The following is a 115,343-nucleotide window of genomic DNA, read 5'->3' as shown; positions in this document are numbered from 1 at the left end:
AATTACCGCTTGAATTAGCATTCCCCAGCCAAAGAAGAATGTCTGAGCCAGCATGCCAGGAATCATTGCATAAATAACAATACGCATGACTTGCCCAGTGTCACGTCTGACTCTTTGATGTGGTGAGCTTGATAAACTTAGTTTCATTTCGACTCTTTCTCTTTATCAGCCGCCGCTTTTTTAGCCTTCGCTTTTGCCACTGCCGCCGCTATGCGCGCCTTTTTGTCATCTGGCGTTATGTTACCGGTAGATACAGAAGTATCATTACTTGTATCGCTAGTCATCGCATCGTCTGTGTGAGCATCGCTGGTGGAAGAATTGCTATTTGCGGCATTGCTGGCCGATGTACTGCCTTGAGCACTCGCTTTTTTGGCTTTAGCCTTTGCTACTGCCGCAGCAATACGCGCTTTTTTTGCTTCAGCTGCTGAAGTTGCTCCACCGCTGGCTTCGGAAGTGTTAGGCTCCTTGGGAGTTACTCCGCTCTCATTTCTGCTCTCATTTTCGCTTTCCTTTGCACTGTCCTTTGCGTTGTCTGAGGTAGATTGAGTGCTTTCAACTTGCTGAGGCTCGTTTGACGGGGCATTATCTTTTGTTTCTTGCGCCGCTTTTTTTGCCTTCGCACGAGCTATAGCCGCAGCTACTTTAGCCTTTTTAGCATCGGCCGATGTGGAATCAGCGTTGTGCGTTTCAGCGAGTGGTGCATCTGGGTTTTTCGCTGAGCTAGCTTGAGCTTCTTTTTTCGCTTTTGCTCTCGCTATTGCTGCGGCGACTTGCGCCTTTTTGTCGTTGGCTGCAGTTTGAGTTTTATTATCTTCGTCAGCGGCTTGCGAGTTCGACTCGGAAATTGTTTTAGAGGAAACATCCCCTGTTGATGAGTTTGCTTGAAGAGCGGCTTTTTTAGCCTTAGCCCTAGCAAGTGCTGCGGCAACTTTATCTTTTGTTTCGTTTACCGGTGAAGCAGCTTCTTCTGCGCCAGAAGGCTTGGCTTTGCTTGCTGCGAGCCTTGCTTCTTTCGCCTTGCGATGCTTTTCCTCTCTTTCACGCTTCTCTCGCTCAAGCCTTTCGTTTCGTGCTTCAAAGCGCTGCTTGGCTTTTTCTGCCTTATTTCTTTCGTCTCGCTGCAGTCGAATATCTGCTTTTGCCTGTCGGTAGTAGTGAACCAAGGGGATCTCACTAGGGCATACGTATGCACATGCGCCGCACTCTATACAGTCAAATAAGTCGTAGTCTTCTGCTTTGTCATATTCTTTCGCTTTAGCATGCCAAAACATTTGCTGAGGCAGCAGAGAGGCAGGGCAAGCATCTGCGCAAGCACTACAGCGAATGCAGGGGCGCTCAGCCCCTTCGTCTACCAATTCTTTTTTGCTGGGAACTAGCAGGCAGTTTGTGGTTTTAACAATAGGAATTGTTGCGTCTGATAGGGTGAAGCCCATCATCGGGCCGCCCATCACTACCTTAGGTACTTTTTGCTTTTTAGGGTTGTATTCAGCCTGTTCAAGAAGATGCGCGACAGGAGTACCAATGAGTGCTCTGAAATTCCCCGGCTTCTTAACGGCCTCTCCTGTCACGGTAACAATGCGCTCTATCAAAGGTTTGCCTTGCAAAATCGCATCGGCTACGGCGTAGCACGTGCCCACATTGAACATTACAATGCCAATATCTATGGGTAAGCCGTCGCGAGGAACTTCTCTGCCGGTTAATACCTGTATAAGTTGTTTTTCGCCGCCTGCCGGGTACTTAGTTTCTACACTCACTACGCGGTAAGATTCTTTATCTTGGCAAGCAATGTTCAGAGCTTGGAGAGCCTCAGGCTTATTATCTTCAATGGCAATAATTATCGCCTGAGGGTTAATAAGGTGAGCCAAAATATCTAAGCCCTGTCTAATTTGCCACGCATGCTCTCGCATCAGTCTGTCGTCTGACGTGATGTATGGCTCGCATTCAATGCCATTAAGTACTAAGAATTCGATAGGCTTCGACGTGGAAGTCTTAATATGGGTAGGGAAGCCAGCGCCACCCATTCCCGAAATACCCGCTTGACAGATATGCTTAATGATCTCGTTTTTATTCTCATCAAGATAATTGGGTATGGGCTGCAAGTCGCACCACGTATCATTACCATCAGGCTTAAGCGTAATACACATTTCGGTTAAGCCGCTTGGGTGCGCAACTACATGCGGCGCAATTGCGATAATTTCGCCAGAGGTTGGAGCGTGAACTGGCACGGCGAAGGGCGTGGCGCTCTGCGACAATATTTGGCCTTTGTAAACCCTGTCACCTACCTCTACACAGCACGCACCATCTGATCCAATATGTTGACGCATAGGAATGATGAGGTGTTCGGGAAGTGACGGGGTTTGTATCGACGTGTTATTAGACAGAGATTTTCTATCGTCAGGATGCACGCCACCTGGGAAGGAGTAGAGTTTACCGTCGTTAAGGTTTTCTATAATGGAATCGAAGCTAGGAGACAACACAATTAAGACACCATTTTTATAGGAATGTCACCTTTCGGTGAGGCAGAAAAGTCCCAGTTCCACGTGGATGTGGTTTGCACCAATGGAACCATGTTGATGCAGTCTACAGGGCAGGGGTCAACACAAAGATCGCAACCAGTACACTCATCGGTAATAACCGTATGCATGTGCTTTGCCGCACCTAAAATTGCGTCCACCGGACATGCTTGAATACACTTTGTGCATCCAATGCATTCGTCCTCGCGAATAAACGCGACTTTTTTTGAGTCTTCTTCACCGTGCGCAGCATCAAGGGGTTTTGCTTCTACCCCCATCAGGTCAGCTAACTTTTTAATCGTGGATTCACCGCCAGGAGGACACTTGTTAATATCATCCCCATTAGCAATAGCCTCTGCATAAGGCTTACAACCCGGATAACCACACTGACCGCACTGTGTTTGCGGCAAAATTTCATCAATTTTATCAACAAGAGGGTCGCCTTCTACGTGGAAGCGAATACTCGCGTAGCCTAAAATCAAACCAAAAATAACGGACAATATGCCAATTGTGATAACTGCGAAAGAAATAGACATTATACTTTCACCAACCCACTGAAACCCATAAATGCCAGCGACATTAACCCAGCGGTTATCATTGCGATTGAGGCCCCTTTAAACGCAACCGGAACATCCGCTGCGGCGAGTCGTTCACGCATAGCTGCAAACAATATAAGTACCAATGAGAAGCCGAGCGCAGCGCCGAAACCATATATAAGGCTTTGCATAAAGTTGTGTTGCTCAGTTAAATTTAACAAGGCAACACCAAGCACAGCGCAGTTTGTTGTAATAAGAGGAAGAAAGATCCCGAGAAGCCTATAGAGTGTGGGGCTGGTTTTATGGACCACCATTTCAGTAAACTGCACTACCACTGCAATAACTAGAATAAAGGCTAAAGTTCTTAGATAACTCAACCCTAAAGGGGCAAGAAGATAAGTTTCCACGAGATAACTCGATGCCGATGCTAGCGTGAGTACAAAGGTAGTGGCCATAGACATACCCATAGCAGTTTCAAGCTTGCTCGAAACTCCCATAAATGGACATAGCCCTAAAAACTTCACCAAAACGAAGTTGTTTACCAATACTGTGCCAATCAAAAGCAGTAGAAATTCAGTCATGAAAAAACCAACATGGAAAAACAATTCCTTCAACAATTGCTAGGGTCATTGCCCACGAATAAAAAAGAAAGCGATATAGCGCTATTATCCCTTTTTAAGGCAGGTTTAACAACTTGATTGAATTAGGGTAATTTAATGTAATGTTGTTTCTAAAAGGGTAAATAAAAAAGGAGTTTTTCGTATGACAACCCAAGCCAGAGCAGCTTTGGCCAATTAAGTGGCTCCCCCTCCCCGACTCGAACGGGGGACCTGCGGATTAACAGTCCGTCGCTCTAACCAACTGAGCTAAGGGGGAATTGACACTTAATTCGTTGTTGAAAGCTTGGCTCCCCCTCCCCGACTCGAACGGGGGACCTGCGGATTAACAGTCCGTCGCTCTAACCAACTGAGCTAAGGGGGACCTGTGCTTCAACGGGGGCGAATATTAAAGAGGTACATTGTTGCTGTCAACAATATATCTAAAATATTTGTTCTGACTGCACAAAAAATAGCTTTTCTTGCCTTTTGTGCTTAATTTGTCGTCAGTACGGTAAAATTTGTGCTTAATTACTGAGCATAGGGCCGTATCCTGCCGATTAAATATTATTTTCCTAGTGCTGGAAGAGACTGTGGAATGTCTAAATTCGCATATCGGTTATTGCGCGAATGCTATAACAAAAAAGAATAAAAAAAAGCTTTCATACTGGTATTATGTACAGGGTTTCATAAATCTGTAACCTGAACCTAAGGATTAAAAGGTTAGTCATTACTTACCTTTTATGAGACTTTTTGTTCAACAAATCGCGCCAACTATGGCCTGCCGTTAGTTATCCACTAATTCTGTGGATAACTATGTTGATAGGTTGATTTTATACTTAGTTACAGAACGATCTTAAAGCTTTTGATCGGTATGTATTGAGTGGGTTATTTTTTGTTTGTTTATAAAAATCAATTAATTAAAGTCACTTTGCAGATCTATTAAGCAGATCGACCTTGATCCCATGGATAAATTTTAGCTTGTGTGTTAATTCAACGAATGTCTAAAAGCCAAACAGCTAAATTTATGTTTTTTCAATAATTGTTACATGTTTATAACATCATTAACGCTTTGCTAATGGGAACTGATTTTCTAAATTTGCCGCTTATACCGCACTCCAATGGGCGAATCGAGTGAGTAGTAACGAGGTTGAAAGTTGGAAAGAGACTTTATTTCTCTATCTTCTGATAACAAACATTAAACTACCAAGGCAAAATCTTATTTCAACCTATTCGCATTAAAAGCTGCTCTAAAGAATATTTTCATCAAAAACAAAATCAGGTTTAAAGGCGCACTAAATATCTATTTCATCGCTTAGCCGTGGCATAACAACCAGCACTCTTTTAAACTACCGCCGTTCGGCTGCACAACGAAGGGGAGTAGGTGCAGTTAAATAAGTGTGCAGTCAAATAAGTGTGCAGCTTATAAATGTGTAGCGACAGAGATGTTCGGCGAAGTGAACGTACTGATATGTGTGCTAGAGAAACGCAAACATTTTTTGTTTTTAAATCGAGATTTTTTTTCAAATCGCAACATTAGAGCTGTAAGTATGGCACTTATATTTTATATAGGCGTATAAATATCTACATACGTTGTGTGACGCCAAGACAAGAAATAAAAAACGCACAGGAGAGTAAGTGATTAAAGACCAGCGAGATCGTAAAGTGTCCAACTTATTGGAAGGCGACATAGGCCCAACATTAAAGCGTATGACTATTCCGATGATTTTGGGCATGGTCATGATGATGAGCTTCGGCTTAATTGATACTTTTTTTGTAAGCCTTCTTGGCACCGATCCCTTAGCAGCAATTAGTTTTACTTTTCCTGTGACATTTACCGTTATTAGCTTAACCATAGGTCTTGGAATTGGCACATCAGCAACGATTGGACGCTTACAGGGAAGTAAAGAGCTAGAGAAGTCTAAGCTGTATGCCACTGGTTCATTGACTCTATCTGCAATGCTAGTAGGCGTGTTGGCCACTATAGGTTTCTTCTCAATACCCCCCGTTTTTTCCATGCTCAATGCCTCTGAACGTCTAATGCCTTATATCTCTGACTATATGGGCTTGTGGTATATATCGAGTGTTTTTCTTGCTCTCCCTATGGTAGGCAACAGTGTATTAAGAGCATGTGGCGATACGAAAACTCCCAGTATCGTTATGGCGTCTGTCGGCGGTTTAAATGCGTTGCTTGACCCGTTATTCATTTTTGGTTTTGGGCCTATCCCTGCAATGGGAATTAAAGGCGCTGCACTTGCCACCTTTATTGCTTGGATAGTAGGCGCCGGTTGGATTATTTACATCTTGGCTGTAAGTCGTAAGTTGATGCTTCCAAGGTTGCTTTCATTTGCTGAATTGCGCACCAGTAGCAGAGATATTCTAAAAATAGGATTGCCCGCCGCAGGGGCGAACATGCTTACACCAATTGCCGGTGGAGTGATGACAGCCATAGTTGCAGCCTACGGAGCTGAGGCTGTAGCTGCCTGGGGGGTCGGGAATCGAATGGAGTCAATTGCTAACATAGTGGTGTTAGCACTATCAATGACTCTCCCTCCATTTATAAGTCAAAACTTTGGTGCATCACAAATAGAGCGTGTTAAGCATGCTTATTCGCTCGCGCTTAAATTTGTTTTGGTATGGCAATTCGTAGTGTTTCTCGCCATGTGGGGGCTGTCTGATTGGATTGCACAGGCATTTGCAAATGAAGCTAAAGTGAGTGCGTTAATTCAACTGTTCCTTATGATTGTGCCACTAGGCTATGGCATGCAGGGGATCATAGTGTTAACGAATTCATCGTTGAACGCTATGCATCGTCCTATGACCGCGCTAATTCTTAGTATCATCCGCTTATTCGTTTTCTTCGTACCCATTAGTATTGCGGGCAGTTACTTATACGGCCTGCAAGGACTATTTGTTGGTAACGTTATTGCAAACGTGGCCATGGCGGGTGTTTCTCTTGTCGTGTTTAAAAAAGCAATAGCGCAGTGCGACCACAGCTCTGTTAGCTCAAAATAAAGGTATTGAAATGAGTAGAGGTTTCGAACTTCATTCGAAATATAAACCCGATGGCGATCAACCCGCGGCAATTGAATCCTTAGTGGACGGTTTGGAAAGCGGTTTAGCCGCACAAACACTGTTAGGTGTTACCGGTTCGGGTAAAACATTTACTATGGCTAACGTGATAAAAGAAGTGCAGCGTCCCACTTTAATCCTAGCTCATAACAAAACGTTAGCGGCGCAGCTTTATGGGGAGATGAAAGAGTTCTTTCCGAATAATGCCGTAGAGTATTTTGTATCTTACTACGATTATTATCAGCCTGAAGCCTATGTGCCAACTACAGATACGTTTATTGAGAAAGATGCCTCTATTAATGACCACATAGAACAAATGCGACTGTCAGCGACTAAAGCGCTGATGGAGCGAAGAGACGTCATTATCATTGCCAGTGTGTCTGCTATTTATGGCTTAGGCGACCCTGAGTCGTATATGAAAATGTTGTTGCACCTTCGCCAGGGCGACACTATGGACCAGCGCGATATATTAAGAAGACTTGCTGAATTGCAGTACAAGCGCAACGATCTGGCTTTCGAGCGAGGCACTTTTCGCGTTCGCGGTGATGTCATAGATATCTTTCCCGCCGATTCGGAAAAGCAAGCTGTGCGAGTTGAGCTTTTCGATGATGAAATTGATAAAATAAGCTTGTTTGACCCACTTACTGGTGCCGTTGATAAGTCAGTAGTGCGGGCTACCGTGTTTCCTAAAACTCACTATGTAACGCCGAGAGAAAAAATTCTTAACGCAATAGAGCACATAAAGGATGAATTGGGAGACCGTAAAAAGCAGCTGCAAGAAGCGAATAAGCTGATTGAAGAGCAGCGAATTTCACAGCGAACGCAATTCGACATAGAAATGATGATGGAGCTTGGCTATTGCTCTGGTATCGAAAATTACTCGCGTTACCTTTCTGGTCGCGCTCCAGGCGAGCCACCGCCAACCTTGTTAGATTACTTTCCAGCCGATGGCCTGATGTTTATCGACGAATCTCATGTAACCGTATCTCAAGTGGGTGCTATGTATCGCGGCGACCGCTCCCGTAAAGAGACATTGGTTGAGTTTGGTTTTAGGTTGCCATCGGCCCTAGATAATCGACCTTTGAAGTTTGAAGAGTTCGAGAAGATTTGCCCTCAAACAATCTATGTTTCTGCAACGCCCGGCGATTATGAGTTGAAAAAAACCGAAGGCGATATTGTTGAACAAGTAGTGAGACCCACTGGTTTATTAGACCCTATTATTGAAGTGCGCCCTGTTGCTACTCAAGTGGACGATGTACTCTCTGAAATTCACAAGCGTGTGGCGTTAGATGAGCGGGTACTAATAACCACGCTTACCAAGCGCATGGCGGAAGATTTGAGCGAATATTTGAACGAACACGGCGTCAAGGTTCGCTATCTTCATTCAGATATAGATACGGTAGAGCGTATCGAAATAATTCGTGATTTACGTCTAGGGAAATTTGATGTGTTGGTAGGAATAAACCTCTTACGAGAAGGTTTAGACATGCCTGAAGTCTCTCTTGTTGCCATATTAGATGCCGATAAAGAGGGCTTTTTAAGAGCTGAGCGTTCTCTCATACAAACTATTGGTCGTGCTGCACGTCACTTAAACGGTAAAGCTATTTTATATGGCGATACCATCACCAAGTCGATGCGAAAAGCTATCGACGAGACCGATAGACGCCGTGAAAAACAGATGGCGCACAACAAAGCGAATAATATCACTCCAATGCGTTTAAATAAGGCAATCACCGATATTATGGACTTAGGTGAAAGCGCGCACCCTGCGTCTGGTAAAGTAAGACTCCGTAAGGTAGAAGAGAAGAAAAAACAGCAGAAGACGGCCAGTGCCACTGATCTTATGGATCAAATTGCTGAACTCGAAAAGCAAATGTTTGAATATGCAAGAGAGCTCGAGTTCGAAAAAGCAGCGTCGCTGAGAGATGATGTAGAAGCCTTGAGAAAGCAAGTTGTCGCTTTATCGTAAATTTTTAACCAACAGGGGCGTGATGATCTTTGCTCAAAAATTGTAAAGCAACGACTAACACGCTCTTATAAAACAGTTATTCAGTATAAAGCTGAATAACCCACGAGATTAAAATAACAAAGAAAAAACACCATAATTGCGATTAAATGTCGCAAATTGTCGTTGTAATAGCCTGTCTAGTTTCATATAGTTAGTGGAAGAGTATCAATAACTATACCTAAAACAGGTGCTACTATGCTAAATCGTCTCCAAGAATCGGATATTAAGCTATTGCGTGTGTTTTACGCAGTGGCAAGTTGTAATGGATTTACGGCGGCTGAACCCGTGTTGCGTATGCAGCGACCCAACATAAGCGCGGCAATCAAAAAGTTGGAAGAGCGCTTAGATCTCGTTCTTTGTCATAGGGGCCGAGGCGGTTTTCAGATGACCAAGGAAGGCGAGGTTGTTTTTCAAGAAACCAAGCGTATTTTCAACGCATTCGATAACTTCGTTTTCAACCTGAAGTCGCTTCATGACGATTACTCTGGGCACATTACGCTTGTACTCATGGCCGGCTTGCCGCTTTCAATGCATCTAGCGGTAAGTAAAGCCGTTAAAAGCACCATGAAAAAGTTTGATGATATTCACGTAAATATTCAAACGCGTCTGTATAACGAAGTAGAGCACGTAGCACTATCTGGAGAATGTCACCTTGTTGTATCAACCTATGACATGGTTAAACCCGAATCGGTAACCTTTCACCCTGTGGGGTTAGATGTTGAAGGGCGTTTATACTGCTCACCAACTCATGCATTGGCAAAATACCGAGATACCGAACTTCCCGATGATGTAAATATTGAGGATTATCCTGCAATAGGTATATCGGGTTTGTCTTCTGCTAACTATATTGAAGACGAATCACGTCTTGCTATTCAAACCTTCTCCGACTCCTTTGATGCTGCTATGTCAGCTATTATGACAGGAGAGTATGTAGGTCTGTTACCCGACTATATGGCAAAAGAGCAGGGAGCGGCATTAGGATTAGTTCCTATCGCGAACGGAAGTCTATTTAAGTTCACCCACGAATTGTTTGTAATGAATGGCAAAAATACTCGGTTAAACCCAGTGTTACGCCACTGCATAAAAGAACTTAGTTATTTCATCGCTGAGAGCCAAAAATAATAGCAAACTTTTCTAAAATTACAGCGCAGAAATGGGTTTTGTGTGGCGAAGGCAGACCGTTGAAAGAAACAGGTATTTTTTATTTAGCCAAGTTACTTTCATTCTTTTTTGGAATTTACGGCTGCTTTTTCCTGCACAGCTCACTACACGTGCCTGTTGTTGTGAGCGCCGCCTCGATAGGCCTTTTAGGTAGCTTTTTTCCCTCTCATTTACGTTTCAAACACCACATACAGTCGGCAATCTATGCTGGGGCCTTTGCGGGAATGTGTTCCTACAATATTGTTTCTTCTGTTTACGATCTAATGTTGATGAGTATCATCGGTGCCGCGCTTTATACGGCCTTGAGGAATGTATTAATTGGCATTGGCGGAAAGCTTGGTGCAATTGCCTTCGTTTCCGTGGCTAGCGTTATCTTAACTAAAGCGATGATGTTCTGATGGTATTGTTTTTCTTTGCGCTATTAGGAGGCATAGTCACATACAAAGCTAGTTCTCAACCTTGGATGAACAGTGTTAGAGCAAGCAGTGCCGGTACGTTAGTATGTTATCTACTGGTTTTGTTGCTCGCTGGTACAGATAAAGCTAACGTTTATGCCACTATGTTCTTTGGCGGAAGCTTTGTGGGCATGACATCGTCTCATCGACTCAATCATACCGGAATTTTGATCGCGTCTTGTGTGTTTGGCGCAATCAGTGCGGTTATTTTACCGCTTCTAAATGGAATTGGCGGGGCGTTAGGCGTGTGTGCTTTCATATCCGTTGTCATTGTGCATATCGGCTCAGTGGCGTTTCAGCGTATTGCAATGAGGAAGTGACCTCAAGCTCTCACGTCACTTTTCCGTTAGAAGCGCTTTGTGGACATAGCCCTTGTGAAAGGGCTTTAGTCACAAGTTAGACTCTTAAAAAGAACTACTCGTATTCTAAGGGGTCAGTGGCGTTATTGTCCTTAAATGCCTCTAAACGTTCTTCGCAGGCCCCGCATTTTCCGCATGCTTTCTCTCTTCCGTTATAGCATGTCCACGTTTTGCCATAATCTAGCCCCATGTTGAGGCCGTCGGTGAGAATTGCTGTTTTGCTGTCATCGATGTAAGGAGTGACAATTTCAACGGGGGTGTAATTTGCTATCCCGCACACGTCATTCATACGGTGCACAAATTCGGGTCTACAATCTGGGTAAATAGCGTGATCACCAGCGTGAGCACCGTAGTAGACTTTGTTTGCCTCTAAACTAACTGCATAGCCAACCGCAAGTGACAGTAGAATCATATTGCGATTAGGTACAACCGTTTGTTTCATACTGGGTTCTTCATAATGACCTTCTGGAACCTCAATATCAGAGGTTAACGCAGAACCACCCACTAAAGAATTGATAGCACTTATATCAACCACTTTATGTGGCACATTAAGCGACTCACAGACCCCAGCTGCGTAATCAAGTTCTTTCTTATGGCGTTGACCGTAATTGAAACTAAGCGCGTGCACCTTTTTCCCTTCCCTAAGCGCTTTATGCAATACAGTGAAGGAATCCATACCTCCTGAATAAATAACAACAACGTTTTCTGACATAGTTTTTAACGAATTAAGAAATAATGTCAGAATTTTATGTGATCCTTGGTAAAATCCCAAGATACAATCGGTAAAGGACGTCAATTTGTCTGTATTAAGCACGTTAAACATCAATGAAATGTTTGAAACCATACAAGGTGAGGGAGCGCATACAGGAATTCCCTCAATTTTTGTTCGTTTACAAGGGTGCCCAGTGGGGTGTCCGTGGTGCGACACAAAACACACATGGGAAATAAAGGAAGACTTAATTGTTTCCTCAAAAGAGATCATCGAGCAAACAGAGGAGTCAGAAACATATTTTCTTAGCGATGATAAAGAGCTTCTCACTTTATTCGAAAAAGAGGGGTATCTAGCCAAGCACGTTGTCATTACCGGCGGTGAACCATGTATGTATGACCTGCGGGGACTGACTACATTACTGCACGATAACGGCTTTACAACGCAAATTGAAACAAGCGGCACGTTTGAAATTTTTTGTGATGAAAGAACATATGTCACGGTATCGCCGAAGATAAATATGCGAGGCGGTTTTGAAGTACTTACCAGTGCGCTAGAGCGCGCAAATGAAATAAAGCATCCCATTGCTATGCAAAAGCATATTGATGAACTCGACGCGCTTTTAGCTAATGTGTCGTCACTGGAAGGGAAGCAGGTATGTCTCCAGCCAATAAGTCAGCAACCAAGAGCAACGGAATTAGCCGTGAAGACTTGTATTGCGAGAAACTGGCGGCTATCTTTACAAACACATAAGTATATAGGTATTGAATAATAACCTAATGACAAATAAAGGAATGTTAGGGATGTGTAGAGCACTTGCTCTTGTGTTGTTGCTTGGCTGTTTTTCGGTTCAAGGGGCGTTGTGGACAATCACTTACCCGCGTCCAATAGACGATACTGACGAGCGCACGCAATATCCCATAGCACTGCTTAAACTAGCGCTCGACAAAACAGGCGTTAACTATGAACTACGTCCCTCAGACAGAATTTTGCTATCTGGTAAAGCAATGCGCCAGCTGCGTGAAAATAGACAGGTAAACGTTGTGTGGAGTATGACGGATATCCAGAGGGAGAAAGATCTCAATGCTATCCGAATACCTATTGCCAAAGGACTAATCGGTCTACGAGTTTTTGCAGTAAACGATAAAAAGCGGGCGAAGTTCAAAAACATTAGTTCTATTGAAGATATGCGTGGCTTTGTTCCAGTGCAAGGGGAAGACTGGCCGGATACCAAAATTTTACAGGCCAACGGCTTTAATGTGTTTACTGTGCCTGAGTTCGATGAAGCCTACGATTTTCTAAAGCAGGGGAGAGGCGATTTCTTTCCCCGCTCGGTTATTGAGATCACACCTGAGCTTGAAAAGCTTGGTAAAGGGTCAAACATATCCCTAGAACCGTCTTATGCCTTATATTATCCCACTGCCATGTATTATTTTGTCAGCAACAATAATAAAACATTGGCAAATCTAATCGAGTCGGGGCTTCGCAGAGCGAAAGCTGATGGGTCGTTTGATAAACTTTTTCAGTCTACCTATTTGCCTGTTCTCGATAAAATTAATATGAGCGAAAGAACGATATTTACGATTGAAAACCCTTTGCTACCCGATGATACGCCATTAGATGATGAGTCTCTGTGGTATACGTCTATGCAATAAAAAACGCGACTTTACGTCGCGTTTTTTAGTTAACAAATTACTCTGCTGATATTAAGATTCACCCGAGTGAACCCCTTTCATTGAGCGACCCGACGGGTCTGCATTGTTCTTAAAGCTTTCATCCCACTCAAGAGCTTCTACGGTACTACACGCGATAGATTTTCCTCCTGGAACACAGCGTGCCGCGCTTTCTTGTGGGAAGTAGCCCTCAAAAATAGTGCGGTAGTAGTAACCTTCTTTCGTATCAGGGGTATTGTGCGGGAAGCGGAACTCGGCAGTGGCAAGCTGTTGATCAGTCACTTCGTTGTCTACAAAATCTCTAATAGAGTCTATCCAAGAATAGCCTACGCCATCACCAAACTGCTCTTTTTGACGCCACAAAACCTCTGCGGGAAGCGTGTCACCGTTATCGAACGATTTACGAAGGATCCATTTTTCCATTTTCCCATCAAGACACATCTTGTCTTGTGGGTTCAAGCGCATGGCCACATCAATGAAGTTTTTATCAAGGAAAGGCACGCGGGCTTCTACACCCCAGGCGGAAGTCGCTTTGTTAGCGCGGGCGCAGTCGAACATATGAAGACGGTCTAGCTTACGAACAGTTTCTTCGTGGAATTCTTTAGCATTTGGCGCTTTGTGGAAATATAGGTAGCCGCCAAAAATTTCGTCAGCTCCTTCACCCGACAACACCATTTTAATACCCATAGCCTTAATTTTTCGGGTCATTAGATACATAGGTGTGGCGGCACGAATGGTTGTCGTGTCATAAGTTTCAAGATGGAAAATAACGTCACGGATCGCGTCTAAACCTTCTTGAATGGTGAAATGTATTTCGTGGTGCACAGTGCCAATCATATCAGCCACTTTCTTGGCGGCTTTCAAGTCAGGCGCACCTTCTAAACCGACAGCGAAGCTGTGGAGTCTAGGCCACCATGCGTCTGTTTTGTCTTCATCTTCTACACGCTTGGCAACATATTGTGCTGCGACTGCAGACACCAATGAGGAATCTAGACCACCTGACAGAAGTACTGCGTAAGGAACGTCTGACATCATGTGAGATTTCACGGCCTTTTCAAATGCAACTCGAAGCTCTTCTAGGTCAGAGCTGTTGTCTTTTACATTCTCATAGTCCATCCAGTCGCGCTTGTAATATTTAGTTAGTTTGCCTTCCTTACTCCACATGTAGTGGCCTGGAGGAAATTCACTTATGGTTTTACACACACTGGCTAGCGCCTTCATTTCAGAAGAAACATAGAAGTTGCCGTGCTCGTCGTAACCTGTGTAAAGGGGGATAATACCAATGTGATCACGTGCGATTAGGTATGCATCTTTTTCTTCGTCATAAAGAATAAAAGCAAACATTCCTTCTAGTTCGTCAATAAACTCCACGCCTTTTTGTTGATATAGGGGAAGTATAACTTCGCAGTCAGAGCGAGTTTTAAATGGATAAGGCTCATCCAAATCAGCAGCTAACTGCTTGTGATTATATATTTCACCGTTAACAGCAAGGATGTGCTTGTCGTTCTGACTGATAAGCGGTTGAGCGCCTGTATCTACATCGACAATAGCCAATCGTTCATGACAAAGAATGGTATTGTCATTATTCCAGATACCCGACCAGTCAGGGCCACGGTGGCGCAAAAGTTTAGATAAATCGAGGGCTTGGGTTCTGAGTTCAGACACATCGGTTTTGATATCAAGGATACCGAAAATACCACACATAAAACGAGTTCTCTCTGTTCACTTATTGAAAAAAATGGGTTATTTCTGTCGGGCGCTTGTCTATAAGCAGCGAAAGATTATTATTTTTGATTTGTATGGTTCGCGTGTCTTGAATGTGCCAGTCTGACAGGAAATTGCAAGTACATTGTGATGATAAAATGGAATTTATTAGTTCTTTTGAAGCCTGTTAACGACAAAAATGCAAAAGTATTCTAAATTGCCTGAAAAATCGTCAGTGATATACCTTAGCTAGCTGCGACCTTTCCTTTTAGCTCCCAGAAACTAGCGTTCTAACCTCTGCACTGTTTACGATTAACAAGTTGCGATTAACAAGTTTCTATTGAATTTTTTATCGATAGTGAAGTTGGTACAGCGATGCACATTGCGAATGCAGTGCAAAAAAACGTGCAGAGTAAATTAAGAAGCCCCGCTGGGACGGGGCTTCACGCTTTTCTTATCTTTAAGCTTTCGGTTTAGCTTTGTTTTTAATACTGGCGCTGAAACTCACTGCCTTCGTTCCATTTAGGCCACATAGGCGCATTCGCTACATTCACACCAACGTCGAATAACATCTGTGTATCTTGCACTATGCCGCTTAAGTCCCAGCTGTCTCTATACTCATCACATACTTGGTGATAGCAGCCTGTAACGATAACATTCATGCGCTTGCGATATTTAGCTGTTTCCTCATCGGCAGGCTCGTCGCCTCCTTCAGCATAAAGCGCTGGTACGCCTTGCTTCGCAAAACTGAAGTGATCAGAGCGATAGTAGTAGCCTGCCTCTGGTTTATCCTCTTGTGTTAGCACTCTTCCTTGCTTATCTGCAGCCTTTTTAAGATAGGTTTCAAGCTCAGATTTTCCCATTCCAACCACGGCAACGTTTTTAGTTTTACCCAATACATTCATGGCATCCATATTAATATTGGCGACGGTTCTCTCAAGTGGAATGACCGGGTTAGCCGCATAGTACTTGCTGCCTAACAGACCTTGCTCTTCTGCCGTCACGACCAAAAATGATACTGAGCGTTTTGGTCTAGGGCTTAGAGAAGAGTAGGCCTTTGCCATCGCTATCATTGCGGCAGTGCCGGTAGCATTATCATGAGCACCGTTATAAATTTGATCGCCTTCTTTGCTAGCATCTTTACCAAGATGATCCCAGTGAGCTGTATAGATGATGTGATCATCTGCAAATGCAGACCCGGGTAAAGTTGCAATAACATTATTACTCTCAGACTTTTTGAACGTGTTGTTAACGGTAACTGAGGCTTTGATATCCATGGCTTTGTGATAGGGGCCTTTCATCGCCTTGGCCTTCTCGCTAGTAAAATCTAATCCGGCATCACTGAACACTTTTTTAGCTGCATCTAATGTCAGCCAGCCTTCAACTGCAACTCTGCTCGCGCCTTTGTCGGGTGTTACAAGACCGTATTGAGGACCACTCCAACTGTTTGCCACTACCGACCAACCGTAAGAAGCCGGAGCTGATTCGTGCACAATAATAGCGGCTGCAGCACCCTGGCGACTGGCCTCTTCATATTTATAGCTCCAACGACCATAATAAGTCATTGTTGTACCCTGAAATTTACCGCTTTTAGGGTTTTCAAAGCCAGGATCGTTGATGAGTATCACCACGGTTTTCCCTGTAACATCTAACCCTTCGTAGTCGTTCCAATCATATTCAGGCGCATTGACACCATAGCCTACGAATACAAGCTCGGAGTCTTCTAGACTCACTGACGCTTGCTCGCGTTTGGATGATGCCACCATGTCTTCTTTATAGGTGAAGCTATTGTCTCCAATTGACATTGTCATGTCGGGGTCAGCAGTAATTTCCATCAACGCTACTTTTTGCAGGTAGCTATCGCCATTTCCCGGCTCTAAACCGGCTTCTTTAAATTGGCTTACCAGATAATCAATTGTCTTCCTTTCACCCTCAGTGGTTGGTAAACGACCCTCAAATTCGTCTGATGAAAGGATCTTCAACGGCTCTCTAATATCTGTGTCTGAAATGCTGTTATACACGTCATCAAAATTTGTTGACGCCTCTGCTGGCAAGGCGCTTTTCACTTGGTTTTGTGGAGGTTCTGTATCGTTAGATGGTGTACATGCACTTACGCTAAAAAGCGCAGGAACAAGCAAGGGCAAGAACATTTTTTTCATTATTAATCTCTATTAATTGTTTTTGTTTGCTCTACAATAGGGAGTGTCGATTTTTGCAAAAATATCAGAAACACATGGTAAAAAACGACACGCCGTAGTCATCAGTATAGAGAATTCCATAATCTGAACCAATAGGTGTTATGCAATCAGCACATATTCCTTTCGATAAAAGCCATCTTCATGATTCTGCCTCTCCTTGTGTTACCGCCCTTTTGTCAGAAGTAAACTTGCTAAATGAAAATGCTTTTCCCAGTGCGCAGCAGCTCAACAGGGTAGTGCAACGTTTTCAACCAAAATGGCAAGGCCCAACGTTCAAGGGACAAAGCACATTTCCAGCTACTGAAAGTCGATACTATGAAACCATTATTGGCGAAGACAATGTGGTTCCCACACGAGAAGACAACTGGCACGATTTATTTAATGCGCTCATTTGGGTTCAGTTTCCGAAAGCAAAATCACTGCTTAATGCACTCCATATTAAGGATATCGCAAACTTCGGGGCGAACCCTCGCACGGCGAGACGAAGTCGAATAACCCATTTCGACGAATGCGGTGTTGTCTTAGCTATTGAAGCTGGAGACAGTTTTAGTAAAACAGAAAACGTAAGCAAAGCAGAGCTAAACCAGTTTCTTGCTAGCCTCGCGATGCATGAATGGCATGAAGTATTTATTCAGCAGCGAGATAAATGGGGAAAATGCGTAACACCGTTTATCTTCGGACATGCGAATTTAGAAATGATGCTTAGCCCATTTATTGGTTTAACGGGCAAATGGCTTGCCGTCGCTGTTCCTAGTGGTTTTAGCAAATTAGATCCTTGGCAACAAAGGAGTGTGATAGATAATGCTTTAGTGGAGCGAATAGTGCAGTTAGATAATTTTCAGCAGGCTCCTATTCTAAAACCCGTTCCCTTATTAGGAGTGCCGGGATGGCACCACGATCAGACGCTCGATTTTTATAATAACAAGGAGTATTTTAGGCCGGTTAGAGAGGGAGCGAAAATGCCGACTCAGTTACCGCTTTGGAAGCCAATATAAAAAGGTTCCAAAGCAGTAAAAACGTGCAATATCAATTAGAATGCGAGTAAAGCAACAAGCCAAATTGAATAAATAATAAGGTAAGGCGCCGTCGCGATTATTGCAGCTTTTTGCTTAGAAAATGATGTCCATTGCGATATACCGACCATAGCAAGGTAGATACCCCAAAACAGCTCTAATCGAATTGCCTGACAAAATGCAAACCACTCAGAATCCATGGGGACACTGAGAATATAGCTCAACGACGTTGGTGCTAATGCAGCTGGCGATATCTGATGGTCGTTGGCAAAGAGCAGTATGGCAAGACCTAATAAACCTGTTATCACGTACGGCATAGACACCCACCATGAGAAGCCGTACCAGTCTGTGAAACCGAAAACATGACTGTCATCTGCCCGGGTGGCTAGGTTTAGATAAACGGCATAGATTGCGTTAATGATAATGAGAACAAAGAACGCACCAATAAGCTGAGACCACATTAAGCTGCTTCGGGTGAAAAAGGCGCGCATTTGATCTTCTTCAGCTGGGCTCATATCGCCCTGTGCAGCAATATTCAAATTCGCAAACCATTCAATATCAACAAAATTAACGTACAGGTACTGCAGTACTAATGTGATGCCCATCACCATAAAAAATGGCATCCAACTCCAGTTGTTCCTTTCTCCAACTGCCTTGAACACGCCATTAGGTTTAAAAAATATATCGTTGCAAGCCTGGAATGGGTTTGAAACCGAGTGCATTTCTTTCTCCATGAAAATAGTTTTGTTTTTATTTGGTTATTTGGCCATTCGAATAAGAGCGGCTTTTTTTAGTAGAGTACGGAGTTGGCTCGCCAAAGTACAGCGCAATGCAAATTTTTCAACATACTAATTTGTAAGTAATTGTTGAGCAAATTTACACGGTAAGTTTAATACCATATAGAGTATAAGAATAAATAAGGAAGCAACTGCTTCCTTATTCACTTAAAACTTAATCACCGTTCTTTGTCTCATTTACCTAGCCTGATGTTCGAAGCTGACGTCCACGGGCTAAAAATAAGTCGCATTAAGAAGGCAAAGCACAATGGCGCTGTACACAATCGATATAGGTAGACCTATTTTTATGAAATGGGAAAACCGGTAGTTCGCGGCATTGTATACCAGTAAATTAGTTTGATACCCAAAAGGTGATATAAAGCTAGCACTTGCAGCAAAGGCAACGGCTAAAGCAAAGGGCATGAGCGGAGCACCAATAATCTCCACTAAGCCATACGCAAAAGGAAACATCAAGGCAGCAGCGGCATTATTAGTCACAAATTCAGTAAGCAACAGTGTAATCAGGTATATAGCTATTAATGCAATAAACCAGTCAGTGCCAGACAGTATGGGCATTAACGCTTGAGTTGTAACAGCGATTACCCCTGAAGTTTCAAGTGCAGTAGCTAAACTCAACGCGCCCACAATCACCACAATTAAATTGAGGGGAAGGTTTCGTTTCATTTCACCATTAGACGTTACTTTCATGATGACCAAAACAGCAGCCAAAAATAGCAAACCGATGGCTAAATTAATAATGTCAGATGCAGCAAGTGCAACGGTAGTTAAAAAGCCACCTAACGTGATCCATTCTTGCTTGTTGGTGAGCGGGCGAGCGATTTTTTGCTCTGAAAGTACGAAGAAGTTCTTGCTCAGGTTTTGTCTAGTCGCAAAGTCAGGGCCTGTTGCGAGAAGCAAAAAATCACCAGACTTTAATTTTATTTCCCCAAGTTTACCTGAGAGTTGTTCCCCGTCTCTGCGTATGGCAACAACAGCGGCATCAAACAACGCCCTAAAACCCAACTGCTTTATTGTTTGCCCAATTATTTGTGCACGATTTGATACCACTACCTCGGTTAGGCTTTCCCGCAAAACGCCATCGGTTTCGGCAAACATACTTAAGCCTTTTATATGGCTTAAATTGTCTAGCTTTTGTACGTTACCCGAAAACATCAGCTTATCGCTTTCTAGAATAACAACCTCAGGGCCAACAGGGGATATCAAATTCTTATCTCTGACAATCTCTACTAAGAAAAGCTCGGGAAGGTTTCTCAAATGATTTTGTTCAACAGTTTTGCCAATAAGCTCTGAGCCGGCTTCAACCTCAGCTTCTACCATATAGGCAAAGTAGCTACTGTCCTTATTGCCGATATTCGGTAGTAGTGGCAGTAACAGAAACATCAATAAACCGCAGCTCAACCCAGCAACAGTACCGTATAGGGTAAAGTCAAAGAAGTTGAAGCCAGGATGTCCATGCTCTTGCAAAAAACTATCGACTATAAGGTTTGTAGACGTTCCAATTAATGTCACCGTACCACCTAAAATAGCGGCATAGGACAAGGGGATAAGTAATCTTGACGCTGGATGATGTTGGTTTTGCTTAATGGGGCCTATGAGGCTTGCCACAATAGCAGTGTTGTTGAGAAGCGCTGATGAGATAAATGTCAGCGAGAACAATCGCCAGTATGAACGTGTAAAGTCAGCAGTCACTAACTTTCTGCCAAGGCGTTTGATAAGAGCAGTTTTATCAATGGCACTACTGACTAAAAGCAACAAAACAAGGGTGATTAAGCCCTTGTTCGTCAAGTTTAGTAGAATGTCATCTAGCGATAATTGCTGCGTAACCAGTAAACCCAACACTGCACCAGAAAATACAGTGGCAGGGCGCTGATTGGTAAAAATCAGCGCAAAAATCGTACTGGCAAAAATTGCCAGTACGATGAACTGGGTAACATCCATATATGTCCAGTCCTGCTTATAGCTTAGAAATATCCACAGCGTTCCAATGAGGGAAGTGCTTACGCACAAGCTCGTTGAATTCTAATTCAAACTCAGAAAAGTTTGCAGAAGCATGCTGTGCATCACCAGAAATGGCATCAATTACCATACCCGCACCTACCGTACCGTTGGTAAGGCGATCGATAACGATAAATGAACCCGTTGGACGATTGCGTTTATAAGGGTCGCATGCAATAGGCTGAGTGAATTTCACATCAACCACTCCAATCTCATTGAGATTTAGGTGCATAGCATCGGCTTTTTCCAATGTGTTAACGTCTATTTGATTATCGATATGAGCGACAACACCAGGTGTTGATTTCGTTGCAAACTTAAACAAGTATTGCTTGTTTGGCATCAATGGCTCTTCAGACATCCACACAAGATGAGTTTTGAACTGCGTAGAAAGCAAAGGCAAATTATCTGACTTTACAATCATGTCGCCACGAGAAATATCGATTTCATCTTCTAGAGTAAGCGTTACCGCCTGAGGTACATAAGCGCGCTCTTGGTCACCTTCAAAAGTCACTACTTGCTTAACTTTTGATGTTTTGCCAGAAGGAAGTGCAGTAATTTCGTCTCCTGGCGCTACTTGACCAGAAACCACTGTGCCTGCGAATCCGCGGAAATCTAAGTTAGGACGGTTAACATACTGTACTGGAAATCTGAAGTCGTGATGGTTGTCGTCTTCGCCAATCTCGATGTTCTCCAGCATTTCCATTAATGGCGTGCCGTTAAACCAGGGTGTGTTTTCGCTAATACTTACAACATTATCGCCTTCGAGCGCAGACAGTGGAACAAATTGAATATCAGGAATATCAAGTTGCTCAGCAAACTTAAGATAGTCAGCTTGAATCTGCTCGTAAACATCTTGCGAATAGTCCATTAAGTCCATTTTGTTGATCGCAACAATAACATGCTTAATACCTAGAAGTGAAACTAGGAATGAATGACGCTTAGTTTGCACCTTAACGCCGCCACGGGCATCAACAAGAATAATAGCAAGGTCGCAAGTAGATGCGCCTGTTACCATATTGCGGGTGTACTGCTCATGCCCTGGAGTATCAGCGATAATAAATTTACGCTTGTCGGTAGAGAAGTAGCGGTAAGCTACATCAATGGTAATACCTTGTTCACGCTCAGACTGAAGACCGTCTACAAGAAGGGCAAGGTCAACTTTCTCTCCCGTAGTACCTACTTTTTTGCTGTCTTTTGTAATAGCGGCAAGCTGGTCTTCGTAAATCATTTTTGAATCGTGAAGTAAGCGACCAATAAGGGTACTCTTACCATCGTCTACGCTACCGCAGGTAAGGAAACGTAGCATGTCTTTCTTTTCGTGTTGCTCAAGGTAAGACAGAACGTCCTGTCTTAATAATTCGTTTTCGTTGTTCATGTTATGCGCTCACAAGGAAAAAGGGGTTTAATACAGACTCTTTTTGGTTATAGGTAAGAGCGTCGGCGTTGTCATCTAGTGGATTTTCTGGGTCTAGAACAGTTACACTTGCCCCAGCAGCCAGTGCAACTGCATGTGCAGCGCCTGTATCCCATTCAGATGTTGGGCCCAAACGAGGGTAAAGGTGGGCTTCACCTTCCGCCACTAAACAGAGTTTTAAAGAACTTCCCATAGCTACCAGTTCAGTTTCACCTTCAAGTTGTGCTAGTAAATTCTGAATTTCAGGGCTTTGATGAGAACGACTTCCAACTATTTTCCACACGTCGTTACCGCTGTGTTTCTTCGCCGTGATAGGCGTGAACACACCGTCGATTTCGGTCCAAGCACCTTCACCAACAGTACCCACATAGCTTTTGTTTAACGCTGGAGCGTAAACAATACCCATTGTCGGTTTACCGTTTTCGATAAGTGCAATGTTTACCGTAAATTCACCGTTTTTCTTAATAAACTCTTTGGTGCCGTCTAGCGGATCAACCAGCCAGTATGACGACCATGTTTTACGTTCATCCCACGAAATATCAGCTGACTCTTCAGAAAGAATAGGCAGGTCAGATTCCGCTTCAAGGGCCTTTACAATAACGTTATGGGCGGCAAGGTCAGCTTCGGTTAGTGGGCTGGTATCTTGCTTCTCATAAATAGCGAAATCTTTTTCGTAAATCGCCATAATTTTATCGCCAGCTTCTTTGGCAATAGTTAGCACTTTTTGTGCGAGATTATTTAAAGGCTGTGTCATTACACCAATCCCTTTTCTTGTAGCAAAGCATATAAACGCTCAGCGGTCTGCTCTGCCGGTTCATCCTGATAGGTTAAGTGTACTTCCGGTGATTCAGGTGCTTCATAGGCTGAATCGATACCTGTAAAGTCCTTGATTTCGCCACTGCGGGCCTTTTTGTACAAGCCTTTGGGGTCGCGCTTTTCACACACCTCAAGTGGTGTATCAACAAACACTTCCACAAACTCGCCTTCTTCCATTAAGCTGCGGCAATAATCGCGGTCAGCTTTAAAAGGAGAGATAAACGCAGTCAGTACCAAGGTTCCAGAGTCAACAAAAAGTTTGGCGACTTCGCTAATGCGGCGAATGTTTTCAACCCGATCTTTGTCGCTAAATCCTAAGTCGCCACATAAACCGTGACGTACGTTGTCGCCATCTAACAGGTACGTATGTTTATTTTGCTCGTGAAGTTTTTTCTCAAGCAAGTTGGCTAACGTAGATTTACCAGAACCACTTAACCCGGTAAGCCAAAACACGCGAGGTGTTTGACCTAACTTCTCAGAGCGGGTGGTCTTGTTGACTTCGTGTTTGTGCCAAACAACGTTGTCTGTGGCCATTAGAAGTACCCTTCCATTTTCTTCTTCTCCATAGAGCCTGCGCTGTCATGGTCGATAACGCGGCCTTGACGCTCAGACGTCTTGGTAAGCAACATCTCTTGAATAACTTCGGGAAGTGTTGCCGCTGTTGACTCAACAGCACCGGTCAATGGATAGCAACCTAGAGTACGGAAGCGAACAGAGCGCATTTCTGGCACTTCGCCTTCTTCTAACGGCATGCGGTCATCATCTACCATTATCAAAACGCCGTCACGCTCTACTACTGGGCGAGGCTTTGACAGATACAGCTGTGGAATATCGATGTTTTCAAGGTAGATATATTGCCAGATATCTAGCTCAGTCCAGTTAGACATTGGAAATACACGAATACTTTCGCCTTTGTTTACCTGTGAATTATAAATGTTCCACAACTCTGGGCGTTGATTCTTTGGATCCCAGCGATGGTTGCTGTCACGGAATGAATAAACGCGCTCTTTGGCGCGAGATTTTTCTTCATCACGACGGGCGCCACCGAATGCAGCATCAAATTGATACTTATTCAGTGCTTGTTTAAGAGACTGGGTTTTCATGATATCAGTGTGTTTTGCTGAGCCGTGGCTAAATGGACCAACGCCAGCCTCAACACCTTCTTCATTGATGTGAACAAGCAGATCAAAGCCGTGCTTTTTCGCCTGCTCATCGCGGAATTTTATCATTTCGCCAAATTTCCACGTGGTGTCTACGTGAAGTAGAGGGAAAGGAATTTTACCTGGTGCAAACGCTTTACGTGCTAGATGAAGAAGAACCGAAGAGTCTTTTCCTACCGAGTAAAGCATTACTGGGTTGTCAAACTCAGCAGCAACTTCTCGGAAAATTTGGATACTCTCGGCTTCGAGTTGTTTCAAATGCGTGATAGACGGGATACTTGCAGTCATTTTGAAGTCCGATTTATGTTATATAAAAAAAAGTTATATGCGGGTTGTTTTTCTGCATAGAAAGATAACATATTTATTTTCAAAAGTAGTATGCCATTTTGCTATTTAAAATAGCTTTCTTATTCTCAAAAAATAAAAACCTATATAATTTAGATATAAGCGCTTGTTTTGGCGACTAGAACGTAAAAAGCCTCAAATTGCGAAACAATTTGAGGCTTTACAAAACAATGAATTTCTTATTAACGCGCGTTAAATTGCTTTTGAAATGCATCGAAGGTTTCAGTGACACCCTCGCGCGGCTTGCCTGTTTTACTGAGGATAATAATAGCTAGGCTGGAAAGAATAAACCCAGGTACTATTTCATACATCCAGTCTCCGAGCGCTTGGCCGTTGATAGTTACCGGTAGATATATCCACAGTAATACAGTTACCGCACCTACAACCATTCCGCCTAAAGCTGCTCTTCGAGTCATTTCACGCTTAAATAAGCTAAATAGAACCAATGGACCGAATGCGGCGCCGAACCCTGCCCAAGCATTGCTGACTAGGGTCAATATGGTGCTGTCTCTGTCGTACGCTAAAAATATTGAGACTAGCGCAACTGCAATTACGCTTAGTCGACCGGCAATAACTAACTCTTTGTCAGAGGCGTCTTTACGTAAAAATGCTTGATAAAAATCACTGGTAAGTGAACTAGACGTTACTAACAGTTGCGATGAAATTGTACTCATAATCGCCGCTAAAATTGCGGCTAATAAGAAGCCACCAATAAGAGGGTGGAATAAAATTTGTGAAAGGTAGATGAAAACGGTTTCGGGGTCGATGGAATTACCATTTCCGGTGACGTAGGCTAGCCCAAATAAGCCAGTCATTAGTGCACCAATAATAGATACGATCATCCAACTCATACCAATGTTACGGGCTTTCGGAATATCCTGCACCGAGCGTATCGCCATAAAGCGCACAATAATGTGTGGCTGACCAAAATAACCCAGTCCCCAGGACATCAGCGACACTATACCAATAAAGGTTATGGCTTCATTCGAAGATGCATCCATGAATGCGTCAAACAAAGCAGGGTTTATGTTATCAAGTGCATCGATAGATGCGCTAATACCGCCCAATTCACTGATAACCACCGCTGGTACCATGATTAGCGAAACAAACATGATACAGCCTTGTACAAAGTCGGTCATGCTAACTGCCATGAACCCGCCGACCAATGTATAGGCAACAACAACGCCTGCAGTGACATACAAGCCAGTTTCGTAACTCAACCCGAACGAGGTTTCAAATAATTTGCCGCCGGCAACTACACCAGACGATGTATAAAGAGTGAAGAAAACGACAATAACGACAGAAGCGATAACTCGAAGAATGCGTGAGTTATCTGCAAAACGATTTTCGAAATAATCCGGGATGGTGATGGAGTTGCTGGCAACTTCTGTATAGATACGCAGTCGTGGGGCGACAAGTAAATAATTGGCTAGTGCGCCTAGCGTTAAACCTACGGCAATCCAGCCTGCAGATAAGCCCGAGACGTACATTGCTCCCGGAAGACCCATTAACATCCAACCACTCATATCAGACGCGCCTGCGGATAAAGCGGTAACGGCCGGGCCTAACTGGCGGCCACCTAACATATAACCTTCAACGTTGGTGTCTGTTTGCCGGTAAGCAAAAAGACCTATCCCCAACATTACAACAAAATACAAACCCAACGAAATAATCGTGCCAGTAGCCATATATGTTCCCTTTAATTTTTATTCCATGCTATCACCAATAATTTGGAGTCTCCATGTAAGTATGTGCTCACTGGTTGGTTTTTGAACGGTTTTTAAAAGATTATGCTAATTTTGATAATATTTATCCAACTGTGGGTTTACTAGCATAAGACTTTCGCTAGCACCAGCATAACCCCTGTGTTCGAGGGGCTCGAGGGGAAAAAGTTTTTGAAGCCAGCGAATTCGGGTGTTTATAAGGATATTAATAGAGGGTAATAGGTAGTATTAGGGGTTAATAACTGTGCGCCAATGTTGTCGATTCAACTCTTGAGCGCCCGCGATTTTTTGCTTTGTATAACAGGTCGTCGCACAATTTAATAACAGATTCAGAGTTTGTTGTTCCGTTTAGTGCAACAACGCCACTAGAAAATGACACGGTGAGTGCTTTATTGGTAGTAGACCAATTTGTTTTACTTGAGAAGGAGTTGTTTAACTCGTCAAGAATTGCTGTCACTTCTTGTTCTGTGGAATGTTCAAAGTAAATAAGAAATTCTTCGCCGCCATACCGGCACACTAAGTCACTCTTTCGAATTCTTTGGCGAATAATATCGCTAAATGTACTTAATACTTCATCACCTACAGCATGACCATATTTGTCATTGATGCGTTTAAAGTGATCTATGTCGAGCAATGCAAGACAGGAAGATGGGTGTCTTTTAAGCAGTGCTTTTAATTGTCGTAGCATTGCTCGTCTGGTAAGAGCGCCTGTAAGAGAGTCGGTATTGGCTTGCTTGTCACTTTGTTTTTTGGCTAGCCATAACCATGAAGTGATCATAAGGCAGATAACTGCGATAAGTGCAAATACTGCAGTGCGTAAGTTCGCTTTGTCTCCTGTTAATCCCACTTTTTCTTGCTGTAATGAGAGCAATTCTTTTTGGCGATATTCAGCAAGTTCAATATCTTTTGAAAGCAAATCTAGCTTGATGCCGCTAGCAGATTGGAATTTCTCCCCATGAGAATTCAACAAAGCCAGCTGATACTTTTCTTGGTATGAAAATGCATTTTCGATATCACCTCGAATGTTATAAATATGTTTCAGTATGAGGTACCTATTCAACACGGCTTTATTTTTTAGAGGCGTGGAAGAGTATTTCTTTTCAAATGCTTCCTCAAGCTGAAGAATCGAATAATTAAATTCCTCATCGTTTCCATTCACTGCGTTATATATTGCGTTGGCAGTAGGCTTTATGTCAGCAGACTCGTTTGGAAACAAAACCGAAGAGTTCAAGACTCGAGTGCTAAGTTCAGTCAGTTTTGCCTTGTCTCCCTCTCTTAGTCGAGAGCCATAAATACTCATTTCAAACATATCTAAAAACACACTTTCAAAGTGGTCGTCAACGGGGGCGCTATCTCTCGCTTCTTCAATTAATTCTAGAGCTTCGTCGAACTTGCCAAGTCGGTTTAGAGTACTAATTGCAAATAAAAAGTCCGTTGTTTCTAAAGAGTGATACTGTCTTTTCAAAGTTATGAACTTTTTGGCATGCTCGGCTGATTTGCTCGGTACATTCAAGTTTAGGTATAAATCCGCTAAATCATTGTGCGCATCAACCAGGTTAATTTCCATTACGAGTTTGTTACCTGATGGTTCACTGGGTAAATGAGGCAACGCAAACTCTATTTCATTTATCGCTTGTATAGGTGCTGTATCAATCAACTCCGACGCAATCCACATACTAACCGTTATGATTGCTACTTTGTTACCTGAGCGTAGAAGGTCGTTCTTTAAGCTGTAAAGTGCAGGAACAGTTGAGCTAAGACGCTTCACTGAGCCTTTAAAATCATTGAAACCTTTAATATAGATATGGTACGCCTTCAAAAAAGCGTAAGTTTTAATATCGGCTCTCTTTAAAGCTTGCCAATGTCTATCTAAGAGAACTTCTTTTATAACAACGGGGACTTTTGGCGCATCAACGTGTTGAGCGTTAGATAGGGCTATCACATGCCGAAAAACAACGCTTATATCCGATTCATCAGATTGGATTTTGCTTTGTTTGAGTTGTTGGAGAATGTCTTCGTTTGAGAGCTCAGAAGGATAGTTCCATTCATAAAGCACGGCATGAGTGAGATTAGCGTAGCGGTTAATTTTTTCCGCATCGCCATTTTGAAGCGATGAGGCAAAAACTAAAGAGGGGATATATATTAGTAAAAGCAAAGAGGCTTTTACTAATATACTTACACTACTGATACTCACTTTGCGACCTGCTTACTCTATCTTTTTTATCGTGATGCTTTTCAATCGCCGCAATACCCTACAATGGCTATTTTTAGAAAATCATTAGTAGGTCATGAGACGCAAACGAGCACAGAGTATATAAGGTGTGAGGGCGGTTTGCATGTTAAATTATCAGTAATATTGTAAAGTCTGTAATCGGCGAAAAAATTGGGGGAAGCACTTACATCAATTCAGCTTTAGATATTCAGCTTAATCAGGCGGTAAACTGCATTCTTTTTGCCACCGCCTCTTTCATCTCTGTAAGATCAGCACGCTTATCGCCGACAACAATCACGTTTGCCTGCCTCATTTTTATGCTTTCTCCATGAAAGCGATTGTCTTCAAAATAACTAGGAAGCTCCATATGCTCGTCTTTAGGTACAACGAATACCGACATTTTTCCCTGCGGGGTATCAATAATCAAATGCAGGCTTCTCACCGTATTTAAGTGACAGTAGTTAGCTACCTCAATACCCTCAATCATGTCGCTAAAACTGGCGCCGAAGCTTGCTAATTTTGCATTTACCATATTCAGGTCAACAGGCAAAAGAGAGTGTGCTTCTTCTACCTCTGCATACTGCATATGGGCGAGCGCTTGCCCTGAAAGGTCGACCGAGTCCTGGTTCCACATAGTGATACTTATACCAATAGTAAAAGCCACTGAAGCTGCGACAGCCATATACCGACGGCTTCTTTTCTTATAGCGATTGAATTCATCAGCAGACTGCTGCCAAATAAGCTTGCTCGCTAAATCATCAGGTACTTCAACTTTTAACGCCTGCTTAAGCTTTTTGTCCATTTGTTTTTGCTCATGCCAAAAGCTACGCTTTTTTTCATCGGCATTTGCTGCGGCAATAAGGTCGCTGTCAGTCGTTTCTGGATCCGCATAAATTCTGCGTCTAAACTCTAAATCATCCATTTATTCGACCTCTGTTTTCATCTTGTTTTTCGACGGCCTCTTTCAGCTGATTTCGGGCTCGAAATAAACGTGTCATAACCGTGTTTTTATTGAGATTTAGCTGTGCGGCAATTTCTTCACCGCTAAAACCGAACAATAGCTGCAAAATAAGAGGTTCTCGATATTCAATACTTAACCCCCCGAGTAGCCGGTGGAGTTCTCGTTGGTTGATATCGCCATCTGCTTGCTGAGTCTCGTCGTGGATAAACACATCATCGATATCAATAACATCCAACTGTTTGCGCTCAAATCGTCGAGCATTTTCACGGCGCAAAATCGTGATCAACCAAGCTTTTGCTGCTTTCTCGTCATTGAGAGCGTCGAGGGAACGCCACGCCCTAAGGAATGTTTCTTGAACAATATCTTCAGCTACACTTCTGTCTTTCACTAGCCAGTAAGCGTAACGGAAAATATCGGCGTGAAATGCCTTCACTAGGGCTTCATATCTTTGATGCTTTGCTTTCATACTCGATAAGACCTGTGTGTTATCGATTTTATTTCGAGCAAACATAAAATATTTTCCATTTTGTGTTTTGAAAGATTACCCAAGTGTTGCGCCGCAAAAAAAAGCGCCGCGGCGAAACTGCCTAGGCGCTCTCTAACATTATCACTTTAACAGTAAAGCATCACATGGCGCTTCGGTTTTTAACCCAAGCGTCTACGTTCTCTTCTAATATAGAAAGCGGAACTGGACCATTTTTTAAAATTTCATCATGAAAGCCTTTCCAGTCGAAATTGTCCCCGAGCTCATTCATTGCTTTCTCACGTAACTCCATTATTTTGAGTTTTCCAATCATGTAAGCAGTAGCTTGCCCGGGCATAGCAATATATCGTTCAATGGCTTTTTGTGCGTCGTACTCAGGGTTTGGCGTATTTTCAACTAAGTATTGTACCGCCTCTTCTCTAGACCATTTTTTAGCATGAATACCGGTGTCGACAACGAGTCTACACGCACGCCATAGCTCCATGGCTAATCTACCAAAATCAGAGTAGGGGTCTTTGTAAAAGCCCATGTCTTTAGCAAGTTCTTCGGTATATAACCCCCAGCCTTCTGTATACGCAGTAAAGCTTAAGAACTTCTGAAACTGTGGAATACCATCGAGTTCTTGAGCGATAGTTCGCTGCATATGGTGGCCTGGAATACCCTCGTGGTACGCCAAGGCTTCTAGTTGGTACGTTGGCATCGCCTTCATGTCATATAGGTTAGCGTAATAAATGCCGGGTCTGCTTCCATCTTGTGCCGGGCTTTGATAAAAGGCTTTCCCCGCAGATTGCTCTCTAAATGCCTCCACCCGTTTTACAATCATGGGGGCTTCAGGAAGAATGCCGAAATAATCAGGGATTTCTTCTCTCATATCGTCGATTGCTTGTTTGGCATCATCAAGATATTGCTGTCTTCCTTGGGGCGTTGACGGAAGATAGAACTGATCATCTTCACGCATAAAAACAAAGAATTCTTGAAGTGTGCCCTCAAATTCAACTTCTTCCATAATGTCGCGCATAGCGTTGTGGATCCGCTCAACATTATTCAAGCCAATTTGGTGAACCTCTGAAGCAGTTAGCTCGGTAGTAGTAAACCAATTTAAACGGTTTTGATACCACTGTTCTCCATCGGGCAGTCGCCAAACCCCATCGCCCTCTGGAGACAGTGTTTTTTGGTGTGCTAATTCTTTTATCAAGCGCTTATAGGCGGGCTCAACCGAGCTAGTTAACGCCTTTTTGGCATCTTCGAGGAGTCCCGCCTTTTCTTCATCAGTTAATGATAGAGCGCTCACTTTGCCCTGGAAATCTTCCCAAAGTGTCGAAGCTGTTTCGGATGTGTCAAATGGAATACCCTTGATAACGTTTCGAGATGCATCAATCATTTGGTCGTAAGCCCATTTAGGTGGGAATACACCGGCTTTTTCTCTTAGCTTCATCTGGTCGATGACCTGGTCGAAGTAGGTACTCACATTGTTAAGTCGGCTTACATAAGCTGCCGCATCTTCCTTGCTTTTTACGCTGTGAATATTGATAAGGAAGCTAGGTACTTGTGTATGAGCAGCTCTGAACTGGTGCACTATATAACGATGGTGGCGAAATTCATCGTTGGCTAAGTCTCTTTCAATGCCAAGTTTGTAAAGACGAAGGCTGAGGTTTTCTTGCTCGTTAAGCTTTTGAGTGTCAAAGGACTCCAGCGTGCTAAGTCTTTCTTTAGCAATAGCTATTTGTTCATCTACCTCAGCTTCGCTAATATCATCCCACTTGTCGTAATCCCATTTTTTTCCTAGGTAACTTTGAAATAGGGGTGAACGTTTCAAATCTTCTTCAAATGAACGCTCAAAAAACGCTGCAAGGCGTTGGGATTCTGTTTGCGCCGAGTCTTTTTCACTTTTAACCGCAGTAGGTTGTGTTTGTGATGTTTCATTAGCCGGAGAGCACGCTGTTATTGATAATAGTGCAATGGCAATCGGTGTAAGTGAAAATAGTGATTTTTTCATGTTATCTCCCAGTTTTGGTTCGCTGCACATATGTTTATGCCGCAACTTTTATTATTTTTAGTTCTTCATAGGTAGAGCTAACCGCAGTGCGTTTCACTCTGCTACGTAGGGTATAAATTAGATAGCTCGGCTTCTTTACCTTTCTGACGTTTAAGGTATGAACTTCGGGCGACATCTATGGCGCTAGCAAGCTCTGCCATAATAGTGTCGACGCTTGCAGAGTCTGTTGCCTCACTCGTCTTTGAAAACCGCGACTTATGTAATTTATCCAAAGGCTCTTTTATAGCGTGAGTCTCAGGAAGGTCATCCTGCATAGGGCGCACTTTTGTGTTGCCATTTAAAGAGCGCAACCAAAGCTGTAGGGCAGTATCTACTTGTGAAACGTTTTTAGACTTCACCGTTTGCATCAATACTTTGTACGCCTGATTCTCTCCGCTGTCTGAATTTTTATTCGTCAGTCGAGTGTTTTGACTGTTCCCAGCGTTTTTGTAATCGATTGTGCGATATCTTCTAATATAGAGCATTAGCACCACAAAGGTAACTAGCCAACCTAATGCCAAAACGGAAATGACCAACCAAACTGTGTTATTAGACCACGGCGTGTCGGAAGTATCTTGTTGCGATTTAGCAGGTGTTTGCTGAGTTGAGTTTTCCGGTCTGCCTTGCGTAGGTTCTTGTGTAGAGTCTGCCTCGAGTGAAGAACTTGGTGCTGTTGAGCTCGCGGAACTTTGATTTTCGCTCGTTGAGGCGGCGTTTTTACCTTCACCAGAGGCGGCAACGACGGTTATAGATTGAGATGGAATGGTGGCATATTCGGTTTTTTCAGTCAGCGTGTTAAACCAAGGAATAGTAATTTCAGGTAAAACCATTTTTCCTGGCTCGGTAGGAATAATGGCCAGAGAGGTTTGTCGCTGGGCGATCAAACTCTGGTTTTTTTCTACCGTAGTGGTGTTTGATTGGTCTGGATACAGTTTAAACGTTGGCGGATAAAATTCGGGAATTTCCGGCAATTGTTCTTCAACTACTCCCAGGGCTGTCAGAGTGACAATGCGGGTAATTGGCTCGCCGACTACGAAACTATCGCCTTGTGGCCACTCTTCGTCAAGCCTTACCATTTCTGAAGGTAGCCAAGGGTAATCGATGTCACGTGGAATAGGTTTAATATTGACAACAATATCAGGTCCTACGCGATTGATTTGTTGAGTGCGGTTGAAAAAACCGAAGCGCTGATTGGTGTTCGACGCCATGACTTCACCGGTAAATACTGGGCCGCGCAGCGTGAATTCTCCAGACGCTTGAGGTACCACAGCAAACTGCCTCTCAATAATCTGATATCTTCTCCCGTTTATAATATCGGTATATTGTTTGTCATCTCCTAATTGTCGAATTTCGGCGTTTTCCATTTCGGGGGCTTGCAAACTGCCGCGTTCGATATTGCTCGAGAGATGCAGCTTAACTGTGTAAAGAAGCTGTTGATTTAGGAACGCCTCTGTTAAATCAATATCCGTCGTGACAAAGTAATCTCTGGCTACGTTGCTTTGTTCCTGAACGGGAATAACGGTAACCTCAATGGGATAAGTACTTTTGTTTTCAACCCGTAAAGACGGAATAGTAAATGTGCCTTCTTTTCTTGGGAAAAGTGTCGTTGTCCATGTTGTGGAGCGCTTTGCATCGAAGTTAACTATAGAAGTTTGACTGCTTACCGAAGTGCGTCCTACCACAAAGTCTTTTAGTAATGGTGAGCTATCAAAGGCATCTCTGTCAGCACTTCCATCAGCAGTAACTGTCAGTCTAATGGCTTCATCAAGCATGACAGGATTTTTGTCTATCGTTGCTTCTACTGAGTTGATATCAGCGTGAGCAGGCAGAATAGATAAGGCGGTAAACAATATCGTTAACAATGTAGATTTAGATAAAACTTTCATCTACCAATCTCTCCGGTTTGATGGCATGCGTTCTCTTTTGCGTTTTTGGGCTTCTAGCTGCATTTTTCTTTTCAACAAAAATGCTGGGTCATCGGGCACTCTTCGCATAAGGTTTTCCATACGCTGCATTTCTTCTTTTTCTGCGTCAGTCAATTCCTCTTGCTGCGCCTGCATAGCACGGGCCTCTTCTGACTGCTCAGACTCGTTTTCTCGACTATTTGAGCCTTCAGCCTGTTCGGTATCACCTTTCTCGCTCTGATCATTTTGCTGATCGCTTTGGGGTGGCTGAGATGACTGCTCTCCTTGCTCTGGTGATTGAGGCTGATCGTTCTGCCGCCCCTCACTTTGATTATCACTGTTTTGTTGTTCAGAGCTCTGTTGTTCAGAGCCCTGTTGTTCAGAGTCCTGTGACTCACTGCCTTGCTCGTCACCGTTTTGTGATTCGTTACTATTTTCTTGGTTCTGCTGACCGTCAGAACTTTGAGACTGATTATCTTGTTGCTGATTTTCGCTTTGGTTGGACTCATCACCAGACTGATTTTGTTGCGACTGCTGGTTGTTTTGGTTTTGCTGTTGATTCAAAAGCTCTTCTACCAAGGCTTTATTCGCCATTGCATCATCATGCTTAGGCTCTTGTTGTAGCGCTTCTTCGTACTTTTTAATTGAGGCCTCTAACTTACCAAGTTTTGCAAGGGCATTGCCTTGGTTATACAGGCTGTCCGCGCCTGATACTTTTTCATACTCGGTTAGTGCTTCTTCGTAACGTCCCGCCTTATACAAAGCTGAGGCTTTCCAACTATTGCTCTCAAATTTATCTGCAGCACTTGTAAATTTTTCCTGCTTATAATCGCTCAACCCCTCTTGATCAGAATTGAGAAAAGGTGATTGCCACCAGGGTATCGTTGAGTCGTTGCTCGGTAATTCTGTTATTGTTTGTTGCTCCTGTTGCAATTTGCTGTTTGCCTGTGCATGAGCTTTCGGGGCTGTTATCGGCATAGAAACGTACAGAGAAAAAATAATGACAAAAATCAGGCCTCTACGAAAAGCATAGGCTGCAAAAGGCAACAGTAGAATAGCGATGTAGGGGCCAACCTCTCTCCACTGGTCACCTTGCGCGCCACTTTCGCTATTTTCATCATCGTCATTACCGCTATTTCCATCTCTATCGAGCAAGGAAATCGATGTTAAAGCGTCGATGTCATCGTCATTAGATGTGAAGTTTTTACTCTGCCCGCCGTTTGCTCTAGTTACGCTTCTTACCGCACCTTCGTTTAGCTTGGGTATAACAATACTTCCAGATGTGTCTTTGAGTAATTCGCCGTTTAACTGTCGTATCGGTGCTCCCTCAGATGTCCCAACAGTAAGCGCATTTAGCGTAAATGGCATGGAACTCACATATTCTTGAAGTTCTTTCTGCTGGCCGAACTCGATGCCGTCGGTAATCCAATATATAACGCCGTTTTTGAAGCCTGCGTTGGTTAAAAGGTCGTTTGCTGCTTGTATACCTAGTAGCGGATCGCTTCCAGGTACAGGCATTATTTCAGGCGATAAGCTGGGAAGTAGGGTAGTTATGTTACCGGCATCTTCTGTAAGTGGGCTTATGACAAACGCATCACCAGAATAGGCAACTAAACCCATCTCACCCTCAGAAATGGTATTTATTAAGTCAATTGCTTTATATTTCGCTCGTGTTAATCGGTCTGGTGTCATGTCCGTTGCTCGCATTGACATAGACATATCAATTACCACAACGTGACCCATTTTAAGCTGGTATACAGGCTGAGGTAACCGCTCCCAGGTAGGGCCCGCAAGGGCAACAACAGTTAATATCCAAACAAAAGGCAGCAACCACATTGGAGGTCGCTTAGCTTTCTTTATTTTCCCTACCACCATATGGCTATACAGGTGAGGAGGTATGACAGATTGCCATCCTGAATGCTTGGTAGAGCGTCTTTTCAACCATATAAACAGCACAAGTAAGGGGATGGCTGCAAAGAACCAGTCAGGCCGAATAAAGTGAAAATTATTGAAAAAATTAGTTGTCAAATCGCCGTTTATCACGCTCGTCTCCCTGCCCGTTTCATGTGAGAGGATTCATGCGCTGACTCCACAGATTTGTTAGTCATACGTTTAAGAGTTGTGCTGATGAAAACAATGACAATCCAAAGCATTGAACCTATCAAGGCAAATGCTAGGGGGTAATAGAATAAGGCCGTAAGCGGACGCATTTTGCGAGTCTCGCCTTGTATGGGCTCTAAATCATCCAGCTGCTGGTAGATGGCGTTGAGCTCTTCAGCATTGCGTGCACGAAAATATTGCCCCCCAGTAGAGCTCGCAATATCTGAAAGCATGGTTTCATCTAGCTCTTGCGATGGATTTATTTGTCTACTGCCAAAGAAACTTTGGATGAGCATTTTGTCGGCGCCAACACCGATAGTATAAATTTTAACATTTTTACTTATGGCCAACTCTTTAGCTTGCTCAGGCGTAATATTGCCTGCAGTGTTTTGGCCGTCGGTAAGAAGAATTAATACGTTGTTGGATTCATCTCTAGCGTCGAATCGTTTTACCGCCAACCCAATGGCATCACCAATGGCGGTTTGTTCACCAACAAGACCAATTACTGCCTCACTAAGCAATGTCGAAACAGTTTCACGGTCGTACGTTAATGGGGCTTGCACATAGGCGGTGTCGGCAAATAATATCAGCCCCAGCCTGTCGCCTACTCGCCGTTGAATAAAGTCATAAACTACCGACTTCGTCATAGTGAGGCGGTTAACTTGACGGCCATTGAGCTGCATATCATCAATTTTCATACTGCCTGAAAGATCAACTGCAAGCATCATTTCTCGACCTTCGTTAGGAATGCTAACCGGTTCGCCCAACCACTGTGGCTGTGCGGCAGCGGTGACTAATGCCAGCCAAATAATAGTGGCAGCAACTAATGCTGTTTTACTTTTATTCGCGATAATTTCATCACTGTGCTGTTGCGGACGAAGTTTTGGAACGCGTAACGCGGCGCTTGCAGCCTCGGGAGATTTGGGAAATAGAAATCTCACTACCAATGGCAAAGGCAGCGCTAAAAATGCCCACCACCAATTAAAATCAAGCATTATTCCGATGCCTCTATAAACGTTTTTGCCTGTTTATCTTTGTTAAACGCAGCGTGTTTAATCCATATCTTTACCGCTTTTTGGCAGGTCGTGAAATCGCCAGAGTTTTCCTTATTGGAGTAGAGATTGGCGTTTAGAATACTCAGGCCCTCCTCAATTTCTTGCTGCTTTCGCGGACAGTTTGCCAACAAAAATGCATGCCACTGAGTTCCGTGCAAACCGGCTACGGCCTCATGCTCAAAGTATGTAAGCGCAGCTCGTTTAAGCAGTGCGTTTAGCTGCATAGCCCAATCGGGCGCCTGGTTTGAAACTAAGTCTACGTTTTTTAAAGCTATTTTACGTGCTTGGTTAAAAGCGATATGTCGTTTTATAACAACGAATAGCGTCACCAACACGCCCGTAATAATAAAAAGTAACGCCCACCACCCCCAGTCTAACGGCCACAGGTGTACATCGGTTGGCGTGTGTATATCTCTTAGTTGCGCAAGCGGGTCCTGTTGAATTGCAGCGGGCTGCTGGGAAATCGCGTTCGGCTGCGAACCCGTCACCGACGATAGTTCAGGAAGTGCTGGCGGCTCAATGCTAGGTACTGGCTGCGGTGGCAACTCTTGAGCCGACGTACCAGTTAATGTCGAATTATCCTGTGTCGAATTAGCCTGTGAAGATGACAACATTATACTCGCTCTCTTTGCATACTTTGAAGCTGCTCGTCTAGCGGGAAAGCACTTGATACGTGATAGCGCAAAATATTCATTTTTTTCAGCGTTTGGCTTATTACCGAATTTTGTTCCTCACGCCACCGACGATAACTCTGCGTCTCCTTACTATCACCAAGTACCCAACGCTGTTTCACTTCTCCATCTGAAACACTAACGCTCTGCAATGACCCCGTCTCTGGTAGGGAGTGCTCAAAGGGATCATCTACAATAATCGATCTCACTTCACAGTGGCGTGTAAGGTGGCTAAGATGCTGCTCTGCCGCAGTACTTAAATTTTGAAAGTCAGAGACCAGATAAACCAAGCTCCCGGGTTTCGCCAATCTGCGTGCTCTAGCACAGGCATCTGCGAATGACTGTTGATCTCGAGCACTATTGGGTTCTTCTTCTGTGGCATTTTTGTTTAACGCTACCAGTTCGTGGCAAACGTGCAGCACCGCTTTTTTCCTGCTAAGCGGTTTAACTTCTTTATGTTCATTTTGGTTGAAAACCAATGCTCCTACTTTGTCACCCCGGGCAGCAGCTGACCAACTTATTAAAGAGGAGATATGAGCAGCCTGCACCGCTTTTGTAAGCAGCTGAGTACCGAAACTCATAGAGGGTAGATAGTCACAGAATATAAATACTGGGCGCTCTCTTTCTTCTCGATATATTTTGGTATGGGTTTTACCCGTTCTTGCAGTAACGCGCCAATCAATAGCTCGAATATCATCGCCAGCCTGATAATGACGGGCCTCGTCGAATTCCATTCCTCTACCTTTGTGCTTAGTAAGGTAACTACCCGCTAAGCGAGCTTGAGGCGTTCTTTTAGGCGTCAAATTGACTAACTTGGACAACTGCTGATAGCGCAATAACTCCGCCGTAGTGAGCACTACGCCATTGCTTTTCAACTTTTCAAGTTGTGAGTGAATATCTGTCATATATTATGGTACAGCGACAGTAGCAACAATCTTATCCAATACATCATTCACAGTTACACCTTCAGCCTCAGCTTGATAGGAGAGTATGATACGGTGTCTGAGTACATTATGCGCAACCGCCTGAATATCATCTGGTCCTACAAAATCTCGACCACTTAGCCAAGCGTGAGCACGAGCACATCTGTCAAGACCAATGGTCGCCCTAGGGCTTGTTCCCATTGCTATCCATTGAGCAAGCTCGCTGTCAAAAAGCGCAGGTTTTCGGGTTGCCATAATTAATTGAACTAAATAGTTTTCTAATTCGGGTGCCATGTATAAAGAGAGCGCTTCTTTACGAGAAAGAAATATATCATTTTGGCTAAGCGTGGGGGGCGTCACCGGAGGCTGCTCCAGTGCTTCACCTCGAGTTAGTCTCAATATATCAAGCTCGGTGTCGGCATCTGGGTAGTCGATGTCTACATGCATTAAGAATCGATCGAGCTGCGCTTCAGGTAAGGGATACGTGCCCTCTTGTTCTAAAGGGTTCTGCGTAGCCATAACGAGAAATAACGGAGGAAGGGGATAAGTTTTACTACCCACGGTTATCTGTCGCTCTGCCATGGCCTCTAGCAATGCTGATTGTACTTTAGCAGGTGCTCGGTTTATCTCATCAGCAAGTACTAAATTGTGAAAAAGCGGACCTTTCTGAAAGACAAACTCTCCCGTCTCAGGGCGGTAAATATCAGTTCCCGTTAAGTCGGCAGGCAGTAAGTCTGGAGTAAACTGAACACGGTGGAAATCTCCATCAACTCCATTAGCGAGCGCGTTGATTGCCCGAGTTTTAGCAAGCCCCGGCGGTCCCTCAACCAATAAATGTCCATCGGCAAGTAGCGCGATTAAAATGCTTTTCGTCAATGCATGTTGACCAATAATTTGTTGGTCTAGATAAGCATGTAATTGTTTGAATTGCTCTGCTGCCATAATGCAATGATTCCACGTAAATTCTAGTTGTTAGGATGTGTTGGTGTCATGTCGAAGATGAAACTACCTTTTCAATCATCATTGAATGAAGATGCGAGTTACACAAAAAACGGAATATGTTCCAAATTGCCATCCACAATGACACAAAACAGACTATGTTTCTCATATAAGGTTCATTTTCCGTTTCTTCAAGTATCCGAGTTGAACGAAAATATGAGTAAAAGTGCACAGAGCAAACAGTGAGCTGCCGCTTTCTCTCAACGTTTGGCGATGTTGTTTGGCGTATAAACCTTATTCTGGTCTCATTATTTGCTATTTTGTTCAGAGTTTGTAAAAATCAATGTTATTACAGGTCAGACCACTTGTGGAGGGTGTAGATAACACTTGCACAGGGTCATTAATTTAGGTGCATTATGTCTACAAAACAATCAGTTACTACCCGAGAGGGTGATCGCATCGCCATTGTCGCGGGGTTGCGTACTCCGTTTGCTAAAATGGCGACATATTTTCACGGCGTACCTGCTGTTGATTTAGGAAAGATGGTAGTTAACGAGCTTCTTGTTCGTCATGGCATTCAAAAAGAATGGGTCGATCAAGTGGTTTATGGCCAAGTGGTTCAAATGCCAGAAGCACCGAATATTGCTCGTGAAATTGTCTTAGGTACTGGAATGAACGTCCATACTGATGCATACAGTGTGTCAAGAGCTTGTGCAACCAGTTTCCAATCAACGGTTAACATTGCTGAAAGTATGATGGCTGGACACGTACAAGTAGGTATTGCTGGTGGAGCTGATTCTACCTCTGTGTCACCGATTGGTGTGTCTAAAAACTTGGCAAGAGCGCTAGTAGATTTGCAAAAAACCAAAACACTTGGCCAGAAGTTTAATATTTTCAAACGCTTGGGCCTTAAAGATTTGGCGCCTGTGCCGCCTGCTGTTGCAGAATATTCAACAGGCCTGTCAATGGGGCAGACTGCAGAGCAAATGGCGAAGTCGCATCAAATCTCTCGCCAAGAACAAGATAAACTTGCCCATCGTTCGCACAGCTATGCAGCGAAAAGTTGGGAAGAGGGTAAACTTTCAAATGAGGTCATGACAGCCTACGCTGAACCTTACAAGGGGGCTCTAGAGCGCGATAACAATGTGCGCTTTGACTCCAAGCTAGAAAGTTACGCTAAGTTACGTCCTGTCTTTGATAAAAAATATGGCTCTGTTACTGCCGCAAATGCCACTCCGCTTACCGACGGCGCATCTGCTGTTGTCATGATGACAGAAAGCCGTGCCAAAGAGCTTGGCTACACGCCTTTAGGTTACATAAAAAGTTATGCTTTCTCGGCAATTGATGTATGGGAAGACATGTTAATGGGTCCATCCTATGCTACGCCTTTAGCGTTAGATCGCGCCGGTATGACATTGAACGACTTAACCTTAATTGAAATGCACGAGGCATTTGCGGCGCAAACCCTTGCCAACGTTAAAATGTTTGCAAGCGATAAATTTGCCAAAGAGAAGCTAGGACGAAGCAAAGCGACTGGCGAGATAGATATGGACAAATTTAATGTGATGGGAAGCTCTATTGCCTACGGACATCCATTCGCAGCAACGGGAACTCGTATGATTACGCAAATGCTTAACGAGTTAAATCGTCGTGGTGGCGGTAGCGGCCTGCTAACCGCATGTGCAGCCGGTGGTTTAGGTGCAGCAATGATTGTGGAGACAGAATAATATGAGCCAGGAAAATATGAGCGAAAGCACAGAAGTAAAAAATGAAGCAACGCCAACCACAGGCGCCTTTTCATTAACTAAACAGGACAACGGTGTTGCTATTCTAAGCATGGATGTTCCCGGTGAGAGCATGAACACGCTTAAAGCCGAATTTGGTGATGAAATAAGCGCTATGCTCGACGATATCGAACAGGACAACAGTATTAAAGGTGTTGTTGTCATCAGTGGTAAAAGTAATTCTTTTGTAGCCGGTGCAGATATTTCAATGCTCGCTGCCTGTAAAACAGCTGAAGACGCAACAAAAATAGCAGCAGGTGGGCAAGCGGTTTTTGATAGAATCGAGAATATGAAAGCTACGTTTGTGGCGGCAATTCACGGTCCTGCTTTAGGCGGTGGATTAGAACTTGCCTTGGCGTGTCACTATCGTGTTTGTACTGATTCTTCAAAAACTCAAGTTGGCTTACCAGAGGTCCAATTGGGGTTATTACCTGGAAGCGGCGGTACTCAACGACTTCCTCGTTTAATTGGCATTCAACAAGCCATGAAGATGATGCTAACAGGTTCGCCTGCAAGAGCTAAACAGGCGAAGAAATATGGCATCGTTGATGATGTAGTGCCTGAAAGTGTGTTGCTCGATGTAGCGGAACAATTTGCTTTAAAGCGTAAGCCAGAGCGTGAAGCGCCGCAAAAAGGGCTTATGAACAAAATGTTGGAGACCACAGGTCTAGGTCGCAACATAATGTTCAAGAAGGCGCGTGAGGCAACGTTTTCCAAAACCAAAGGTAATTACCCTGCACCAGGCTTCATTATCGATGTCATTGAAACGGGTATGACTGAAGGTATGAAAGCAGGGTTAAAAGCAGAAGCTGAGGCTTTTGGTAAGCTAGTTATGACCCCAGAGTCTTTCCAACTTCGCCAAATCTTCTTTGCTACTACAGAAATGAAAAAAGAAAATGGGGTAGAGGGCGTTACACCTGCAAAAGTGAACAAAGCGGGAGTGCTTGGCGGCGGCTTGATGGGGGGCGGTATTGCTTTCGTTACGTCGACAAAAGCCGGTGTGCCAGTGCGTATTAAAGATGTTCGAGCTGAAGGAATCGCGAATGCGATGAAATATAGCTACGATATCTTGAATAAAAAGGTGAAGAAACGCTTTATTCGCAATAGTGAGATGCAAAAGCAGCTTTCGTTGCTTACTGGCACACTAGATTACAGTGGTTATAAAGACATCGACATTGTGGTTGAGGCCGTGTTTGAAGACCTCGATCTCAAGCAAAAGATGGTTGCCGATATAGAAGAAAACTGTAAAGAGACAACTATCTTTGCTTCTAATACTTCGTCTATTCCTATTACCCAGATAGCAGCCAAGGCCAAGCGACCTGAAAATGTCATCGGTTTACATTACTTCTCTCCGGTAGACAAAATGCCGCTTGCTGAAGTTATTGCACATGAAACAACGTCGGACGAAGTAATTTCTTCTACGGTCGAGTTTGCTAAAAAGCAAGGAAAAACCCCTGTTGTTGTAAAAGACGGTGCGGGATTTTACGTGAATCGTATATTAGCGCCTTACATGAATGAAGCGGCCAACCTAATATTAGATGGCGAGCCCATTGAGCATATCGACAAATCACTCGTGAAATTTGGTTTTCCGGTGGGGCCAGTGAAGCTGCTTGACGAAGTGGGCATTGATGTTGGCACTAAAATCATTCCCTTTTTAGTGGAAGCTTTTGGTGAACGTTTCACCGCGCCTTCAGCGTTTGATAAGGTGTTAGCAGACGGCCGTAAGGGTAAAAAGAACAAGAAAGGGTTCTACGACTACGAAGGTAAAAAGCCTGGTAAAGAAGTGGATGAAAGCATTTATGAGTTACTTAGCCTTTCACCATCAAGTAAGTTGAGCGAAAAAGAAGTGGCTGAGCGCTGTGTTCTTATGATGCTTAACGAAGCTGCCCGATGCCTCGACGAAGGTGTTATTCGCAATGCCCGTGATGGCGACATTGGCGCTATTTTCGGTATTGGATTCCCACCTTTCTTAGGCGGGCCTTTCCGCTACATGGATACCCTTGGCATTAAACATGTGGTTTCACGACTACATCATTACTCTACGGCCGTAGGCGATAAATTTGAGCCTGCTGACGTATTGGAAAAAATGGCTGAAAGCGGAGAGTCTTTCTACTAATACTCGCATAAGCTAATTTGAGAACCGGGCTTTCGCCCGGTTTTTTGTTTGCCCAGCGAAGCTGGCAAACCCGTCAGGTTGAAAGAAACCTGAATCACCCTGACTGAGGGGAAGATAATCCGAATGGCAAGGGCGTAGCAAGTGATATGAAGTATGCAGGAGCCGTATACGAGGCCCGTACGTACGGTTCTGTGAGAGGGATGAGGCGCAAGCCTCACCCTACTCGATATTGGCTAAGTCAAGCCTTACTCTTCACAAAGTTCTTATCGAGGCTTTTATAAAGGCCGTTATAAAGGTTGTTGTAAAGAATACTCAGTAGCGCCGCTGCAAAAAAATATTTCGATGTAAATATATACTCACCACGACTTATCGCAGCATAAAATACCATTCCCCAGCAGTAAAAAATATTAACTGCCAGAAGCACACGTCCAAAGCTTCGCAGTTTATGGAGGTCTTTAGTGAGTTGCATCGTAAAATCCTAAGTCATTTTTTTTAAAAAAACCTGAAAATGTGCGGCTACTTGCAGTGAACCTATGCACCTAAATAATCAAACCGCCCCAACCAATATTGCTCCTGACGGGCTTTTCTAAATTAAACAAAAAAAAACACATGGTAACTGTCCGCAAGTTCAAAACTTTCATATAACGGAATTTAAACAAGCCTTTCTTAGCAAAACTCACTTATAACCTTTACATCATTTTCTGACGTTGTGTGTTTACTCAGAGAGGATGGGGCGCCATTACTCATCACCGGAGCTTGCTAAACTTAAACTAAGTGTTGCCCCCGCGTTATCAAAATGTTGAATGTTGAGAATTCGTCGATTTTCAATCAAATTTGTGCGTTTTAGCTGGTTTATTAGTCAGTTTTTAGTAGAATCGCCACGCTTGTTTTTGTGCTAGTCAAAATGTTGACGTCGTGCTTTTCAAACAAGCAATTATTAAAACAGCCGATGTTGTATTCTGAATTTTAGTTTCTTGGAGACGTGTTTTGTTGTCACTTATATTCTTAAGCGTAATATTTAGTGTTTATTTTTATGTTGAGGCGTTTAAGTGGGGAATGAATGCAAAACGGTGGGCAGCAGCTGGGTTAATCTTCGGACCTATAATACTCCCCATGTTCTCAATTTCGCGCCATATGCATTGGCGCAGTGCTGTAGGGTTTAATAATCTCTTCATCGCGGCCTGAACGCCCTGTAACGGCCTGTCCCCCTGCAACGGCAGCCCCCTAATTGCAAACTCAATATCGGAAAACAAGTGCCATCAATTGCAGCTTTGCGTCTGTAGCCACGTTGATTAACAGTAGTCTGCTTAGATACTTGAAGGTTGTAAAAGACAGACATAAAAAAAGAGAGCTAGACTCTCTTTTTTTGAAATTCTTTTAGTGTTGCTTACCAACCCACACCACGGCCGCCCATGCCAGAGCGAGGCTTTGGAACGTAATTTGTTTGTGTTGCCACTTCTTTTTGCGACTCTGGGGCTTGTTTAGCGCCTTCTTGCTTGTCGGCAGCAACTGGAGTGGCGGTAGATAGTACTAGTGCAACTGCGTACTCTTTTAACATGTCTTTTTCCTCTGATTTTATTTTTTTAAATGAACAAACAAAGTCGATGTTATTTTTTATTGTCGACACTTTTACTTGTTGCTAAAGCTGTGCCAACTTTGAAAAGTCTTTATAATTCAGTGTCTTATTGTGATTCTGATGGTTTTTTGACGGTTTTTTTAACCAAAAGTCTAATAAACTTTTGCCTAATGGGTGAAGTGATGCCGGGTATAAAATAGAAGGGGGCAGGTAATCGCCTACCCGAGAAGAGAAAGATATATTTGATGTTTAAGAAAGTAGCTAAAGAAAGTTGTAACCTTAATTATTTACTGAATACTGGTGTTTCCAAGAATGGAGTTTAGCTGTTGATTTTCAGTGAGAAGTTTTTCAAAACGTTCTGCGTTTAATGGTTTGCTATAAAGAAAACCTTGCAACATTTCACAATCATAGCGACGTAGAATATTCAGTTGTGCCTCTTCCTCTACCCCCTCTGCTACCACTTTAAGACCTAAATTGTGCGCAATATTGATAATTGCCGCTGCCATATGTCTGTCTACATTGCTTTTCGCAATGTCATCAATGAAGGCTTTATCAATTTTAAGCGTATTAAGAGGAAAACGCTTAAGGTAAGCAAGAGAAGAGTAACCTGTGCCAAAGTCATCCAATGCCAAGTGAATACCGCGCTCTCTTAAGCGCATCATCATTTGCAAGCCATTTTCGGGGCTTTCCATAAGGGTGCCTTCGGTAATTTCGCATTCTAAATGCAGTGGCGATAACCCTACGTCGCTCAATATCCGATTAATGCGTTCATCAAGGTCTGGTAACTCGAACTGCTTAGCAGAAATGTTTACCGCTACGCGGCCAGTAAACAAGCCTTGACTAACCCATCGTTTAGTATCGGCGCAGGCTTTTCTTAGTACCTGTTCACCTATTTCGATAATTTGACCGGTTTGCTCTGCAAGAGGAATAAATTGTCCTGGGCTCACAATACCTTTTTGTGGATGTTCGAAGCGTACTAAAGCCTCCATACTCACTAGCTTACCTGAAGTAATATCCACTTTGGGCTGGTAGTAAACCGTAAATAAGTCATCTTTAATGCCCTGTCTTATCAGGTTTTCAATTTGCAATTGACGAACGGCGTTTTGATTCATCTCGCCGCTGAAAAATTGATAGCTATTACCACCGTTATTTTTCGCAAAGTACATGGCAGTATCTGCATTTTTCAACATTTCTTGCGGCGACAAACCGTCGTCAGGGAAAAAGGCTATGCCAATACTTGCGCCCAGAACAAACTCCTGCTTGTTTATTATGAACGGGCGCGACAGGGTATCTAATACGTTTTGTGCACAATGCGTGACTGTATGGATATCAGCATTGTTCTCCATTAAGATACTAAATTCATCGCCGCCCAGACGATAACAGGTGGCGTTCTTCCCTGTAATTCTCTGCAGACGTTTAGCAATTTGTTTGATCAATATATCGCCAGTTTGGTGGCCAAGAGAGTCATTAATTTTCTTAAAGTTATCCATATCAAGGCACAGCAGGGCATGCTGTTCACCTTTTCTTACCAAATTCTGATGACTTGCTTGGAAAAACGATCTGTTTGGTAACTCCGTTAATGGGTCGGTATTGGCAAGCTTCAATAGTTCTTTTTCAGTGTTTTTACGCGAAGTGATATCGCTGAAAACGCCCACAAAATGACTTATTTTACCGTCTTCATCATGTACAGCATCAATATTGAGCTCTATCTCAAAGCGGTCACCGTTCATACGTACGCTTTCGACTTCACCGCTCCAGTTGCCCTTTGTTCTTAAGGTTTTCTTAATTTCTTCCGTAAATGCATCGGGGTAAAGATGAAAGTGCATATAACTGGCAAGCGCTTGATCGCGGGTTTCACCGGTATATCCGCAATACGCATTGTTAACGCTAATAAATTTAAACTTAGTGTTAGATATGAAGACACCTTCCGAGATGTTTTCGATAGAGCGTTTGAATAGGTTTAGCTGCTCTTCGGCTTCTTTAAGGTGGTGAATATTTTTGAGTGTGCCAGTCATGCGAATTGGCTGCTCATTGTGATCCCGCTCTACCACTTTTCCTCTGTCTAGGATCCAAATCCACTGATTTTTGAAAGTCTTTGCTCGGTAGGCCAACTCATAATAATCAGTATTTCCTTCAAGGTGCGATGTTAGAGCTTCTTTTACCCTGCTAAGATCATTGGGGTGTATGTTCGCATCGTAGGCTCCGGTAGTACGAATATCATCTTGAGGGAAGTCCAGTGTTCCCCATGTGTTAGCACGGTAAACTTGCCCGCGGTACACGTCCCAATCCCATAATTCGTCTCCTGAGCTCCACAACGTGAGCTTTAGTCTTTCTTCAGATTCTTTTATTGCCAGCTGATTGGCTTTTCGAATTTGAAGCTGGCGCACCAGGAAGGTAATTATCACTATCGTTATTAATGCATAAAAGACTAACGCAACTGCATGAAGCCAAGGCGGTCGTTCTATTTCTATATTTAGCGTTCTGCTCTTAGACCAATTTTTGCCAGGCTCTTTGGCTTGTACTTCATAAATATAATTACCGAAGCCGATATTATTGAACTGTGCGACGCGTCCATTTTCAACATAAATCCAACCAGAATCTAAGCCTGTTAGTTTGTAACGGTAGCTTACTTGTGAGGGATATACTGGGTTGACTAATTCAAAAGAGAGGCTAAACCTTGTTTCATCGTGTGCAAGTGTTACTCTTTTGTGAAGACGAACATCTTGACTCAGCGCAAAGTTTTGCAGCTGGTCTGATCCTTTAGCCTTTTGCTGTTCTATTGATTTTGTGGCGCCGAAAACTCTTAGCTGACTAAGCTGAGGCATCAAAGTTTGAGAGTTAGTGCTATCCTGATTATAGATGTTTTTGGAAATCTTGTTGTAGCCTTTGATGCCACCAAAATAAATTGAATTATCTCGAGAAATGAAAACAGAAGACTCCCCCAAGCTGTTGTAACTTAATTCAGAGTAGGGAATAAGAGTGTCTTGGCTTAGTGAGGGAAGTGCTATTTGATGAATTCCCGCTGCATCTGCGTACCAAATGCTTCGGTCAACGCCCACAGAAGAGTAGATGTATCCATTCCGGTCGTTTCTTATTTGCCTCTTTATTATCTCCAGTGAATCTTTATCAACCATCAAAACGCCGTCGGAACGAGTGGTCAGCCAAAATGCCTCGGCCGTCTCATAAATAGAATACACTTGCGAGTTGAGGCCTTGCCTCTGAGATATCTTGCCAATTATTTTTCTTGTAAAGGGCGATACTATCGTTAATCCCTGTTCGTTTCTCAACCATAATCTGTTCAGACTGTCTGAAAATAAAGGAAATGAATCTTCTAGCAGACCATCTATAGCCAATTTAGACTCAGTCAGACTTTTATTGGGGTTGTTTAAGGCACTTGTATCTATTGAAAAAGCTCCGAGTCTTCCCAGCCAAACCCATATAGTGTCCTCATGAAAGTGAATATGGTCTATTACGTCATCTTTAAAAAGATGAGCTACTCTCGATATTTTTCCATTTTTTTCTTTGTAAGCCATTAAACCATTGGAGGAGGCCACCCAATAATAGCCTCGTGAATCTACTGCCAAATCCCAAAAGTTTGATTCTACGGGATTTTCTTCCGCAAGTTCCAAATAAACAACTTTGCCAGATTCTTTATCATATTTGGCGAGACCGCGCTGTTGAGTCACCATAATCAACTCGTCATCAGCATTTTCGGCCAAAGCCCACACCGCGGCATAATTGTCCTCAGTCTGTCTATCAGAGTTGTAAACTGGCTGATAATGCACGCTGGCATATTCTGGGTGATACCTAAACGCTCCCTGACGAAATGTTCCTGCCCACACTACACCTGTCCTATCTACGGTAACTTTCATAATACTTGCCGCGGGAAATCCAGTAGATTCAAAATTATCCGAATTGAGGTGTAAGGCATCGAATTGTGAATTAGGGGTTATCTCTTGAGCGGCAGCGTTACTCAGTACAAAAAGACCAGACGTGGTTCCAATCCAAATATCGGCATCATTTGCGGTAATATTTAAGGTATTTAGGTTTCCTTCAAACCCCAAGTCATCCCCGTTTTTAGATAAGATGGTTTTACCTCGGGCATTTACTATCTTTAAACCATCTTTAGTGGCAAGCCAATAGTTACCATTTATAACTTTAATATCGTGAAGTGCGGCCGAGTTAAGATTTATACCCCATGGGTTAACTTTGTTTAAATCTGAAACTTCGTTGGTTTCTTTATCAATAATATTGGCGCCAAACTCGTTTGAGCCAATCCACGTTCTATTTGCCTCATCTAATATCACTTTAACGTAAGTACTTTCAGTGAAAACCTGTTTTGCCGATATTATATTTTTTTCATCGTCGTTATACCGATAAAGGAACTTTTCGTCTGCAAACAGAATTTCTCCATTTGTAGCTTCGCTGATTGCGGTTATTGAGTTCGACTTTATGATCGAGTTTTCTTGGTTAAATACTTTAAAGTCGTCGGTTTCAGCTCGGTACATTGCCAAACCACTATTGGTCCCTGCCCACAAAGTACCTGCAGAGTCTAAAAACAGTGTTTGCACGAATCCGGAAGGAATTGAGTTAGGGTCAATATCTGAAGGGTGGTATTGCTTTACTTCATAGCCTGAATAGCGATTAAGGCCATTTGATGTCGCTATCCATATGAAGCCCATGTCGTCTTCCACAATATCGAGTACTGCAGTATCGGAGAGCCCCTGTCGCTTGTTTAATTCTGTAAATTGTAAATCTGATAATTCGATCGCTTCGGCAGAGAAACTTTCTGACATAAGCAATAGCAAGAGAAACACAGTTTTTATTAGGGTTGAGCGCACCTAAACACCTTTGGCTTACGCCGATTATTTTTTATTTTTAAATTAGGTTCCAGCCGCATCCCTAACAACTAGAGAAATTAATATGCCCAATTCAGGCAGTCTCCACAAGGACTTTTTGGGATTGCGGTCACAACGGGTTAGTTCTTAGCCAAAAATCACTGCTGCGTTATATATCTATCGACTGCAATAAAGAATTATTAATCAATGATATGGAATTTTTTGCTTGAATTCGGTAATGCTGTTGATAGAGCGTTTTTCTGGGCAATGCATGGGGGGGAATTTGCCATCGGAGTAGAGTACTATTTCACCGCATCGCTCTCGTTTTGCTAATTGGTCGGCGAAAACCTGAATTTCTTCAAAGGAGAGATTTTTAACGCATTCTGCTAGTTTCAAGTGCCTATCAAATGCTAAGTCCTGAGTGCCCAGGCTAACCCACAGTCGTTGAGATTTCATCGAAAGTGTTAAATCTCTTTCTTCTAATTGCTTTAGCAGGTTTTGCTGAATAGTGGGCCAATAGAAGCGGTAGAACTCGATCTCATTTAACTGCTGAAACAAAAAGGTAGTCATCGCGTCTAGCAGATATTTAGGTTCCCTTTCTGGGCTTTGTATGTAGAAGGCAATACCAGGGTGCTGATTATGGGGCACGTAGCCAGTGCCAACAATATAGCCCAGCTGCTGCTCCGTTCTAAGCGCATTGAAAAACGGAGCGGCTAACATTTGCTCTAGCACCATGCAAAGTGCTGTGTCAGACAAATCTGCCGTTGGTGCTTGTAAATACAATACCACGGCGCCGTCGTCATGCTTACAATTCACATGATGATAGAGAGTTTCGCCAGTCGGCAGCTTCGAAACTGCGCGGGAGAGAGGAGTGCCAGTCGCGTTACCACAGCTATTAGACAGCGATTGGGCATATTCATTTGCATGGGTGGTATTCCAATTACCATGCATAAATGCTTCAGCAAAATAATGACCGAACGCACGTTCTCTAGCATCCAACATTTGTTCATAAGAGATTTCAGACATGACGTCTAAAAGCTCTATTGGCGCTTGAGTATTACGCTGAATTAGCACACTTAATCGAGAAAATAGTCTATTAGTTGGTTTGTTCAATAGGGCATTGTGTAATGCTTGTTCTTGAAGTTGCTTATGATGCGAAAAATCTCGTTGATTTGGAATAAAGCTGACCACCGCATCCATTAATTGGGCCGCAAGGAGAGTTTGTTGATTGGTAAAACCACGGGTATGTAAGGTGAATCCAGCTTGATGACCATAAATACGATAATGCAACCCCGCAATTTCAGCGCGGTAATACTTTGCCTGTAAATGGTCGTTCAGCGCGCCCAGCCAAATGCGCTTCGCTGCAACAGCATTGAGAGAATCTGAAAAGCCCTTGGCATCAAATGAAATATAAATATCTCCTTTGGGGCTATGAAACTGTTGGTCTTGCGCAAACCAAAAACGATACCCCTTTTGCTCGATGAGTTTGTTCGGTAAGTGAAAGCCGGGTTCGGGAAGTGCGAGTTGATATTCGCTGCCCAGATAAGGGTTAGGCGGCGGCAAAGCCAATGAAGCGATATTTCGAGGGGTATCCAGTTTTGCTATTGTGTCTTTTGAAATCTTCTCAACACTGTACATAGCCTCATAAAATGCGCATGTTCTATTGACGTTTACACCTTTAGATATAACCTTCAAGCGAATGTTACTAGGGGTAAAGTAGGATAAGGCATTGAGTATGACAGCCTGATCAAAATTACCAATTGTCGTTCTTAATACGTTTAGCTCTGAAGGCGAAAATATAAATTGGTGTTGGGCATAATCAGTGATCAGATTTAAGGGTTTTATATTTTCTTCGTATTCTAGTGCCAAGGTATCAAGCTGCACTTTTTCTTCATATCGCCAAGCTTCGCCAGAGGCTTTCTCAATTAGCTTAATATAGCTAAACAACGCCTCTAAAATCTGATATTTATTTTCCAGACCTTCATCGGTAAGTTGAAAGCTGACGTTGAAGTCTTTAAATCCGTCGCCTTCGATACCAGCTCCCGCAATCAAATTTAATGCCCAATCCTTTTCTTTTAAAAAAGCTAACAGGCTACCGTCTCCTTCGTCACCGAGCAGATGGCTTATATAGTTTAGAGGTTTGCATTTATAGTCGTTTTGCAAGGGAGGAAGTGCAAAAGTCACTATCATACGTTTTGCTGATTGAAGAGGCTGAATATTGATTTGAATGCCTAGCTCATCAGAACGATAAAGTGGTGGCCAAGTGTCGCTGGCAAGTTGTCCTGTGCTGAATCCTCCAAAACATTGGAGGATCAACGCATCTAATTGCTTTTGCGGCATGGGGCTGGCGATACATAAACACAGGTTTTTTCCACAGTATCGTTGCTGATGCATTGACTTAAGTCGCTGTTTTAATTCCAACGAGGTATGTTTAGAAAAAGTATCGCTATTTCCTACTGAAAATTTCGAAAACGGGTGCTCTGGGTTGCATGTCTCTTTATGAATTTGGTAAAGACGTCGCAAATCATCTTTTTTCTTGAACTCAAATTCCGCGTGAATGTTTTTGACCTCATTTTCGATGGACAACTCTTCGAACAATGGCTGGCGAAGCATATCCGCAAACCCAGGCAACGTTTGCGCTAGTGCCCCTGCATGGCAACTATAGTGATAATTGGCGTATTCTGTCCCAGTCCACGCATTTAATGTTCCGCCATGTTGCGCGATAAAATCGTTTATTGCGTTGGGCTTGGGGAAATGTCGACTGCCCATAAACAGCATATGTTCGAGTAGATGAGCAAGTCCTTGGCAGTCGTTCGGATCGTAAAAATGTCCAGCTCGCACGGCAATGGAGACGTGGGCCTCATTTGCATCAGGAGTATGGCAAGTCATAACACGCAATCCGTTAGGCAGAGTGGTGTGATGAGCATTATCAAACTTTATGGTGTTATTCATGTCATCCTGTTGTGCGCTAGACTCCTTACTTCTGGAGTGGGGGTTAAATATGTAGATTAATACGAATAGAAAATTAAAATACTCGCTATTCAACGGTTAGCGCTAGTCGTATTATCAGCTCTCTGATATCTTTACCAATATCCACTAATACTATGCGCTATGTTATGTCAGGTCAAAGTAGCAACGACGACATTTTTATCTTTATTATGCGTCATGGCGAAGCAGAATCACCATGTTTAGATGACAAAAGCCGCCAGCTTACTCCATTAGGCAGGCAACAGTCTCAATCTGCTGCATTATGGCTTAATCAACATTTCTGCCAAGATAACCGCGTTGATGTAACACTTCACAGTCCTTATCGCCGAGCACGCCAAACACTTGACGAAGTAGCGCGAACAATCACGGCGGAAAAGCTCGAAATGAGCGAAGATATCACGCCAGATGGCTCACCAAAGTTAGTGAGCGATTACATTCAAGCTCGTATCCATGCGTCGGTTAACGGCAACAGACCTATAAAAAAGCTTCTCATAGTCAGTCACATGCCGCTAGTGAGCTATCTCGTCGATGAGCTTTGCCAATCTTATACAACCAGTCTGTTTGCAACCGCTTCTATAGCGGTTGTTAAATATTCCTTAAGCAGCCACAGTGGCACTTTGATGACCCATTACCAGGGAATCTAGAAACAGCTCAAACACACGCCTTAGTTATTTAAATTATCTGCTAACACATTGAGTTAGCAATTTGTCGAGTTATTTTCATTTCTAAGTATTAAGTTATTCGTTAGCGCGCCGATACTTCTTTTGAGAGTGTCAGTGTATTTATCGAAGGGTTGGGAAATGGATAGCAAATCTATTCCTGAGCTCCTCAAGCGTTCACTTCAGTCGCATATGGCTGAGGCAGACTTGCGCGAAGACGAGGAGACACAGGTTATTATTGCAAAACTGTCTGTATTGTCAGAGAAGGTTGCAGCGGCAAAAGCAAAGGCGCTTGAAAAAAGAGCCCAGCGAATTGCCGACGAACAGTAATTTATAAGGCTTCAAGTCCTAAAGGCCTAGGTTGAGGTATTGCCTTTTTCTTCGCGGTAATATTCAGGCATCACTCGCACGGTTTTAATCATGTTTTCCGTTATATCGACAATTTCCAACGGATAACCAGCAAGACGAACACTCACCTTATTTTCCGGAATTTCCTCTAAATACTCTAATAAAAGACCATTAAGCGTTTTAGGGCCTTCAATTGGCAAATTCCAATTCATTTCTTTATTCAGTTCTCTGACGTTAGCACTGCCATCAACAAGCACTGAGCCATCTTGTTGCACGTGCGCTTCTTTACTGTGATCTGGAACCATACTAGTGGTGAAGTCACCAATGATCTCTTCGAGAATATCTTCTAGTGTCACTAAGCCCATAATATCGCCATACTCATCTACAACCAGAGCAATACGTTCTTTTTCAGCCTGAAATTTGTACATTAACGTGTGCAGCGGCGTCGACTCTGGAGTGAAGTAAATCTCTCTTACAGCCCGCAACAAACTCGACTTTGTAAACTGATCTTTGGATAACAATCTCAGAGCATCACGCACGTGAACAAAACCAACGGCGTCGTCTACGCTATCACGATATAACAGCACCCGAGTGTGCTGGGCATGAGTAAGCGCTTTTTGTATTTTTTTCCAATCGTCGTTAATGTCGATTGCAAAAATCTCGGCTCTGGGCACCATGATATCTTCAGCGGTTACGCTCTCTAGATCGAGAATGCTTACCAGCATATCTTGGTGTTTTTTAGGGATCATAGTGCCGGCCTCGAAAACCACTGTTCTCAATTCCTCTCGGCTTAACGAGTCATCGTTACCGTTAGAGGGGCTTATTCGAAGCAGTGCTAAGATTCCGTTGGTAATACCATTTATAGCCGCCACAAACGGATATAAAATCGTGAGTAGGGGAAGCAGAATAATGGAGCTTGGGAATGCTATTTTTTCAGGATACAGGGCTGCCAAGGTTTTAGGCGTAACCTCCGCAAAAATGAGAAGAATAAGAGTTAAGCCAAACGTTGCTGCCAGAATTCCCCAATAGTCACCAAAAAGGCGAATACAGAGCACGGTAGCCAAGGATGAAGCGGCAATGTTTACGAGGTTGTTACCGATAAGAATAAGACCAATAAGCCTGTCAGGTCTGTCGAGAAGTTTCTGTACGCGTTTAGCGGCCCGATTCCCTTCGCTTTGAAGATGCTTTAGTCGATAGCGGTTTATCGACATCATTCCGGTTTCTGAACTAGAAAAATATGCAGATAATAATATGAGTACGCCGAGCGCAATAAACAGCGTACTCGTTGATATGTCGTCCAAAAAGATGGTTTCCTATCTATTAACAGCCTTCAAATCTAGCCATTGAGAGGCATGATTTTGAGCTAAAAAAATTCAAGCTAAAAAGAGATTTATGCTCTCGCTTGCTCGCAAATTAATGTCACTATGGTATTCGCGATATTCTACTACAGCAACAGCTCGCGAACTAATTTACTGCCAAAGTAAGCCAGTGTAAGTAGAACTACACCGGTTATTGTCATAAGAATGACTTGTTTTCCTCGCCATCCTCGCACTTTCTGACCTACTAACAGTACCAAAAATACAACCAAAGCAGCGGCAGAAAGAGCGGTTTTGTGAGCATAAGTTTTACTTAGCATGTCATCTAAAAAGATGAAGCCGCTGATAAGTGATACTGTGAGCAACGATGTTCCTGCCAGCAGCAATTTAAATAAAATATTTTCAACCAACATGAGTGGCGGCAGTGAAGAGTGTAGTAGTGCAGCGCCTTTTTGCTTTAGGCGATAGGTGATATACGACATCTGTAAAGCATAAAGAAACGCAATTACCAGTGTGCAATAGGCGAACAGCGATAGGCTTATATGCACAACAAGTCCGGGCTGCAGCGCAATGTGCATAATATAGGAAACGGGAATAAACGCTGCGGCAAGCACGGCTAGGCTTGCGAAGCCAAAGACCACGGGTAACAAAATTAGGTTTGGTATAGCGCGTGCAAAAATCAGCATAGAGACAGTAATTATCCACGACACCAAGGAGAGTACGTTGGTAACGCTCATGTTTTGTCCTGGAGCAATAATAATCACACCTATTAGAAATGCGATATGCGCGATGGCACCCAAACTTGCCAAAGAAAGTGCAAGACGTTTGTTAGGCCCTTCGTGGTGTACAAATTTGCCGATTAACACTGCTGCGGCCATAACATAAAGTAGGGCAGCAGAAATGGCGAAAAGGGTGTTCATTATTCTTCCTGTGATAATTAGGTAAATCGTCGCCGATTGAGTCGCTATTGATACTGCAACTCACGATCAAATTCAACCATCTCCTTGATTTTGTTTACGCGCCTTTTAAGTTACAATGCTCCCATTACGTCTGAAATCAAAAGAAGTTTCATACTATGTTTGAGAATTTATCTGAACGCCTTGGCCAGACATTACGAAATGTAAGTGGCAAGGGCCGTCTCACAGAAGACAATATAAAAGATACGCTTCGCGAAGTGCGCATGGCATTATTAGAAGCCGACGTTGCGTTGCCAGTTGTAAAAGCCTTCGTTGCCCAAGTTAAAGAGCGCGCTGTGGGCGCAGAAGTGAGCAAAAGCCTTAAACCCGGCCAAGTCTTTATCAAGATTGTACAATCTGAGTTAGAAGCGGTGATGGGGGAGGCCAATGAAAAGCTAAATTTAGCTACTCAGCCTCCTGCCGTAATTTTAATGGCGGGTTTGCAAGGTGCGGGTAAAACAACATCTGTAGGTAAGCTGGCAAAATATCTTACGGAACGCGAAAAGAAAAAAGTCATGGTAGTGAGTGCTGACGTATATCGACCAGCCGCTATCAAGCAGTTAGAAACTCTTGCCAATGAAGTTAATGTAGGTTTTCATGAATCTACAATTTTGCAGAAACCAATTGATATTGTAGAAAGCGCAATCAGCGAAGCCAAAAAGGGTTTCTATGATGTGTTGCTTGTCGATACCGCAGGTAGGCTTCATGTCGATAGCGACATGATGAGCGAAATTCAAGAGCTTCATGGTGCGGTGAAACCCATTGAAACGCTCTTCGTGGTTGATGCGATGACGGGGCAAGATGCCGCAAATACAGCCAAAGCGTTTAATGATGCGCTTCCGCTTACCGGTGTCATACTCACGAAAGCAGACGGTGACGCTCGTGGTGGTGCTGCGCTGTCTGTTCGCCATATCACCGGCAAGCCCATCAAGTTTATTGGTATGGGCGAGAAAGTTGATGCTCTTGAACCTTTCCATCCAGAGCGAATAGCGTCTCGTATTTTAGGTATGGGCGACGTTCTCAGTTTAATTGAGGAAGTTGAGCGTAAGGTCGATAAAACTAAAGCCGAAAAGCTTGCGAAAAAGGTTCAAAAAGGTAAAGGCTTTGACCTCGCCGACTTTAAAGATCAGCTTGAGCAAATGAAAAGCATGGGCGGTATGATGGGAATGCTTGATAAGCTTCCTGGCATGGGCGGCATGTCAGAGAAGATTAAAGAGCAGGCTAACGATAAGCAATTCAACCAAATGGAAGCGATTATCAATTCAATGACGCCTGGAGAACGAGCTCGCCCAGATATCATCAAGGGCTCGCGTAAGCGCAGAATTGCGGCCGGTTCAGGAACTCAGATTCAGGACGTGAATCGTTTATTAAAGCAGTTCACTCAAATGCAGAAAATGATGAAAAAGATGTCTGGTGGCGGCATGAAAAAAATGATGCGTCAGATGAAGGGCATGACACCTCCAGGTGGTGGTTTTGGTGGTCCAGGAGGGCCGGGCGGCTTTGGCGGTGGTCCTGGCGGATTCCCACCGAGGTAATCACTTTGCTTTAAAGTGGTGATTTTAAAAATTGGACTTCGGTTGAACACCAAACAAAAATAAATAGAAAAGCCTCAATGAATGCCAATTATTGAGGTTTTTTACGTTGTGGCATGTGGCTGATTCAAAACACGAACTTAAATTAGCCCTGGCACAAATGAAAGATAAAACTGAAACAGGAATTTTATGGCAGGCTTAAAACGAATTATTCTTATCGATACTCACTTGCCTGGTGTCGTTGAACTAAAGCTTGATGGACATACCAATATATGTGGCACAAACGCTTCCGGTAAAACAACACTTCAGCGGCTTATCCCAGTTTTTTATGGCGAGTATCCAAGCCGAGTAGTTCCTGCGACCCGCGATAGCTTTGAACGATGGTACCTTCCGCGCCTCTCTAGTTTTATTATTTACGAATATGCTCGCGCAGACGGCGACTTATGCCAAGCTGTATTAAGTTCCAACGGTACAGGTGTTAATTACCGTTTAATTGGAAAAGCGTTTGATATTAGCGATTACCTCATTGAACAGAAAAATGGTAAGCATGTCAGTGTGGGCAGCGCGGAACTCGCTCGAGCAATGAAGCGAAGCAATGTTACAGTAACAAGCTTACTCAACACCAAAGACTTTCGAGCCATTATTCAAAACGATCACGGGGTTTTAAATCAGAGCAATACAGCAAGAGAAGTCTTAGGGTACGCGAAGCTATTTAGTTTATGTGAATCGTCAAAGCACATGCGCCACATTGAAAAACTCGCCAAAGCTGTGCACTCTAAAGAAGGCAAGATGGAAACTATCAAAGCCATGATTGCCGCCATATTGGAAGAAGACGGCGTAACGCCACCTACCTCTGGGTTGAGTCGTCACCGTGTCGATGACTGGATAAAAGAATGTCAGCTTATAAAGCAGTTTGACAAGATAAGGCCTGAGTTTTCAAGACTCGAGCAAGCCGATATGGCGCTGAGCACTGCCGAACAGCAGTTGGCTACCTTAAAACATACCTTTGAGCTTGATAAAACGCACTTATCTGCCCGCGTAGAAACAACAAAAAATGAACTCGATGAAAATAGCTTTCAACGCAAACAAGTTGATAGCGAGTGGCATGATAACCGCGACCATCTAAATCAGGTTATTTCAGCTGCACGAGCCGATGTAGAAAAATTCACTATTGAGCTAGAAAATGTAGAAAGTGAATTTGATAAGTGGCAAGAGGAAGATATCGAGCAACTGAAAGAAGATGTTGGTAATTTGCCTCAGTGGTACAGTCAAAAAGAACTTAGCGACAGCAGATATGCGCTATTAACAGAAAAGCATCAAGATATTGAGTCAGCGTATAATAAGCGACTGGCTGAGCTTGGTGAAACGCTCTCTATTACCTTGGAAGAGCTTTCAGAAGCGCGCCAAGAAGCAGCCGAACAAAAGTCTTTGCAGCAGCAAAGTGAACGAGAGGCGCTGGGTAACATTCGCGATGATTATACTGCTCAACTCAATACGCTCAACAGTGAATATCAAACGAGTGTGAACGAGTTAAAAGTTGTTGAGGCAGAATTAAAGGCCGCATTGAGTAACGCAGGCTACAACGAGTTTGAACAATCACAACTGGATATTTTAGACGCGGCTATAAAAGAGGCGTCAGTGAATGAGGATGTTGCAAGAACCGAGCTTAGGCAGGCACAACAAGCTCATTCTAAAGCCTGTGAATATCGCAAAACTTGCTCTCAAGCGCTGGATAGAGCCAGAACCTCTTTTCAACACGAAGAAAAGGCCGTTGATAAAATTAACGGACTGCTTTATCCGGGAGAGGGATCTCTTCTTGAGTTTTTACGTGCAAACGTAGAAGAGTGGGAAGTTTCACTGGGCAAAGTGATACGCCCAGAATTGTTAGACCGAACCGACTTAGCACCTCAGATGGACGGCGAGAGTGATACCTTTATGGGGGTAAAGCTAGCGCTTCAAGAGCTAGATACACCAGATTATGCGCTAACCGAACAAGCGCTGAAAAAGCAGCTTCAAGACGCCGAAATACGCCAAGCCGCAGCACTAGCTGCGCAAAATGAATGCGAGCAGCGGCTAGCAAAAGCAAATGAAGAGGTGCGTAACTCCGAGTTAGTGCTTACTCAAAAAGATAATGTAGTGAAAAGTGCAGAGGCAAGTCGTAAACGTGCTCAACAAGATAGAGACACTGTGCTTAGCGAGTACCAACAAGCTCTGTCAGAGCGCAAACAAAAAGCAAAAACAAAGCTGGAGGCTAATCAGCAGAGCCAAAAGCAAGTAAAGGTTCAGTTTGAGGAAAGTCGCGATGAAATAGCTGCCCAACAAAGAGAGTCCGAAACCGAGCATAAATTTCATTGGCAGCAACTTATTTCAGATTCTGATGCACGTATATCTCAGCTTGATAATGACATGCGTAAGGCAAAAGAAAGTGCAGCTCAAGACCGCAAAGACATGCAAGATTGGCTGGAAAGCGAGTTAAATAATCGCGGTGTGGATATTGATGAAATTGGCCAGCTGAAAAAACAAATTAATCACCTTAAAGAGTCTATCGCACGAACTGAAACCCATCGTCATAAAGTCGCCGACTATGAACGCTGGTATACCAACGTTTTCACCAAACAAAAGCTTATATGGCAGGAAGGGCTTTCAAAAGCTCGCAAGTCACTTGGAGAATCTGAGCGTAGTTTAGCCAGTAAACAAAGTGCTTATAAAACAAAACGAGAGCAGCTGCGTGATGAACACAGCCAGCTAGAGAGCGCGCTTAAAACCGCCTCTGAAAATTTGGAACAGGTGAAAAATCTCAGTAAGTCTCTTTCTAAGCTTTCACTTAATGTCACTGCAGATGCTGCTGATATTAAGCACGATGATGTGAGTATTGGTCAGCGTATTTCCGAAGTGCAAAGTCAGCTTCAAGAGCGTGAAAACTTGCTTAGTGATATTCGTGCCTATGTTGAACGCTTTGACCAGTTAATTGCGGCTCAGGCGGGCACAGGTTTATCAGATACATGGGAGCGAGCGCGTGAAGAATGTGCAACAATAAACACGCATGGCGTGAAAAGTTTTGACCACCGCCGCATGGTTTCCCACCTTTCGCAGCTGCTAAACGTCATCGTGCCGCAGAAACTTCAAGGCCTGCGCGAGCAAGGACGAATTTTTGGCGCAGATCTTTCTCAATACTATTTTGTATTGGCGGATATCGACAAACGTATCGTGTCGCAAAGCCGAAGAATTACTCAAGAGGTAGATGGGGAACTCTTCCTGGACGGTGTGTCAGACTCCGCAGTGAAAATCCGCTCTAGAATTAGCGAGCTTGAGTTTTGGCCAGAACTAGAACAGTTCAGAAAGCATTATCAGTATTGGATAGAAGAGGGCGCTAACGAGCTTCCAGAAGAAGAGTACGGCCAAAGTATGCGAAGAGTGCTCGATATTCTAGGGCGAGCGGCATTAACCGGCGGTATCAGCAAACTGCTTGATATTGAGCTGCATTTGCGAGAAGGAAACAGCGACCTTGTTATTCGAACAGACCGACAGCTCAATGAGTCGTCGAGCCACGGTATGGCCTACCTGATTTTATGTAAGTTCTTGCTAGCGTTCACTCGTCTGCTCCGCCAGGATGCGGCAGCGACAGTTCATTGGCCTATCGATGAGTTAGGCACGCTGCACCAAAGCAACGTTAAAAAGATTTTTGATGCGTGTCAAAACAATAACATTAGCGTTGTTGGCGCATTTCCAAACCCTGAATCAGAAGTACTTACCTTGTTTGAAAATCGATACCTTATTGACAAGGTCACTCGTCAGCTGCAGGTGGTGCAACCGAAAGCGAGTTCAATTGCTGCGAGAATAAAAGCAAAAAAACAAGATGATGCAGAAACACGAGGAGCATCGGCATGATGACAGAGCAAGGTCGCGTATTGAGTGCGCTTTTGCAAGGAGCGTTTATTTGTCAAGTAACTGACGAGGAAGCGTGGCGCTTTTTGAAAAGTAACGATAACGCTGAAAAATTACAGCCCCACTTATCGTTACTCAATCGCACGCTTTCTACCACGGCAGAGGGCGATGTTTTCTTTGCGAGTTACTCAACAATTGGAGAGCAAGAGCGCAAAGTTCTCACTCAGCAGTTTCAAGAAACGGCATCAAACCTTGTACCGCTTATCGAATGGTTATTGCTAGTACAACAGGCTAACGAGTCTGATATGCCAATTACCATGGGCAGCGCTATTCGTCTAAATGAATTACAAACGAGCATTGAAGATACGCCAGCGTATAGTGAGCAATTAGAGAAAATTTCTCGATATCGAATGTTTGGCTCTACCAGTGTTAATGTAGACGGCCAGCTAAAACAGGTATTTAAGCGTCTCACTGAGTTAGGATATTTGATTAAGCCAAATCCCGACAAACAAATTTATTTGGGTACGGGAAAAATAGAACATTTGTATGAAACATTACGCTTTATAGATGAGACCGAAGCGCTGAGCTTGTCTGAGCAGGCGGAGGCCGCAGTATCACAGGGTAACCTAATATGAGCCAAGTTTTACTGCAAGCAGGCACCAAGCTACTTAACGCCCTTGGTCGCCACAGTGACTTAATCATGCAGGCTTATATCAACGGTTCGGTGAAAGAGCGCGATCACAGTTCAAAAGTGCTAGAGCAGTTAGTGCAATTAGGTGTGCTGTGGCGGCCAGAAGCACAGAGCGAGTTGCGGTTGAAAAGCGCGGTTCGTACCCTTCTTGAGGGAAGCCTGCAAGACGAGCGAAACAGAACGATAAATGCCAACGTTGGTGCATCGCTTGCCAGTTTAAAAACCCTTACCGAGCATTATAAAGAAGCGCTGCACTACAACAAATTTAATGAAGCTGCTGCGCATATGAGCGATCTTACAGAGCATGTCTATCAGCTGTCGGAAACGTTGAGCAACAGCGTTAGGGTTATGTTTAGCCGAATTAATAATGAGTTTGGATATGTTTCTTCAGTTGATGCCAAAATACGCGAAAATGAGTTAGCACAAAAACAGGTGACAGATTTACTGGCACAACTTGAATGCTTTCGATTCGATGAATTAAGTGAAATAGCTGGCTCCAATCGAGAACTAAGGCACCTTTTGGTGGTATCTCTGCAGCAGCGCTTCTCAAAAGCAGCCCAAGAGCTATCTGTGGTACAGGCCAGGTTGCTTGACTTACTTGGGCGCTTCAGAGAATTTCAGGGACGGACACGTCTACTTAAAGGGTTTTTGTTACACGTAGAGCAGCAGCCAGATTTTGCTCCAGGAAATTACGCCAACCTCACTAATGTTCCTGTTTTGTTCAATCAAAGTGCTTCTATCATTGGGCACGCCGCTGCTGATGTGAATAACGTGGCGCAAGAGCAAGACTATCAGGAAATGGTGGCAACCCTTACTCACATTCACAAAAAACGGGCTACTGTAGATGAAGGTAAACCCTATGATATTAATGTCACAGAGCAGGAAACACTTTCGTTAGTAAAAGATCCACTACAACACGCGGTTGAGGCCTATTTTTGTGATGTTATTGATTCTGGACAGCCAAAAACAGCGCTTGATTACTTTGAAGAGCAGCAGCTTGAGTTTGATCCAGAAGTATGGCTGTATCAGGTAATAGGTGGCTATCAAGCATTGGGAGAGGAAGAGAAGCAGTTTTTCGCCTTAGAGCCCCACGGGAAAAATGATCAAGTTTATACTGGCAATTTTTATATAAGTGACATTACCTTAGGTCTGCGCTAGGACGTGAACCTAGTGCTTAAACTAGTCGAAATTAATAGAAAAGTTTACAAAAAAGTAACATTATGAGCTATAAAGTTTAAGTGGGCGTAATGATGCTGTCATGGGGTAAGTGTATAGTACACACCATGATGACAGCCTGCGGCTCATTCAGACTTTTTGAGTAGTGTTTCAAGAATTCCTACAGGATGTAGGAAAGTTGTGGTGCTGGTGCGTACAGTACGAAGAGGAAGAAGTTATGCAATTATCAGAACAACAAAGTTTTAACCAAGCCCTTATCAAACTATCGGTATTATTGTATCAAGTCGATGGTGTGGTGACGCTCTCAGAGCAAGACTATCTCAATGAGATAGTCGAAAAGCTTGATTGGGAAAGTCCAATTTGCCCAGAAGCATTCATCAACGATACGATTTATCAAACCCGCAAAGCTATTGACACCGGAGACGCGCTTCCTTACTTGCGTAGCCTTCAGCAAGATTTAACATACGATGCAGAAAAGACCTTAGAAGTCGCTATGGCTATAACTGGCGTCGACGGTGAACGAAGTGAGGCTGAAACAGAGCTGCTTTCGCTGCTTACCCACAAAGTTCTTGCCAAAGCTCTAGTAAGTGGTGCTGCTGCGGTCCAATAACTTTCCAACCATTGGTTTTTATGTCCCAGCTTTTAGACAACAACAAATCAGGGCGGTGGTCTGTCGCCCTTCTACTTACTCCACTAATTATTAGCTGCCACTCTTTTGATGACGCCAGATTTGAAGCAAGTGAGCAGCCTTTCCCCACACAGGTAGCGCCTTTTGATGATTATTTAGCGCAAGTGGGAAGCTACCTTCGCAACAATCGAGACTTTATTAGTGAAGATGAAGGTGCGGAATTAGCCATGAACATGCCGTTTGAGTGTGGTTCATCCATAAGCAAAAAAGGTTTATTCCTTGTTCACGGTTTAGGCGACTCTCCCTATTTCTTTAAAGAGGTTGCTAACACCTTGTGTGACAGTGGACTGAGAGTGCGTGTCATACTGTTACCCGGCCATGGATCTAAACCAGGAGACATGCTTAACGTAAGTTATGAACAGTGGCAAACAGAGACCGACTTTCAACTTAATCAGTTTGCTGAAACCGTTGAACAGCTTTTTGTGGGCGGTTTTTCTACAGGGGCGAATCTCACGACAATTAGTGCTTTCGGAAGAGACGATATAAAAGGAATGGTGCATTTCTCCCCAGCGTTTAAATCTCGCTTTTTTGTGTCTCAATTAGCGCCTTACATAGACTCACTTTATCCTTGGCCGAACGTTGAAGATGAAGACAACCCGAGTCGTTATAACTCTACAGCTATGCCCGGTTTTGCCGCATATCAAGAAAGTGTTAACGAGCTTCAGCGCCGTTTTGATACTAACGACAATGAAGCATCGACACTGAATATACCGGTGTTAATGATGGTTGCTGAAAAAGACAGCGTTGTTGATACCGAGCACGTTGCAAGTCGCTTTTACGAAAACTTTACTCATCCCAAGAAATGCATGCTTTGGCAAGGCGAAAAGTTGCCCGTTGCGGCCAGCATAGTTAACACAAATAACCCGCCTCATGTTGTGATTCAGTCTATGAATCTGCCTGAAAAGAGAATTAGTGCAGCGTCACATATGAGTGCACTTTTCTCAGAATCTAATGATTTATACGGTCGATTAGAGGGAAATAAAGCACACCAAAGTCGCAGTATTCGAATTTGCGATAACGGCCAGGACAGCGAGCTAGAAGCAAGATGCCGTGCAGGGGAAGATGTCTGGTTCGGGCCTTGGGGATATAGCGATGAAAATGCTAAGAGTGATCGTGTTTACGCTCGTTTGACCTACACCCCCTACTTTGATGTCATGATAGATAACATTTTAGCGCTAACGAACTCCGCTCCATCCGATGAGTTTTGCGCTGCGCCCTAGCGGTCAATCAACTTAAACACTACTAAAAACATGCGCCCGAGCTAGTATAGGCTGATGCAGGCGCATGCTGTAAAGGTATTTAAGATTGTGTTTGCGCTTCTTCCATTTCTCTTTCTAACCTGTCGCTTTCATCAGCTCTCGGTTTGGTAAATCGAGCCAGGGCAAGATACAGCACAGGGGTAAGATATAGCGTGAACACAACTGCAATGCCTAAGCCGCCAAACACTACCCAACCAATCGCATTTCGTGCCTCTGCACCCGCGCCAGTGGAAAGAATAAGCGGTAGCCCACCCAAAATGGTAGATACAAGGGTCATCATAATTGGTCTTAAACGCACGCTGCCTGCTTCAACAATAGCGTCGTAAACAGAATAGCCTTTGTCTCGTAGTTGGTCAGCGAACTCGATAAGTAAAATAGCGTTTTTCGCCAACAGTCCAATAAGCATTACCAGTCCAATCTGTGAGTAAACGTTGATGGACGTGTTGGTTAAAAACAAAGCATAGACTGCGGCGGCAATACCAAAGGGAACGGTAAGCATAACCACTATGGCACTGTTAACACTTTCAAATTGCGCAGCAAGTACGAGTAATACAATCACAAACGCTAGTACATAGGTGAGAGCAACTTGTTTAGAAGTTTCCTCAAAGGTCTGTGCTTCACCTAGGAAGATTAGTCCAATACCGTCTGGCAGCGTGTCTTGTGAAATGGCGCGAATTTGGTCAACAACCTCGCTAAGGGCTTTATCTTCAGGAAGCTCTACCTCAAGCTCAATAGCGCGGCGTTGAGCTTGCCTCTCTAGTTCGGCAGCCACTCCTTCTTCACTGATGTAGGCTACGCTTGATAACGGTACCAGGTTGCCATCAATGCTTTTAACATAAAGGCTTGTTAAGTCAGAAGGCGCCATCGTATTGCGCGTGCTGGTTTGAAGCATAATCGGTATAGATTGGTCGCCCACGTTTAAATCAGCAATATCATCGCCATTCACCGCTGCGCGTAATGCACTAGAGATATCATTTAGCGGAACACCAAGCTCCTCAGCCCTGCGTCTGTCAATATTGACACGAAGCTGCGGCTGAGTGGGATCGTAACTTACTCTAGGGCGGCCTAAATCTGGTAGTTTCGTTTCAATCTCGCTGGCAAACGCTTGAGCAGCTTTGTAGATATTTTCATAGGTGTCACCGGTAAGAGCCATCTCCAGGCCGCCGCCTTGTCCGCGAAGATTAAGGCTGTTTCCACCAAAAGCGTTACCGGGTGCGCCGGGAATTGCTTGAAGCCCTGGACGAATTTCATTAACTACGTCTTGTAACGACATATCGCGCTCGTCCCAATGCTTTAGTGGGGCGGTAATAAAGACGATATTTGGGTCCCATTGCCCCACCACTGTGTACATAGAATCGATAGTGCCTTTTTCCACATAGGGAAGAAGCATCTCTTCCATTTTCTGGGCTTGTCTATCCATAAAGTTAAGGCCCGCGCCATCTGGTCCTCTTGCAAAGATGCGGATGGTGCCGCGGTCTTCACTTGGCAGTAGTTCATTGTCTATATTTCCAGACAAAATATATGCCCCTCCGCCAGCGGCTAGGCTTAATACACCCACTACCCAGCCGTACTTTAACGCTTTCAATAGTGACTTTTGATACAAAGACAAACAGGCGTTGCCGAATCGACCAAAGGTAGCGCTAAAAAAGCTTTTTCCATCTGCATTTGGTTTTTTAATCGCTAAGCGTGCAGTAAGTGCAGGTACTAGTGAAAGGGCGACAAAAGAGGAAATAATAACGGCACCGGCTAAAACGCCACCAAATTCCCTGAATAATTTACCCGCTGTTGAGGGTAAAAATGCTATGGGGATAAACACCGAGGCAAGCACAGCTGTGGTGGCGACAACAGCGAAAAATACTTCTCTGGTGCCAACAACAGCAGCGGCGCGAGCACCAAGCCCCATACTGCGGCGGCGCTGAATATTTTCTGACACTACAATAGCGTCATCAACAATCATGCCCGTTGCCAATACAAGCGCAAGGAGCGTGAGAATATTAATTGAAAAACCCATTGCCCAGATGATTGCTAGCGCGCCTGCTAAAGACACTGGAATGGATAGGGCAGGGACAAGCGTAGCCCGCCATGAACCGATAAATACCAGAAGGGTTACAATAACAAGGGCTACGGTGAGGCTGAGTGAAATAACCACTTCTTTAACCGAGTCGCGAATAAATTCCGCGTCATCTGCGGTTACAACGATATCCATATCGGTAAATCGTTTGTCTAAGTCCTCAACCATGGCAAGCACTTCATCGGATATTTCGATAGTATTTGAGCTAGCTTGACGAATAATTCCTAAGCCGATAACAGGCATGCCATCAAGGCGCACCATGCTGGTGGAGTCAGCAGGCCCGAAGTAAACGCTTGCCACATCATTCACCCGTATATCGCCAGAAATAACAATATCACCAACATCTTGCGCCGATACTGAGGTGGCATCAGCGCGCACTATTAGCGCTTGTTCAGCAGATTGAATACTGCCCGCGGGAACGTCAAAGGGTGCTAACGCAAGAGCATCGGCAACGTCGCTCATCGACAACCCGAAGCTAGTTAAACGCAGTGGATCGACCGATACTCGAAGCACCCGTTCGCGATCGCCTCTTAAACTAACATCAGCAACTCCCGGAATACTAAGAAACAGAGGCGCAACGTCGGTATCCACGCGTTCGGTTAGCGTTTCCATGTCCAGCGTTTTGCTTGAAATGGCTAAACTTACTACCGCTTGCGCATCGTTATCTGCGCGAATAATAGCAACCTGTTCAACATCTTCAGGAAGTTGGCGCTGCACCCGACTTACCGATTCACGAGTTTCGTTGGCAGCATCCTCTAAATTAACGCCAGGGCGAAATTCGACGCGGATGCGCGCAGAATTTTCCTCACTTTGAGCAGAAATGTTTTTTACGCCGCTCACACGGGCTACAGCGCCCTCAAGACGGCTTGTTACTTCAGCATCAACCGTTTCTGGCGATGCACCGGGGAAGTTGGCAGTTACAGTAACGCGAGGCGTGTCAACATCGGGCAACTCACGAACTTCCAAACCGCTTAAGGCAGCGAGACCTGCAATAGCAATCAGTAAGTTAAGGACAACAATGAGAACAGGGCGTCTGATTGATAGCGAGGGAAGGTCGTTGGCGTGGGACGAGAGTTGTTTATCACTCACCTCTAGGTCCCCCAGCAATTTCAGTCGTAATAGACTGTCCAGTGCGCAGGCGCTGTACGCCTTCAGATATTAAGGTATCACCCACAGTGATATCGCCAGATACTAAAATGGTGCCTCTAAGGCGTTGGTGAACACTTACGTCTAACTTTTGCGCTTTGCCATCAACCGCTAACCAAATGTACGCACCGGTAGCGCCCCATAATAACGCCGACTCAGGGATAGCTGCATACCTATCGCCTTCAATGGTTAAGTTCACTCTAAAGCTCATGCCAGGTCTGAATTGGTCAGAGCGGTTATCTAAAAGAGCTCTTGCACGTAACGTGCGGTCGGCTTCGTTAATGCGTGAGTCTACTTGCGCTATTTCCGCGTTGACCAGGGTTTCCCTGTCACTCCATGGTTCCAGTGTGACATCAGGTGAGTTGAGCAATACGGGGAGGGCGGCCTCTGGAGCCTTAAAATTAACAAAGAGTTTGCTTCTATTATCCAGTGTCGTAATCATGGTCTGTTCATTAATTCGATCGCCCACTTCTACATCTGTAAAGCCTACGACACCGTCAAATGGAGCGACAATGTATCTATCTTCTAAATCTGTTTTTGCATCTTCAAGCGCGACTTCAGCTAAGTCACGTTGGGTTTTTGCTAAATCTAATTCGTTAACAGGTACAGCGCCCTGCTTATAACTTGCTTCTAAGCGTTCAACGGTTCGCTGTGCGTCAGAGAGTGTTAACTCTGCTCGCTTAAGTGCGGTTTTCTGTCTTCGGTCATCCAGTCGAACAAGCACTTTTCCTTTTTCTACCGCTTGCCCGGGAACAAAATTAACCTCAGTGACTTCATCTGCCACAGCCGAGTAAAGAATAATTGACTGAACTGCTTCGGCACTGCCTACAGCCTCAACATTTCTTGTCTCATTCATAAACTCGATAGGTTTAGTGACCACCAATTTCGCTTGGCGGTCACCCATAAATTGCCCGTGTGCTAATGGCACAAATAAAAATAATGCTAAAAGACGTGTCCACGTCTTCATCGTTCGAACCACTGCTTTGTTCATTGTTGACCCGTTATAATTTTAATTTAGCGTCTATTTATTAGACTTTCGGCTAGTGCGAATTTATACCGTATGGCATCATAGGAGGTTCAGCTAAGCAATTGCAGTTCAGCGTATTCCCTATACAAGGTATCGCTTTTCATCAAAGAGGCATGATCCCCTGTTGCCACTATTTGCCCTTTATCCATTACAATAATACGGTCTGCGTGCTGAACAGTTGCTAATCTGTGCGCAATAACAATACTCGTCTTACCTTCCATCAGTCGATTGATAGCCTGTTGAACCATTCGCTCGCTCATTGCATCGAGAGCACTGGTAGCTTCGTCGAGCAATAAAATGGGCCGGTCAGCCAAAATGGCCCGAGCAATGGCGATACGTTGTTTTTGGCCGCCAGATAGCTTAATACCTCGCTCACCAAGTTGGGTTTGGTAACGATTATCTAATGCATCAATAAACTCGTGTGCGAACGCAAGTTTAGCTGCATTCATTACTTCATCATCTGACGCACTCGGTTTTCCATAGCGAATGTTGTCCATTACCGAGCTAGCAAATACCACAGGCTCTTGCGTTACTACGGCAATTTGTTGACGTAACGCAGTAAGAGACACTTTACTGATGTTTGTACCATCAAATTCAATGCTGCCAGATGAAGGGTCGTAAAAGCGCATAAGGAGTTGAAACAGCGTTGTTTTGCCTGCACCACTTGGCCCAACCAAAGCAAGCTTTTCTCCAGCGCGAATGTTGAGATTAAGTTCAGTAAAAAGCGGCTTACTGTTTGGGTAGTGAAAACAAAGGTGTTTAATATCGACAGAAGGTGATGCGTCTGAAAATGATGTAACAGAACTGCTATCGTTATCACCCTCGTTATTGCTAGAGGGCGCTAATTTAAGATCCGACTCAGTTTGCACGAGCTGATACAAGCGTTCGCTAGCGCCAACGCCTCGCTGCACCTCACCAATAACTTCACTAATTGTAGCAACGCTGCCTCCCGCCATTACAGCATAAAATAAGAAAGCAGATAGCTCGCCTACAGTCATCTCTCCTTGCAAAACTTGGCGAGCACCTACCCAAGCGATAAAAATAATTGCGGTCATACTGAAGCACATAATGCAACCAATGAGCAAAGAGCGGTAGTGGATGCGGCGTTTTGCTGCATCCATAGCGGCTTCTACGCGAGATGAAAATTGAGTGCGTTCTTTATGCTCTGCCGTATAGGCCTGAACCGTCATGATTTCATGTAAGCTCTCATCAATATGAGACCCCAGGTCGGCCACCTTGTCTTGGCTAATCTTGGCGAACTTTCTTACTTGAGGCGCCAATACTTTTATTGGTACGAGAACCGCCGGTACGGCCACAATGACACACAAAGTAAGTAATGGGCTAGAGATGCCCATGAGAATAAGCGCTCCCGTGAAGGTAACTACCGAGCGCAAGGTCATTGATAAACTCATACCCACTACGGTTTGAATAACAGTTGTGTCGCTGGTGAAACGAGAAATAACTTCGCCGGTTCTCAGTTCAGCAAAGAAAGAAGGTGGAAGAGATAACAAGTGTGAATAAACCTGGTTTCTAATATCTGCACTAACTCTTTCGCCTAACCATGTCATTAAGTAAAACCTAGCGTAAGTTGCAATACAGGCGATAAGAGTAATTCCTAAAACAACCAGCGTGGCTTTGTTCAGCGTTTCGGATGCACTGTTTACAAATCCGTTATCAATTGCGTATTTTATCCCTTGGCCTAACATCAACCAAGCTATAGCTGCGGTTAAAAGGGCGACAATAGCCCCAGCAACACGCTTTTTATACTGACCTAAATGCGAACCAATCCAATGAAGAACTTGTTGAGTCGACACATCGTTTAATGGTGTGGTCAAGATAACCTCGTAGAAAATTATTAGTGTAAAGAGAGGCTGGGGAAAGCATCAGCCACGCATAAGAGTATACGTTGTATTGAACATAGATGGAGCGACCTTGCGACTACACTTGCTGTAAATCAGTTAGATGGAATTTTTATGAATAACATGGTGATTACATTGGGGGCGTTAATTACGACCATATTAGTAACGACCATATAATGATGGCCAATGAATAAGAAAGAGTGCTTTTTGCTGCAACACCGTGTTGAAATTGAAGGGTGTGGAAAACGGTTAGTTTGTGCTAATAATGAAATAAGACGTGATATGTCAACGAGCATTGCGTCTTTTACTATTTTTGTAGTGCATTATTTTTTGTCTAATACTTTATTAGTTCAAGATTGCTTAACTCATGGAGCCTACCAGTGAATTTTATAGAGCCACTAGTTCAGAAGGTCCAAAGCATGTGGGTAGGGTTTATCGAGTTGCTGCCTTTACTAGCCATTGCCTTCATTGTTCTCTTGATAACGTGGGGGATGTCGGCTACGTTAACGAGCCTTTTAAACCGCTCGTTGAAAAACTCTAAAATAAGACGTTCTCTGCATGAGCTTTTTGTCAGTTTGATTAAGGTGACAGTATGGACAGTGGGCGTTTTAGTCGCTGTTACCATCATTTTTCCCAGTCTGACTCCGGCAAAGCTTCTTACCGTATTAGGTTTGGGGTCGGTTGCGGTAGGCCTAGCGTTTAAAGACATTTTTGAAAATTTCTTTGCCGGCATTCTCATTATGTTGCGCAAGCCTATGCGTATTGGCGATTTTGTTGAATGCGAGAATATAAGCGGTCGCGTAGAAAAAATTACGGTGAGAGAAACCTACCTCCGTAAAACAGATGATCAACTAGTTATTGTTCCAAATAGTTTTCTATTTAAGCAACCAGTACATGTACTCACCGATCTGTCTTTTCGCCGCTTCGACATTGTTGTAGGCGTTGCTTATGGTGAAGATGTAGATAAAGCGCGCTCGGTAATAGTGAGTGCTTTAGAGGATATACAGGAGATAAATCATCAGCGAGGTATAGAGGTTTATGCTCGTGAGTTCAATTCTTCCTCCCTTGATTTTACCGTTCGCTGGTGGGCAAGTTCTAGACCTATCGATATGCACAAAAGTAGAGATTTGGTGGTAAGTGCCATCAAGAGAGCGTTAGACAGTGCTGGAATCGAAATACCTTTCCCTTACAGAACGCTTACGTTTAAAGAGCCGCTTACACTAGCTAATCACAACCACAATCAAAATGAACCTGAGAGTTAACGATTTAAGGACGTCAAAAAATGATATCAGTGAATAAAAACTGGGCCAGACAAGCCCTTGCAACAGGACTGCTGTTTGTTTTAAGCCAATCATGTTTGGCAGCTGTTGATATTGAGAAAAAAATTACTCAGCATATCGATAAGTCATTAGCGCATTCTGCATCGCTTTTAGAAAAAACAGTCAATATAAATAGTGGCACCATGAATTTTGATGGTGTGAAAAAGGTAGGCGCACTCTATCAGGCGGAATTTAATGCTATGGGGTTCGAAACACAGTGGGTTGACGGCGAGGAGTTTAATCGCGCAGGTCATTTGGTGGCAAGCTTTGGGAGTACTGGCCCTAAGATACTTATGATTGGGCACTTAGACACGGTATTTGCAAAAGATGATGCCTTTCAAAACTATAAACGAATAGACGATAACCACGTTGCTGGGCCAGGTATTACAGATATGAAAGGCGGTGATGTTATTATAATCGCTGCACTGAAAGCGCTAAAAGAGCTCGACTTATTAGATAAAGTCAGTGTGAAAGTAGTGATGACCGGTGATGAGGAAAGCAGCGGTTCACCTTTATCACTATCGAAAAAAGCGCTTATCGATGCAGCGATATGGGCAGATATTGCGTTAGGCTTTGAAGATGCAGACGGAGACATTAAAACAGCTGTTGTTGCCCGTCGCGGCTCAATAGGTTGGCAACTAGACGTAACCGGTAAACCTGCTCATTCATCACAAATATTTACTGACACCATTGGGTACGGCGCAATATTCGAAGTCGCTCGAATTTTGAATACTTTTCGTGAAGAGCTTGCCGGTGTGGGAAATATTACGTTCAACCCAGGGCTTATCGCAGGTGGGACAGAAGTTACTGTGCAGCCCGAAAATTCGATAGTACAGGGCTTTGGGAAAACTAATGTGGTTGCAAAAGAGGTAACCGTAAAAGGAGGAATTCGCACACTCACGCCTGAAGAGCTTACAAAGGCCAAAAACCTTATGCAGGACATAGCGACACGAAGCTTACCGCATACCTCAGCCACGTTGACATTTGAAGAAGGGTATCCTCCAATGGCGCCAACTGAGCAAAACTATGCATTGTTGAAAATGTACAGTGATGTCAGTGAGTCCTTAGGTTATGGCCCTGTAGAACCTGTTAACCCAAGAAATGCTGGGGCTGCAGATATCTCCTTTGCTGCTGATCATGTCGACATGGCCATTGACGGTTTAGGATTAATGGGAGAGGGCGGTCATACTAAGAATGAAATCGCCGACATGACTTCTTTTGCAAAGAACATTCATAAAGCTGCGGTATTAATTTATCGGTTGGGAGAAAACGGGGCCAGTATGGGGGAGTAGCACACTACTTTTCCCACCACATAACCCGTATTTCTACTTGCATTCACCCTCCACATCCGTATAATTCGCCAGCCTTCTATCAGGTGCATAAATTTTGCACACGAAAGAAGGCTTAAGTTAACGGTAACGCTACAACGAGTTTGAGGCATTTATGGTTACTATTCGTTTACAGCGTGGTGGCGCGAAAAAGCGTCCATTTTATCAACTAGTGGTTGCTGATAGCAGCCGTGCAAGAAACGGTCGTTTCATTGAAAACATCGGTTTCTTCAACCCTACAGCACAAGGTCAAGCGGAGCGTCTTCGCGTTGATCTAGAGCGTGTTGATTACTGGGTTGGCGTAGGCGCGAGCTTATCAGATCGCGTATCTAGCTTGGTAAAAGAAGCGAAAAAATCTGCAGCGTAAGCTGTTTTAACTGGTGAGTATAGATGAGTCTAGCGTCTGACAAAGTGATTGTTGGCAAGATTGGAGCACCTTACGGTGTAAAAGGTTGGGTCAAAATCAACAGCTATACAGAAAAGCCAGAGGGCATTTTTGATTATACGCCATGGTTTCTTGGCGAAGAAAAAAAATGCTCGATTGACCAGTGGCGAACGCATGGTAAAAGCCTAGTAGCGAAGATTGAGGGTGTTGATAATCGAGACGATGCTGAAAGCATCAAAAACTTGGATATCTGCATTAACGCTTCGCAACTTCCCGATTTGGGTGATGACGGTATTTATTGGCGTGAGCTCACCGGCATGAAAGTGGTAACAACGCAAGGTTACGACTTAGGTGTGGTGAAAGAGGTATTTAACACAGGTGCAAATGACGTCATTCACGTCAAAGCTAATGTAGGCGATGCTTTTGGTCAAAAAGAAAGACTTATGCCTTTTGTATTCGATGAAGTCGTACAAGAGGTAGATAAGGAAGCGAAGGTCATTAAAGTTGACTGGGACCCGGGGTTTTAAGTGACTCCGGAAAAGTGGTTTGGAGTTATTAGCCTGTTTCCAGACATGTTTTCCCCGTTCACCCAGCAGGGTGTAATAGGAAGAGCTGTTAAGTCTGGTAAGTTGTCGGTTGATACTTTTAACCCCCGTGACTTTACTCATGACCGCCATCGTACAGTAGACGATCGCCCCTACGGAGGCGGACCCGGTATGCTGATGATGGTAAAACCGCTCACTGACGCAATACACGCTGCCAAGAAAGTTGGCGGTGACAACAGTAAGGTGATCTATTTATCACCACAAGGGAAACCCCTTGACCAGGCTGGCGTGCAGCGCTTAGCCAATATCGAACGCACAATTTTAATTTGCGGTCGATATGAAGGAATCGACGAACGGGTAATAGAAAGCCATGTAGATGAAGAAGTCTCCATCGGCGATTACGTGTTAAGTGGCGGTGAACTACCGGCAATGGTCTTAATGGACGCAATTGCTAGATTGGTTCCCGGCGTGCTAGGCCACAAAGCCTCAGCAGTTGAAGATTCTTTCACAGATGGCCTTTTGGATTGCCCGCATTATACGCGGCCAGAAGTGCTTGAAGGTCAAAAGGTACCCGAAGTGCTTTTAAGTGGTGATCACGAAAAAATTAGGCAGTGGCGACTGATGCAGTCTTTAGGTAGAACAATGCAACGTCGCCCTGATTTGTTAAACCACCTAGCTCTGACTGAGGAGCAGCGGCGTTTGTTAGAATTATTCCAAGCGCAACTGCAGCGAGATGACAGTTAACTAGGACGAGAGGATATGATGAGCAAAGTCAGTCAAGATATCATCAAAAAAATTGAGCAAGAACAGCTTAAAACTGATGTACCTGAGTTTGGTCCAGGTGACACAGTAATTGTTAAAGTTCGCGTTACCGAAGGTGACAAAGAGCGTCTTCAGGCTTATGAAGGTGTTGTTATCGCTAAGCGTAACCGTGGTCTGCACTCGTCTTTTACCGTACGTAAGATTTCTAGCGGCGAAGGCGTTGAGCGTGTGTTCCAAACACACAGCCCGCAAGTCTCTTCTATTGAAGTTAAACGTCGCGGTGCGGTTCGTCGTGCTAAGCTTTACTATCTACGTGAGCGTTCAGGTAAATCTGCACGTATCAAAGAGAAGCTTAACTAAGATTACTAATCCTTGCGTTATTGTTAACTTCGAAAAAACCCGCCTTGTGCGGGTTTTTTTGTGGCTGTAATTCGATCCTTTTACATCTTTCATCTCTATCAATATCCATTAGTACAGTATTAAATAATTTTAACCTTCAAGCTTCCAATGACCTCAGATTACTTTTTATTTTTAAATATTGTAGGTGTCGCTTTCTTCGCCATTTCCGGTGCTCTAATGGGGCATAATAAAAATATCAACGGTTTCGGCATTGTGGTCGTAGGTGCGATGACTGCGGTGGGTGGCGGAACTATTCGCGATCTTCTTCTTGGAAAGCCTATTTTCTGGGTAGTAGTCTCAGATTACTTGTTTGTTGTGTACTTGGCTATTTTAGCAACTATCCTCTTCATTCGTTACATGCCTTCACCGGCAAGCTTCTATTTTATCGTCATGGACGCAATTGGCTTGGCTGTCTTCAATATTGTCGGCATTGAAAAGGCATTGATTGAAGGTACCGGAATGTTGGTAGCGATAACTATGGGTTTGACCACAGGGATTTTCGGAGGCTTAATGCGCGACGTGGTATGCCGAGAGGTGCCCTTGGTTATGCGAGGAGACCTATATGCAAGCGCTTGTTTGGCGGGTGGTTTAACCTATGCCCTATTGTTTGCCGTCGATATCGATTATGCGTGGTGTATCGTTGGCTCGTTATTTGTAACCGTGTTCTTGCGAGTTGGCTCAGTATATTGGAATTGGCACATAGATCTTTTCCACAAGCGCACACATAAAAAGCGTATGTTTTTAAAAGACAAACCGTTCGCTCGCGCTGGCAATGAGTTTACGCGAGCGAAAAAAGTGATTGGCTCAGACCATGAGGGAGAGTGAGTCGATAAGCGGTGGATTCTCAGTGTCTATTGTCTCAATAATGTCTTTGTGCAGGCGCTTTTTGTGTTCACCGAAAATAGAGCGCTTTTTGTCGAAGGTTTTGGCGTATTCAATTGCGCCGTCCATAAGCTCATCTAGGGAGTTGTAGGCTTTCTCAACGACATGGTCTCGCTCAAGTTCACTGCCCGATACTCGTCTTCCTGAAAGTTTCATCTCGTTAAACCGGTAATAAGGTACAGCCTTTTTAACAAAAGCAATCATGCCAGGTAAAAATGGAATTGACAGATCGACTTCCGGGAAACAGAAGAAACCTTTATCGGCTCTCATAAACCTGAAGTCGCAGGCACAAGCTAAAATAGCTCCATTCCCAAAAGCATGTCCGTTTATAGCGGCAATCACCGGAAGAGGAAACAAGAGAAGTGTTTTAAACACGTCGTCCATGCTATGCATAAATTGCTTAACTTCTTCAAAGTGATGAGCTTTCATTGCAGGCATTAACCAGTCTGTGTCGATACCTAAACTAAAACACTTTTCGTCATCAGAAGTTATGACAAGGGCTTTACAAGCCTTATTTGCTAATATGCTATCAAGCGCTAGCTGCATATCTTTGGCAAATTGGGGGTTGTGTCTGTTTTCGCCGTTTTTCATTGTGAGAAGAGCGACGTTGTCTATAAAACTAACTGAAACAGTTTGCATGGCGTTCTCTTTTATATTTGGTTGGACAGCTATTTGACTATTTGGGCATATGGAAAGTAGCCACTATATAACGAAGCCAAAAAGATAAAAATTTAGCTTATTTATAGTGGTGAATTATTGGGGCGTGTTGACCTTTGTTGTACGAGTTTTGGGCTAAATGGAAGCATTTTAATCGCGAAACAGTCCTGTAGGCCTAGTGGGCTAAGTCAAAGGGCTGCGACAAAGAGTAAAATGCTTCCATAACGCCCCCTTCGGGCAGCGCCTGTGAGCTATTTACCCTGCGTTGAATGGTTTCGATTTAGCCCACTAGACCTTCAACCATTCGCCTTGTTTAAATAGCTCACAGACCGCTGCAAAAATGTACAGCAAAGATCGACACGCCCTTGTTTTGTGCGGTGATAGTTTTTAAGGCTTGGAATAGGTGCTCAAGGATCTTACAAAGCAAAAGGCACCCTAATTAGGCAGATTTTAAAATACTGACTGTTGGTGAAAGAGTGAACAAACGGGTGTTTTAATCTGCGTTGAATGACAAACTTCACCTCGAATATATCCTAGATTAAAGTATTATGCGTTATTGCTTGCTTCCTTAGTGGTTAATTGTTAAAAAGTCAACGACGTTAAAGAAATATAGAATAAGCTGGTTGTACAATAAGGTTTACATGCAGGTTGCATACTCTTTTAGCGTTTAATTTTTTCCATTTTCTAGTTAAGAGAGCTCTCCATGATCAAGGACACTGTAAATAATGTTCATATAAGTGCCGAAGACGTACTTATCACCCCCGATGCCTTAAGCGCAGAACTTCCCGTTTCAGATAAAGCACTAGCTGCAATTTCTGATTCGCGCAAAATTATCTCAGATATCATTCACCGCCGCGATCACCGTATGTTGGTAGTCTGTGGTCCGTGCTCTATTCACGATGTTGAAGCAGCGAAGGAATATGCACTTAAGCTAAAAGAACTTCACGAGTCATGTAAAGATACGCTGTTTATTGTAATGCGCGTATATTTTGAAAAGCCACGTACCACAACAGGCTGGAAGGGACTCATTAACGACCCGCATATCGACGGTACATTTGATATTGAAACAGGCTTGCGAAAAGCCCGCGAGCTACTTATTTGGTTAGCCGAGTTAGAGTTACCTGTGGCGACAGAAGCTCTGGATCCAATCAGCCCACAGTATCTAGCTGAACTCTTTAGCTGGTCTGCAATTGGAGCGCGTACATCAGAGTCTCAAACTCACCGCGAAATGGCTAGCGGCCTTTCTATGCCGGTAGGTTTTAAAAACGGTACAGACGGTGGCTTAGGTATCGCCATTAATGCACTTAAATCAGCTGCTTCTGGTCATCGCTTTATGGGTATAAACAAGCAGGGGCAGGTGAGTATTATTGGTACCAGCGGTAATCCTGATGGACACATTATTCTTCGCGGTGGCAAACAGCCCAATTACGATTCTGTATGCGTATCTGAATGCGAATTAGAAATGCAGGAAGCCAACCTAACTGCTGGTTTAGTGGTTGATTGTAGTCACGCGAATTCGTCAAAAGACTACCGCCGTCAGCCGCTTGTAGCGCAAAACGTGGTAAATCAAATTCTCGAAGGCAATCAGTCTATCATTGGCATCATGCTCGAGAGCCACCTTAAGCCAGGTAATCAAAAAGCAGATGGTAAAAAGTACGAAGAATTGGAGTACGGCGTATCGATTACCGATGGTTGTATCGATTGGGAAAGTACTGAAAACCTTATTTCTCAAACCAGAGATAAATTGATAACTGTGCTACCCTTACGCCAAAATAAGCGTACCGTGGCATAGCTGATTGCATGTGCCATTTGATTCAAGGATAAACCACAATGGCCGATTTTTCACAGCAATTGGCGTCACTGCGTGAAGACATCGACGAGCTGGATACCCAGCTCGTCGAGCTGCTAGCGAAACGCAACAAAATAACAACGCGGGTAGGACAAATTAAGGCGCAAGCCGGTATGCCCGTTTATGTACCAAAGCGAGAGAAAGAATTAATCGCGTCTAGACGGCAGCAAGCCGAATCTCTCGGGGTATCTGCTGATCTTACTGAAGATCTTCTTCGCCGCGTTATGCGCGAGTCTTACCATACACAAAACAATGAGTACCGCTGCGTTAAGCCAGATATAGACAATGTTGTCGTTATTGGTGGTGAAGGGGCACTTGGACGAGTGTTCGTTAGTCTATTCCAACGTAGTAAATACACGGTAAACGTGGTTGAAAGAGACGATTGGGACAATGGAACAGCATCCACGCTCCTGTCTGCCGCCTCATTAGTGATTGTGGCCGTGCCTATCAACTTAACTGAATCTGTCATCAACCAACTTACTATGCTGCGCGATGATTGCGTACTGGCAGATATTACCAGTATTAAAGCAATGCCATTAAATGCAATGTTGGGCGTTCACAAAGGGCCAGTAGTGGGGCTGCATCCCATGTTTGGGCCAGATGCACCCGGTATGATTAAGCAAGTGGTAGTGGCATGTGAAGGCAGGTACAGCGAACAGTATCAATGGTTAATAGAGCAGATGCGTATTTGGGGCGCAACCATTCATAACTCCACCGCGAAAGAGCACGACGAAGCGATGGCTTACATTCAGGTAATGCGGCATTTCAATACCTTCGTCTATGGTGAGCATTTAAGAGGTGAAGATCCTGATTTAAACTCGCTGACTATGTTTAGCTCTCCTATTTACCGTTTAGAACTTGCCATGGTTGGACGATTATTTGCGCAGTCACCTCAGTTATATGCAGATATTATCTTCAACAACCCCGATAACTTTGCTCTACTAAGACGCTTCTATGAGCGCTTTGGACTTGCTTTATCGTTGCTTGAAAGTGGTGATAAAAAGGGCTTCGTTGAGCAGTTTATGAAGGTGGGCAGTTGGTTTGGCGACTACGCTAAAAAGTGCTTAGTAGATAGTAAACAGTTACTATTAAAAGCAGATGATGGACAGCTATTGAGAGACAAGTGAGGCTCGGTTAGTCAGGTACCAGAACTATCTGAGCAGTGACAAACATAAAAAGCGAGGACCTGAAGTGAGCACTTCATTTGGTACCTCGCTTTTTTGATAGATGGTGTTTCTAAAGAATAGCTTAGGTTATATCTACTCGGATAATGCGCTTGCTGCAGCTACCTTGGTTGGGCTTATTTCCTCGCTCGGATAGCAACCTAGCACTTTAATATATCGAGTTATACTGCGAAGAGATTCGAAGGCGGTTTGAACAGGGCCATCTTCTACGTTGCCTTCCACATCGATATAGAACATTTCTTCCCACGGGTTACCAGGTATTGGACGAGACTCCAGTTTTGTCATATTGATTTTATTTTCTCGAAGCACCAGAAGCGCTTCTACCAATGCACCTGGCTTTTGCACCGTGGACATAACAAGTGTGGTTTTAGCGGGAACTTGCAGAGGAACGGTAACGGCGTTTCTAGCGACAACAATAAATCTACTATGGTTTTCTTTTTGGTTTGCCAAGTTACTCTTTATTGCAGTAAGGCCATATAAGTTTCCGCCAGCTTCGCTGCCAATAGCTGCCACATCTTCACGAGCTAGTTCGCTAACTGTCAGCATAGCAGAAGAAGTGCTGTCCATGGTTTTAACTTCAACATTGCCTAATTCCGCTAAAAAGTGGCTACATTGTGTGAAGACCTGAGGGTGAGCGTAAAGTGTTTTTACTTTCTCAATAGAGGTGTCAGCGCCCACCAGTAGCGTATGACGAATAGGGTGAGTAAGCTCTCCAATAATACTTAGCTGCGTATGCTGAAGTTGGTCATAAACCTCGTTAATACTGCCTGATGTTGTATTTTCAATTGGTAGAACTGCGTAGTCGGCCTCGGTATTCTCTACTTTATTGATAATTTCAGCGAAGCTTTGGCAGCCAATTTCTAGCAACTCACCGGGACGGCGAGAGAAGTATTTTTGAGTTGCCAGATAAGAGTAAGACCCTTTATCACCCAGAAAAGCAACCCGATTAAGCGGCAGCGAACTACCTGGATTAGCACGTTCTGCCAACATAGCCTGCTGATTTAATACTGAATCCTCAATAATCACATGAAAAATTTGTGTTACGTAGTGAGGATCTAAATCTACTCGCTGCCCTTCTTTTATAAGTCTTACAAGCAGCTGCTCTTCTCGTTTCTGATCGCGCACGGGAATATGGTGCTTTATTTTTGTTTCAGCTACCTCGTTGGTAAGTTTTCTTCGCTCAGCCAGCAAGTTTAGTAACTCGCTGTCTAGCGCAGTAATACGCTTTCTGACAGTATCTAATGCAGTGTCTGACATAATATTTCCGTGTAAAAATTAATAAAAAGCTTTCTCAAAAGATAAAAAAAAACCTCCCCAGAGGGAGGTTTCTTTGCATGTAGCAGCGCCTCCCTCAGGTAAAGGGTATAAACGCAAAAAAGAAAGCTGCTACTTGCTGAATATCTGATTTCATGGTTCAGAATGTAAGTCTAATAGACTATTGTGTCAACTGATTTTTACACCGGTATTTATTTTTATTTTCATATTTCTTGATATTTATTTATCTATGCTTTTTTACATTTGCCTGAATAAGCATTCAGCTAGACTAGCCTGCACTAGCCCCTACCAGTATTTTTAGCTGATTAGTTGCCTACTCCCCTAGTTGCCTACTCCTCTAGTTGCTTAGTTCCCTAGTTGCTTAGCAGCGCAGAAAGCATTTGTCTTACTTCGTTGGGTTCAAATGGTTTATCACAAAGAGCATTTACACCGGTTTGTTGAATGTTTGCCATGTGCATGCTGTCAGCAGACTCCGAGGTAACCATGATAATAGGAATATGCGTTGTTTCTGGGTTAAAACGAATGAACTCAGAAAGCTCTCGGCCATCCATTTCAGGCATGTTGTAGTCGGTAACTACTAAATCAAATGCTTCATCTTTTATCAGCGTTAGCGCCATCGCACCATTTTCAGCTTCTTTGATACGTTTTAGTCCCATGCCCTCAAGCACTCGACGAATGTGGTTGCGTGCTAATTTGCTGTCATCCACCAACAATACGCGAACATCATGTACATCGAAGAGTTCTAAATCCAGTTCGTCGTGATTAATGAGGTCTAAGCTAGCATTCAGCGCACGTGATAGATGAAGAGGCTCGAAAGGCTTTGGAAGTATTGCTGCTACACCTGCTTGCTTGAATTCCTCAAGTTTGCTCATGCGGTTTTCACTGGATACCAACATGAAGGGAATCGATGTAAACTCATCGCTTTCCTTAATAAACTTGAGAAGATCAAGTGCGGTTCCGTCTTCAAAATACATTGAGCTTACTACCAGATCTGCCCCGTGAGCACGGATAGCAGATTTCGCTTCGCCGAAGGTACTGACAGGGTCAATTTCCTTAACACTTTCTTTGAGCAACAGCGTTGTGATTATCTTCCTCTGCGTATCAGAGGGCTCGACTAAAATAATATGTAAATCAGAAATTGACAGCTTTTCCATTTCAGACTCTTTTTGTTATATGTTGATGAAAAAGAAGGGGGATACCTAACTTATCCGCCTGCAAGTTTTACCTTATGGCCTTTCTCTTCTAGCAAGCTGCGAAGCTTCTCTCTGTCATCAGTTTGCACTTCGATAACACCTTCTTTAACCGAACCACCGCAACCGCATTTTTTCTTTAATTCTGACCCAAGCTTTTTTAGGTCAGCGGGAGGCATGTCTAGCCCTTTCACAAGTGACACACCTTTTCCCTTTCGCCCTTTGGTTTCGCGGTGAATGCGAACAATACCGTCATCTGACACCGATCTAGAAGGGGCTTTTTGCTCAGGTTTTACTTTACCACTCTCTGTACTATAGACCAAAAGAGCATCTTGCCAATCTTGCATATCTGCCTCTATTTTCTAATTTTGCCTTTATATTTTTCAAAAATCTGCCAAGCTGACATTTGCGTCTTATCAGTTAAGACGAGCCAACACTAATGATTTAATCAGGTTTCTAGCTACTATCATTAAACTATTATAGAAGAACGCTATCTCTTTCCAATGAGTTTAAGAATAGCAAACTTGACGGGAAATGATGAAGCATTTCCAACTGTATTTTAGGGAGACACAATGGCAATTACGACAGAATATCGTCAGCAAAATGAAGTCTTGGTCATAAAGACAGGGGAGAAATTCGATTTTAGCAAAGTCGAAGATTTTAGAAGTGCGTACGGTAGTGTAAACCCCGATACACGACATATTGCTGTCGACCTATCAAATACCGAGTACATGGATAGTTCTGCCCTAGGCATGCTTTTAAACATGCAGAAATCTCTCAAGCAGAATAATTATACTTATAGTATTGAGAACACACGTCCACAGGTAGCGAAAATCTTGCAAATTTCCCGTTTCGATAAAAAGTTTGAGCTTCGTTAAAAGGGCTATGCAGCGCGCTATCACTAATAGTGCTGTGTAAGTGGGAGCAACTAAATAAGCGCGAGTAAACCCGTGTCCCCAAAAAAAAGCAGTTAATAAAAAAGCTTTGTTGCTTTGGAATAGGTTATGAAAATACTCATTGTAGACGACGAGTCTATTAACCGAATTTTGCTCGTAAACTTGTTGGAAAACGCTGGGTACACTGATTGTATTGAGGCTGCAAATGGTGCCGAGGCAATCGATAAATACAAACGTGAGCAACCTGATCTCGTATTACTTGATGTGGTGATGCCTGATATGAGCGGATTTGATGTCGTAAAGCATCTTCGTTCTCATGCCACTGAACATTATTTGCCCATTTTGTTTATTACAGCGCTCGACGATAAAGAAAGCTTAGTAAAATGCTTAGACGTTGGTGGAAATGACTTTGCAACAAAGCCTTTCGATAAACACATTCTTATCGCCAAAATTCGCGCTCATCTTCAAATAAGAGCGCTGAGTTTGCGTATTGAGCAGCAAAACAAAGCCCTATTGTTATTCAATCAGCGCGTGGCAAGAGAGCATGCCATTGTTGAGCACATTTTTAGCAATGCGATTGTTAACGATCCTAAAGTACTATCGTATTTTGATTATTGCATCAAGCCGGCACAAAGCTTCAATGGCGATGTGTTTTTGTGTGAGGCCAGCCCGAGTGGCGGTATTTATTTTGTCGTTGGAGACTTCACGGGCCACGGCTTGGCTTCAGCTGTTGGTGCACTGCCTGTGACTAGAGCATTTCAAGAATTATCACAGCAGGGAGTATCGGTATCTGAGCTTGCCAAAGAGCTCAATCACATACTGTTAAAATTCCTTCCCCACGATATGTTTATGGCTGCTGTAGTGGGCGAAATAGATGCATCAGGCACGCGAGTCACTCTGTGGCAGGGAGGCATGCCCGCAGTAATATGCAACACATCGCAGGCGAATAAAGAATCAGCTTTCATAGGGGGGGCAAGATTCGAGGAAGTCGGTATGCCCGAAGGGTTAAGGCAGATACCCGCTCGGCATATGGCGCTAGGAATACTCGAGAATGAAGAGTTTGATACTCAATGCGATACGATAAGCCTGAGCCGAGGAACACAACTCATTGTTGTAAGCGATGGGCTTATCGAAGTTGCTAACGGGACTAACCACATGCTCATGGAAGAAGGTTTGGTAGATATTATTCATTCAATGAAGCGTGAGAATCAGACGGTTACGGCAGAGGGGTTGTATCAGAAAGTACTCAATTACAGTGTCAGCAAGACCTTTGACGACGATATATCAGCGGTTATCTTTGCATCACGGCCCATCGAATTAGTGCCCAAGGATTACTCAGGTATTGCTTTGCAGTCTTTACATGAGATTGCCCTTTCTGCTGAACATTTAAAACAACCAGACGTGCTGCAGCGCGTGCTTCAAATAGCAGGGCAGTGTGAGGGTATCCAAAATGTTCGCTCTATACTCTACACGGTAATATCTGAGTTATTTAATAACGCGTTAGAGCACGGTGTTTTGCTATTAGACTCTAAGCTTAAAAGCACTAGCGAAGGCTTTCATACCTACTATCAACTGCGAGAAAAGTTGCTGAATCAACTCAGTGACGCCAGCATCACTATCACAATTGAAGCATTGCCCAATCAGCATAAAATTCGTATTACGGTTAAAGACAGTGGGCGTGGATTTAGCTGGGATAACCTCAAAAGTGTAAACGATGACGAATCTTACGGAAGAGGACTGGCCCTTGTTCAAGCCATGTGCGAGCAGATGTGGTTTGAAGACAAGGGCAGTAAAGTCATCTGTACTATAGATACTAAGGGCACTCCCTAGCTCTTGTTAGCGTCAAAATAGCGCAATTAAACGATTTCCGCTGTTTTTGAGTAACAGATACTATTAAATGGAGATAACCAACACACGGAAAATATTATGCTGAAACGATTTCTTACTCTTTTTGAAGACGCTAAAAAAGAAGAGCAGCCCAAGTATTCACTCGAACTTGCCACTGCCGCATTGCTAAGCGAAATAGTTAACGCCGACAATGAGGTAACCGATGAGGAGCGCAAGGCCTATCATCAGCAGCTCAAAAAGCACGTTAACCTTGATGAAGAGGCGCTTTCATTGCTACTTGAAGAGGGAGAGGAAACCTCTGAGAACGCTATCGATGTTGTGCAGTTTACCAAGGTCGTCAACGCTCACTGTAGTGCCGATGAAAAAGCCAACATTATTCGTAGTCTTTGGGCTATTGCCTATGCAGACAGCACATTAGCACCTCTTGAAGAAAGTACCATTCGGCAAATTGCTGACTTACTGTACGTTCCCCACAGCCAATTTATTAAAACAAAACTCGATGTGAAGCAGCAAAACAGCAGCGACTAGTTGCAAAGGCTAATATGCAAAGCTTGATATGCAAAGGTTAATAAGCAAGATTAGGCGAGTTATGGCTTTTAAGGCGGGGTGAAAAAGAGTTGTTATTTAACCTCGTCCTCACATATTATTCTCCACCTTAAGCGGGTAACATAAGCCGCTGTTTTTTATAATCGATAATCGAATTAAGGTGTGGTTTTGTTTAAGTCAGTTAAGGTAACCATCGGAGCGGTAATAGCAGTATCAATGCTAGTGCTCGCTCTTGCCGTATTTGTGGTTAACAAACTTGAACATGATGCACTTTTAAAAGAAGTTGTTGAGAGTAACACCAGTGCTTTGGGCACAAGCCTTGCGTCGCAGTTGAGCGTTTTTGCGGATACAGGCTCAAAAAACGTCGATAAATACGAATTGCTTTTTAAAGCCGTGAGAGACTACGACTATCTTATCTCCGTTACACTTTACGATACTAACTTCGAAGAGATTACATCAGTTTCGCTAAAACCGGCGTCTGAATATGTCAGCACCCGAGCGGTTATACCACAAGATGTTCCTTTCGGTATTACCTCTTCAAATGACGGCATAATTACCTCGCATAATCTTGTCGGCACAAGCACATATCCGCTTGGTCATGTAATCATTCACGCCGACGCACAGGCTGCTGCTCCCGTTCACAGTGCGAGAAAGTTAGTTCGTCAAGCGTCCTTGATTTTGGCTATAGGTTTGCTTTGTGTTGGCGCATGCTTGCTAGTTATTTGCCACCTTATAAAGCCTTTGTCTGAACTGCGACTATTTACTCAAAATTTGTTTGAGACAAAAGATTATGCATTGCGCACGTCTATTGCCACACAAAATGAGTTTGGAAAGTTAGGCGACAACATTAACAGCCTGCTCGATACAATTGAGGTAGAGCTATTAATAAACTTTGAGCAAAAACAAACGCTGTTCGATCAGCAAGAAACTATGGCTAGATTAGCCAATTACGACAGTTTGACTGGTCTACCAAACAGACAATACGTACTTGATAACCTAAGACTAGAGCTAGCGCGGGCAAAGCGAAACGACGAAGACATGATGCTCTTGTTTTTCGACTTAGACGGTTTTAAAGGTATAAACGACTCTCTTGGTCATGAGACTGGCGATTTAATTTTGATAGAAGTGGCGGACAGAGTTCAGCGTTTGCTTCGCAATGATGATTTATTCGCCCGTTTAGGGGGAGATGAGTTTATTGTTTTCCCCGACAGAGAAGTGACTGACCACGCAGCACAGCAATTAGCAGTGAGGCTACTATCTGCTTTCGATGAACCTTTCGAGATGCGCGGACTTTCTCTTACCGTTGGCCTAAGTGTTGGTGTTGCAAAAGCGAGTGATGCTAATTACGAGCTGAGTGATTTAATGAGTAATGCCGACTTAGCCATGTATCGTTCGAAGGCAAAAGGGCGAGGAAGTTACACGCTTTTCACTCCCAATATGGTGGAGTCGCACAAACGCAAGCTGCAAATTGCAAACGGTATCGAGCAAGGTTTACGTGAAGACGAGTTCATTGTTTACTACCAGGTTAAAGTAGACAACCAGGGCCATGTTATTGGTGCAGAGGCGCTTATTCGTTGGCAGCACCCTGAGTTCGGCATGGTTATGCCAAATGAATTCATTCCAATTGCCGAACAAGGCGGAAAAATAACAGCGATAACCCAATGGATTATTAAGCATGTATGCATGGATTTCCCTGACATAAAGCAGTGGGCACCCAAAAATTTCAAAGTATCGGTTAATTTATCTGGGCACGATTTAAGAAACGCGCAGCTTTTTGATTACATATACAACACGCTCAATCTATACGACGTAAACCCCGAAAATATGGAATTTGAAGTAACAGAAAGTGCTTACCTTGAAAACTTCGAGCTTTCTAATAAGTTCTTCAGAAGAATGAGTAACATGGGGTGTTCTATTGCACTTGATGATTTTGGCACCGGGTATTCTTCGCTGAGTTACCTTACCCAGATCACTATTGATACGCTCAAAGTCGACAGACAATTTGTCATGGAACTTCAAACGTCTGAACGCAGCAGGCTTGTAACAGGAGCTATTATCGATTTGGCGAAACGTCTCTCACTGACGGTATGTGCCGAGGGTATTGAAAATTTTGAACAGTGGGACTATCTGCGACAGCATGGCTGTGACAATGTTCAGGGTTATATGTTTAGTAAACCAGTGCCTTTAAAGACTCTGCTTAGCTCTGCGCCCTTCTATGAAGAAAGTCAATTTAGGTCCTAATTCAGACACCAAAAAATACCGACACCCATGAAGTGTTTCCTTTCTGCGACACCTTAATTATCCTTGTACACCCTAATTTTTATTAAAGTACTGATAAATAGTGTTATTCCCATCTTTTAAGTAGGTTGGCGCGAATTTAGCATTGTCCTTTGTTGTGAACTCGACCAAAACTTTTTAGTCGTTGATGTTGTTGCAATTTCTTTTTAGCAGACAAGACTGAGCTAAGTGAATTGTGAAAAGTTGGGTCAAACGGATGTAATTTTAGTCAATTACGAGGGATTTATGATGAAGAATTCAAAGAAGTTAGTTACCGGTCTTTTTACGTGTATATTGATTCAAGTACTGTCGATAGGTTCAGCTACTGCGTCGCCTGCCAATATGTTAATGCAAGAACTCGATAAAGATGAGGATGGCTTTATCTCGCTAAAAGAAGCGGTTCAACACATAGAACTATTGCGTAATTTCGGGCTTATCGATGATGACGAGGACGGAAAGTTAACGGAACAAGAACTTGCTATGAGCTCACTTACTCCTCGAGTTACCAGCGGTGCTAGCAAAGTCGCGGTAGCGCAAGAAAATTAGCTCAGCGTGTACCAGCGTTAAGCAAAACTGAAAATATTGATGACATGTAGAGAGGATAAAGTTCTGGTTAAAAAATTTTCCTTAAGCGAACGTATAGTTCAGCTAGGCTCTCTACGGCAGTTAACGCTGGGAAGTTTCGTACTCGCCCTTATCCCGCTTATTGCGTTACTTTGGCAAAGTCAGAGCGATCTGGCAAAAGTGGGTCAGATGACGACACTTGAAACTCGATTTGTTGTTGAAATTGTGGGCGACGTACAGCGTCTCGATAATGCAGTTGTCGATGTTGAACGCAGCATAAGACAATACTCCGTGCTAAAGAGTGAGCGAGTGGCGACGCTATCAGACAATGCGTTAGAGCAATTTGCAGTGGCTGCCGACAACTTGTGCCAGGGATTGGGTGATGGTGAAATATGCAGCTTCTTAACCACTCAAATTGATCAGTTAGCGGGTTATCGCGACATTGAAGATCAGCTTCTTTTAAATGCCTATTTAGCCACTATCAAAGACAGTGTTACTCAACTTCGTCGGGAAGTAGAAACTGTGATCTCCGAGCGAGTTCAGCTCCAGCAAAACGACCTAAACGCGATGCAAGCAAAGCAGGCGTGGTCTACCGCAATGCTGGTCAGTGTCTCACTACTGTTAATACTTTTGGGCAGTCAACTCATTGTTAATCCGGTAAACAATCTTAAAAAAATCATTCGTATTTTGGCTCATAGTAAGGGGCAGCTACCGCCATTAACTCGACATGCGCCAAGAGAATTACTGGATGTTGAAAAAGATCTTCATTGGCTGTACGACCGTCTCCAACAGCTTGAGCATATTCGCACTGCGCTGTTGCGACATGCCGCACACGAATTGAAAACTCCATTAGCGAGTATTAAGGAAGGGTGTAGTCTACTATCTGAAAATGTTGTGGGTGATTTAAATGATAATCAGCGAGAAGTGCTGTCGTTATTAAGCAGCAGCACGCAAAGGCTCAATACGCTGGTTGAAAAATTACTAGACTACAATTTGTTGCTCCAGCAAGCCCAGCCAAAATTAATTCAATACAAACCAAAGCTGCTTATCGATGCATGTATTGAAGACTATGCGTTAGCCATTCAAAATCGGGATGTTATTGTAGATGTTCAGGTAGAAGAAGTTATTTTAGACGAAGAGTTGTTTCGTCGAATTCTCGATAACCTTGTATCTAATGCAGTGGCTCACGGTGCCGTGGGCAAGCCGATATATGTCAGTGTGTATATACGAAACGAGATACTTTTCCTTGATGTAGCAAATCACGGTAATCCAATTAAACCAGAGTCAATCGACACTATGTTTGAACCTTTTATTCGAGGTACCGAACCACGTAACGATAATGTCATTGGTACTGGCTTAGGATTGTCCATTGTTGCCGATTGCGCGCGACTTATGCATGGCGATGTGCAAGTAGTAGAGGTAGACTATGCGGATGTTTGCTTTCGGGTAGCCATTGCCCAGAATGAAACTCGCCCAGCTTGACAACGTGACAGTGTGACAGTGTCGCAGTGCAATAACTGCGCAACAGGAAAAATAAAAATGAGATTAAGTTGTTTCTTTATCGCCGTGTTCTTTCTAGTCGGTTGTGAGAGTTTATCCAGCTCGAAAAAGCAGTTGCCTGACGCTTCCGGAGAAGGGCATTCACAGACGTTAAGTAAAAGGTTTTGCTTGTATGAGACTGCGCCAAAAGGATTTAAACACAACTGTGATGCGAGGTATTGGGTAAACCTTTGGATAAGGGCATCAGATCAATCATGGCCTCAGAGAAAAGAGATCTTAACAGCGTTAACGGATAGCGAGTTTGATAAGTTGCACGCCTACATTCTTACGCTTCCAAACGATACTCCTTACCAAGACAAGCTAAGAGCACAGCTTGCAGTTAACGATGTTTTAGAGGGTTTTAAGCCGGTTAGCAGAAAGGCCATCGACGTTATTGCGTCAGAGCAAAACAATTTACTAATGCAGTTTGAGTCAGCGCTAGTGGTTTTGGAAAAAGAAAACACCTCCCGCGGTGAAAAGTTAATTGAGCTACAAAATGAGCTCGACGGATTGCGTAAGAAATTAGAAGAACTATTACAGATAGAAGCGACATTAATGGATAAAAATAGGAGTACGCAGCAATGAGTGACAAGGCGAACAACCACCCTGACTTATTGTTGGTCGATGATGATAAAAGCCTACTTAGGTTGCTAACTATTCGTTTAGAAGGCGAGGGCTATAATGTTACAGCCGTTGAAGACGGACAGTCTGCATTAAAAAAACTACAAAATAGCAGTTTTGATGTGGTTCTCAGCGATTTGCGTATGCCAGGGCTCGATGGGTTAAGTTTATTCGAAGAAATAATGGCCATACGACAAGATATTCCCGTTATTTTGATGACTGCACACGGCACTATTGCAGATGCCATAGAGGCCACTCAGCGTGGCGTATTCGGATTTTTGCCAAAGCCAGTGGAACATGAAGAACTGCGTGCACTTTTGCAAAAAGCGCTCAATCAGTCACAGGCGGTTAAACCGGGAGACTGGGCGAAAGAAATTATTACTCGCTCTCCAGAGATGCTCAATGTGCTAGACCAAGCTTTTCGAATAGCGAAGCGCGAAGTATCTGTGCTTATCAGTGGCGCAAGTGGAACGGGTAAAGAGCTTCTTGCAAACGCTATTCACAAGGCAAGCGATCGCAGTGAAAAGCCTTTTGTTGCTATTAACTGTGGCGCATTGCCAGAGAATCTTTTGGAATCCGAGCTATTTGGGCATGCAAAAGGGGCGTTCACCGGTGCGGTAACTGCACATCCTGGCCTGTTTAAGGAAGCTGATGGCGGTACCTTGTTTTTAGATGAGATTGGCGATATGCCAATGACACTGCAAGTTAAGCTACTGCGTGCGCTTCAAGAACGGCAAATTCGCCCTGTTGGCAGTAGTAAACAAGTCGATATTGATGTGCGAATCATCTCAGCAACGCATAAAGATTTGCACAAAGAAATGGAAGCGGGAACATTTAGAGAAGATCTTTACTATCGCTTAAACGTGGTGAACTTAAAACTTCCTTCACTAAAAGCGAGAAGTGAAGACATACCTCTTCTTGCGCGCACGCTGTTGCAAAAGAGTGCTCAGCGACACGGTGTGGAAGTCAGTCAGTTTTCAGATGATGCCATGCAGCAGTTAGCTACATCGTCTTGGCCGGGCAATGTACGTCAATTAGTTAACGTGGTTGAGCAATGTGTCGCGCTAACCCAAACCCCAGTAATACCGCTACACCTCGTTGAGCAAGCATTATCTGCAACAAGGCAAAGTTGGCCAACACTGACCGAAGCTAGAGATGCTTTTGAACAGCAGTATCTTTTCAAACTATTAAAAATGACTGATGGTAACGTGACACGTGCGGCTGACCTTGCGGGGAGAAATCGCACTGATATGCATAAATTAATGAAAAAGCATGAATTGGATGCTGCTGATTTTCGCTAACGTATCCCGCTCATCAATTGTATCCAGCTCATCAATTAAAATAAGCTGTCTTGCTGAGGGTTCTTCGCAAGTGAAAGTGCCCGGATAGGCGTACCAGGAAATGCGTCGTTATACATGCTGATAAATAAAGATGCTAACCAAGGCGCATCTTTATTGTCTGGGCGGTGACAGAAGAAATATGGCGTTTTCCCTTCAAAGCGCCACTGGTGCACTTTTTTTACCCACGGACGAAGGCAGGCGGTATTGTCGTCGTCATTATCGTTGCCAACAAAGCGCACTATTGGCTTTTCGCCAGTGGCAATAACGTTCACAGGCACTTTGGGTTTTTTAATTCTTACTTCTCTTACTATTTCGCTAGTTTCCGGGCCAGTAAAAAGCGCTCTTGTATCCATAATAATACGATTAGCATTGTGAGCAATCAGCAGTTGATTTAACGCTTTCTCTTCATCTGTTTTAGCAAAAAACTGCAGATGTCTTACTTCAACGGCTACATGCAGATCGTTGGGAAGCAGGCTCAGAAAATTATCGAGTACAGCAAGTTTTGCGGGACCAAAACTCGCGGGAAGTTGAACCATCATTACGCCAAGTTTTTGCTTTAGTGGCGCCAATAATGAAAGCTGCTGCTTTACCTCGTCCTCACAGTGTTGCAGTTGATTAACATGAGTAATTTGCTGATTAAATTTAAACGTAAACGAAAAGTCTTCGCCAACCGAGTCTGCCCACCGTTCTACAGCGTTAATATCAGGTAGAGAGTAAAAAGTAGTGTTACCTTCAACGGTGTTACATTCTTTTGCATAATGAATAAGCTGACTTTGTGCCTTGGGAAAAGATGCAAACCATGAGCTTGGCCAGTGACTGTGTTGCCACATGGGTAAGCCAATAAAAACGGGCGGCAGGCTTTTTGAATTTCCGCCCGTATTCAATACGGGATTGTTCATATTTGTCATTGGGCTTTACGGCGCATTTGTTTATACTATGCGACCTTATTCTAATACATCAGTGTAATGATTACGCTGGGCTTTATTGCCTACTTGATTGCCTGTTTATAGCAGTGCTGAAGTAGAGCAAACAAAAAGTGCCACAAAGTGCGTAAATCGTCACGTTAAGCAAGAAAAATATCAGGGGTCAACGACCATGCGCACAGATTACTGTGGGAACATCGATTCAACTTACATTGGGCAAGAAGTCACACTATGTGGCTGGGTTAACAAACGTCGCGATTTAGGTGGCGTAATTTTTATTGACCTTCGTGATAGAGAAGGGATTGTACAGGTTGTTTTCGACCCGGACCTACCAGAAGTCCTCTCTGTTGCCAACACGCTACGCGGCGAATTTTGTGTGAAGCTTATCGGTAAAGTTCGCGCTCGGCCAGAAGGTCAAATAAATAAAGAAATGCGCACTGGCGAGATAGAAATATTAGGTACTGGCTTAGAAGTGATTAATAAGTCAGACGTGCTCCCCCTAGATTGGAACCAAGAAAACTCGGAAGAGCAGCGCCTGCGCTACCGTTACCTTGATTTGCGTCGCCCAGTTATGAGCCAGCGCTTACAATTTAGAGCAAAAGTGACAGGTGCCGTTAGACGCTTTTTAGAAGACGAAGGCTTTTTAGATATTGAAACGCCAATTTTGACCAAAGCGACGCCAGAAGGCGCAAGAGATTATTTAGTTCCTAGCCGTACCCACAAAGGCGAGTTTTTTGCACTTCCTCAGTCGCCTCAGTTATTTAAACAGTTGCTGATGATGTCGGGAATGGATCGTTACTATCAAATCGTTAAGTGTTTCAGAGATGAAGATTTGCGTGCTGATCGTCAGCCAGAGTTCACTCAAATCGATATCGAAACCACCTTTTTAGATGCATCCGGTGTTATGGACATTACCGAGCGTATGATCCGCAGCTTATTTAATAAAATGCTGGGTGTAGATTTAGGTGAATTTCCTAAAATGACCTACGCAGAAGCAATGAAACGTTTTGGCAGCGACAAACCCGATTTGCGTAATCCGCTAGAGTTAACCGACGTGGCTGATTTACTGCAACACGTAGAGTTTAAAGTGTTTAGCGGTCCAGCAACGGATCCAAAAGGCCGTGTTAGTGCTATTCGTGTTCCAGGTGGGGCTAAACTTTCGCGTAAACAAATAGATGAATACACCAAGTTCGTGGGCATTTACGGTGCTAAAGGGTTGGCGTGGATTAAAGTGAATGAACTTTCACCGAGTCAAGAAGGGTTGCAGTCACCGGTTCTTAAATTTTTAAGTGAAGATATCACTGACGCCATTATTGAACGCACTGGCGCACAGGCAGGGGATATTCTTCTATTTGGTGCCGACACCTACAATGTAGTCACTGAAGCAATGGGCGCACTTCGTTTGAAATTAGGCGAAGATTTTGAATTATTAGAAGGCGATTGGAAACCGCTTTGGGTAGTCGACTTCCCTATGTTCGAAGAGTTCGATGGACAGCTTCACGCAATTCATCATCCGTTTACGGCACCAAGAGGTCTTACGCCTGAAGAGTTAAAGGCCAACCCAGTAGACGCATTATCAGATGCATACGACATGGTGCTAAACGGTGTAGAGTTAGGCGGTGGTTCAGTTCGTATCCATAACGAAGATATGCAATCTACGGTATTTAATATTTTGGGTATTGATGACGAAGAAGCTAAAAACAAGTTTGGCTTTTTGCTTGATGCCCTTCGCTTTGGTGCGCCTCCTCACGCTGGTTTAGCGTTTGGCTTAGATCGTCTCGTTATGTTAATGACGGGCGCTACGTCAATTCGTGACGTAATGGCGTTTCCGAAGACAACGACTGCTGCGTGCCCACTTACTTCGGCACCAAGCCCGGCTAATCCTCAGCAGCTTGAAGATTTAGCCATTGCAACGGTGAAGAAGCAATCATAAATCATGGCATATAAAAAGCCTGAATCAGCGCTGGTGGTGTTATACGACGAACACCACCGAGTGCTGTTGTTGCAACGCATGGACGACGCTTCGTTTTGGCAGTCTGTCACGGGTGCGTTGGAAGAGGGTGAATTACCTATCGAAACCGCCTATAGAGAGGTGTTCGAGGAGACAGGTATTGATGCAAAATCGCTAGGTTTACGCATTAATAACCACCACAAACAAAATAAATACATTATCCGCAAACGATGGCAACATCGTTATCCCCCTGGTACCGAGCATAATATCGAGCACGTCTTTTCTTTGAAAGTCAGTAGTAATACGCCAATTAGTTTAACCGAACACCTTCAGTATGAATGGGTGTCAAAGGAAGAGGCTCTTCAACGGCTTTGGTCGCCGTCAAACAGAGAGGCGGTATCATTGTTTGTACCGAATGCTTCTTAATGGTTATACTGGGTATAGATCCAGGTTCTAGGATCACAGGCTACGGTTTAATTGCGCGAAAGCAGGGTAAATTGGTCTATGTAGCAAGTGGATGTATTCGAGTTGGCACAACAGATTTACCTTCTCGACTTGCCAATATTTTTACCGGCGTGGGCGATATTATTCGCCAGTATGATCCTTCGCAGTTTGCCATAGAGCAGGTTTTTATGGCCAAAAATCCAGACTCTGCGTTAAAGCTTGGGCAAGCGCGGGGTGCTGCTATTGTTGCTGCAACACAGTCTCAACTGCCTGTCGCTGAATATAGCGCAAGGCAGATAAAGCAGGCCGTGGTGGGGAAGGGCAACGCAGATAAAACGCAGGTTCAGCACATGGTAAAACATTTGCTGAACTTAAGCGGTACTCCCCAGGCTGACGCAGCAGACGCCCTTGCCGTGGCGTTGTGCCATGCCAATACTGAGCAAAGTCTTATTAATATGGCAGGGCAAGCGCGCAAAACAGTGCGCGGCCGATTGCGATAACCTTCTAGAACCGATCTATTTTTCATACGTGCAGGGCATAAAAAGAGAATATAAATGATTGGACGAATTCGCGGTACGTTGGCTGAAAAACAGCCTCCAGAAATTCTTGTTGATGTTGCTGGCGTAGGGTATGAAATACATATGCCCATGACCAGCTTTTACCAATTGCCCGCTGTGGGCGAAGAAGTTGTTGTTTACACCCACTTTGTTGTGCGGGAAGACGCGCAGTTACTTTTTGGCTTTGCTGATAAACTTGAGCGAGGATTGTTTCGTGAGTTGATAAAGGCGAACGGTGTAGGTCCGAAACTCGGCCTTGCTATTTTATCTGGCATGTCGGCGTCGCAGTTTTTAGCTAGTGTGCAAAACGAGGACGTTTCTGCTCTTGTTAGTCTACCTGGCATTGGGCGCAAAACCGCCGAGCGACTTGTTGTTGAGTTAAAAGATAGATTAGCCAAATTTGGAAAGATGCAAAGCATTGCTGTTCCGCCACCGAGCAGTGACTTACTCTCTGGTGGGAATACTATCGTTAACGTTAATAGCGCCCGCGAAGAAGCCCAAAGTGCACTTATTGCACTTGGATACAAGCCTGCGCAAGCGAGTAAGTTAGTCGACAGTGTTTACACTGATGGCATGGAGAGCGAGTCGCTCATACGCGAAGCATTAAAAGCAGCCCTATAATTACGCAATTAATAAGTAGATAAATAATGATAGAAGCCGACAGACTGATTACGCCGGATGCTAATACAGAAGATGAAGTTATCGATCGCGCTATTCGGCCGAAGATGCTGGCAGACTATACAGGCCAGCCTCATGTGTGTGAGCAAATGGAAATTTTTATTCAGGCTGCGCGCAACAGAGAAGACGCACTAGATCATCTCCTTATTTTTGGGCCTCCTGGGTTAGGTAAAACAACCTTGGCCAATATTGTTGCCAATGAAATGGGCGTGAACATTAAAACGACCTCGGGGCCTGTGCTAGAAAAAGCTGGTGATTTAGCCGCATTGCTTACAAACCTTGAGAAAAACGATGTTCTTTTTATCGATGAAATTCATCGTCTGAGTCCGGTAGTTGAAGAAATTCTTTATCCTGCCATGGAAGACTACCAGCTAGATATCATGATAGGAGAGGGGCCTGCGGCACGCTCGATAAAGCTCGACCTCCCGCCCTTTACATTAGTGGGCGCAACAACCCGCGCAGGCTCATTGACGTCGCCACTTAGAGATCGCTTTGGCATTGTACAGCGTCTTGAATTCTACTCTGTTAAAGACCTCACCACGATAGTCTCAAGAAGTGCAAGCTACCTAAACCTAGAAATGACAGAAGAAGGCGCAACAGAGGTTGCCTGTCGCGCTAGAGGTACACCGCGTATTGCGAATCGCCTGTTAAGACGAGTACGTGATTACGCCGAAATTAAGTCTGATGGCACGGTAGGACCTGATATCGCAGCAAAAGCCCTTGATATGCTAGATGTAGATAAAGAAGGTTTCGATTATATGGATCGTAAATTGCTAACAGCTATTATAGAAAAATTTGATGGCGGCCCCGTGGGTTTAGACAATTTAGCCGCAGCGATTGGAGAGGAAAAGGAGACCATCGAAGATGTCATCGAACCTTTCCTTATACAGCAGGGCTTTTTACAACGTACTCCCAGGGGACGTATAGCTTCGCAACGTGCCTATCTTCACTTTGGTTTCACGCCAACGACCTAACATTCGGCTACGGATGACCACTTCAGGGCTGTGGTGGTCGGTTCGCTTCAAATATTTCTATCTTTATAAATTGATCTAAAGAGTTACAGGCAAAAAAAAGCCCGCTCATAGAGCGGGCTAAAACAACAAGTGTTGAAGGAAATAAATCCAGGGAACTCATGTCTACAGGAGAAAAACTCTTGCATGACCGTGCTTAGCACCATCACGCTCTGTGCGACTGATGCGTTGCATTATAGACATCTATTGGAATTGCTCAATTGAGTAAAATTATTTTTTAGACTTAGAAAAACTAATGTGTAAATGATGTGTTATTTTGTGGTTCTAAAAAGTTTAAAGTTCAAGTTTGATAGTGGTTTGGCACTTGTTTTAATATGTTATTTGTCGCAATTCATGGCCTGTTTATCTGGCATATGGATTAATTAAATTGTTGTTAGAGGAATAGTTATGCACTTACATCAAATAAGAGTGTATTACGAAGACACGGATGCCGGTGGAATTGTGTATTACGCAAATTATCTCAAATTCATGGAAAGGGCACGAACCGAGTGGCTCCGCGGTTTGGGGTATGAACAAGATATACTTATGGAACAATCTATCGCTTTTGTCGTCAAACGCGTTGAGATGCATAACTATGCGCCGGCGCGTTTCAATGAACTGTTGAGTATTGAAACTCGCGTTGTAGAATTAAAAGGCGCTAGTATGACGTTTCAACAAACGATAAAAAATAATAATGGCTTAAAATTGGTATCTGCGGATATTCAGGTTGCCTGTGTCGATATAACGGCTATGAAGCCAAAACGACTACCACGTACTTTGTTAGGGGAAATTTCGCGTGTCATCTGATCTCACTTTTATTGGCTTGTTTCTACAAGCAAGTTTTATTGTGCAACTGGTAATGCTGCTACTACTCAGCGTTTCTGTCGCATCCTGGACATTCATATTTCAGCGCAGTAAAGCGCTAAATGCTGCACGTTCTGAAATGCGTCAGTTTGAGGATAAGTTTTGGTCTGGTGCCGATTTGAACAAACTGTATCAAGAGTTATCTTCGAGAGCTCAGCTAACCGGCATGGGTAGCATCTTTTGTGCAGGTTTTAAAGAGTTTGTAAGGCTGCGTAAATCTAATACGCCTACTAATGGTGTGGTTGATGGTACTTATCGAGCAATGCGCGTTTCTATGTCTCGTCAAGTAGAAGAACTTGAAAGTCGTCTACCGTTTTTAGCTACAGCAGGCTCAATAAGCCCTTACATAGGTTTGTTTGGCACGGTTTGGGGGATCATGAACGCTTTTATTGCTCTAGGTGAAGTTCAGCAAGCAACGCTAGCAATGGTTGCGCCTGGTATCGCTGAGGCGCTTATTGCTACTGCGATAGGTCTGTTTGCGGCTATTCCGGCGGTAATTGCTTACAATCGCTTTAGTCATCAAGTTGAAAAATTAGAAAACAGTTACGGTAATTTCATGGAGGAATTCTCTGCAATTCTTCACCGCCAAGCTGCAGCTCAAGCGCAGCAAGTATAAGCGTTTACAGCGGGGTCAATAATATGTACGTTAGAAAACGCCGTAGACCGGTTTCAGAAATCAATGTAGTGCCATACATCGATGTTATGCTGGTTCTGCTTATTATCTTTATGGTAACAGCGCCCCTTATATCTCAAGGGGTAAAAGTAGATTTACCCAAAGCAAGTGCGAACCCCATTGAACAAGAAGATAATCCTCCCATTATTGCCTCGGTAGATGTGAAGGGAAGGTACTTTCTTAACGTGGGCGATGACCAGGAATCGCCTATAAGCGAAGAAGAGCTTGGTGCTATTGTAAGCACTCAGCTGGAGAAATCCCCAAATACTCCAGTAGTGGTAAAGGGAGATGGGCAGGTGGCGTACAATGAGGTCATTCAGCTTATGGTATTACTTCAACAAGCGGGCGTTCCGTCGGTCGGCCTTATGACTGATCCTGTTGAGTAGGCGATGCATGTCTAAACCCAGTGATCAAAAAAACACGATAAATAGAGGTGCGGCTGGCAATAATGCCAACACTGCAAATGCCAAAAGTAGCCGTACTTCTGCTAGTTCGCCGTTAAATAACGAAAAGCTAGGCCTTTACAAGTCGCTGGCGCTGCATTTTGTTGTGGCTATGGTGTTACTTATTAGCGTCAGTTTCTCTCCAGACCCTCTTCCTAGCGCGCCGAGTAACGCGCCTGTGATAGAAGCAACGTTTATTGATGCTCAGGCTATTGCCGATAAAAAGCGGGCTGAAGCGCAGGCCGAAGCTCAGGCCCGTGCGCAAGAGGCTGAGCGGCAGCGAAAAGCTGCGGCAGCGGCAGAGAGAAAGCGTCAGCAGGCTTTAGCAACCAAGCGTGCCAGAGAAAAGAGGGAAGCGCAGGCTGCAGAGGCTAAAAGACAAAAAGAGCTTGAACGTTTAGCCGCGCAAAAAGAGAAAGAGCGTAAAGCAAGAGAAGCAAAAGCCAAGGCAGATGCGAAGAGAAAGGAAAAAGAAGCTGCTGAGCGCGCAGAGATGGAAAGGATTATGCAAGAGCAGCTTGCACAAGAACGTGCTGCGCAGCAACAGCGCCGTCAAAAACAGGTGCTGTCTGAAGTAGAAAGATACACTGCGCTAATTACGCAAACAATCAAACGGAATTTGTATTCAGACGATAGTTTTGACGGCAAACAGTGTAGACTCAACATAAAATTGGCAACAACGGGCTTCGTTACCAGCATCCGCATTCTCGGAGGTAATGATGCGTTGTGTAGGGCAGCTGAAAGTGCTGTCCGAAGAGCTGATAAGCTTCCGGTATCTGATGCACCAGACGTTTACGAGCAATTAAAAGACATCAATTTAAAAGTGGAATTGTAGCGGTATGAAAAAACTTGGAATATGGATGACGGTAATCTCGATGTTGCTTAGTGCGAAAGCCTTTGCCACGCTAGAGATTGTAATCACCGAGGGTGTTAATAGTGCAAGGCCTATTGGCATTGTTCCTTTTCAATGGAAAGGAGAAGGAAACCCACCAGGCGATATCTCGCAAGTAGTGAGGGCTGACTTAACCCGCAGTGGTAAATTTAACCCGATAGCGGTAGACAGCATGCCGCAATACCCAAAAACAGCGCAAGAGGTGAGTTACACTGCATGGGCTAACATGGGCGTTGATACTGTGCTTGTAGGAAGTGTCGAGCAGCAAGGCGCAGATAAATACCTTATTTCTTATCAACTCGTCGATATACTCAAAGGGCAATTAGACGGCGGTAAAGCCAAGGTTCTTAGAGACGGTAAACTTATGACCAGCAATGAGCACGTTATTGTAGCTCGTCAGGCGTCAATGAGTGGTCGCGATTTTCGTCAATATGCCCATCGTATAAGCGACATTGTGTATGAAAAGCTAACGGGAGTGCGCGGCGCATTTCTTACCAAAATTGCCTATGTGATCGTTCGCGATAGAGAAACCGTTAAAAAACCTTATCAATTGGTTATTGCAGATTATGACGGAGAAAACGAGACTCGACTGTTATCGTCACCTGAGCCTCTTATGTCGCCGGTGTGGTCGCCAGATGGTGAAAGCTTGGCGTACGTGAGTTTTGAAAATCGCAGACCGCAGATTTTTATACAGAACATTTACACCAGTGAACGCACGCGAATTACTGATTTTCCTGGGATTAATAGCAGCCCGGTGTTTTCGCCTGACGGAAAGCAGCTTGCTATGGTGCTATCGAAAGACGGTAATCCAGAGATCTACATTATGGACCTGGCCACCAAAAATTTACGTCGCATTACGCGAAACAGAGCTATCGACACCGAGCCGGCCTGGCTTCCAGACAGCAGTGGGTTAATTTTTAGCTCTGAACGGGGTGGTAAACCTCAGATATATAGCGTAAATTTAAATTCAAGGAAAGTAAGGCGAGTAACCTTTGTAGGTGAACAGAACCTTGGCGCAACGTTAACACCTGATGGTAAGCAGATGGTGGTGGTGAATCAGACCAATGGTAACTACCACATTGCAAAGCAAGCGTTGGATGAAGATTCACTTCAGGTTCTTACGAGAACTTACTTAGATGAGTCGCCAAGTGTGGCGCCGAATGGAAGCATGATAATTTACAGTACCCTACATGAAGGGAAACAAGTGTTGTCACTGGTTTCTCTTGATGGGCGCTTTAAAGCTAGGTTACCAGCAGCCAATGGGCAAGTAAAATCGCCGAGTTGGTCACCATTTTTGTTCTAACAATTTAACGACTAAACAATAAAATTAAGGATTAGTAGGATGCAAATGAATAAAGTGATGAAAAGCTTCATTATTGCCTTGCCAGTAGTGACAATGATGGCATGTTCGTCGGGACCTAGTGAAGAAGAGATGGCGGCTGAACGCAATCGCTTAGCCCAAGAACAAGCACAGGCCGAAGCCGAAGCTCGTGAAGCTGAAGCACAGCGCGTTGAAGCAGAGGCTGCTCAGCGTATGAAGCGTCAAGAAGAAATGGTTCAGCAGGAAATGGAAGCGCTGAAAAACGAACAAACAGTTTATTTCGATTTTGACCGTGCGAGCATTAAACCAGAGTTTCAGCGTTTGTTAGACAAACATGCAACATTTCTTATCAAAAACCCAGGTACTAATGTAACCATTGAAGGCCATACCGACAGCCGCGGTACACCTGAATACAATATCGCACTTGGTGAACGCCGTGCGCAAGCTGTTGAAACATACCTTTTAAATGCCGGTGTGAGCAGTAGCCAAGTGTCAGTAGTGTCTTATGGTGAAGAGAAGCCAGCTGTAATGGGTTCAACTGAATATGCATTCGCGCAAAATCGTCGCGGAGTGGTTGTATACCGCTAATGACTTTCATTGAGATAAATACGGCAAAGTGGAGCGTCACGCTATTTGCCGCTCTCACTGCGTTTACGGTTAGCGCGCAAGCCCCTGTTGTTAATGCAAACGGTGGTGGAGAGCTTGAGCAGCGCATTGTGGTATTAGAGCGAATTGTAAAAAGTCGCACTGAGATGCAGCACAAAATGCAGACTCAGTTAGATAATATGCAAAACGAGGTTGACCAACTTCGCGGCGCTTTAGAAGTGAATACTAATCAACTTCAAAAAGTGCTAGAGCGCCAGCGTGAACTGTATTTAGAAATAGATAAACGCGTTGAAGCACTTAAGCAAAGCGGTGCACTCACAAATGTCGATGGGTCAAACACAGCTAACGCAAGCTCGGTTTCACCTGTGGTAGCAGCTACTCCAGAAGTGGGGGAAAGTGAGGCATACGAGAGCGCCGTTAATCTTATTTTAAAATCTCGCGAGTACGACAAAGCGATCCCCGCGTTCCAAGCGTTCATACAACGCTTCCCTAATAGTGAATACGCGCCCAACGCACACTATTGGCTGGGACAGCTGCTGTTTAACAAGCAGCAGTGGAGCGATGCAAGCGAGCAGTTCAATATCGTTGTCAATCGTTTTTCTGATTCGACGAAACGACCAGACGCGCTATTAAAGCTGGGTGTCATATCAGAGCGAAATGGCGATAATGCGTCTGCTAGGCAGCTCTTTATGCAGGTCGTGAATGAATATCCTGACTCGTCAGCGAAACGTTTAGCTGAGTCAAGGTTAAATAACTTGTAATAATCAAAGCCCCGATATGGGGCTTTTTTGTTTGCCCAGCGAAGCTGGCAAACCCGTCAGGTTGAAAGAAACCTGAATCACCCTGACTGAGGGGAAGATAATCCGAATGGCAAGGGCCTTAGCAAGTGATATGAAGTATGCAGGAGCCGTATACGAGGCCCGTACGTACGGTTCTGTGAGAGGGATGAGGCGCAAGCCTCACCCTACTCGATATTCTATCCGATTAATAATCTGTACCTGTTTGTTGCAGTTAAGTAACGACTATACAACAAGTAAACAACAACTCTTTGTTGTACTTATTTACCGGTTCAAATAACGATTTTTAAGTAAACTAGGCAAAGCTGGGTACAAATTCTCAGCTATTTGTTTTGATTTTGACCGCTTAGTCGTGTTTTCGTGAAAATATCGAAATAAAAGACCATTATGGGTTGCGTCGGATAAAAATCTGAGTATTATATGCCGCCGTTGCCTAGACACAGGCAACAACCGAAAAGATGGGTCGTTAGCTCAGTTGGTAGAGCAGTTGACTTTTAATCAATTGGTCGCTGGTTCGAATCCAGCACGACCCACCACTCTTTTCAAACCACAAATGATGGGTCGTTAGCTCAGTTGGTAGAGCAGTTGACTTTTAATCAATTGGTCGCTGGTTCGAATCCAGCACGACCCACCATCATTTTGTAGTTTATAATATCGTGTCATCGGATGGGTCGTTAGCTCAGTTGGTAGAGCAGTTGACTTTTAATCAATTGGTCGCTGGTTCGAATCCAGCACGACCCACCATCTACTCTCATTTGTTTGATCTTCGGCATTCCCATTCAAGTAAGTACTACCTATAACGTGCGATTTTAATCGGGGAACACTCTCCTAACACATTATGCTGATATTATTACAACTTTATGAATCATGCAGTGTGTAATTTTTATGACACTTGGGTATAATCGCAGCCCTTGTCGCAATTGAGATGTAGGTAAATGTCAGTAGCATTTCGTGTGGAACAGGTTGATTACCCTTTTCCAGCAAAACCACAACCCTTATCAGAAGTACGTAAGGCCCAATTAAAGGCTGAAATTAAAGACTTGCTTAAGTCTCGCAATGCCGTGCTTGTAGCGCATTATTACACCGACCATGAAATTCAGGCTTTAGCTGAAGAGACCGGCGGTTGCGTTGCCGATTCACTTGAAATGGCACGTTTTGGCCGCGACGCAGAAGAGCAAACACTTATTGTTGCTGGCGTGCGCTTTATGGGTGAGACGGCAAAAATCCTCAGCCCCGAGAAAACAGTGCTAATGCCAACTCTAGAGGCAACGTGTTCTTTAGACATTGGCTGCCCTGCAAAAGAATTTAGTGAGTTTTGTGACCAGCATCCAGATCACACCGTTGTTGTTTACGCTAATACGTCTGCTGCTGTGAAAGCGCGTGCTGACTGGGTGGTTACATCAAGTATTGCGTTAGAAATTGTTGAGCACCTCGATAGCCAAGGCAAAAAGATAATTTGGGGCCCAGACAGACATTTAGGCTCATACATTGCCAAGCAAACGGGCGCAGGCATGCTCATGTGGCAGGGTGAATGTATTGTTCACGACGAGTTTTCTGCGCAAAAACTAGCAGACATGAAAGCTCTATATCCCGATGCAGCAATTTTAGTTCACCCAGAGTCGCCAGCAAGTGTTGTAGAGATGGCTGATGCGGTTGGCTCCACAAGTCAGCTTATTAAAGCATCGCAAGAAATGGACAATGACACCTTTATTGTTGCTACCGACAAAGGCATTTTTTACAAGATGCAACAACTAGAGCCAAACAAGACGTTTATAGAGGCTCCAACGGGCGGTAACGGCGCTACGTGTAAAAGTTGTGCTCACTGTCCATGGATGGCAATGAACGGGTTAGAGGCGATTAAGGCTTCGTTAACCGAAGGTAGTGATGGACATGAAATATTTGTCAATGATTCACTTCGAACTGAAGCACTGGTTCCTCTCGATCGCATGTTAAACTTTTCTGCAGAATTAAAAGCAAAGGGCGGTCTTTAACGATTAGATTGTTTTGTAAGCAATCACATACAATTTTAAAGCAAGCGCTTGATAAAAGCAGTGGGTTTACCTACTATACGCGCGCTCAAGGAATTTCGAAGCAGAAACGTTCTTGATAAAAAATTTGGAGAGGTGGCTGAGTGGCTGAAGGCGCACGCCTGGAAAGTGTGTTTAGGGTTAAACCTAACGAGGGTTCGAATCCCTCTCTCTCCGCCAAATACTATAACCCCATGATTTAATACAGTTTTTCTGTTTTTGAATATGGGGTTTTCTTTTTTGCCACATGCCTTTACCACTGAAAAGGCATCAAATGAAGCACCAACCTACTTACCTCTACCAAGTCAAAAATTCTAAAAATTTTTACTTCCGTGCAAGAAAAAAAATTTTTCTGGAAAAAATCCACTACATTAGTCTTCCACAAGGACATTTTGTCGCTTCGCTTAAAATGCGTATTTCGGTGAATCCGAACGGTCATTTCGGTTTTATCCGATCACTTTTTCTTCTTCTTTTTCGTCCTTGCCAGTTTTACCTTAAGTGATCGGATTGGTCTAGTTTTCTCATCGATTCGCCAGCCAGTTCAATTCGATGGCTGTTGTGCAGTAAACGGTCGAGTAATGCATCTGCCACGGTGGGGTTACTGATGAGTTTGTACCATTCGGTAACGGGCAACTGGCTAGCGATAATGGTGCTGGTGTTTTGATATCGTTCTTCCATTACGTCAAGTAAGTCATTGGCCTGTCTTGCACTCAGTTTTTCCATTCCCCAGTCATCTAGGATGAGCAGCTCTTTCTTAGCGAGTTGTGCAAGCTGTTGTCGGTAACTTCCATCGGCGTGGCCGATATTCAGCTCATCTAGAAGCTGGCCGAGCCGGTAATATCGTACTGTATGATGCTGTTCACAGGCTTGTCTGGCTAATGCGCAAGCGAAGTACGTTTTACCGCACCCCGTTGCGCCAGTAACGATAATGTTATGGGCATGATGTAAGTATTGGCCGCTCAACAGTGTGGCGACTTTATCTTTGCGTAGACCGCGCTCTGCGCGGTATTCCAATCGGCTGGCGTGAGCTTCTAAGCGCAAGGTTGCCTGACGCAGTAAACGCTTCACTTTGCTGTCTTGCCGACAGTGGATTTCATGCTGTGCCAGTAATCCTAAGCGTTCTTCGAAGCTCATCTCGTCGTAGGTTGTCGCTTGGCTTTGTTGTTGCAGTAACGCTTGAGCGAAGTGTCCAAGCCGTAAGCTACGCAGTTGCTCTTGTAATTGAGATTGTGTCATGGGTTGTCCTATTGATAGTAATGTTGGCCGCGGATATTGTGGTGGGTTACAGGTTGCTCATCGTGTTCGACAGCGGTGCTCGGTACGCTTTCTTGGTGATGTTTGAGTAAGTTCATCACAACGCTTCTGTGAGGGCGTTCTAGCAGTAACGCCTTTTGGCAAGCGGCTTCAAGTCGCGCAGCACCATGCTGTTTAGTGAGATTTAGAATGGCTAGGCAGCTTTTAATCGCTTGCTCTGGATGTTGACGGCTATGGATGTGCCACTGCACCACACCGCGCGTACCTACACCAATATTCTCCGCCCAGTGCAATAAGCGCTCAGCGCTGAAGCGCTGTTTTACATGGCTGTCCGGCATGTGTTCTTTTTGCGTTGAGAAGCCGCCGTCTTTTGCTGATTTAGCGTGCTGTGTCACCAGTTGATTTTGGTGATAGATGCTGACCACACTGCCACTTGCCTCGATGGTCACCGTGTTGCCTACTAAGGTGTGCGGTACAGAGTAAGCGTGCTTTTGGTACAGCACATGGTAATCCGGCCCCACCTTTGCTCGTTTACTGTCGATGTACTCATACGTGGTGCCAGGCAATGGCATTAACGCGGGTTTATCGAGCAGTTCAAACTGCTCTCGGCGAGAGCCTGGATGTAAGCGCTGCGGCCGATTATTTAACTCTTCCATTAACACTTTGATACGTGCGTTAAGGCCCGCTAAAGTGTAAAAGCACTCCCGTCGCAATCGCATTAGTATCCAGCGTTCAACAATCAGTACCGCATTTTCTGCTTTAGCCTTATCCTTCGGTTTATAAGGCCGTGCAGGCACAATGGCGCAGCCGTAATGCCGCGCCATTTTTGCGTAGTTTTCATTCAGCGTGGGCGCGTAACGATGGGCTTTGGTAACGGCTGATTTCAGGTTATCCGGCACAAGTAAACGAGGTACACCGCCAAGGTAGCGGAACGTTCTTACGTGCGCCATTATCCAGTCTTCTTCACGTTGTGAGCGGCCAGCTTCAACATACGTGTAGTTGGTCGCACCTAAAGTCGCAACAAAGATTTGTGCATGATAACGCACTTCGCCTGTATCGGGATTAACGATAGGTACTGTCGGCCCGCAGTAGTCAATAAACAACTTATCACCCGCGATATGATGCTGACGCATACTACGCTTCTGCTTTTTAAGCCATCGCTGATAATGCTCGCAGAACTGCGTATAACCGTAGGCTGACGCACTATCTTCGGCGCAATACTCTTCCCACAGCAACAGCTTAGTCATGCCTTTACGCTTCAACTCTTGCTGCATAAGCATAAAGTCAGGCAGCCGTTTTTGGCGCTGAACGGGACCAGTGTTATACAACTGAGCCTCGAGCGTTTTATCATTGAGCGCTTCCGGCAACGGCCACGATAAATCACTGGATTTAAAGCGCGAGAGTATTTCACTCACGGTTGAAGGGCCGAGACTTAAGCATTGGCCGATGTCTCGATGGCTTAATCCTACTTCGAATTTGAGACGCAGGACGTCTTTAATCTTTCTCATATCGGTTCTCTTTCTCGCCATGGCAGCTCGTTCCTTCAATAAAGTGATGAAGTTGAGCTTACCAATTGATTTAGTGAGAAAAAGAAGAAGATTTCGGGATTCCGAACAGTGATTTCGGAAAAACGTCATTTTTGATCGGATAACGCCGAAATAAGCGATCGGATTAGACCGAAATCACTGATCGGATTGAACCGAAATGGGTGATCGGAATGGGCCGGAACATGCATAAAACAAGTGAATATGTCGATGCTTTGTGGTTATCACAGTTCATTTTAAAACGGATTAAGGAAGAATTGACTATGGACAACATGAACTACACTCGCCATCAACTGCTTGATTCCCAGGTTAAGTACTTCGCGTACATGAACTCGCTTTTTAATTTTCCGGAGGAGGAATTTAAGCTTCGGTTTGACTTTTTCTTGAAAGAACGGTTTAACCACTGGTTAGCAATAGGCAAAAAAATGCTGCAATTGGGAGTGTTTGATTCAGAAATTTTACAGCGCCTTCGTGCTGTTAAATCGGAGGTATTACGCGAACACTATATTAATGGAAACGAAGTTGAAATCCACCCCTCGGCAGATGGCGCTTTAGTCGATGCATTCTGCAAAGAGGCTCAAGAACAGGGATTTAAGATTAACCCTCGCTTGCAAGAGGCTGAAATGCTCAGTCGGCTCAATGCAGAGTTTATCAAGCTCGGCAAGAAACGTGTACAGTACAGTCCAGATATGATTGCTGAAACGCCAAAGCTAGATCCGAGAGAAAGTATTGAGTTCTCTCATTTGATAAAGAACCTCTGTGAATTTAGGAATTTTTCGCGCAAGGCGGAGCGAAATCTTAAGGTCAAAAGAGAGCATCACTTACAACTCAAGGTTTGCATTGATAACTTTATGAAGTCGAAGATCAATGATGTGGGACTCAGTGGACGTCAGCAGTATGAAACCTCTACGAATCTTTTATTGTCAGTATTTGGCGAAGAGTTTTTGGTCACTGAGTTTACGGGCAAAGAAGTAATTAAATTCAAGAATGTTGTGTTGGAAATGAAGTCAGGTCGATATATCAAAGGGATTGAACAGACCTTGAGTAAAAAGTCGGTCAACAAATACCTTTCCAACGTACGTCAGTTTTTTCAGTGGCTCATTAACGAACCAAAGTACCTGAAATCTAATCCTTTCAGCGGTGTTTCGATGAAGCTCAAAGCGAAAGACCAAAAGAAACGTCGTGCTTTCACGCGAGATGAAGTAGAGCTTCTTAAGACTTACAAACCATCAGGGAAGAAGGAGGCAAAAGATATTCGTAACGCAGCAAATTGGTTTGTAAAAATCGCGCTATATACGGGTATGCGGCTGAACGAAATAGCTTCTTTGGCGGTTAGAGAGGTTAGAGAGTCTGAAGGCATTCATTACTTGGACTTGTCACTGTTAAACGGAAAAAACGACAATGCGCCCCGAATAGTCCCTATTCACAGCAAAATCATTGAAATGGGATTTTTGGGCTATGTGAAAGAGCAAGAGACGCTGGGTGAGGAGCGCCTTTTTCCTGAACTGGTATTAGACTCAGAGAGTGCAATACGAGATGGACCCGGTATCCAGGTCGGCAAGTGGTTTAACAAAACGATGCTTGCGAAAATAGGCATCAACAAGAAATCTGAGTTAGACAGTGGCATTATGATTGACTTTCATTGTGCACGGCATACTGTAGCCAGCCGCTTTAAGTACCATGGAGTAGATGGTTATATTGCCAAGCAAATCCTTGGTCACCACCAAGAAGATGAGATCACCTGGGGAACTTATTCAGGCCGACAGGGTACGAAGCTGTCGGCTTTAAAGCGTGTCATCGAATATTTGGATTATTAATTCACTCACAGTCCCATGTTTTATCTTTGCTTTATGTAAGCCTGCTATTTAGCGGGCTTTTTTAATTTTTTAATAAAGGCTTTAGCCCACTAAAGCCTATGTTCATAGGCCATGGGACATGGTGGGTTTTGCTGCGCAAAAAATACGGAGAATTTAAATCTCCCTTTAATAATATGTTATAATATAACAGTACTGGCAATGGGAAGGATGATTTTCATGAATACAATAATTTCGAACACGTTATTGTTTAATGAAGCTAAGCAATGGGTCAAACAGGATATCATTGGGAGGCTTAAGTTAGCCTTGGACAAAAAGTGTGACTACATAAGAGAGCTGAGAGAGGATGCGGTCAGGCTTCAAAAATACGCAGAATCCTATGCTACATTGGAAACATTACTCAATGCTTTTGTAATGCTTGATGACGATAAGGAATTTGCAAGGTTCAGAGCACATTTTTTTAATGCAGATAGTATTGAGATTCTTGAAATAAGCGGCGTGGATAGGCGCTGTCTAACCGATGTGGAATTTTATCTACGGTTGATTGACGATGAACTTGATAAATCAATTACTGTAACGCCCATACTAGCGCGCGTTAACAATAACGCTGTTGAGGTGAAGATCAAGGTTTGCGTAGGTGGCTATTGCTACGAGAGTGACAGGTCGCTTGAGGACACTTCAAATTCTTCCGTAGATAATAATAATGTGACTGCAAATGGAAGCCACACAGCTTTCTTTCACTACCACAAAGTAGATGGCAAAAATGAGCGTAATCAGTGATAAGGCGGCTGTAGCAGTAAAAGCACGGTATTATAAATACGAGAGTGCAAAAGCGGTACTTGATCACGTAGTCGCATCGCGCGACGGCCTGACGCGAAGCGCGAACGTACAGTCGTTATTTTCCACAAATAATATTGGGGTCGTGACGAAGGGGTGTAAAACTCCCATTGACGCATTAGAAGATGCTTGTAAACGCTATAAACGTGTTACGGGGAAAAAAGTCCGTTCTGATTTCAACATTTTATTCGATCATGTTGTTGTATTAAGTGAAGCGCATTATGCGAGACTTGAGGCCTCTTGGGGTGAGGAAAAGGCGAAGCGCCAAGTGCTTTCGCATATGATCAAGTACGCGAATGCCATAAAGGTAGAATTTGGTTTTGAGCCTATCTCAGTTCAGCTTCATTTAGACGAGGGGCACCGTGATTCCAATGGGAACTTTATAAGAAATGTTCATGGTCACGTATCTATGTATAACTTTGATTTTAAAGGGAAAGTAGCTCCACTTAGACATCTAATGAAAAAAGGGAAAAACCAGGCTGGCCAGACAAACTCACTGAATCCACACTTTGTTCGATTTCAGGACATTGCTGCTGAAATTTTTAAACCGCTGAAATTTAAACGGGGCATAAGCAAAGATATTACGGGCAGAAAGCATCTTGAAAAAGAGGAGTTTGTTAGGGAAAAGTTGGCCAAAAAGGAAGTCGAATTAGTATCTGCGCATAATGAGGTTAATAAGTTAAAAAAAGAAATAGGTAAATATCAAACCAAAGCAATAAACCTGAACCACGAAATACAAAACTTGCAGGATAAACATGCTTGGCTTTCCATGAAAGTGGACGAAATACAGGGTTACTTTCTTTCTCTCGAACAAGCCATAAGAGATAATTGTATGCGCGCTGTAATGCAAATACAGAACAAAACGAAAGCGTTACTTTCGTCTATGAAACCCAACTTATGAGAAAATCTTCATTATAATATGACGTATTTTTATTGTTTTTATGACGCTAAGGAGAGCGAAAAAAAATTTGAGCAAAACCTTTCCCCTAAAATTTAAAGTTTCTCGCTTGGAAGGCCAGGTAGGTTTAGTGTCTAGTTAAAATTGAAGGTATACGTGAATAGAACGGAGCATTGCTGAGCTTGTTACCGAAAAGAATTATCTTTAAAAAAGCGGCAACAATTCAAATGTCAGATGAATAACTTCTTTGTGCCATTCAGTTTTGCCTAAACCAGCGAAAGCGCCCATCAAAAGCCTTTTAAAAAAGTGCAAATTTGTTTGGTAAAGGTACTGTGGTGGAGTCAGTTAGCGTTTCCCTGACGTCCTTAATCTGGGTGAGTTCAAAAGGTTTGCCTGTGACGGTAATGACACTTTTTAGCAATAGAGATTATTAATAAAATTGCATTCAAACATTACTAAGCTCGAAGGTGGCTATCCCTTCAATTGATAGAAAAGCGTCATCTGTGTCATTAATTATTGATTGGCGTCATGAAAAATACAAAAAAGAGTAATATTGGTATATGATATAACAAAAAGTTATATGTTGAATATCATCGCTATTATCGTCACTTAGCGATTTATTGTCGGTAAACTGCAATCTATTTTCATTGTTAACAAATTTTTTACATAAAAATCAGCAATTATAGAGTTGGTCACGAAGTTCACAAAAAAGGAGATGCTGTGATGACTAATTTTAAAAGCGTATGGGGTAGTAGCGACCAAAAACCAAGTCAGCTGCAGATTGCAGAAGCGTTCGTGCATCACGTCGGGAAAGAAAACCTTGTCATGGACAAGCAGGGTGATTTTTGGCAGTGGGCTAATGGACGATGGGCAATCGTCAATAAGCACGCGTTTCAAAATGAAGTTTTAAAATTTTTGAATGGCTCTGTTCAGTTGAGTGCCAATTGGCTAAAGTCTGTGTACGAACTCATCGGGGTGCTTACTTCTCGTAACGATGTATCTTTTAATATGGACAAAAGCGATATCGTCAATATGATAAATGGTGAGCTAGAGCTCGACGCTGCGCAGGGCAAATGGAGCCTCTCCCCACATGACTTAAATCGTTACTGCACAATTCAATTACCTTTGACATATGACCCTCAAGCCGAGGCCCCAAGGTTTCTTCGATATCTCCAAGAATGTTTCCATTGTGATGATGATATAGAGAATAAAAGAACCTCCCTCTTGGAAATGATTGGTTATTCCCTCGTTAACCATGCAAAACATGAGAGGTTTGTATTACTTGTTGGGAATGGAGCGAACGGCAAATCTGTTCTTCTGAAGCTTTTACGTTCGATCTGCGGGTTGGCTAACGTCTCCGCCGTTCAAGTTAGTAGTCTAGGGCGCACGTTTCAAAGAGAAACGTTGAATCGCTCATTGGTGAACATCGTGACCGAGATAAATGAAGACGAAGTGATTGACTATGCAGCGCTGAAATCCATCGTTTCGGGGGAAGTCTCTACTGTTGAAGCAAAAAACCAGGCTCCATATGTCGGCGAACCATCAAGTACGTTGTGGCTAGCCTCAAATCATCTACCAAAATTTAACGATAAATCCGATGGGTTGAAGCGCCGGGCTCTCATTATCCAATTTAATCATACAATTCCAGTTGATAAACGAGATCCAAATCTATTTGAAAAGTTACAGCTTGAACTGCCGGGTATCCTTAACCTAGCACTCAACGCTTATGCGAATGCCATCTCTCAAGGCTTTACCACCCCTGAATCGACATCTGATATTTTCAGAGCAATCAATCGAAAGTCAGACCAGGTAAAGGCGTTTGTTGATGAAATGGTAATAGAAGCGCAAGGGGAAGTAGTGCAAAGTCGTGTTGCATTTGATGCGTACATGCAATGGGCAAATAACTTAGGGTTAGATACTTCTATCTCTATTCATGCTTTTATCAAGCGGTTGAATAAACTGGGGTTCGAGAGCTACCGGACGAGTAGTTGCCGCTTTGTAAAGGGAATGATACTACCGTACTCTCATCTCGATCAGGCTCGGGACTCAATAAACTGATAAACATTACTTGAATCAAAAGTACGGATATATCGCGCTTTATTCAATTTGAACGAGAATAACTCAAGGTTAAAGGAATGTAGGAAGCACAAATTCAGATAATAAATGTCGAGGTGTTGAGTCTTTTAAGCAGGCTCCTATTGCGGCATCTTCTTATAATCTCAAAAATAGAGTTTTCGAAATTAAAGGCAATTCCCGAAAAAACTCTTTTCAATTGGTTAAGTGGCAAGCTTGCAGAGTACAGCGGTATCAAGCTAATAATAAACAGTGTCGTTGTTTGGATAGCTTGGGTGTTTAATTGTGCATGTTTATGTGCTGAGTGATACTATGTCAATGGAGTAAATCATTGATATAGTATCAATCTCAACAATGGGTTAATTCACAAAATTTCTAGATTGAGCTAAACACCTTGGTATAAGAACTATACTAAAAAGTATGTGTAAATAACTCATTGTAAGTGAATTAGAAGGATCTGATTGTGTCCACGGTAAACAAAAAAGTCCTCAGCGAAACAGACATTATTACTAAATTTATCATGCCGGCGGTGAAATCTGCTGGGTGGGATGACATGACGCAAATTCGTCAAGAAGTGAAGTTGCGTGATGGTAAGGTCATCGTGCGAGGTATGGCGGCTGCTCGTAAAACCGTAAAGTCGGCCGACATTGTGTTGTTTCACAAACCCTCTATCCCTTTGGCCGTTATCGAAGCGAAAGCCAATAAACATGAAGTTGGAAAAGGTTTACAGCAAGGGCTCGATTATGCCAAGTTGCTGGACGTCCCCTTTGTTTTTGCCAGCAACGGTGATGGTTTTGTATTTCATGATAAAACCAATCCAAGCCATCTGGAGTCTGAATTAACATTAGAAAATTTTCCGTCACCTGAGGAACTGTGGGCGAAAT

Annotated in this window: 92 protein-coding genes and 6 tRNA genes (2 of these 98 running past the window's edge); 57 read left to right on the top strand and 41 right to left on the bottom strand. The window is 43.7% G+C overall.

Annotated elements, in window-relative coordinates:
• The 6 genes from rsxD to BM528_RS08680 all read right to left on the bottom strand — a co-directional run.
• A protein-coding gene (gene rsxD / locus BM528_RS08705) for an electron transport complex subunit RsxD (protein WP_071979545.1) crosses the window boundary here: on the bottom strand, positions 1-147 show its 5' portion. The gene continues 939 nt to the left of window position 1, outside the view; only the first 147 of its 1,086 coding nucleotides appear in the window; it begins with the start codon at positions 145-147; the stop codon falls past the left edge of the window.
• Positions 144-2,477: an electron transport complex subunit RsxC gene (rsxC, locus tag BM528_RS08700; protein WP_442855901.1), complete on the bottom strand. Its 2,334-nt coding sequence runs from the start codon at positions 2,475-2,477 to the stop codon at positions 144-146. The genes rsxD and rsxC overlap by 4 nt, the downstream gene beginning before the upstream one ends.
• A 2-nt stretch (positions 2,478-2,479) precedes the next feature.
• Complete coding sequence (gene rsxB, locus BM528_RS08695) at positions 2,480-3,049, bottom strand: electron transport complex subunit RsxB (RefSeq protein WP_071979543.1); 570 nt, start codon at positions 3,047-3,049, stop codon at positions 2,480-2,482.
• The gene (gene rsxA, locus BM528_RS08690) at positions 3,049-3,630 is read right to left on the bottom strand and encodes an electron transport complex subunit RsxA (RefSeq protein ID WP_071979542.1); all 582 of its coding nucleotides are present in this window, start codon (positions 3,628-3,630) and stop codon (positions 3,049-3,051) included. The genes rsxB and rsxA overlap by 1 nt, the downstream gene beginning before the upstream one ends.
• A 218-nt stretch (positions 3,631-3,848) precedes the next feature.
• Positions 3,849-3,925: transfer RNA gene (locus tag BM528_RS08685), tRNA-Asn, on the bottom strand.
• A gap of 28 nt (positions 3,926-3,953) precedes the next feature.
• Positions 3,954-4,030, bottom strand: a tRNA-Asn gene (locus BM528_RS08680).
• Between the two features lie 1,337 nt (positions 4,031-5,367).
• Here BM528_RS08680 and BM528_RS08675 point away from each other — a divergent pair.
• The 5 genes from BM528_RS08675 to BM528_RS08655 all read left to right on the top strand — a co-directional run bounded on the left by BM528_RS08675 (position 5,368) and on the right by BM528_RS08655 (position 10,661).
• Complete coding sequence (locus tag BM528_RS08675) at positions 5,368-6,660, top strand: MATE family efflux transporter (protein WP_083595376.1); 1,293 nt, start codon at positions 5,368-5,370, stop codon at positions 6,658-6,660.
• Between the two features lie 10 nt (positions 6,661-6,670).
• The gene (uvrB, locus tag BM528_RS08670; protein ID WP_071979540.1) at positions 6,671-8,686 is read left to right on the top strand and encodes an excinuclease ABC subunit UvrB; all 2,016 of its coding nucleotides are present in this window, start codon (positions 6,671-6,673) and stop codon (positions 8,684-8,686) included.
• A gap of 234 nt (positions 8,687-8,920) precedes the next feature.
• A complete protein-coding gene (locus BM528_RS08665) occupies positions 8,921-9,847 on the top strand; it encodes a LysR family transcriptional regulator (RefSeq protein ID WP_071979539.1) in 927 nt (308 codons plus the stop codon).
• Between the two features lie 59 nt (positions 9,848-9,906).
• Positions 9,907-10,284: a hypothetical protein gene (locus tag BM528_RS08660; RefSeq protein WP_232230615.1), complete on the top strand. Its 378-nt coding sequence runs from the start codon at positions 9,907-9,909 to the stop codon at positions 10,282-10,284.
• Positions 10,284-10,661 (top strand): hypothetical protein, encoded by a 378-nt coding sequence (locus BM528_RS08655; protein WP_071979538.1) that lies wholly within the window; start codon positions 10,284-10,286, stop codon positions 10,659-10,661. The genes BM528_RS08660 and BM528_RS08655 overlap by 1 nt, the downstream gene beginning before the upstream one ends.
• 94 nt (positions 10,662-10,755) lie before the next feature.
• Here BM528_RS08655 and queC read toward each other — a convergent pair whose 3' ends face one another.
• On the bottom strand, positions 10,756-11,412 hold the full coding sequence (gene queC, locus BM528_RS08650; protein ID WP_071981238.1) for a 7-cyano-7-deazaguanine synthase QueC: 657 nt from the start codon (positions 11,410-11,412) through the stop codon (positions 10,756-10,758).
• 118 nt (positions 11,413-11,530) lie between these two features.
• Here queC and queE point away from each other — a divergent pair, with 118 nt between their 5' ends.
• Both queE and BM528_RS08640 read left to right on the top strand, forming a co-directional pair.
• Positions 11,531-12,181, top strand: coding sequence for a 7-carboxy-7-deazaguanine synthase QueE (queE, locus tag BM528_RS08645; protein ID WP_071981237.1), 651 nt, complete (start codon positions 11,531-11,533; stop codon positions 12,179-12,181).
• A gap of 31 nt (positions 12,182-12,212) precedes the next feature.
• The gene (locus BM528_RS08640; RefSeq protein WP_232230614.1) at positions 12,213-13,064 is read left to right on the top strand and encodes a substrate-binding periplasmic protein; all 852 of its coding nucleotides are present in this window, start codon (positions 12,213-12,215) and stop codon (positions 13,062-13,064) included.
• Between the two features lie 51 nt (positions 13,065-13,115).
• Here BM528_RS08640 and asnB read toward each other — a convergent pair whose 3' ends face one another.
• Both asnB and BM528_RS08630 read right to left on the bottom strand, forming a co-directional pair.
• Positions 13,116-14,786, bottom strand: coding sequence for an asparagine synthase B (gene asnB / locus BM528_RS08635; RefSeq protein WP_071979536.1), 1,671 nt, complete (start codon positions 14,784-14,786; stop codon positions 13,116-13,118).
• Positions 14,787-15,271: 485 nt separating this feature from the next.
• Positions 15,272-16,945, bottom strand: coding sequence for a M28 family metallopeptidase (locus tag BM528_RS08630; protein WP_071979535.1), 1,674 nt, complete (start codon positions 16,943-16,945; stop codon positions 15,272-15,274).
• Between the two features lie 140 nt (positions 16,946-17,085).
• Here BM528_RS08630 and BM528_RS08625 point away from each other — a divergent pair, with 140 nt between their 5' ends.
• Positions 17,086-17,979, top strand: coding sequence for a DUF3025 domain-containing protein (locus BM528_RS08625; protein WP_071979534.1), 894 nt, complete (start codon positions 17,086-17,088; stop codon positions 17,977-17,979).
• A 35-nt stretch (positions 17,980-18,014) separates the two neighbouring features.
• Here the strand turns inward: BM528_RS08625 and BM528_RS08620 are convergent, their stop codons facing one another.
• The 17 genes from BM528_RS08620 to BM528_RS08540 all read right to left on the bottom strand — a co-directional run bounded on the left by BM528_RS08620 (position 18,015) and on the right by BM528_RS08540 (position 39,535).
• Entirely contained in the window at positions 18,015-18,719 is a 705-nt protein-coding gene (locus tag BM528_RS08620; protein WP_071979533.1) for a YIP1 family protein, read from the bottom strand.
• A gap of 288 nt (positions 18,720-19,007) precedes the next feature.
• Positions 19,008-20,732, bottom strand: coding sequence for an SLC13 family permease (locus tag BM528_RS08615; protein ID WP_071979532.1), 1,725 nt, complete (start codon positions 20,730-20,732; stop codon positions 19,008-19,010).
• A gap of 16 nt (positions 20,733-20,748) precedes the next feature.
• Positions 20,749-22,164, bottom strand: a complete 1,416-nt coding sequence (cysN, locus tag BM528_RS08610; RefSeq protein WP_071979531.1) for a sulfate adenylyltransferase subunit CysN — start codon at positions 22,162-22,164, stop codon at positions 20,749-20,751.
• A gap of 1 nt (position 22,165) precedes the next feature.
• Positions 22,166-22,957: a 3'(2'),5'-bisphosphate nucleotidase CysQ gene (cysQ, locus tag BM528_RS08605; protein WP_071979530.1), complete on the bottom strand. Its 792-nt coding sequence runs from the start codon at positions 22,955-22,957 to the stop codon at positions 22,166-22,168.
• The gene (gene cysC / locus BM528_RS08600) at positions 22,957-23,553 is read right to left on the bottom strand and encodes an adenylyl-sulfate kinase (protein ID WP_071979529.1); all 597 of its coding nucleotides are present in this window, start codon (positions 23,551-23,553) and stop codon (positions 22,957-22,959) included. The genes cysQ and cysC overlap by 1 nt, the downstream gene beginning before the upstream one ends.
• Entirely contained in the window at positions 23,553-24,467 is a 915-nt protein-coding gene (gene cysD, locus BM528_RS08595; RefSeq protein ID WP_071979528.1) for a sulfate adenylyltransferase subunit CysD, read from the bottom strand. Before cysD ends, cysC begins: the two co-directional genes overlap by 1 nt.
• Positions 24,468-24,706: 239 nt before the next feature.
• Positions 24,707-26,212, bottom strand: coding sequence for a sodium/proline symporter PutP (gene putP, locus BM528_RS08590; RefSeq protein WP_071979527.1), 1,506 nt, complete (start codon positions 26,210-26,212; stop codon positions 24,707-24,709).
• Positions 26,213-26,483: 271 nt separating this feature from the next.
• Positions 26,484-28,442: a GGDEF domain-containing protein gene (locus BM528_RS08585; protein WP_083595241.1), complete on the bottom strand. Its 1,959-nt coding sequence runs from the start codon at positions 28,440-28,442 to the stop codon at positions 26,484-26,486.
• 235 nt (positions 28,443-28,677) lie between these two features.
• Positions 28,678-29,382, bottom strand: coding sequence for a DUF3379 family protein (locus tag BM528_RS08580; protein ID WP_071979526.1), 705 nt, complete (start codon positions 29,380-29,382; stop codon positions 28,678-28,680).
• The gene (locus BM528_RS08575) at positions 29,375-29,932 is read right to left on the bottom strand and encodes a sigma-70 family RNA polymerase sigma factor (RefSeq protein ID WP_071979525.1); all 558 of its coding nucleotides are present in this window, start codon (positions 29,930-29,932) and stop codon (positions 29,375-29,377) included. Before BM528_RS08575 ends, BM528_RS08580 begins: the two co-directional genes overlap by 8 nt.
• A gap of 115 nt (positions 29,933-30,047) precedes the next feature.
• The gene (locus BM528_RS08570; RefSeq protein WP_071979524.1) at positions 30,048-31,901 is read right to left on the bottom strand and encodes a DUF885 domain-containing protein; all 1,854 of its coding nucleotides are present in this window, start codon (positions 31,899-31,901) and stop codon (positions 30,048-30,050) included.
• Positions 31,902-32,002: 101 nt separating this feature from the next.
• The gene (locus tag BM528_RS08565) at positions 32,003-33,826 is read right to left on the bottom strand and encodes a BatD family protein (RefSeq protein WP_071979523.1); all 1,824 of its coding nucleotides are present in this window, start codon (positions 33,824-33,826) and stop codon (positions 32,003-32,005) included.
• On the bottom strand, positions 33,827-35,887 hold the full coding sequence (locus BM528_RS08560) for a VWA domain-containing protein (RefSeq protein WP_332249011.1): 2,061 nt from the start codon (positions 35,885-35,887) through the stop codon (positions 33,827-33,829).
• Positions 35,884-36,939, bottom strand: a complete 1,056-nt coding sequence (locus BM528_RS08555) for a vWA domain-containing protein (protein ID WP_071979522.1) — start codon at positions 36,937-36,939, stop codon at positions 35,884-35,886. The genes BM528_RS08560 and BM528_RS08555 overlap by 4 nt, the downstream gene beginning before the upstream one ends.
• Positions 36,939-37,613, bottom strand: coding sequence for a DUF4381 domain-containing protein (locus BM528_RS08550; protein ID WP_071979521.1), 675 nt, complete (start codon positions 37,611-37,613; stop codon positions 36,939-36,941). Before BM528_RS08550 ends, BM528_RS08555 begins: the two co-directional genes overlap by 1 nt.
• The gene (locus tag BM528_RS08545) at positions 37,613-38,575 is read right to left on the bottom strand and encodes a DUF58 domain-containing protein (protein ID WP_071979520.1); all 963 of its coding nucleotides are present in this window, start codon (positions 38,573-38,575) and stop codon (positions 37,613-37,615) included. The genes BM528_RS08550 and BM528_RS08545 overlap by 1 nt, the downstream gene beginning before the upstream one ends.
• 3 nt (positions 38,576-38,578) lie before the next feature.
• The gene (locus BM528_RS08540; RefSeq protein ID WP_071979519.1) at positions 38,579-39,535 is read right to left on the bottom strand and encodes an AAA family ATPase; all 957 of its coding nucleotides are present in this window, start codon (positions 39,533-39,535) and stop codon (positions 38,579-38,581) included.
• Positions 39,536-39,948: 413 nt separating this feature from the next.
• Between BM528_RS08540 and fadI the strand changes: the two genes are divergently transcribed.
• Together fadI and fadJ are read left to right on the top strand one after the other, a co-directional pair.
• Positions 39,949-41,259 carry an acetyl-CoA C-acyltransferase FadI gene (fadI, locus tag BM528_RS08535; RefSeq protein WP_071979518.1) on the top strand — a complete coding sequence of 437 codons (1,311 nt, stop codon included), beginning with the start codon at positions 39,949-39,951 and terminating at the stop codon, positions 41,257-41,259.
• A 1-nt stretch (position 41,260) separates the two neighbouring features.
• Positions 41,261-43,432 carry a fatty acid oxidation complex subunit alpha FadJ gene (gene fadJ, locus BM528_RS08530; protein ID WP_442855900.1) on the top strand — a complete coding sequence of 724 codons (2,172 nt, stop codon included), beginning with the start codon at positions 41,261-41,263 and terminating at the stop codon, positions 43,430-43,432.
• Positions 43,433-44,819: 1,387 nt separating this feature from the next.
• Here the strand turns inward: fadJ and BM528_RS18645 are convergent.
• From BM528_RS18645 to BM528_RS08510, 3 genes are all read right to left on the bottom strand, one after another.
• The gene (locus BM528_RS18645) at positions 44,820-44,990 is read right to left on the bottom strand and encodes a hypothetical protein (protein WP_198033603.1); all 171 of its coding nucleotides are present in this window, start codon (positions 44,988-44,990) and stop codon (positions 44,820-44,822) included.
• A 305-nt stretch (positions 44,991-45,295) separates the two neighbouring features.
• Positions 45,296-49,849 carry an EAL domain-containing protein gene (locus BM528_RS08515; protein WP_071979515.1) on the bottom strand — a complete coding sequence of 1,518 codons (4,554 nt, stop codon included), beginning with the start codon at positions 49,847-49,849 and terminating at the stop codon, positions 45,296-45,298.
• 201 nt (positions 49,850-50,050) lie between these two features.
• Positions 50,051-52,798, bottom strand: coding sequence for an insulinase family protein (locus BM528_RS08510; protein WP_071979514.1), 2,748 nt, complete (start codon positions 52,796-52,798; stop codon positions 50,051-50,053).
• Between the two features lie 164 nt (positions 52,799-52,962).
• On the opposite strand from BM528_RS08510, the gene sixA reads away from it, so the two are divergent.
• Both sixA and BM528_RS08500 read left to right on the top strand, forming a co-directional pair.
• The gene (gene sixA, locus BM528_RS08505) at positions 52,963-53,478 is read left to right on the top strand and encodes a phosphohistidine phosphatase SixA (RefSeq protein ID WP_232230613.1); all 516 of its coding nucleotides are present in this window, start codon (positions 52,963-52,965) and stop codon (positions 53,476-53,478) included.
• 156 nt (positions 53,479-53,634) lie between these two features.
• Positions 53,635-53,823 carry a hypothetical protein gene (locus BM528_RS08500; RefSeq protein ID WP_071979512.1) on the top strand — a complete coding sequence of 63 codons (189 nt, stop codon included), beginning with the start codon at positions 53,635-53,637 and terminating at the stop codon, positions 53,821-53,823.
• 26 nt (positions 53,824-53,849) lie between these two features.
• Here the strand turns inward: BM528_RS08500 and BM528_RS08495 are convergent, their stop codons facing one another.
• On the bottom strand, positions 53,850-55,142 hold the full coding sequence (locus BM528_RS08495; protein ID WP_071979511.1) for an HlyC/CorC family transporter: 1,293 nt from the start codon (positions 55,140-55,142) through the stop codon (positions 53,850-53,852).
• Between the two features lie 143 nt (positions 55,143-55,285).
• Positions 55,286-56,077 carry a cytochrome C assembly family protein gene (locus BM528_RS08490; RefSeq protein WP_071979510.1) on the bottom strand — a complete coding sequence of 264 codons (792 nt, stop codon included), beginning with the start codon at positions 56,075-56,077 and terminating at the stop codon, positions 55,286-55,288.
• Between the two features lie 155 nt (positions 56,078-56,232).
• On the opposite strand from BM528_RS08490, the gene ffh reads away from it, so the two are divergent.
• The 6 genes from ffh to BM528_RS08460 all read left to right on the top strand — a co-directional run bounded on the left by ffh (position 56,233) and on the right by BM528_RS08460 (position 65,305).
• Complete coding sequence (ffh, locus tag BM528_RS08485) at positions 56,233-57,648, top strand: signal recognition particle protein (RefSeq protein WP_071979509.1); 1,416 nt, start codon at positions 56,233-56,235, stop codon at positions 57,646-57,648.
• Between the two features lie 186 nt (positions 57,649-57,834).
• Positions 57,835-61,533: an ATP-binding protein gene (locus BM528_RS08480; RefSeq protein ID WP_071979508.1), complete on the top strand. Its 3,699-nt coding sequence runs from the start codon at positions 57,835-57,837 to the stop codon at positions 61,531-61,533.
• Complete coding sequence (locus BM528_RS08475; protein WP_071979507.1) at positions 61,530-62,165, top strand: condensin complex protein MksE; 636 nt, start codon at positions 61,530-61,532, stop codon at positions 62,163-62,165. The genes BM528_RS08480 and BM528_RS08475 overlap by 4 nt, the downstream gene beginning before the upstream one ends.
• Entirely contained in the window at positions 62,162-63,379 is a 1,218-nt protein-coding gene (locus tag BM528_RS08470; RefSeq protein WP_071979506.1) for a phosphoenolpyruvate carboxylase, read from the top strand. The genes BM528_RS08475 and BM528_RS08470 overlap by 4 nt, the downstream gene beginning before the upstream one ends.
• 235 nt (positions 63,380-63,614) lie before the next feature.
• The gene (locus tag BM528_RS08465) at positions 63,615-64,007 is read left to right on the top strand and encodes a tellurite resistance TerB family protein (RefSeq protein WP_071979505.1); all 393 of its coding nucleotides are present in this window, start codon (positions 63,615-63,617) and stop codon (positions 64,005-64,007) included.
• Between the two features lie 20 nt (positions 64,008-64,027).
• Positions 64,028-65,305: an alpha/beta hydrolase gene (locus BM528_RS08460; RefSeq protein WP_083595239.1), complete on the top strand. Its 1,278-nt coding sequence runs from the start codon at positions 64,028-64,030 to the stop codon at positions 65,303-65,305.
• 79 nt (positions 65,306-65,384) lie between these two features.
• On the opposite strand, the gene BM528_RS08455 is transcribed toward BM528_RS08460, so the two are convergent.
• The 3 genes from BM528_RS08455 to BM528_RS08445 all read right to left on the bottom strand — a co-directional run bounded on the left by BM528_RS08455 (position 65,385) and on the right by BM528_RS08445 (position 71,423).
• Complete coding sequence (locus tag BM528_RS08455; RefSeq protein ID WP_071979504.1) at positions 65,385-68,504, bottom strand: efflux RND transporter permease subunit; 3,120 nt, start codon at positions 68,502-68,504, stop codon at positions 65,385-65,387.
• Positions 68,497-69,552: an efflux RND transporter periplasmic adaptor subunit gene (locus BM528_RS08450; RefSeq protein WP_071979503.1), complete on the bottom strand. Its 1,056-nt coding sequence runs from the start codon at positions 69,550-69,552 to the stop codon at positions 68,497-68,499. The genes BM528_RS08455 and BM528_RS08450 overlap by 8 nt, the downstream gene beginning before the upstream one ends.
• 86 nt (positions 69,553-69,638) lie before the next feature.
• Entirely contained in the window at positions 69,639-71,423 is a 1,785-nt protein-coding gene (locus BM528_RS08445) for an ABC transporter transmembrane domain-containing protein (protein ID WP_083595238.1), read from the bottom strand.
• Positions 71,424-71,827: 404 nt separating this feature from the next.
• On the opposite strand from BM528_RS08445, the gene BM528_RS08440 reads away from it, so the two are divergent.
• The 7 genes from BM528_RS08440 to BM528_RS08410 all read left to right on the top strand — a co-directional run bounded on the left by BM528_RS08440 (position 71,828) and on the right by BM528_RS08410 (position 77,010).
• Entirely contained in the window at positions 71,828-72,709 is an 882-nt protein-coding gene (locus BM528_RS08440; protein WP_232230612.1) for a mechanosensitive ion channel family protein, read from the top strand.
• Positions 72,710-72,729: 20 nt separating this feature from the next.
• The gene (locus tag BM528_RS08435) at positions 72,730-74,058 is read left to right on the top strand and encodes a M20/M25/M40 family metallo-hydrolase (protein WP_071979501.1); all 1,329 of its coding nucleotides are present in this window, start codon (positions 72,730-72,732) and stop codon (positions 74,056-74,058) included.
• Positions 74,059-74,209: 151 nt separating this feature from the next.
• On the top strand, positions 74,210-74,461 hold the full coding sequence (gene rpsP, locus BM528_RS08430; protein WP_015066663.1) for a 30S ribosomal protein S16: 252 nt from the start codon (positions 74,210-74,212) through the stop codon (positions 74,459-74,461).
• Between the two features lie 23 nt (positions 74,462-74,484).
• Positions 74,485-75,006 carry a ribosome maturation factor RimM gene (rimM, locus tag BM528_RS08425; protein WP_071979500.1) on the top strand — a complete coding sequence of 174 codons (522 nt, stop codon included), beginning with the start codon at positions 74,485-74,487 and terminating at the stop codon, positions 75,004-75,006.
• A gap of 45 nt (positions 75,007-75,051) precedes the next feature.
• Positions 75,052-75,768, top strand: coding sequence for a tRNA (guanosine(37)-N1)-methyltransferase TrmD (gene trmD / locus BM528_RS08420; RefSeq protein WP_203565646.1), 717 nt, complete (start codon positions 75,052-75,054; stop codon positions 75,766-75,768).
• An 18-nt stretch (positions 75,769-75,786) separates the two neighbouring features.
• Positions 75,787-76,146: a 50S ribosomal protein L19 gene (gene rplS, locus BM528_RS08415; RefSeq protein ID WP_071981231.1), complete on the top strand. Its 360-nt coding sequence runs from the start codon at positions 75,787-75,789 to the stop codon at positions 76,144-76,146.
• A gap of 147 nt (positions 76,147-76,293) precedes the next feature.
• Complete coding sequence (locus tag BM528_RS08410; protein WP_083595237.1) at positions 76,294-77,010, top strand: trimeric intracellular cation channel family protein; 717 nt, start codon at positions 76,294-76,296, stop codon at positions 77,008-77,010.
• On the opposite strand, the gene BM528_RS08405 is transcribed toward BM528_RS08410, so the two are convergent.
• Entirely contained in the window at positions 76,990-77,706 is a 717-nt protein-coding gene (locus BM528_RS08405; RefSeq protein ID WP_071979498.1) for an enoyl-CoA hydratase/isomerase family protein, read from the bottom strand. The two genes, BM528_RS08410 and BM528_RS08405, sit on opposite strands and share 21 nt — an antisense overlap.
• A gap of 721 nt (positions 77,707-78,427) precedes the next feature.
• On the opposite strand from BM528_RS08405, the gene BM528_RS08400 reads away from it, so the two are divergent.
• A complete protein-coding gene (locus BM528_RS08400; RefSeq protein ID WP_071979497.1) occupies positions 78,428-79,516 on the top strand; it encodes a 3-deoxy-7-phosphoheptulonate synthase in 1,089 nt (362 codons plus the stop codon).
• Positions 79,517-79,554: 38 nt separating this feature from the next.
• Positions 79,555-80,700: a bifunctional chorismate mutase/prephenate dehydrogenase gene (gene tyrA / locus BM528_RS08395; RefSeq protein ID WP_071979496.1), complete on the top strand. Its 1,146-nt coding sequence runs from the start codon at positions 79,555-79,557 to the stop codon at positions 80,698-80,700.
• A gap of 132 nt (positions 80,701-80,832) precedes the next feature.
• On the opposite strand, the gene pheA is transcribed toward tyrA, so the two are convergent.
• The 3 genes from pheA to yciH all read right to left on the bottom strand — a co-directional run bounded on the left by pheA (position 80,833) and on the right by yciH (position 83,569).
• Positions 80,833-82,014 (bottom strand): prephenate dehydratase, encoded by a 1,182-nt coding sequence (gene pheA / locus BM528_RS08390; protein ID WP_071979495.1) that lies wholly within the window; start codon positions 82,012-82,014, stop codon positions 80,833-80,835.
• Between the two features lie 371 nt (positions 82,015-82,385).
• Positions 82,386-83,186, bottom strand: coding sequence for a response regulator (locus BM528_RS08385; protein ID WP_071979494.1), 801 nt, complete (start codon positions 83,184-83,186; stop codon positions 82,386-82,388).
• Between the two features lie 50 nt (positions 83,187-83,236).
• Positions 83,237-83,569 carry a stress response translation initiation inhibitor YciH gene (gene yciH, locus BM528_RS08380; protein ID WP_071979493.1) on the bottom strand — a complete coding sequence of 111 codons (333 nt, stop codon included), beginning with the start codon at positions 83,567-83,569 and terminating at the stop codon, positions 83,237-83,239.
• A gap of 225 nt (positions 83,570-83,794) precedes the next feature.
• Here yciH and BM528_RS08375 point away from each other — a divergent pair, with 225 nt between their 5' ends.
• The 8 genes from BM528_RS08375 (at position 83,795) to BM528_RS08340 (ending at position 92,814) form a co-directional block, all read left to right on the top strand.
• Entirely contained in the window at positions 83,795-84,100 is a 306-nt protein-coding gene (locus tag BM528_RS08375; protein WP_071979492.1) for an STAS domain-containing protein, read from the top strand.
• A gap of 126 nt (positions 84,101-84,226) precedes the next feature.
• Positions 84,227-85,948 (top strand): fused response regulator/phosphatase, encoded by a 1,722-nt coding sequence (locus tag BM528_RS08370; protein WP_071979491.1) that lies wholly within the window; start codon positions 84,227-84,229, stop codon positions 85,946-85,948.
• Between the two features lie 96 nt (positions 85,949-86,044).
• Positions 86,045-86,494, top strand: a complete 450-nt coding sequence (locus BM528_RS08365; RefSeq protein WP_071979490.1) for a tellurite resistance TerB family protein — start codon at positions 86,045-86,047, stop codon at positions 86,492-86,494.
• Positions 86,495-86,674: 180 nt separating this feature from the next.
• On the top strand, positions 86,675-88,753 hold the full coding sequence (locus tag BM528_RS08360) for a putative bifunctional diguanylate cyclase/phosphodiesterase (RefSeq protein ID WP_232230611.1): 2,079 nt from the start codon (positions 86,675-86,677) through the stop codon (positions 88,751-88,753).
• A 282-nt stretch (positions 88,754-89,035) separates the two neighbouring features.
• Entirely contained in the window at positions 89,036-89,335 is a 300-nt protein-coding gene (locus tag BM528_RS08355) for a calcium-binding protein (protein WP_232230610.1), read from the top strand.
• 93 nt (positions 89,336-89,428) lie between these two features.
• A complete protein-coding gene (locus BM528_RS08350; RefSeq protein WP_083595374.1) occupies positions 89,429-90,835 on the top strand; it encodes a sensor histidine kinase in 1,407 nt (468 codons plus the stop codon).
• A gap of 57 nt (positions 90,836-90,892) precedes the next feature.
• A complete protein-coding gene (locus BM528_RS08345; RefSeq protein WP_071979488.1) occupies positions 90,893-91,477 on the top strand; it encodes a hypothetical protein in 585 nt (194 codons plus the stop codon).
• Positions 91,474-92,814: a sigma 54-interacting transcriptional regulator gene (locus BM528_RS08340; protein WP_071979487.1), complete on the top strand. Its 1,341-nt coding sequence runs from the start codon at positions 91,474-91,476 to the stop codon at positions 92,812-92,814. The genes BM528_RS08345 and BM528_RS08340 overlap by 4 nt, the downstream gene beginning before the upstream one ends.
• Before the next feature lie 35 nt (positions 92,815-92,849).
• Here the strand turns inward: BM528_RS08340 and BM528_RS08335 are convergent, their stop codons facing one another.
• Entirely contained in the window at positions 92,850-93,761 is a 912-nt protein-coding gene (locus BM528_RS08335) for a DUF72 domain-containing protein (RefSeq protein WP_232230609.1), read from the bottom strand.
• Between the two features lie 187 nt (positions 93,762-93,948).
• Here BM528_RS08335 and aspS point away from each other — a divergent pair, with 187 nt between their 5' ends.
• The 17 genes from aspS to BM528_RS08245 all read left to right on the top strand — a co-directional run bounded on the left by aspS (position 93,949) and on the right by BM528_RS08245 (position 106,219).
• Positions 93,949-95,709, top strand: a complete 1,761-nt coding sequence (gene aspS, locus BM528_RS08330; RefSeq protein WP_071981227.1) for an aspartate--tRNA ligase — start codon at positions 93,949-93,951, stop codon at positions 95,707-95,709.
• Between the two features lie 3 nt (positions 95,710-95,712).
• Positions 95,713-96,153, top strand: a complete 441-nt coding sequence (gene nudB / locus BM528_RS08325; RefSeq protein WP_071979486.1) for a dihydroneopterin triphosphate diphosphatase — start codon at positions 95,713-95,715, stop codon at positions 96,151-96,153.
• Entirely contained in the window at positions 96,153-96,671 is a 519-nt protein-coding gene (gene ruvC, locus BM528_RS08320) for a crossover junction endodeoxyribonuclease RuvC (RefSeq protein WP_071979485.1), read from the top strand. Before nudB ends, ruvC begins: the two co-directional genes overlap by 1 nt.
• A 54-nt stretch (positions 96,672-96,725) precedes the next feature.
• Complete coding sequence (gene ruvA / locus BM528_RS08315; RefSeq protein WP_071979484.1) at positions 96,726-97,349, top strand: Holliday junction branch migration protein RuvA; 624 nt, start codon at positions 96,726-96,728, stop codon at positions 97,347-97,349.
• A gap of 26 nt (positions 97,350-97,375) precedes the next feature.
• Entirely contained in the window at positions 97,376-98,380 is a 1,005-nt protein-coding gene (gene ruvB, locus BM528_RS08310) for a Holliday junction branch migration DNA helicase RuvB (protein WP_071979483.1), read from the top strand.
• Positions 98,381-98,824: 444 nt separating this feature from the next.
• Positions 98,825-99,223 (top strand): tol-pal system-associated acyl-CoA thioesterase, encoded by a 399-nt coding sequence (gene ybgC, locus BM528_RS08305; RefSeq protein ID WP_071979482.1) that lies wholly within the window; start codon positions 98,825-98,827, stop codon positions 99,221-99,223.
• Entirely contained in the window at positions 99,213-99,896 is a 684-nt protein-coding gene (gene tolQ / locus BM528_RS08300) for a protein TolQ (protein ID WP_071979481.1), read from the top strand. The genes ybgC and tolQ overlap by 11 nt, the downstream gene beginning before the upstream one ends.
• Positions 99,897-99,919: 23 nt before the next feature.
• A complete protein-coding gene (tolR, locus tag BM528_RS08295; protein ID WP_071979480.1) occupies positions 99,920-100,339 on the top strand; it encodes a protein TolR in 420 nt (139 codons plus the stop codon).
• 169 nt (positions 100,340-100,508) lie between these two features.
• Positions 100,509-101,231 (top strand): cell envelope integrity protein TolA, encoded by a 723-nt coding sequence (gene tolA / locus BM528_RS08290; protein ID WP_071981226.1) that lies wholly within the window; start codon positions 100,509-100,511, stop codon positions 101,229-101,231.
• A gap of 4 nt (positions 101,232-101,235) precedes the next feature.
• Positions 101,236-102,591, top strand: coding sequence for a Tol-Pal system beta propeller repeat protein TolB (gene tolB, locus BM528_RS08285; RefSeq protein WP_071979479.1), 1,356 nt, complete (start codon positions 101,236-101,238; stop codon positions 102,589-102,591).
• A gap of 39 nt (positions 102,592-102,630) precedes the next feature.
• On the top strand, positions 102,631-103,197 hold the full coding sequence (gene pal / locus BM528_RS08280) for a peptidoglycan-associated lipoprotein Pal (protein ID WP_071979478.1): 567 nt from the start codon (positions 102,631-102,633) through the stop codon (positions 103,195-103,197).
• Positions 103,197-103,976: a tol-pal system protein YbgF gene (gene ybgF / locus BM528_RS08275; protein WP_071979477.1), complete on the top strand. Its 780-nt coding sequence runs from the start codon at positions 103,197-103,199 to the stop codon at positions 103,974-103,976. The genes pal and ybgF overlap by 1 nt, the downstream gene beginning before the upstream one ends.
• A gap of 496 nt (positions 103,977-104,472) precedes the next feature.
• A tRNA-Lys gene (locus BM528_RS08265) sits at positions 104,473-104,548 on the top strand.
• 22 nt (positions 104,549-104,570) lie between these two features.
• Positions 104,571-104,646, top strand: a tRNA-Lys gene (locus BM528_RS08260).
• 34 nt (positions 104,647-104,680) lie between these two features.
• A tRNA-Lys gene (locus BM528_RS08255) sits at positions 104,681-104,756 on the top strand.
• Between the two features lie 191 nt (positions 104,757-104,947).
• Positions 104,948-106,003 (top strand): quinolinate synthase NadA, encoded by a 1,056-nt coding sequence (gene nadA, locus BM528_RS08250; protein ID WP_071979475.1) that lies wholly within the window; start codon positions 104,948-104,950, stop codon positions 106,001-106,003.
• A 126-nt stretch (positions 106,004-106,129) separates the two neighbouring features.
• Positions 106,130-106,219 (top strand) — tRNA-Ser (locus tag BM528_RS08245).
• A 309-nt stretch (positions 106,220-106,528) separates the two neighbouring features.
• Here BM528_RS08245 and istB read toward each other — a convergent pair.
• Together istB and istA are read right to left on the bottom strand one after the other, a co-directional pair.
• Positions 106,529-107,275, bottom strand: a complete 747-nt coding sequence (gene istB / locus BM528_RS08235; RefSeq protein WP_015066349.1) for an IS21-like element helper ATPase IstB — start codon at positions 107,273-107,275, stop codon at positions 106,529-106,531.
• 8 nt (positions 107,276-107,283) lie between these two features.
• Entirely contained in the window at positions 107,284-108,822 is a 1,539-nt protein-coding gene (gene istA, locus BM528_RS08230) for an IS21 family transposase (protein ID WP_020744983.1), read from the bottom strand.
• A 200-nt stretch (positions 108,823-109,022) separates the two neighbouring features.
• On the opposite strand from istA, the gene BM528_RS08225 reads away from it, so the two are divergent.
• The 5 genes from BM528_RS08225 to hsdR form a co-directional block, all read left to right on the top strand.
• Positions 109,023-110,654 carry a tyrosine-type recombinase/integrase gene (locus BM528_RS08225; protein WP_198033602.1) on the top strand — a complete coding sequence of 544 codons (1,632 nt, stop codon included), beginning with the start codon at positions 109,023-109,025 and terminating at the stop codon, positions 110,652-110,654.
• 216 nt (positions 110,655-110,870) lie between these two features.
• Positions 110,871-111,431 carry a hypothetical protein gene (locus BM528_RS08220; protein WP_071979472.1) on the top strand — a complete coding sequence of 187 codons (561 nt, stop codon included), beginning with the start codon at positions 110,871-110,873 and terminating at the stop codon, positions 111,429-111,431.
• Positions 111,415-112,389 carry a hypothetical protein gene (locus BM528_RS08215; RefSeq protein WP_156844042.1) on the top strand — a complete coding sequence of 325 codons (975 nt, stop codon included), beginning with the start codon at positions 111,415-111,417 and terminating at the stop codon, positions 112,387-112,389. Before BM528_RS08220 ends, BM528_RS08215 begins: the two co-directional genes overlap by 17 nt.
• 720 nt (positions 112,390-113,109) lie before the next feature.
• A complete protein-coding gene (locus tag BM528_RS08210) occupies positions 113,110-114,444 on the top strand; it encodes a DNA primase family protein (RefSeq protein WP_071979470.1) in 1,335 nt (444 codons plus the stop codon).
• Between the two features lie 478 nt (positions 114,445-114,922).
• A protein-coding gene (hsdR, locus tag BM528_RS08205) for an EcoAI/FtnUII family type I restriction enzme subunit R (protein WP_332249010.1) crosses the window boundary here: on the top strand, positions 114,923-115,343 show its 5' portion. It continues 2,009 nt past the right edge of the window; only the first 421 of its 2,430 coding nucleotides appear in the window; it begins with the start codon at positions 114,923-114,925; its stop codon lies beyond the right edge, outside the window.

The sequence above is a fragment of the Alteromonas sp. RW2A1 genome, from assembly GCF_001886475.1.
GTDB classification, from domain to species: domain Bacteria; phylum Pseudomonadota; class Gammaproteobacteria; order Enterobacterales; family Alteromonadaceae; genus Alteromonas; species Alteromonas hispanica.
The sequence above is the reverse complement of the archived record's forward strand: the minus strand, read 5'-3'. Positions and strand labels throughout refer to the sequence as shown.

Excerpts from the sequence above, each read along its gene's own strand:
- BM528_RS08675 (WP_083595376.1), top strand. The coding sequence starts at position 5,368 with ATGATTTTGGGCATGGTCATGATGATGAGCTTCGGCTTAATTGATACT.
- BM528_RS08550 (WP_071979521.1), bottom strand. The coding sequence starts at position 37,613 with ATGTTGTCATCTTCACAGGCTAATTCGACACAGGATAATTCGACATTA.
- ruvB (WP_071979483.1), top strand. The coding sequence starts at position 97,376 with ATGATAGAAGCCGACAGACTGATTACGCCGGATGCTAATACAGAAGAT.
- cysC (WP_071979529.1), bottom strand. The coding sequence starts at position 23,553 with ATGGCCACAGACAACGTTGTTTGGCACAAACACGAAGTCAACAAGACC.
- cysD (WP_071979528.1), bottom strand. The coding sequence starts at position 24,467 with ATGACTGCAAGTATCCCGTCTATCACGCATTTGAAACAACTCGAAGCC.
- BM528_RS08465 (WP_071979505.1), top strand. The coding sequence starts at position 63,615 with ATGCAATTATCAGAACAACAAAGTTTTAACCAAGCCCTTATCAAACTA.
- BM528_RS08370 (WP_071979491.1), top strand. The coding sequence starts at position 84,227 with ATGAAAATACTCATTGTAGACGACGAGTCTATTAACCGAATTTTGCTC.
- cysN (WP_071979531.1), bottom strand. The coding sequence starts at position 22,164 with ATGAACAACGAAAACGAATTATTAAGACAGGACGTTCTGTCTTACCTT.
- BM528_RS08625 (WP_071979534.1), top strand. The coding sequence starts at position 17,086 with ATGCAATCAGCACATATTCCTTTCGATAAAAGCCATCTTCATGATTCT.
- tyrA (WP_071979496.1), top strand. The coding sequence starts at position 79,555 with ATGGCCGATTTTTCACAGCAATTGGCGTCACTGCGTGAAGACATCGAC.
- yciH (WP_071979493.1), bottom strand. The coding sequence starts at position 83,569 with ATGCAAGATTGGCAAGATGCTCTTTTGGTCTATAGTACAGAGAGTGGT.
- BM528_RS08375 (WP_071979492.1), top strand. The coding sequence starts at position 83,795 with ATGGCAATTACGACAGAATATCGTCAGCAAAATGAAGTCTTGGTCATA.
- BM528_RS08355 (WP_232230610.1), top strand. The coding sequence starts at position 89,036 with ATGATGAAGAATTCAAAGAAGTTAGTTACCGGTCTTTTTACGTGTATA.
- ybgF (WP_071979477.1), top strand. The coding sequence starts at position 103,197 with ATGACTTTCATTGAGATAAATACGGCAAAGTGGAGCGTCACGCTATTT.
- BM528_RS08490 (WP_071979510.1), bottom strand. The coding sequence starts at position 56,077 with ATGAACACCCTTTTCGCCATTTCTGCTGCCCTACTTTATGTTATGGCC.
- BM528_RS08435 (WP_071979501.1), top strand. The coding sequence starts at position 72,730 with ATGATATCAGTGAATAAAAACTGGGCCAGACAAGCCCTTGCAACAGGA.
- BM528_RS08470 (WP_071979506.1), top strand. The coding sequence starts at position 62,162 with ATGAGCCAAGTTTTACTGCAAGCAGGCACCAAGCTACTTAACGCCCTT.
- BM528_RS08500 (WP_071979512.1), top strand. The coding sequence starts at position 53,635 with ATGGATAGCAAATCTATTCCTGAGCTCCTCAAGCGTTCACTTCAGTCG.
- nudB (WP_071979486.1), top strand. The coding sequence starts at position 95,713 with ATGGCATATAAAAAGCCTGAATCAGCGCTGGTGGTGTTATACGACGAA.
- BM528_RS08570 (WP_071979524.1), bottom strand. The coding sequence starts at position 31,901 with ATGAAAAAATCACTATTTTCACTTACACCGATTGCCATTGCACTATTA.
- BM528_RS08655 (WP_071979538.1), top strand. The coding sequence starts at position 10,284 with ATGGTATTGTTTTTCTTTGCGCTATTAGGAGGCATAGTCACATACAAA.
- queE (WP_071981237.1), top strand. The coding sequence starts at position 11,531 with ATGTTTGAAACCATACAAGGTGAGGGAGCGCATACAGGAATTCCCTCA.
- tolR (WP_071979480.1), top strand. The coding sequence starts at position 99,920 with ATGTACGTTAGAAAACGCCGTAGACCGGTTTCAGAAATCAATGTAGTG.
- BM528_RS08480 (WP_071979508.1), top strand. The coding sequence starts at position 57,835 with ATGGCAGGCTTAAAACGAATTATTCTTATCGATACTCACTTGCCTGGT.
- BM528_RS08475 (WP_071979507.1), top strand. The coding sequence starts at position 61,530 with ATGATGACAGAGCAAGGTCGCGTATTGAGTGCGCTTTTGCAAGGAGCG.
- ruvA (WP_071979484.1), top strand. The coding sequence starts at position 96,726 with ATGATTGGACGAATTCGCGGTACGTTGGCTGAAAAACAGCCTCCAGAA.
- BM528_RS08460 (WP_083595239.1), top strand. The coding sequence starts at position 64,028 with ATGTCCCAGCTTTTAGACAACAACAAATCAGGGCGGTGGTCTGTCGCC.
- putP (WP_071979527.1), bottom strand. The coding sequence starts at position 26,212 with ATGGCTACTGGCACGATTATTTCGTTGGGTTTGTATTTTGTTGTAATG.
- BM528_RS08365 (WP_071979490.1), top strand. The coding sequence starts at position 86,045 with ATGCTGAAACGATTTCTTACTCTTTTTGAAGACGCTAAAAAAGAAGAG.
- BM528_RS08630 (WP_071979535.1), bottom strand. The coding sequence starts at position 16,945 with ATGAAAAAAATGTTCTTGCCCTTGCTTGTTCCTGCGCTTTTTAGCGTA.
- ffh (WP_071979509.1), top strand. The coding sequence starts at position 56,233 with ATGTTTGAGAATTTATCTGAACGCCTTGGCCAGACATTACGAAATGTA.
- BM528_RS08410 (WP_083595237.1), top strand. The coding sequence starts at position 76,294 with ATGACCTCAGATTACTTTTTATTTTTAAATATTGTAGGTGTCGCTTTC.
- uvrB (WP_071979540.1), top strand. The coding sequence starts at position 6,671 with ATGAGTAGAGGTTTCGAACTTCATTCGAAATATAAACCCGATGGCGAT.
- BM528_RS08345 (WP_071979488.1), top strand. The coding sequence starts at position 90,893 with ATGAGATTAAGTTGTTTCTTTATCGCCGTGTTCTTTCTAGTCGGTTGT.
- pal (WP_071979478.1), top strand. The coding sequence starts at position 102,631 with ATGCAAATGAATAAAGTGATGAAAAGCTTCATTATTGCCTTGCCAGTA.
- aspS (WP_071981227.1), top strand. The coding sequence starts at position 93,949 with ATGCGCACAGATTACTGTGGGAACATCGATTCAACTTACATTGGGCAA.
- BM528_RS08405 (WP_071979498.1), bottom strand. The coding sequence starts at position 77,706 with ATGCAAACTGTTTCAGTTAGTTTTATAGACAACGTCGCTCTTCTCACA.
- istA (WP_020744983.1), bottom strand. The coding sequence starts at position 108,822 with ATGGCGAGAAAGAGAACCGATATGAGAAAGATTAAAGACGTCCTGCGT.
- BM528_RS08340 (WP_071979487.1), top strand. The coding sequence starts at position 91,474 with ATGAGTGACAAGGCGAACAACCACCCTGACTTATTGTTGGTCGATGAT.
- BM528_RS08400 (WP_071979497.1), top strand. The coding sequence starts at position 78,428 with ATGATCAAGGACACTGTAAATAATGTTCATATAAGTGCCGAAGACGTA.
- rsxB (WP_071979543.1), bottom strand. The coding sequence starts at position 3,049 with ATGTCTATTTCTTTCGCAGTTATCACAATTGGCATATTGTCCGTTATT.
- ruvC (WP_071979485.1), top strand. The coding sequence starts at position 96,153 with ATGGTTATACTGGGTATAGATCCAGGTTCTAGGATCACAGGCTACGGT.
- ybgC (WP_071979482.1), top strand. The coding sequence starts at position 98,825 with ATGCACTTACATCAAATAAGAGTGTATTACGAAGACACGGATGCCGGT.
- BM528_RS08580 (WP_071979526.1), bottom strand. The coding sequence starts at position 29,382 with ATGGATGATTTAGAGTTTAGACGCAGAATTTATGCGGATCCAGAAACG.
- BM528_RS08555 (WP_071979522.1), bottom strand. The coding sequence starts at position 36,939 with ATGCTTGATTTTAATTGGTGGTGGGCATTTTTAGCGCTGCCTTTGCCA.
- trmD (WP_203565646.1), top strand. The coding sequence starts at position 75,052 with ATGTTTTCCCCGTTCACCCAGCAGGGTGTAATAGGAAGAGCTGTTAAG.
- BM528_RS08565 (WP_071979523.1), bottom strand. The coding sequence starts at position 33,826 with ATGAAAGTTTTATCTAAATCTACATTGTTAACGATATTGTTTACCGCC.
- fadJ (WP_442855900.1), top strand. The coding sequence starts at position 41,261 with ATGAGCCAGGAAAATATGAGCGAAAGCACAGAAGTAAAAAATGAAGCA.
- BM528_RS18645 (WP_198033603.1), bottom strand. The coding sequence starts at position 44,990 with ATGTTAAAAGAGTACGCAGTTGCACTAGTACTATCTACCGCCACTCCA.
- rpsP (WP_015066663.1), top strand. The coding sequence starts at position 74,210 with ATGGTTACTATTCGTTTACAGCGTGGTGGCGCGAAAAAGCGTCCATTT.
- rsxA (WP_071979542.1), bottom strand. The coding sequence starts at position 3,630 with ATGACTGAATTTCTACTGCTTTTGATTGGCACAGTATTGGTAAACAAC.
- tolA (WP_071981226.1), top strand. The coding sequence starts at position 100,509 with ATGGTGTTACTTATTAGCGTCAGTTTCTCTCCAGACCCTCTTCCTAGC.
- BM528_RS08665 (WP_071979539.1), top strand. The coding sequence starts at position 8,921 with ATGCTAAATCGTCTCCAAGAATCGGATATTAAGCTATTGCGTGTGTTT.
- rimM (WP_071979500.1), top strand. The coding sequence starts at position 74,485 with ATGAGTCTAGCGTCTGACAAAGTGATTGTTGGCAAGATTGGAGCACCT.
- istB (WP_015066349.1), bottom strand. The coding sequence starts at position 107,275 with ATGACACAATCTCAATTACAAGAGCAACTGCGTAGCTTACGGCTTGGA.
- BM528_RS08510 (WP_071979514.1), bottom strand. The coding sequence starts at position 52,798 with ATGAATAACACCATAAAGTTTGATAATGCTCATCACACCACTCTGCCT.
- BM528_RS08640 (WP_232230614.1), top strand. The coding sequence starts at position 12,213 with ATGTGTAGAGCACTTGCTCTTGTGTTGTTGCTTGGCTGTTTTTCGGTT.
- rplS (WP_071981231.1), top strand. The coding sequence starts at position 75,787 with ATGAGCAAAGTCAGTCAAGATATCATCAAAAAAATTGAGCAAGAACAG.
- nadA (WP_071979475.1), top strand. The coding sequence starts at position 104,948 with ATGTCAGTAGCATTTCGTGTGGAACAGGTTGATTACCCTTTTCCAGCA.
- BM528_RS08220 (WP_071979472.1), top strand. The coding sequence starts at position 110,871 with ATGAATACAATAATTTCGAACACGTTATTGTTTAATGAAGCTAAGCAA.
- BM528_RS08225 (WP_198033602.1), top strand. The coding sequence starts at position 109,023 with ATGCATAAAACAAGTGAATATGTCGATGCTTTGTGGTTATCACAGTTC.
- BM528_RS08615 (WP_071979532.1), bottom strand. The coding sequence starts at position 20,732 with ATGGATGTTACCCAGTTCATCGTACTGGCAATTTTTGCCAGTACGATT.
- cysQ (WP_071979530.1), bottom strand. The coding sequence starts at position 22,957 with ATGACACAGCCTTTAAATAATCTCGCACAAAAAGTGCTAACTATTGCC.
- BM528_RS08540 (WP_071979519.1), bottom strand. The coding sequence starts at position 39,535 with ATGGCAGCAGAGCAATTCAAACAATTACATGCTTATCTAGACCAACAA.
- pheA (WP_071979495.1), bottom strand. The coding sequence starts at position 82,014 with ATGTCAGACACTGCATTAGATACTGTCAGAAAGCGTATTACTGCGCTA.
- tolB (WP_071979479.1), top strand. The coding sequence starts at position 101,236 with ATGAAAAAACTTGGAATATGGATGACGGTAATCTCGATGTTGCTTAGT.
- BM528_RS08620 (WP_071979533.1), bottom strand. The coding sequence starts at position 18,719 with ATGCACTCGGTTTCAAACCCATTCCAGGCTTGCAACGATATATTTTTT.
- BM528_RS08210 (WP_071979470.1), top strand. The coding sequence starts at position 113,110 with ATGACTAATTTTAAAAGCGTATGGGGTAGTAGCGACCAAAAACCAAGT.
- BM528_RS08215 (WP_156844042.1), top strand. The coding sequence starts at position 111,415 with ATGAGCGTAATCAGTGATAAGGCGGCTGTAGCAGTAAAAGCACGGTAT.
- BM528_RS08385 (WP_071979494.1), bottom strand. The coding sequence starts at position 83,186 with ATGGAAAAGCTGTCAATTTCTGATTTACATATTATTTTAGTCGAGCCC.
- asnB (WP_071979536.1), bottom strand. The coding sequence starts at position 14,786 with ATGTGTGGTATTTTCGGTATCCTTGATATCAAAACCGATGTGTCTGAA.
- sixA (WP_232230613.1), top strand. The coding sequence starts at position 52,963 with ATGTCAGGTCAAAGTAGCAACGACGACATTTTTATCTTTATTATGCGT.
- fadI (WP_071979518.1), top strand. The coding sequence starts at position 39,949 with ATGTCTACAAAACAATCAGTTACTACCCGAGAGGGTGATCGCATCGCC.
- queC (WP_071981238.1), bottom strand. The coding sequence starts at position 11,412 with ATGTCAGAAAACGTTGTTGTTATTTATTCAGGAGGTATGGATTCCTTC.
- BM528_RS08450 (WP_071979503.1), bottom strand. The coding sequence starts at position 69,552 with ATGAACAAAGCAGTGGTTCGAACGATGAAGACGTGGACACGTCTTTTA.
- BM528_RS08545 (WP_071979520.1), bottom strand. The coding sequence starts at position 38,575 with ATGACAGATATTCACTCACAACTTGAAAAGTTGAAAAGCAATGGCGTA.
- BM528_RS08575 (WP_071979525.1), bottom strand. The coding sequence starts at position 29,932 with ATGTTTGCTCGAAATAAAATCGATAACACACAGGTCTTATCGAGTATG.
- BM528_RS08335 (WP_232230609.1), bottom strand. The coding sequence starts at position 93,761 with ATGACAAATATGAACAATCCCGTATTGAATACGGGCGGAAATTCAAAA.